The organism is Sandaracinobacteroides sayramensis (genome assembly GCF_022014495.1).
In the GTDB taxonomy this organism is placed as follows: domain Bacteria; phylum Pseudomonadota; class Alphaproteobacteria; order Sphingomonadales; family Sphingomonadaceae; genus Sandaracinobacteroides; species Sandaracinobacteroides sayramense.
This window is the reverse complement of sequence record NZ_JAKLSQ010000003.1, coordinates 1-112153: the sequence shown is the minus strand read 5'-3', so window position 1 is coordinate 112153 and position 112153 is coordinate 1. Positions and strand designations below refer to the sequence as shown.

At 63.6% G+C, this 112153-nt stretch carries 107 protein-coding genes and 1 tRNA gene (1 of these 108 cut by a window edge); 56 read left to right on the top strand and 52 right to left on the bottom strand.

Features of this window, described 5'->3' with window-relative positions; genetic code table 11:
* The 5 genes from L6Q21_RS03400 to hisI form a co-directional block, all read right to left on the bottom strand.
* Positions 1-458, bottom strand: partial view of a 3-hydroxyacyl-CoA dehydrogenase NAD-binding domain-containing protein gene (locus L6Q21_RS03400; RefSeq protein WP_237829114.1) — the 5' portion only. It extends 1720 nt beyond the left edge of the window; 458 of the gene's 2178 nt are visible here — the first part of the coding sequence; its start codon is at positions 456-458; the stop codon falls past the left edge of the window.
* Positions 459-474: 16 nt separating this feature from the next.
* Positions 475-1686, bottom strand: coding sequence for an acetyl-CoA C-acetyltransferase (locus L6Q21_RS03395; protein WP_237829113.1), 1212 nt, complete (start codon positions 1684-1686; stop codon positions 475-477).
* A gap of 70 nt (positions 1687-1756) precedes the next feature.
* Positions 1757-3559 carry an acyl-CoA dehydrogenase C-terminal domain-containing protein gene (locus L6Q21_RS03390; protein WP_237829112.1) on the bottom strand — a complete coding sequence of 601 codons (1803 nt, stop codon included), beginning with the start codon at positions 3557-3559 and terminating at the stop codon, positions 1757-1759.
* 15 nt (positions 3560-3574) lie between these two features.
* Positions 3575-3988 carry a MerR family transcriptional regulator gene (locus L6Q21_RS03385; RefSeq protein ID WP_237829110.1) on the bottom strand — a complete coding sequence of 138 codons (414 nt, stop codon included), beginning with the start codon at positions 3986-3988 and terminating at the stop codon, positions 3575-3577.
* Positions 3989-4473: 485 nt separating this feature from the next.
* Positions 4474-4812: a phosphoribosyl-AMP cyclohydrolase gene (gene hisI / locus L6Q21_RS03380; RefSeq protein WP_237829109.1), complete on the bottom strand. Its 339-nt coding sequence runs from the start codon at positions 4810-4812 to the stop codon at positions 4474-4476.
* A 156-nt stretch (positions 4813-4968) separates the two neighbouring features.
* On the opposite strand from hisI, the gene purF reads away from it, so the two are divergent.
* The 4 genes from purF (at position 4969) to L6Q21_RS03360 (ending at position 9058) form a co-directional block, all read left to right on the top strand.
* Positions 4969-6468, top strand: coding sequence for an amidophosphoribosyltransferase (purF, locus tag L6Q21_RS03375; RefSeq protein WP_237829108.1), 1500 nt, complete (start codon positions 4969-4971; stop codon positions 6466-6468).
* Positions 6468-7187 carry an SDR family NAD(P)-dependent oxidoreductase gene (locus L6Q21_RS03370; protein WP_237829107.1) on the top strand — a complete coding sequence of 240 codons (720 nt, stop codon included), beginning with the start codon at positions 6468-6470 and terminating at the stop codon, positions 7185-7187. Before purF ends, L6Q21_RS03370 begins: the two co-directional genes overlap by 1 nt.
* A 240-nt stretch (positions 7188-7427) precedes the next feature.
* On the top strand, positions 7428-8135 hold the full coding sequence (locus L6Q21_RS03365) for a PEPxxWA-CTERM sorting domain-containing protein (RefSeq protein WP_237829106.1): 708 nt from the start codon (positions 7428-7430) through the stop codon (positions 8133-8135).
* Positions 8136-8197: 62 nt separating this feature from the next.
* A complete protein-coding gene (locus tag L6Q21_RS03360) occupies positions 8198-9058 on the top strand; it encodes a sterol desaturase family protein (protein WP_237829105.1) in 861 nt (286 codons plus the stop codon).
* An 8-nt stretch (positions 9059-9066) separates the two neighbouring features.
* Here the strand turns inward: L6Q21_RS03360 and L6Q21_RS03355 are convergent, their stop codons facing one another.
* The 3 genes from L6Q21_RS03355 to L6Q21_RS03345 all read right to left on the bottom strand — a co-directional run bounded on the left by L6Q21_RS03355 (position 9067) and on the right by L6Q21_RS03345 (position 12423).
* Complete coding sequence (locus tag L6Q21_RS03355) at positions 9067-10725, bottom strand: amidohydrolase (RefSeq protein WP_237829103.1); 1659 nt, start codon at positions 10723-10725, stop codon at positions 9067-9069.
* Complete coding sequence (locus L6Q21_RS03350) at positions 10722-11579, bottom strand: NAD(P)-dependent oxidoreductase (RefSeq protein WP_237829101.1); 858 nt, start codon at positions 11577-11579, stop codon at positions 10722-10724. The genes L6Q21_RS03355 and L6Q21_RS03350 overlap by 4 nt, the downstream gene beginning before the upstream one ends.
* A 16-nt stretch (positions 11580-11595) precedes the next feature.
* Positions 11596-12423: a lectin-like domain-containing protein gene (locus L6Q21_RS03345; RefSeq protein ID WP_237829099.1), complete on the bottom strand. Its 828-nt coding sequence runs from the start codon at positions 12421-12423 to the stop codon at positions 11596-11598.
* 160 nt (positions 12424-12583) lie between these two features.
* Here L6Q21_RS03345 and L6Q21_RS03340 point away from each other — a divergent pair, with 160 nt between their 5' ends.
* From L6Q21_RS03340 to ubiG, 3 genes are all read left to right on the top strand, one after another.
* Positions 12584-13822, top strand: a complete 1239-nt coding sequence (locus tag L6Q21_RS03340) for a threonine ammonia-lyase (protein WP_237829097.1) — start codon at positions 12584-12586, stop codon at positions 13820-13822.
* Positions 13823-14303: 481 nt separating this feature from the next.
* Complete coding sequence (locus L6Q21_RS03335; RefSeq protein ID WP_237829096.1) at positions 14304-15086, top strand: arginyltransferase; 783 nt, start codon at positions 14304-14306, stop codon at positions 15084-15086.
* Positions 15087-15114: 28 nt separating this feature from the next.
* Positions 15115-15897 (top strand): bifunctional 2-polyprenyl-6-hydroxyphenol methylase/3-demethylubiquinol 3-O-methyltransferase UbiG, encoded by a 783-nt coding sequence (gene ubiG, locus L6Q21_RS03330; protein WP_237829095.1) that lies wholly within the window; start codon positions 15115-15117, stop codon positions 15895-15897.
* A 150-nt stretch (positions 15898-16047) separates the two neighbouring features.
* On the opposite strand, the gene L6Q21_RS03325 is transcribed toward ubiG, so the two are convergent.
* The 3 genes from L6Q21_RS03325 to L6Q21_RS03315 are packed head-to-tail and all read right to left on the bottom strand — an operon-like array spanning position 16048 to position 17823.
* Complete coding sequence (locus L6Q21_RS03325) at positions 16048-16581, bottom strand: LptA/OstA family protein (protein ID WP_237829094.1); 534 nt, start codon at positions 16579-16581, stop codon at positions 16048-16050.
* Positions 16578-17219 carry an LPS export ABC transporter periplasmic protein LptC gene (gene lptC / locus L6Q21_RS03320; RefSeq protein ID WP_237829093.1) on the bottom strand — a complete coding sequence of 214 codons (642 nt, stop codon included), beginning with the start codon at positions 17217-17219 and terminating at the stop codon, positions 16578-16580. Before lptC ends, L6Q21_RS03325 begins: the two co-directional genes overlap by 4 nt.
* Positions 17212-17823 (bottom strand): ribonuclease D, encoded by a 612-nt coding sequence (locus L6Q21_RS03315; protein ID WP_237829092.1) that lies wholly within the window; start codon positions 17821-17823, stop codon positions 17212-17214. Before L6Q21_RS03315 ends, lptC begins: the two co-directional genes overlap by 8 nt.
* A gap of 404 nt (positions 17824-18227) precedes the next feature.
* Here L6Q21_RS03315 and L6Q21_RS03310 point away from each other — a divergent pair, with 404 nt between their 5' ends.
* Positions 18228-18854, top strand: coding sequence for an NUDIX hydrolase (locus L6Q21_RS03310; protein WP_237829091.1), 627 nt, complete (start codon positions 18228-18230; stop codon positions 18852-18854).
* 476 nt (positions 18855-19330) lie between these two features.
* Here the strand turns inward: L6Q21_RS03310 and metH are convergent, their stop codons facing one another.
* The 4 genes from metH to L6Q21_RS03290 are packed head-to-tail and all read right to left on the bottom strand — an operon-like array spanning position 19331 to position 24814.
* Positions 19331-21934, bottom strand: a complete 2604-nt coding sequence (metH, locus tag L6Q21_RS03305; protein WP_237829090.1) for a methionine synthase — start codon at positions 21932-21934, stop codon at positions 19331-19333.
* Positions 21931-22986, bottom strand: a complete 1056-nt coding sequence (locus L6Q21_RS03300) for a homocysteine S-methyltransferase family protein (RefSeq protein WP_237829089.1) — start codon at positions 22984-22986, stop codon at positions 21931-21933. The genes metH and L6Q21_RS03300 overlap by 4 nt, the downstream gene beginning before the upstream one ends.
* The gene (gene metF / locus L6Q21_RS03295) at positions 22983-23891 is read right to left on the bottom strand and encodes a methylenetetrahydrofolate reductase (RefSeq protein WP_237829088.1); all 909 of its coding nucleotides are present in this window, start codon (positions 23889-23891) and stop codon (positions 22983-22985) included. The genes L6Q21_RS03300 and metF overlap by 4 nt, the downstream gene beginning before the upstream one ends.
* The gene (locus tag L6Q21_RS03290) at positions 23891-24814 is read right to left on the bottom strand and encodes an ArsR/SmtB family transcription factor (protein ID WP_237829087.1); all 924 of its coding nucleotides are present in this window, start codon (positions 24812-24814) and stop codon (positions 23891-23893) included. Before L6Q21_RS03290 ends, metF begins: the two co-directional genes overlap by 1 nt.
* A gap of 134 nt (positions 24815-24948) precedes the next feature.
* Between L6Q21_RS03290 and L6Q21_RS03285 the strand changes: the two genes are divergently transcribed.
* The 6 genes from L6Q21_RS03285 to L6Q21_RS03260 all read left to right on the top strand — a co-directional run bounded on the left by L6Q21_RS03285 (position 24949) and on the right by L6Q21_RS03260 (position 29754).
* Positions 24949-25752, top strand: coding sequence for an MlaA family lipoprotein (locus L6Q21_RS03285; protein ID WP_237829086.1), 804 nt, complete (start codon positions 24949-24951; stop codon positions 25750-25752).
* A 44-nt stretch (positions 25753-25796) separates the two neighbouring features.
* The gene (locus L6Q21_RS03280) at positions 25797-26018 is read left to right on the top strand and encodes a hypothetical protein (RefSeq protein ID WP_237829084.1); all 222 of its coding nucleotides are present in this window, start codon (positions 25797-25799) and stop codon (positions 26016-26018) included.
* 109 nt (positions 26019-26127) lie between these two features.
* Complete coding sequence (locus L6Q21_RS03275) at positions 26128-26700, top strand: hypothetical protein (protein WP_237829083.1); 573 nt, start codon at positions 26128-26130, stop codon at positions 26698-26700.
* A 61-nt stretch (positions 26701-26761) separates the two neighbouring features.
* Positions 26762-27943 carry a vWA domain-containing protein gene (locus L6Q21_RS03270; RefSeq protein WP_237829082.1) on the top strand — a complete coding sequence of 394 codons (1182 nt, stop codon included), beginning with the start codon at positions 26762-26764 and terminating at the stop codon, positions 27941-27943.
* A 115-nt stretch (positions 27944-28058) separates the two neighbouring features.
* Positions 28059-28424: a DUF3597 domain-containing protein gene (locus tag L6Q21_RS03265; RefSeq protein WP_237829081.1), complete on the top strand. Its 366-nt coding sequence runs from the start codon at positions 28059-28061 to the stop codon at positions 28422-28424.
* 121 nt (positions 28425-28545) lie between these two features.
* Complete coding sequence (locus L6Q21_RS03260) at positions 28546-29754, top strand: Nramp family divalent metal transporter (protein ID WP_255696714.1); 1209 nt, start codon at positions 28546-28548, stop codon at positions 29752-29754.
* Here the strand turns inward: L6Q21_RS03260 and metW are convergent.
* Together metW and metX are read right to left on the bottom strand one after the other, a co-directional pair.
* Positions 29707-30333, bottom strand: coding sequence for a methionine biosynthesis protein MetW (gene metW / locus L6Q21_RS03255; protein WP_237829079.1), 627 nt, complete (start codon positions 30331-30333; stop codon positions 29707-29709). The genes L6Q21_RS03260 and metW overlap by 48 nt on opposite strands.
* Complete coding sequence (metX, locus tag L6Q21_RS03250; RefSeq protein ID WP_418895794.1) at positions 30330-31445, bottom strand: homoserine O-acetyltransferase MetX; 1116 nt, start codon at positions 31443-31445, stop codon at positions 30330-30332. Before metX ends, metW begins: the two co-directional genes overlap by 4 nt.
* Positions 31446-31530: 85 nt before the next feature.
* On the opposite strand from metX, the gene hisC reads away from it, so the two are divergent.
* Positions 31531-32634, top strand: coding sequence for a histidinol-phosphate transaminase (hisC, locus tag L6Q21_RS03245; protein ID WP_237829078.1), 1104 nt, complete (start codon positions 31531-31533; stop codon positions 32632-32634).
* Positions 32634-33545 (top strand): prephenate/arogenate dehydrogenase family protein, encoded by a 912-nt coding sequence (locus L6Q21_RS03240; RefSeq protein ID WP_237829077.1) that lies wholly within the window; start codon positions 32634-32636, stop codon positions 33543-33545. Before hisC ends, L6Q21_RS03240 begins: the two co-directional genes overlap by 1 nt.
* A gap of 9 nt (positions 33546-33554) precedes the next feature.
* On the opposite strand, the gene L6Q21_RS03235 is transcribed toward L6Q21_RS03240, so the two are convergent.
* On the bottom strand, positions 33555-34100 hold the full coding sequence (locus L6Q21_RS03235) for a regulatory protein RecX (RefSeq protein ID WP_237829076.1): 546 nt from the start codon (positions 34098-34100) through the stop codon (positions 33555-33557).
* A gap of 142 nt (positions 34101-34242) precedes the next feature.
* Between L6Q21_RS03235 and L6Q21_RS03230 the strand changes: the two genes are divergently transcribed.
* Genes L6Q21_RS03230 through L6Q21_RS03220 form a run of 3 tightly spaced genes read left to right on the top strand, consistent with a single transcriptional unit; the run spans position 34243 to position 38326 of the window.
* Positions 34243-36018 carry a fatty acyl-AMP ligase gene (locus L6Q21_RS03230; protein ID WP_237829075.1) on the top strand — a complete coding sequence of 592 codons (1776 nt, stop codon included), beginning with the start codon at positions 34243-34245 and terminating at the stop codon, positions 36016-36018.
* A 43-nt stretch (positions 36019-36061) separates the two neighbouring features.
* A complete protein-coding gene (ubiA, locus tag L6Q21_RS03225; RefSeq protein WP_237829074.1) occupies positions 36062-36967 on the top strand; it encodes a 4-hydroxybenzoate octaprenyltransferase in 906 nt (301 codons plus the stop codon).
* A 9-nt stretch (positions 36968-36976) separates the two neighbouring features.
* Positions 36977-38326 carry a TldD/PmbA family protein gene (locus L6Q21_RS03220; RefSeq protein WP_237829073.1) on the top strand — a complete coding sequence of 450 codons (1350 nt, stop codon included), beginning with the start codon at positions 36977-36979 and terminating at the stop codon, positions 38324-38326.
* Positions 38327-38365: 39 nt separating this feature from the next.
* Here L6Q21_RS03220 and L6Q21_RS03215 read toward each other — a convergent pair whose 3' ends face one another.
* On the bottom strand, positions 38366-39370 hold the full coding sequence (locus L6Q21_RS03215; RefSeq protein WP_237829072.1) for a P-loop NTPase: 1005 nt from the start codon (positions 39368-39370) through the stop codon (positions 38366-38368).
* Between the two features lie 89 nt (positions 39371-39459).
* On the opposite strand from L6Q21_RS03215, the gene hflK reads away from it, so the two are divergent.
* The 4 genes from hflK (at position 39460) to L6Q21_RS03195 (ending at position 44784) form a co-directional block, all read left to right on the top strand.
* Positions 39460-40620, top strand: a complete 1161-nt coding sequence (hflK, locus tag L6Q21_RS03210; RefSeq protein WP_237829071.1) for an FtsH protease activity modulator HflK — start codon at positions 39460-39462, stop codon at positions 40618-40620.
* Positions 40617-41456 carry a protease modulator HflC gene (hflC, locus tag L6Q21_RS03205; protein ID WP_237829070.1) on the top strand — a complete coding sequence of 280 codons (840 nt, stop codon included), beginning with the start codon at positions 40617-40619 and terminating at the stop codon, positions 41454-41456. The genes hflK and hflC overlap by 4 nt, the downstream gene beginning before the upstream one ends.
* 93 nt (positions 41457-41549) lie before the next feature.
* Positions 41550-43184 carry a Do family serine endopeptidase gene (locus L6Q21_RS03200; RefSeq protein WP_237829069.1) on the top strand — a complete coding sequence of 545 codons (1635 nt, stop codon included), beginning with the start codon at positions 41550-41552 and terminating at the stop codon, positions 43182-43184.
* A 76-nt stretch (positions 43185-43260) separates the two neighbouring features.
* Positions 43261-44784: a helicase HerA-like domain-containing protein gene (locus L6Q21_RS03195; protein WP_418895801.1), complete on the top strand. Its 1524-nt coding sequence runs from the start codon at positions 43261-43263 to the stop codon at positions 44782-44784.
* A gap of 244 nt (positions 44785-45028) precedes the next feature.
* On the opposite strand, the gene L6Q21_RS03190 is transcribed toward L6Q21_RS03195, so the two are convergent.
* The 3 genes from L6Q21_RS03190 to ileS are packed head-to-tail and all read right to left on the bottom strand — an operon-like array spanning position 45029 to position 48748.
* Positions 45029-45469, bottom strand: coding sequence for a DUF3035 domain-containing protein (locus tag L6Q21_RS03190; RefSeq protein ID WP_237829067.1), 441 nt, complete (start codon positions 45467-45469; stop codon positions 45029-45031).
* Positions 45462-45953 (bottom strand): signal peptidase II, encoded by a 492-nt coding sequence (gene lspA / locus L6Q21_RS03185; protein WP_237829066.1) that lies wholly within the window; start codon positions 45951-45953, stop codon positions 45462-45464. The genes L6Q21_RS03190 and lspA overlap by 8 nt, the downstream gene beginning before the upstream one ends.
* Positions 45950-48748, bottom strand: a complete 2799-nt coding sequence (ileS, locus tag L6Q21_RS03180; protein WP_237829065.1) for an isoleucine--tRNA ligase — start codon at positions 48746-48748, stop codon at positions 45950-45952. Before ileS ends, lspA begins: the two co-directional genes overlap by 4 nt.
* A 154-nt stretch (positions 48749-48902) precedes the next feature.
* Here ileS and bfr point away from each other — a divergent pair, with 154 nt between their 5' ends.
* Together bfr and L6Q21_RS03170 are read left to right on the top strand one after the other, a co-directional pair.
* Positions 48903-49382 (top strand): bacterioferritin, encoded by a 480-nt coding sequence (gene bfr, locus L6Q21_RS03175; RefSeq protein WP_237829064.1) that lies wholly within the window; start codon positions 48903-48905, stop codon positions 49380-49382.
* Positions 49383-49685: 303 nt separating this feature from the next.
* On the top strand, positions 49686-49943 hold the full coding sequence (locus L6Q21_RS03170) for a YjhX family toxin (protein WP_237829063.1): 258 nt from the start codon (positions 49686-49688) through the stop codon (positions 49941-49943).
* A gap of 45 nt (positions 49944-49988) precedes the next feature.
* Here the strand turns inward: L6Q21_RS03170 and L6Q21_RS03165 are convergent, their stop codons facing one another.
* The 6 genes from L6Q21_RS03165 to L6Q21_RS03140 all read right to left on the bottom strand — a co-directional run bounded on the left by L6Q21_RS03165 (position 49989) and on the right by L6Q21_RS03140 (position 54462).
* Complete coding sequence (locus tag L6Q21_RS03165) at positions 49989-50258, bottom strand: HPr family phosphocarrier protein (protein ID WP_237829062.1); 270 nt, start codon at positions 50256-50258, stop codon at positions 49989-49991.
* Positions 50259-50266: 8 nt separating this feature from the next.
* Positions 50267-50671, bottom strand: coding sequence for a PTS sugar transporter subunit IIA (locus L6Q21_RS03160; protein WP_237829061.1), 405 nt, complete (start codon positions 50669-50671; stop codon positions 50267-50269).
* A 24-nt stretch (positions 50672-50695) separates the two neighbouring features.
* Complete coding sequence (gene rapZ / locus L6Q21_RS03155; RefSeq protein ID WP_237829060.1) at positions 50696-51619, bottom strand: RNase adapter RapZ; 924 nt, start codon at positions 51617-51619, stop codon at positions 50696-50698.
* 9 nt (positions 51620-51628) lie between these two features.
* Positions 51629-52078, bottom strand: coding sequence for an HPr kinase/phosphorylase (locus tag L6Q21_RS03150; RefSeq protein ID WP_237829059.1), 450 nt, complete (start codon positions 52076-52078; stop codon positions 51629-51631).
* A 1-nt stretch (position 52079) separates the two neighbouring features.
* Positions 52080-53654 (bottom strand): sensor histidine kinase, encoded by a 1575-nt coding sequence (locus tag L6Q21_RS03145; RefSeq protein WP_237829058.1) that lies wholly within the window; start codon positions 53652-53654, stop codon positions 52080-52082.
* An 88-nt stretch (positions 53655-53742) separates the two neighbouring features.
* A complete protein-coding gene (locus L6Q21_RS03140) occupies positions 53743-54462 on the bottom strand; it encodes a response regulator transcription factor (RefSeq protein WP_237829057.1) in 720 nt (239 codons plus the stop codon).
* Between the two features lie 117 nt (positions 54463-54579).
* On the opposite strand from L6Q21_RS03140, the gene L6Q21_RS03135 reads away from it, so the two are divergent.
* From L6Q21_RS03135 to L6Q21_RS03125, 3 genes are all read left to right on the top strand, one after another.
* Positions 54580-56280 carry a phosphoenolpyruvate carboxykinase gene (locus L6Q21_RS03135; protein WP_237829056.1) on the top strand — a complete coding sequence of 567 codons (1701 nt, stop codon included), beginning with the start codon at positions 54580-54582 and terminating at the stop codon, positions 56278-56280.
* 194 nt (positions 56281-56474) lie between these two features.
* Positions 56475-57014 (top strand): J domain-containing protein, encoded by a 540-nt coding sequence (locus L6Q21_RS03130; protein ID WP_237829055.1) that lies wholly within the window; start codon positions 56475-56477, stop codon positions 57012-57014.
* 246 nt (positions 57015-57260) lie between these two features.
* Positions 57261-57905, top strand: coding sequence for a carbonic anhydrase (locus tag L6Q21_RS03125; RefSeq protein WP_237829054.1), 645 nt, complete (start codon positions 57261-57263; stop codon positions 57903-57905).
* 4 nt (positions 57906-57909) lie between these two features.
* On the opposite strand, the gene L6Q21_RS03120 is transcribed toward L6Q21_RS03125, so the two are convergent.
* From L6Q21_RS03120 to L6Q21_RS03090, 7 genes are all read right to left on the bottom strand, one after another.
* On the bottom strand, positions 57910-58092 hold the full coding sequence (locus L6Q21_RS03120; RefSeq protein WP_237829053.1) for a YdcH family protein: 183 nt from the start codon (positions 58090-58092) through the stop codon (positions 57910-57912).
* A gap of 106 nt (positions 58093-58198) precedes the next feature.
* Entirely contained in the window at positions 58199-59569 is a 1371-nt protein-coding gene (gene lpdA, locus L6Q21_RS03115; protein ID WP_237829052.1) for a dihydrolipoyl dehydrogenase, read from the bottom strand.
* Positions 59566-60153, bottom strand: coding sequence for a hypothetical protein (locus tag L6Q21_RS03110; protein ID WP_237829051.1), 588 nt, complete (start codon positions 60151-60153; stop codon positions 59566-59568). Before L6Q21_RS03110 ends, lpdA begins: the two co-directional genes overlap by 4 nt.
* Before the next feature lie 59 nt (positions 60154-60212).
* The gene (locus tag L6Q21_RS03105) at positions 60213-61511 is read right to left on the bottom strand and encodes a pyruvate dehydrogenase complex dihydrolipoamide acetyltransferase (RefSeq protein ID WP_237829050.1); all 1299 of its coding nucleotides are present in this window, start codon (positions 61509-61511) and stop codon (positions 60213-60215) included.
* Between the two features lie 9 nt (positions 61512-61520).
* Entirely contained in the window at positions 61521-62906 is a 1386-nt protein-coding gene (locus tag L6Q21_RS03100; RefSeq protein ID WP_237829048.1) for a pyruvate dehydrogenase complex E1 component subunit beta, read from the bottom strand.
* Entirely contained in the window at positions 62906-63961 is a 1056-nt protein-coding gene (gene pdhA, locus L6Q21_RS03095) for a pyruvate dehydrogenase (acetyl-transferring) E1 component subunit alpha (RefSeq protein WP_418895793.1), read from the bottom strand. Before pdhA ends, L6Q21_RS03100 begins: the two co-directional genes overlap by 1 nt.
* A 207-nt stretch (positions 63962-64168) precedes the next feature.
* Positions 64169-64468: an FtsB family cell division protein gene (locus L6Q21_RS03090; protein ID WP_237829045.1), complete on the bottom strand. Its 300-nt coding sequence runs from the start codon at positions 64466-64468 to the stop codon at positions 64169-64171.
* A gap of 456 nt (positions 64469-64924) precedes the next feature.
* Here L6Q21_RS03090 and L6Q21_RS03085 point away from each other — a divergent pair, with 456 nt between their 5' ends.
* On the top strand, positions 64925-65209 hold the full coding sequence (locus L6Q21_RS03085; protein ID WP_237829044.1) for a hypothetical protein: 285 nt from the start codon (positions 64925-64927) through the stop codon (positions 65207-65209).
* 227 nt (positions 65210-65436) lie between these two features.
* Here the strand turns inward: L6Q21_RS03085 and eno are convergent, their stop codons facing one another.
* Together eno and dgcA are read right to left on the bottom strand one after the other, a co-directional pair.
* Complete coding sequence (gene eno / locus L6Q21_RS03080) at positions 65437-66714, bottom strand: phosphopyruvate hydratase (RefSeq protein ID WP_237829043.1); 1278 nt, start codon at positions 66712-66714, stop codon at positions 65437-65439.
* Between the two features lie 60 nt (positions 66715-66774).
* On the bottom strand, positions 66775-67755 hold the full coding sequence (gene dgcA, locus L6Q21_RS03075; RefSeq protein WP_237829042.1) for an N-acetyl-D-Glu racemase DgcA: 981 nt from the start codon (positions 67753-67755) through the stop codon (positions 66775-66777).
* A 104-nt stretch (positions 67756-67859) separates the two neighbouring features.
* Between dgcA and L6Q21_RS03070 the strand changes: the two genes are divergently transcribed.
* The 17 genes from L6Q21_RS03070 to L6Q21_RS02990 all read left to right on the top strand — a co-directional run bounded on the left by L6Q21_RS03070 (position 67860) and on the right by L6Q21_RS02990 (position 85297).
* Positions 67860-68189, top strand: a complete 330-nt coding sequence (locus L6Q21_RS03070; protein WP_237829041.1) for a YkvA family protein — start codon at positions 67860-67862, stop codon at positions 68187-68189.
* Positions 68190-68198: 9 nt separating this feature from the next.
* Entirely contained in the window at positions 68199-68510 is a 312-nt protein-coding gene (locus L6Q21_RS03065) for a hypothetical protein (RefSeq protein ID WP_237829040.1), read from the top strand.
* Between the two features lie 116 nt (positions 68511-68626).
* A tRNA-Cys gene (locus L6Q21_RS03060) sits at positions 68627-68700 on the top strand.
* Between the two features lie 167 nt (positions 68701-68867).
* A complete protein-coding gene (locus L6Q21_RS03055) occupies positions 68868-70094 on the top strand; it encodes a tyrosine-type recombinase/integrase (protein WP_237829038.1) in 1227 nt (408 codons plus the stop codon).
* Positions 70087-70941: a hypothetical protein gene (locus tag L6Q21_RS03050; RefSeq protein WP_237829036.1), complete on the top strand. Its 855-nt coding sequence runs from the start codon at positions 70087-70089 to the stop codon at positions 70939-70941. Before L6Q21_RS03055 ends, L6Q21_RS03050 begins: the two co-directional genes overlap by 8 nt.
* A gap of 168 nt (positions 70942-71109) precedes the next feature.
* On the top strand, positions 71110-71283 hold the full coding sequence (locus L6Q21_RS03045; RefSeq protein ID WP_237829035.1) for a helix-turn-helix domain-containing protein: 174 nt from the start codon (positions 71110-71112) through the stop codon (positions 71281-71283).
* A 113-nt stretch (positions 71284-71396) separates the two neighbouring features.
* On the top strand, positions 71397-71945 hold the full coding sequence (locus L6Q21_RS03040; protein ID WP_237829034.1) for a hypothetical protein: 549 nt from the start codon (positions 71397-71399) through the stop codon (positions 71943-71945).
* 207 nt (positions 71946-72152) lie between these two features.
* Positions 72153-72524 (top strand): hypothetical protein, encoded by a 372-nt coding sequence (locus L6Q21_RS03035; RefSeq protein WP_237829033.1) that lies wholly within the window; start codon positions 72153-72155, stop codon positions 72522-72524.
* Positions 72521-74383: a type IV secretion system DNA-binding domain-containing protein gene (locus L6Q21_RS03030; RefSeq protein ID WP_237829032.1), complete on the top strand. Its 1863-nt coding sequence runs from the start codon at positions 72521-72523 to the stop codon at positions 74381-74383. The genes L6Q21_RS03035 and L6Q21_RS03030 overlap by 4 nt, the downstream gene beginning before the upstream one ends.
* Positions 74383-77148 (top strand): MobF family relaxase, encoded by a 2766-nt coding sequence (mobF, locus tag L6Q21_RS03025; protein ID WP_237829031.1) that lies wholly within the window; start codon positions 74383-74385, stop codon positions 77146-77148. The genes L6Q21_RS03030 and mobF overlap by 1 nt, the downstream gene beginning before the upstream one ends.
* Before the next feature lie 72 nt (positions 77149-77220).
* On the top strand, positions 77221-77550 hold the full coding sequence (locus L6Q21_RS03020; protein WP_237829030.1) for a HigA family addiction module antitoxin: 330 nt from the start codon (positions 77221-77223) through the stop codon (positions 77548-77550).
* Between the two features lie 86 nt (positions 77551-77636).
* Positions 77637-79256, top strand: coding sequence for a DNA cytosine methyltransferase (locus tag L6Q21_RS03015; RefSeq protein WP_237829028.1), 1620 nt, complete (start codon positions 77637-77639; stop codon positions 79254-79256).
* Positions 79256-79675: a very short patch repair endonuclease gene (locus L6Q21_RS03010; protein ID WP_237829026.1), complete on the top strand. Its 420-nt coding sequence runs from the start codon at positions 79256-79258 to the stop codon at positions 79673-79675. The genes L6Q21_RS03015 and L6Q21_RS03010 overlap by 1 nt, the downstream gene beginning before the upstream one ends.
* On the top strand, positions 79675-81153 hold the full coding sequence (locus L6Q21_RS03005) for an ATP-binding protein (RefSeq protein ID WP_237829025.1): 1479 nt from the start codon (positions 79675-79677) through the stop codon (positions 81151-81153). The genes L6Q21_RS03010 and L6Q21_RS03005 overlap by 1 nt, the downstream gene beginning before the upstream one ends.
* Positions 81150-83798: a Z1 domain-containing protein gene (locus L6Q21_RS03000; protein ID WP_237829024.1), complete on the top strand. Its 2649-nt coding sequence runs from the start codon at positions 81150-81152 to the stop codon at positions 83796-83798. The genes L6Q21_RS03005 and L6Q21_RS03000 overlap by 4 nt, the downstream gene beginning before the upstream one ends.
* The gene (locus L6Q21_RS02995; protein ID WP_237829023.1) at positions 83791-84765 is read left to right on the top strand and encodes a PD-(D/E)XK motif protein; all 975 of its coding nucleotides are present in this window, start codon (positions 83791-83793) and stop codon (positions 84763-84765) included. Before L6Q21_RS03000 ends, L6Q21_RS02995 begins: the two co-directional genes overlap by 8 nt.
* Positions 84749-85297 (top strand): hypothetical protein, encoded by a 549-nt coding sequence (locus tag L6Q21_RS02990; protein WP_237829022.1) that lies wholly within the window; start codon positions 84749-84751, stop codon positions 85295-85297. Before L6Q21_RS02995 ends, L6Q21_RS02990 begins: the two co-directional genes overlap by 17 nt.
* A gap of 107 nt (positions 85298-85404) precedes the next feature.
* On the opposite strand, the gene istB is transcribed toward L6Q21_RS02990, so the two are convergent.
* The 3 genes from istB to L6Q21_RS02975 form a co-directional block, all read right to left on the bottom strand.
* Positions 85405-86124, bottom strand: coding sequence for an IS21-like element helper ATPase IstB (gene istB, locus L6Q21_RS02985; protein ID WP_237829021.1), 720 nt, complete (start codon positions 86122-86124; stop codon positions 85405-85407).
* 4 nt (positions 86125-86128) lie between these two features.
* Positions 86129-87661: an IS21 family transposase gene (gene istA / locus L6Q21_RS02980; protein ID WP_199553283.1), complete on the bottom strand. Its 1533-nt coding sequence runs from the start codon at positions 87659-87661 to the stop codon at positions 86129-86131.
* 207 nt (positions 87662-87868) lie between these two features.
* Positions 87869-88153 (bottom strand): hypothetical protein, encoded by a 285-nt coding sequence (locus tag L6Q21_RS02975; protein WP_199553282.1) that lies wholly within the window; start codon positions 88151-88153, stop codon positions 87869-87871.
* Between the two features lie 208 nt (positions 88154-88361).
* Here L6Q21_RS02975 and L6Q21_RS02970 point away from each other — a divergent pair, with 208 nt between their 5' ends.
* Positions 88362-89003, top strand: a complete 642-nt coding sequence (locus L6Q21_RS02970) for a hypothetical protein (protein ID WP_237829020.1) — start codon at positions 88362-88364, stop codon at positions 89001-89003.
* 355 nt (positions 89004-89358) lie between these two features.
* On the opposite strand, the gene L6Q21_RS02965 is transcribed toward L6Q21_RS02970, so the two are convergent.
* Positions 89359-89655 carry a hypothetical protein gene (locus L6Q21_RS02965; RefSeq protein ID WP_237829019.1) on the bottom strand — a complete coding sequence of 99 codons (297 nt, stop codon included), beginning with the start codon at positions 89653-89655 and terminating at the stop codon, positions 89359-89361.
* 375 nt (positions 89656-90030) lie between these two features.
* Here L6Q21_RS02965 and L6Q21_RS02960 point away from each other — a divergent pair, with 375 nt between their 5' ends.
* Genes L6Q21_RS02960 through arsH form a run of 5 tightly spaced genes read left to right on the top strand, consistent with a single transcriptional unit; the run spans position 90031 to position 93152 of the window.
* Positions 90031-90360: an ArsR/SmtB family transcription factor gene (locus tag L6Q21_RS02960; protein WP_199553279.1), complete on the top strand. Its 330-nt coding sequence runs from the start codon at positions 90031-90033 to the stop codon at positions 90358-90360.
* 11 nt (positions 90361-90371) lie between these two features.
* A complete protein-coding gene (locus L6Q21_RS02955; protein WP_237829018.1) occupies positions 90372-90899 on the top strand; it encodes an arsenate reductase ArsC in 528 nt (175 codons plus the stop codon).
* Entirely contained in the window at positions 90899-91339 is a 441-nt protein-coding gene (gene arsC, locus L6Q21_RS02950) for an arsenate reductase (glutaredoxin) (RefSeq protein WP_199553278.1), read from the top strand. The genes L6Q21_RS02955 and arsC overlap by 1 nt, the downstream gene beginning before the upstream one ends.
* Positions 91336-92415, top strand: a complete 1080-nt coding sequence (gene arsB / locus L6Q21_RS02945; RefSeq protein WP_199553277.1) for an ACR3 family arsenite efflux transporter — start codon at positions 91336-91338, stop codon at positions 92413-92415. The genes arsC and arsB overlap by 4 nt, the downstream gene beginning before the upstream one ends.
* Complete coding sequence (arsH, locus tag L6Q21_RS02940; protein WP_237829017.1) at positions 92412-93152, top strand: arsenical resistance protein ArsH; 741 nt, start codon at positions 92412-92414, stop codon at positions 93150-93152. Before arsB ends, arsH begins: the two co-directional genes overlap by 4 nt.
* Before the next feature lie 453 nt (positions 93153-93605).
* Here arsH and L6Q21_RS02935 read toward each other — a convergent pair whose 3' ends face one another.
* The 8 genes from L6Q21_RS02935 to L6Q21_RS02900 all read right to left on the bottom strand — a co-directional run bounded on the left by L6Q21_RS02935 (position 93606) and on the right by L6Q21_RS02900 (position 102604).
* Positions 93606-94850: a TolC family protein gene (locus tag L6Q21_RS02935; protein ID WP_237829016.1), complete on the bottom strand. Its 1245-nt coding sequence runs from the start codon at positions 94848-94850 to the stop codon at positions 93606-93608.
* A complete protein-coding gene (locus L6Q21_RS02930; RefSeq protein WP_237829015.1) occupies positions 94847-95146 on the bottom strand; it encodes a DUF3240 family protein in 300 nt (99 codons plus the stop codon). The genes L6Q21_RS02935 and L6Q21_RS02930 overlap by 4 nt, the downstream gene beginning before the upstream one ends.
* The gene (locus tag L6Q21_RS02925; RefSeq protein ID WP_237829013.1) at positions 95139-98210 is read right to left on the bottom strand and encodes an efflux RND transporter permease subunit; all 3072 of its coding nucleotides are present in this window, start codon (positions 98208-98210) and stop codon (positions 95139-95141) included. The genes L6Q21_RS02930 and L6Q21_RS02925 overlap by 8 nt, the downstream gene beginning before the upstream one ends.
* Before the next feature lie 7 nt (positions 98211-98217).
* A complete protein-coding gene (locus L6Q21_RS02920; protein WP_237829012.1) occupies positions 98218-99345 on the bottom strand; it encodes an efflux RND transporter periplasmic adaptor subunit in 1128 nt (375 codons plus the stop codon).
* A 49-nt stretch (positions 99346-99394) separates the two neighbouring features.
* Positions 99395-100414 carry a sensor histidine kinase gene (locus L6Q21_RS02915; protein WP_237829011.1) on the bottom strand — a complete coding sequence of 340 codons (1020 nt, stop codon included), beginning with the start codon at positions 100412-100414 and terminating at the stop codon, positions 99395-99397.
* Positions 100411-101085, bottom strand: a complete 675-nt coding sequence (locus L6Q21_RS02910) for a response regulator (RefSeq protein ID WP_237829010.1) — start codon at positions 101083-101085, stop codon at positions 100411-100413. The genes L6Q21_RS02915 and L6Q21_RS02910 overlap by 4 nt, the downstream gene beginning before the upstream one ends.
* A gap of 234 nt (positions 101086-101319) precedes the next feature.
* On the bottom strand, positions 101320-102021 hold the full coding sequence (locus L6Q21_RS02905; protein ID WP_237829009.1) for a VIT1/CCC1 transporter family protein: 702 nt from the start codon (positions 102019-102021) through the stop codon (positions 101320-101322).
* A gap of 31 nt (positions 102022-102052) precedes the next feature.
* Complete coding sequence (locus L6Q21_RS02900; protein ID WP_237829008.1) at positions 102053-102604, bottom strand: cytochrome b; 552 nt, start codon at positions 102602-102604, stop codon at positions 102053-102055.
* A gap of 368 nt (positions 102605-102972) precedes the next feature.
* On the opposite strand from L6Q21_RS02900, the gene L6Q21_RS02895 reads away from it, so the two are divergent.
* Entirely contained in the window at positions 102973-103152 is a 180-nt protein-coding gene (locus L6Q21_RS02895; protein ID WP_237829007.1) for a hypothetical protein, read from the top strand.
* Between the two features lie 9 nt (positions 103153-103161).
* Here the strand turns inward: L6Q21_RS02895 and chrA are convergent, their stop codons facing one another.
* Together chrA and L6Q21_RS02885 are read right to left on the bottom strand one after the other, a co-directional pair.
* Positions 103162-104376: a chromate efflux transporter gene (gene chrA, locus L6Q21_RS02890; protein ID WP_237829006.1), complete on the bottom strand. Its 1215-nt coding sequence runs from the start codon at positions 104374-104376 to the stop codon at positions 103162-103164.
* Positions 104373-104981, bottom strand: coding sequence for a chromate resistance protein ChrB domain-containing protein (locus tag L6Q21_RS02885; RefSeq protein ID WP_336246223.1), 609 nt, complete (start codon positions 104979-104981; stop codon positions 104373-104375). The genes chrA and L6Q21_RS02885 overlap by 4 nt, the downstream gene beginning before the upstream one ends.
* Before the next feature lie 711 nt (positions 104982-105692).
* Between L6Q21_RS02885 and L6Q21_RS02880 the strand changes: the two genes are divergently transcribed.
* The gene (locus tag L6Q21_RS02880) at positions 105693-106208 is read left to right on the top strand and encodes a PEPxxWA-CTERM sorting domain-containing protein (protein ID WP_237829004.1); all 516 of its coding nucleotides are present in this window, start codon (positions 105693-105695) and stop codon (positions 106206-106208) included.
* Between the two features lie 307 nt (positions 106209-106515).
* On the opposite strand, the gene L6Q21_RS02875 is transcribed toward L6Q21_RS02880, so the two are convergent.
* Positions 106516-108477 (bottom strand): AAA family ATPase, encoded by a 1962-nt coding sequence (locus L6Q21_RS02875; RefSeq protein ID WP_237829003.1) that lies wholly within the window; start codon positions 108475-108477, stop codon positions 106516-106518.
* A gap of 275 nt (positions 108478-108752) precedes the next feature.
* On the opposite strand from L6Q21_RS02875, the gene L6Q21_RS02870 reads away from it, so the two are divergent.
* Positions 108753-110453, top strand: a complete 1701-nt coding sequence (locus L6Q21_RS02870; RefSeq protein WP_237829002.1) for an AIPR family protein — start codon at positions 108753-108755, stop codon at positions 110451-110453.
* 686 nt (positions 110454-111139) lie between these two features.
* On the top strand, positions 111140-111970 hold the full coding sequence (locus L6Q21_RS02865) for a class I SAM-dependent methyltransferase (RefSeq protein ID WP_237829001.1): 831 nt from the start codon (positions 111140-111142) through the stop codon (positions 111968-111970).
* The last annotated feature ends 183 nt before the right edge of the window (positions 111971-112153 follow it).

Sequence of the window (112153 nt, the reverse complement as noted above, 5' to 3'; positions counted from 1 at the left end):
AACAGACCCACCAGCACTTCGGGCAGCCCCAGCACGATCTTCGGATTGTCGGCGATCACCCGGTGGTGGCAGGCGAGGACGATTTCCAGCCCGCCGCCCAGCGCCAGCCCGTTAACGGCAGCCGCCACCGGCTTTCCGCTCGTTTCCAGGTCGCGCAGCAGCTTGTTCAGCACGAAGACGCCGTCGAACAATTGCGCCACGCGCGATTTCCCGGAAGAGGCCGAAGCCTCGGCGAAGTTCATGCCCTTCAGATCGGCCCCGGCCACGAAGCCGGAAGCCTTGCCCGAGGTGATGACGGCGCCTTTCACGGCGTCGTCGGTGCGGATGCGCTCGACGGCGGCGGTCAGGTCGCGGGTCAGCGCTTCGTTGATGACGTTCATCGACAGCCCGGGGCAGTCGATGGTGAGGAGCAGGATGCCGTCTGCGTCGAGCTCCTGGCGGATGGCTTGTTCGGTCATGATATCCTCCGGTCGCTCAGATGCGTTCGATGACGGTGGCGGTGCCCATGCCGGCACCGACGCACAGGGTGACGAGCGCCGTCTGCTTGCCGGTGCGCTCCAGCTCGTCGAGCACGGTGCCGAGGATCATGCCCCCGGTCGCGCCCAGCGGGTGGCCCATGGCGATGGCGCCGCCGTTCACGTTCATCTTCTCGTGCGGGATTTCCAGATGCTTCATCATCCGCATCACCACCGAGGCGAAGGCCTCGTTCAGCTCGAACAGGTCGATGTCGTTCACCGTCATCCCCAGCCGGTTCAGAAGCTTCTGGGTGACATAGGCGGGGCCGGTCAGCATGATCAGCGGCTCGGAGCCGATGGAGGCCATGCCCTTGATCCGGGCGCGCGGCTTCAGGCCATATTTCGCGCCGATCTCCTTGTTGCCGACCAGCACGGCCGACGCCCCGTCGACGATGCCCGAGGAATTGCCGGCATGGTGCACATGGTTCACCCGCTCGATTTCCGGGTATCTCAGCTTGGCGATCTCGTCGAAGCCCGGCATCTGCTCGCCCAGCGCCTGGAACGACGGCGAGAGGCTGGCCAGCGACTGCATGTCGGTCTGCGGGCGCATATGCTCGTCATGGTCGAGGACGATTTCCCCGATCACGTCCCGCACCGGAATGATGGATTTCGCGAAACGCTTCTCCGCCCAGGCTAGCGCGGCGCGGCGCTGCGATTCGACGGCATAGGCGTCCACATCGTCGCGGCTGAAGCCCTCGATGGTGGCGATCAGGTCGGCGCCGATCCCCTGCGGGGCGAAATAGCTGTGGAAGGCGACCGCCGGGTCGGTCGCCCAGGCGCCCCCATCCGAGCCCATCGGCACGCGGCTCATGCTTTCGACGCCGCCGCCGATGGCGAATTCCGCCTCGCCCGAGATCACCTTGGCCGCCGCCATGTTCACCGCCTCCAGGCCGGAGGCGCAGAAGCGGTTCACCTGCACGCCGGCGGTGGTTTCGGCATAGTCGGCGTTCAGCACCGCGACACGGGCGATATCCGCCCCCTGCTCGCCCACCGGCGAGACGCAGCCCAGCACCACATCGTCGACATCGGCGGTGTCGATTCCGGTGCGGTCCCGCAGGCCCTGCAGCACCTGCGTCGCCAACTGGATGGGGGTGATTTCGTGCAGCTTGCCGTCCTTGCGGCCCTTGCCGCGCGGGGTGCGCACGGCATCGTAGATATAGGCTTCGGCCATGGCGTTTCTCCGAGTGAAATGTTGCAGCTGAGATAGGCCTGCCCCGCCATGGGGCAAGCTCACGCAAAAGTCAGAAAGCGGAATCCGGGAAGGCCATCAGAGTCTCCGCGCCGGCCTTCACCCGGGCGGCCTCGGCGGCGGCCAGCGGTATCTGCCATTCGAAGAAATGTTTCGCGGTCAGGCGCTTGGCCTCCAGGAATTGCGCATCGAAGTCGCCACCGCCTTCGGCAAGCGCCTGATCGGCGGCCTTCGCCATCTGCAGCCAGAAATGCCCGAAGGCCACGATCGCCATCAGCCGCAGATAGGCGACCGAGCCTGCGCCGGCGTTGTCGGGATTGGCCATGGCGTTCTGCATCAGCCAGAAAGTGGCGCCTTCCAGTTCGGCCTTGGCGATGGCCAGCGAATCCGCGAACGGCTTCAGCTTCTCGTCGGCGCGCGCCGCCTCGATGCCGCCGTCCACCAGCGCCAGAAAAGCGCGCAGGCCCCGGCCGCCATTCTGCGCCAGCTTGCGGCCGACCAGATCCAGCGCCTGGATGCCATTGGCGCCTTCGTAGATCATGGTGATGCGCGCATCGCGCACGATCTGCTCCATGCCCCATTCGGCGATATAGCCATGACCGCCGAACACCTGCTGGGCGTTGGTGGCATGGGCATAGCCCTCGTCCGTCAGATAGGCCTTGATCACCGGCGTCAGCAGCGACAGCAGATCGTCGGCGACCTCGCGCTCTTCGGCGGTTTCGGCCTTGTGCGTGAGATCGGCCTGCAAGGCCGCCCAAAGGCACAGCGCCCGTGCCCCTTCGTTGAAGGCGCGGGCATCCAGAAGCATGCGCCGCACATCGGGGTGGACAAGAATCGGGTCGGCCTTGCCTTCCGCATTCTTGGGGCCGGTCAACGCCCTGCCCTGCAGGCGGTCGCGGGCGTAGATGGCGGCGTTCTGATAGGCCAGTTCGGACTGGCTGAAGCCTTGCATCCCCACGCCCAGCCTAGCCACGTTCATCATGATGAACATGGCCTTCATGCCCTTCATTTCCTCGCCGACCAGCCAGCCGGTGGCGCCATCATAGTTCATGACGCAGGTTGCGTTGCCATGGATGCCCATCTTGTGCTCGATCGACCCGCAGGAAAGGCTGTTGCGCTCACCCGGCGAGCCGTCGGCGTTCACAAGGAACTTCGGCACGATGAAGAGGGAGATGCCCTTCACGCTGTCCGGCGCGCCCGGCGTCTTCGCCAGCACCAGATGGATGATGTTGTCCGAAAGGTCATGCTCGCCGGCGGAGATGAAGATCTTCGTGCCGGTGACCTTGTAGCTGCCGTCGGGCTGCGGATCGGCACGGGTCTTGATAAGGCCGAGGTCCGTTCCGCAATGCGGTTCGGTCAGGTTCATCGTGCCGGTCCAGTGGCCGGCGATCATGTTGGGCAGATAGGTCTGCTTCTGCTCGTCGGAACCGGCGACCCGGATCGCCGAGACCGCGCCTTCGGTCAGCCCCGGATACATGGCGAAGGCCATGTTCGCGGATCCCAGATATTCGGCGAAGGCCGAGCCGAGCACATGCGGCAGCCCCTGGCCCCCCAGTTCCTTCGGCGCCATCAGCGTGCCCCAGCCACCTTCGACGAAAGCCCGATAGGCTTCCTTGAAGCCATCGGGCGTCGTCACGCTGCCGTCGGCGTGGCGGGTGCAGCCCTGCTGGTCCCCCACCTGGTTGAGCGGCGACAATACCCCTTCGACGAACTTCGCGCCCTCTTCCAAAATGGCCTGCACCATGTCCGGCGAAGCTTCTTCGAAGCCGGGCAGGCTGCGGAACCGCTCCAGGTCCACCACATGCTTCAGCACGAAGCGGGTGTCGGTTACGGGCGCGCGATAGCTGGCGGGCATGGTCTTTTCCTTCGTTCAGAGCCGCGCTTCGACAGTGCGGCAGAAATCTTGCAATTCGGCGATGGTGGCGTCGATTGCGGCGCGCTGGCCTTCCAGCGCGGCGATGCGTTCGCGGCTCTTGGCGATGGCGGCTTCCAACTGGGCCCGCCGGGCCTCGCCGGGAGCATACATGTCCAGAAGCTCGCGGATGTCGGCCAGCGTGAAGCCCACGGACCGGCCGCGGAGAATCCAGCCGAGACGGGCATGGTCGGCGCGGGAGTAGATGCGGGTCATCCCCCGCCTTGTCGGGTGGATCAGCCCCTCGTCCTCATAGAAGCGCAGCGTGCGGGAGGTGACGCCATATTCCCGCGCCAGATCGGTGATCGAAAAGCTTTCGGGCGCCGGGCCGGCACCGGCGGCTCGCACCTTCTGGTCACTCCCATCTCCCATGAGAGCGAACATATATTACCTTTACGTTCACGTCAACTGATATGATGTATAGACTTCGAGCCAGTTTGAGTTTCTGGCCGCGGCCTCCACCGCCCCTCGTCACCCCGGGCTTGACCCGGGGTCCAGCTTTTCCACAGCCAAAAAGCTCAAGGAAGAAAGCCGCCCCCGGGTGACGGAGTGCCTAAATTGATTCAAGCACTTCCACTACCTGCGCATGGTGACAACGGGTAAAGATGGCCCCCTCCCATAAAGGGGCGCGATTATGTTGAAAGCTGTTCGGGCAATCAGGCCTGCCGTCCGCCACCCGGGCCACAAGACCCGGGCGGCGGAACGGTGAAGTCCGACCCTGAAAGCGAGTGCGTGCGGACTTGAACACCGCCTCGCCACTGAGCCCAGCATACGGCCCGAAAGCGATTCTGTTTAGTCATTTATTGTGACCGACCTGCCCCGTTTCATGGCAGGTTTCGCTCAATAGTTAATGAACATTAACCCTTGATCGGCTGCAACGCCCCGCCATCCAGCTTGCGATAAAAGCAGCTCGGCGCGCCGGTGTGGCATGCCGGCCCGGCGGGGATCGCCTTCACCCACAGACAGTCCTGATCGCAGTCCACCCATATCTCGCGCACATCCAGGAAATGGCCGGAGGTCTCGCCCTTGAGCCACAGCGACTGGCGGCTGCGGGACCAGAAATGCGCCCTCCCCGTCTCCTGCGTGCGGGCGATCGCTTCGCGGTTCATATGCGCCACCATCAGCAATTCGCCCGATTCGGCGTGCGTCACCACCGCCGTCAGCAATCCGGCCGCATCCAGCTTGGGTTCGAACATGTCTGCCATAACTTGAAAAATCACCTTCTGATGGCACATGGCGTTTTGATGACAGATGGCGGTTTAATGACACCAGCGCATACAACTGCTAGCGACAAATGCGGCCCAAGGCCCTATGGCGGCCCGGCGAGCGGCTCACAAGACAGGCAGGTTAAGATGGCAGCGGTTTCCGGCGGCGGAATCTTCCCACAGGCGATTCCTATGGGCACCGACCCGTTCGACGACGACAAGCTGCGCGAGGAGTGCGGGGTGTTCGGCGTGTGGGGCGGCCAGCAGGCCTCGGCGATGACCGCGCTCGGCCTGCACGCCCTGCAGCATCGGGGGCAGGAAGCCGCCGGCATCCTCAGCTTCGACGATGGGGAATTCCACGTCCATCGCGCCATGGGGCATGTGGCCGGCAATTTCGACCGCAACGATGTGATCGAGCGCCTGCCGGGCGCCGCCGCCATCGGCCATAACCGCTATGCGACGACGGGGGACAATGGCTTCCGCAACGTGCAGCCGCTGTTCGCCGATCTCGCCTGCGGCGGCTTCGCCGTCGCGCACAATGGCAATCTCTCCAACGCGATGACGCTGAAGTCCGAGCTGATCCGGCGCGGCTCCATCTTCCAGTCCACCTCGGACACCGAGGTGATCATCCATCTGGTCGCCACCTCCAGCTTCCGCACCCTGCTCGACCGCTTCATCGACGCGCTGAAGCAGGTGGAAGGCGCCTACTCCCTTCTCTGCCTCACCGCCGAGGGGCTGATCGCCTGCCGCGACCCGCTGGGCATCCGCCCGCTGGTGCTGGGCAAGCTGGGGGACGCCTGGATCCTCGCCTCGGAAACGGTGGCGCTCGACATCGTCGGCGCCAGCTTCATCCGCTCGATCGAGCCCGGCGAGCTGGTGGTCATCAACGACCAAGGCCTGCGATCGCTGAAGCCCTTCGAGGCGAGCAAGCCCCGCCCCTGCATCTTCGAGCAGGTCTATTTCTCCCGGCCGGACAGCTTCTCGGACGGGCTTTCCGTCTATCAGGTGCGCAAGTCGATCGGCGCCGAACTGGCGGCCGAGGCGCCGGTCGAAGCCGATATGGTCGTGCCGGTGCCGGACTCCGGCACGCCGGCGGCGATCGGCTATGCCCAGGCGGCTGGCATCCCATTCGAGCTGGGGATCATCCGTTCCCACTATGTCGGCCGCACCTTCATCCAGCCCGGCGACCAGATCCGCCACCTGGGCGTGAAGCTGAAGCACAACGCCAATCGCGCGATGATCGCCGGCAAGCGGCTGGTGCTGATCGACGATTCCGTGGTGCGCGGCACCACTTCGGTGAAGATCGTCACCATGCTGCGCGAGGCAGGCGCCGCCGAGGTGCATCTGAGGATCGCCAGCCCGCCTACCACCAACAGCTGCTTCTACGGCGTCGACACGCCGGAACGCTCCAAGCTGCTGGCGGCGCAGATGAGCGTCGACGAGATGCGGGACTATATCGGCTGCGACAGCCTGGCCTTCATTTCCATCGACGGCCTCTATCGCGCGCTCGGCGAGAAGTCCCGGGTCGCCAATTGCCCGCAATATTGCGACGCCTGCTTCACCGGCGACTATCCGACCCGGCTGACCGACCATGAAGCGCAGGAAGCCGCGCCGCAACTCGGCCTGCTGACGCGGGGGATCGCCTGATGGCGGAGCAGAAGATCGCGCTGGTAACCGGCGCCAGCCGCGGCATCGGCGCCGCCCTTGCGGAGCGCCTCGCGGCGGACGATTACCATGTCGTGCTGACCGCCCGCACGGAAGCGGGCCTGATCGAGACCGAGGATCGGATTCACGCCGCCGGCGGCTCGGCCACCATCGCCCCCCTCGACATCACCAAAAGCGAGGAAGTGGATCGGCTTGCGGCCGCTATCGCCGGCCGCTGGGAAAAGCTCGACCTCCTGGTGCTGAACGCCGCGACGCTCGGCGAGCTGGCGCCGCTGGCGCATGTTTCCCCGAAGGAATTCGACAAGGTGATGGTGCTGAACGTCACCGCGCAATGGCGGCTGATCCGCGATTTCGACGCCATGCTCCGCCGGGCGCGGGGAACGGTCGTCGCCATTTCCTCCTCCGTCGCCGGCCGGCACGAAGCCTATTGGGGGCCTTATGCCGCCAGCAAGGCGGCGCTCGAAAGCCTCGTCGGAGTCTATGCGGCCGAAATGCAGGCGCTTGGCGTGAATGCGCTGATCGTCGACCCCGGAGGAACCCGCACCAGCATGCGCGCCAAAGCCTATCCCGGCGAAGACCCGCAAACGCTGAAGACCCCCGATACCGTTGCCAGGGCCATTGTCGACGCCCTGCCGGCAATTGGCCCGGGCGCATCCCGGCTGAAAATAAGCCGCGACGGACAATCCAGCCTCACAGGATGACGCAGCCGGCCAATAATCATGGCATTAGCGAACGATCTTAAGCCTAATATTTGTTAACTATTTGGAAGATATATTTTAGGCATTCGATCACTGTTTCACATTCCTGCGGCGTTAACCGTCTTTTATACAAGCTTATGGCAACTCTGCGCGAATTTGCCGTTGAGCTATTTCATCCTCCGCTTCTATTGGCGTCACAGGCCACCGAATGGGTCGGCGGCTCTGCCTGAACATGGGGGCATTATGCGGAAAATTGTGATCGCTGCCGTCGCAGCGGCTATCGCCATGCCGGCGAGCGCTGCCGTCGAACTGGTGAAGAACGGTTCGTTTGAACTGAACAACGTCAACGACGGGGACAAGAAATATTTCACCCAGTCCGGTGTCGAGCATTGGTCGGGTGGAGCCAATCTCACCTTCATCGCTTCGCCCGGCACAGCCGATGATCCGAGCAAGTATCTGGCCGTTTACGGGCCGTTCCCGGAAACCAGCCCGGACGGTGGCGACTTCGTGCTCGCCGATGGTGATCCGCCGTTTGCCGGCGCCTTCTGGCAGACGATCGAAGGCCTGACCATTGGCCAGACCTATGAGCTGAACTTCTGGCAAGCCGCCGGGCAGCAGCTCGACTTCAAAGGGCCGACCACCGAGCGTTGGGAAGTGAGCTTCGGCGACGAAGTGAAGCTGTCCAGCCTGTTCGAACTGCCGGAAGGCGGTGTCGGGCCGTGGGAAAAGCAGACGATGCTCTTCACCGCCACGGCGACTTCGCAGGTCCTGAAGTTCCTCGCCGTCGGAACGCCGGGCGGCGCTCCGCCGATCTCCTTCCTGGACGGCGTTTCGCTGCAGGCGACGGGCGGCGTGCCCGAGCCGGCCACCTGGGCGATGATGCTGCTGGGCTTCGGCGCCGTGGGCTTTGCGGCTCGCCGCCGCGCGGCCGCCACGGCCGTCAGCGCCTGACAGGCTGAAGGATAAAGGGCCGGGCGGCGCAGATCGCGCCGCCCGGTCTTTCCCGCCCCGGCATGTCCAGCCTTTTTCCCTTCCTGCAGCAGTTTCTGCTGGATTTCGCCCGGCTGACGCTGTGGCTGGGAATATTGGCCGCCGTGTTCGTGCCGATGGAGCGGTTTTTCGGCAATCCCGAACGCGGCCCGAAATCGCCGCTGGCCGGAGAAGTCGGCTATTACTTCCTGAACAATCTCCTTCCGGCCATGCTTCTCGCCGCGCCGCTCGCCTTTGTCGCTGCCACCGCGCGGCAATTGTTGCCGGCCGCCTGGCTGGAGCTTCTCGCTTCCATGCCCTTCGCGCTGAAGCTGGTGGTCAGCCTCTTCCTGTCGGAGCTTTGCAGCTATTGGGGGCATCGGCTGTCGCATGAATGGCCGCTGCTGTGGCAGTTCCACGCCCGCCACCACCAGCCGGAACAGGTGAACTGGCTGACCAACAGCCACAACCACCCCGTCGACATCCTTTGGGCGCGGATGACGGCGCTTTTCCCGCTGTATGCGCTGGGCTTCGCGGAGCCGGTCGCCGGACGGGACAATCTGATCCCGATCCTGCTGCTGCTGTTCGCGGCCTTCTGGTCCTTCTTCATCCACGCCAATGTGCGCTGGCGGCTGGGGCCGCTGGAAAAGCTGCTGGTGACCCCGGCCTTCCACCATTGGCACCATACCAACGACGAATGGCGGGATCATAATTACGCCACGCTGCTGCCGATCATGGACAGGCTGTTCGGCACCCACCATCTGCCGGACCATTTCCCACCCAATTATGGGATCGACGATCCGTCCGAGATGGCGCCGCTGCTTCCCTTCGGACCCCGCCCCTCAAGCTCCGGCCCTTCAAGCCCCGGCCCCGCGCCGCAATCCAAGCGACAGCCCGAAAGCTGAACGCCTCATCAGGGCTTCTTCTGGAATACCCTTCGGCCCGAGAGCCAGGTTTCCTCCACCTTCACCTGGAACAGCTCGGCCGGCGCGATGGCGAACGGGTCGCGGTCCAGCAGGATGAAGTCGGCCCAGCGGCCCGGCTCCAGCGTGCCGACCCTGTTCTCCGCCCCGCCCGCCCAGGCGGCATCGGTCGTGAAGCCCGCGAAGGCTTGCTGCAAGGTCATGGCCTCCCCTGCCCGCCAGCCTTCGGGCGGCTGGCCCTGCCGGTCCTGCCGGGTCACGGCCGCGTGCAGGCCATAGAAGGGATTGGCCGGCTCCACCGGAAAATCCGAGCCCAGGGCCAGATGCACGCCAGCCTTCCGCAGCGCCGACCAGGCATAGGCGCCTTCCAGTCGCGCCGGCCCCAACCTCTCCTCCACCATGCCCTTATCGGACGTGGCGTGCGTCGGCTGCACCGAGGCGATGATGCGCAGTTCGGCGAAACGCGGGATGTCCGCCGTATCGATCACCTGCGCATGCTCGATACGATTTCTGAACTTATCACCGTAAGTCGGTCGTATTTCAGAAAAACTGTCCAAAGCCTGTCGGTTAGCCGCGTCGCCTATGGCGTGCGCCGCCACCTGATAGCCCAGGAAGTTCGCGCGGCTGAAAAGATTCTTCTGCCTCGTGTCGTTCAGGAATTGCAGCCCGCGCGCGCCGGCTTCGTCGGTATAGGGCGCCAGCAGCCAGGCGCCACGGCTGCCCAGCGCGCCATCGGCGTAAAGCTTGATCCCCTGCAGCTTCAGCCGGTCCTCATAAAGCCAGGGCGTCGGGCGCAATGGGGAAATGGCTTCCATCGCCTCCATGCCGGCCGCATAGCCGGTGATGCGGATGGTGAGGCGCCCCTCGTCCCCGAAGCTGCGGTAGAGCGCCCAGGCATCGGGCGAGACGCCCATGTCATGCACGCCGGTCAGCCCCAGAGAGGCGAGATGCCCCAGCGCCGCTTCCAGCGCCTTCTCCTTCTCACCCGCCGATGGCGGCGGAATATGCTTCTCCACCAGCGCCATCGCCGCGTCGATGAAAACGCCGGTGGGGTTGCCGGCCGCGTCGCGCACGATCTTGCCGCCTGCCGGATCCTTAGTGGCCTTGTTGATTCCCGCCAGCTTCATGGCGGCGGAATTGGCCCAGCCCGCATGGCCATCCACCCGCTCCAGCCAGACCGGCCGAGCCGCATGCGCGCTGTCCAACTCGGCCGCGGTCGGGAAGCGGCCAAGGCCCCAGAGAACCTGATTCCATCCCCGCCCACGAACCCATTCCTGCGCCGCATTGGCCTGGCCATAAGCCGCGATCTTCGTCTGCGCGTCCGTAAGCGAGGTTGTGGCGCTCAGATCGAGTTGCCTCAGGCCGATTCCCAGCCCCAGCACATGCCCATGGGCGTCGATCAGCCCGGGGATCAGCGTGCGCCCCTTGGCGTCCAGCTTGAAGTCGCCCGCCGCCAGCTTCGGCTCGGCCGCGCCGCGCGGAAGGATCGCCAGCACCTTGCCGTCGTCGCCCACCAGCAGCCCGGCGAAGCGCCGAAGCCCGCCCTCCTGCTCCAAGGTATAGCCATTGGCGTTGACGATCAGCGTCTTGGCGGCATCCGCCGGAGCCGTGACGAAAACGGCTGCCAGAAGCAGCAGGCCGCGGATCATGCCAGCCTCCGGATCAGCGACGAGGTGTCGTCACGCGCACCGCCCAGCTTCTGAACATCGGCGTAGAATTGATCGACCAGCGCCGCCACCGGCAGGCTGGCGCCGACCGCTCTCGCTTCCTCCAGCACCAGCCCCAGATCCTTGCGCATCAGGTCCACCGCGAAGCCGAAATCGAACCGGCCTTCCACCATGGTCTTCGCGCGATTGTCCATCTGCCAGCTTTGCGCCGCGCCCTTGCCGATGGCGTCCAGCAGCGCCTCGGTGTCCAGCCCGGCCTTCATCGCGAAATGCAGCGATTCCGACAGGCCCTGCACCACGCCGGCGATGGCGATCTGGTTCGCCATCTTCGCCAGCTGGCCATGGCCGGCCGGGCCGATGCGGACGATGCGGCGTCCATAGGCCGCGATCAACGGCCGGGCGGCATCCACCGCTTCCCCGCTTCCCCCGCACATCACCGCCAGTTGCCCGGATTCCGCGCCGGCCTGGCCGCCCGACACCGGGGCATCCACGCACAAAAGCCTCGGATTCTCCGCCGCAAGCACCCGTGCGAGGCTGGCGGAGACCGTGCTGTGGTCGATGAAGAGCGCGCCATCGGCCAGGCTCTGGAATCCGCCTTCGGCGCCGACCGTCACTTGCCGCACATCAGCGTCATCGCCGACGCAGGTGATCAGGGCATCCGCGCCATCGGCGGCCTGGGCGGCGCTGGTGCATGGCTTCCCGCCATAGGCCGCGGCGAAGCGCTCGGCCTTTTCCCGCGTGCGGTTGAACAAGCGAAGCTCATGCCCGGCGGCCGACAGGTGGCGCGCCATCGGCCACCCCATCACCCCAAGCCCTGCGAATGCGATCCGTGCCATNAGACGGTCCGGAAGATCAGGCCGAAAGCGCGCGGCGGCGGCGGGCGGCGGCGCCCACCAGGCCGAAGCCGGCGATCAGCATCGCCCAGGTGGCGGGCTCGGGCACGCCGCCGACGATGGGCTTGTAGTCGTCGTTGAAGATCCAGCTGATCACGTCATGGTTGGCGGCCGCCGAACCGGTGCCCGAGGTGAAGCCGACGAAGGCGTCCGGGGTGCCAAGCACCGAGACGAGGTCGACGCTGTAGCTCAGCAGCGCTTCGGCCGGGCGGGTGAGGCTGTTGGCCAGCCGCACTTCGAGGAGCTTGGTGGCGCCATTATAGTCGACCCAGGCGGTCAGGTCGCCGCCCTCGTCCAGCGTGAACGGCGAGGTGATGACCTTCACGGAGGAGATGTTGCCGTTCAGGTCGATGCCGACGTGGTTGGCATCCGGGTCGCCCCAGCCCTGGCCGTTGTCCCAGGTGTCAAACTCGATGCCGACGCTGTTGGGCACGCCCTGGTAGCCGATTCCGCCGCCGTAACCGCCCACGTCGTTGCTGTTCGTCTGCACGACGAACACCAGCCCGTCGGCGCCGCCGCCCAGGGGCGTGTTGAAGTTGAAGGTGAAGCGGGTGCTGAACGAAACGTCGGCGCCCAGCGTCACCGGCGTGGTCGAGAAGACCGAACCGCTCTGGTTGTAGGCGGAGCGCGTGACACGCAGCACGTCGCGGCCGGCGGCGTCGACGGCGGTCGAGGACTGGCCGTTCAGCGACAGGCCGCTGGTGTTGGAAAAATCATTGTAGACAAGCGAAAGCGCCGACGCCGGCGTGGCCGAAATGGCTGCCAGCGCGATGATAGCAACACGCATGTTGAGTTCCCCTGTGTATATGCCCCGTCGGCCGCTGCCGACAGCTTGCTCATACACGCTTTTCCCGATCCCCTACAAGCAGCCCCGCGGCATGGCGCCCGCTGTATTGCGGTTCCCCGACGCCGGAGATAAGCGCTTCCACACTGAAAGGAATTTGCCGATGAACGCTCCTGCCCCGTCGCAACCGCTGGCTATCGCCGCCGAGGATGTGCGGGCCGCGTCGATGCGCATCAAGGGGCAGGTGATTCGCACCCCCACGCTCGAATCCCGGACGCTCGGGCAGTTGACCGGCGCCCGCGTGTTCCTGAAGTTCGAAAATCTGCAGTTCACCGCCGCCTATAAAGAGCGTGGCGCGCTCAACCGCCTGCTGGCGTTGACGGAGGAAGAGCGCAAACGCGGTGTGATCGCCATGTCGGCCGGCAATCACGCCCAGGGGCTGGCCTTCCATGCGCGCCGGCTGGGAATTCCAGCCACCATCGTGATGCCGCGCTTCACCCCCGTGGTGAAGGTGCAGCAGACGGAAAGCCATGACGCGGAAGTGGTGCTCTACGGCGAGAAGCTGGAGGAAGCCTCCGACCATGCGCACGAGATCGCGCGGAAGCGCGGGCTGGTGTTCATCCACCCGTTCGACGACCCGCTGGTGATGGCCGGCCAGGGCACGGCCGCGCTGGAGATGCTGGAGGATGCGCCGGAGATCGACACGCTGGTGGTGCCGATCGGCGGCGGCGGATTGATTTCCGGCTGCGCCACCATCGGCAAGGCGATGAAGCCCGATCTCGACATCGTCGGCGTTCAGGCGGAGCTCTACCCGTCGATGAAGGCGACGGTCGCCGGCGAGCCCATCGTGGCCGACGGCGACACGCTGGCCGAGGGGATCGCCGTCAAATTCCCCGGCTCCAACACCGTGCCGGTGGTGCGGGCGCTGGTGTCCGAAATCCTGCTGGTCGCGGAGCGCGATCTGGAACGCGCCGTTTCCATGTTGCTGGCGATCGAGAAGACCGTTGTGGAAGGGGCCGGCGCCGCCGGCCTCGCGGCGCTGCTGGCCCATGGGCGCCGGTTCCGGGGCCGCAATGTCGGGCTGGTGCTGGCCGGCGGCAATATCGACACGCGGCTGCTGGCCAATGTGCTGTTGCGCGATCTGGTGCGCGCGGGCCGGCTTGCGCGCCTGCGCATTCGCCTGAAGGACCGGCCGGGGCAGCTTTACGGTGTGGCGCGGGTGTTCGACCAGCAGCAGGTGAACATCCTGGAAGTGTCGCACCAGCGCATCTTCACCAACCTGCCCGCCAAGGGGCTGGTGACCGAGATCGAGTGCGAAACCCGCGGCGACGACCATCTGGCCCGGCTGATCGAAGCCCTGCGCGGCGCCGGCTATGATGTGAACCGGGTGGAACTGGACTGAACAGTTGCCGCCACTTCGGTTGCATTCGCCCTGTGGGGGCATTGGCTAGCGGGCCTTCGCCGGCGTAGAACCGCCCGGTCGCACGGCGGAGGCGGTCGTGTTGCAAATCGGATTTGCCAGCTGGCCTTTGCTCCAACGGGCCTTGCCACTGGCGTCGATATGGTTCAGGCGCCCGTCGGAAGGTGGCCTGCGCAGGCACCGGAGCTGCTCTTGCAAGGGCAGCCCGGAGGTTCGCGATGTTGGCGGCTATGGCGCATTAACATCGATGGGCCGGCAACATACTCGAGTCCGGCGTTGCGCACCCCTCATGACTTGTGCAGAATTGCCGCGCGCTCCCTGGCGGAGCCGGGGCGCAAGGTCGTGAGGTGGACGTGAGGGCTCAACCGCTGCGGAATATCGCTTTGCCGCATTGCCGTTTCCCGCATGGGCAAGCCCATGGGCAAAACCTGCCTGTGACCCTTCGGCTGAGGGCGTTGCCGGCATGACCGAGCAGCCGACTCGATTTCCCCGCTTCTTCGTCACGGCCGAGAGCCCGTGCCCCTATCTGCCCGGCCGCATCGAGCGGAAGGTGTTCGCCGAATTGCGTGGGCCGGACGCGCAGCGGATGAGCGAGGGGCTCGGCCGCATCGGCTTCCGGCGAAGCCAGAATGTGGTCTATCGCCCGAGTTGCGATGGCTGCACGGCCTGCGTTTCGGTGCGGATCATCGCCAGCCATTACCAGCCGAGCCAGTCCCACAAGCGGCTGATCCGGCGCAACGCCGATCTCGACGTGGCCGCTTGCGATCCCTGGGCGACCGAGGAGCAGTTCGACTTGCTCCGCCGCTATCTGAAAGCGCGCCATCCGCATGGCGGCATGGCCAGCATGGACGGCTACGATTTCGCGGAAATGATCGAGACGTCGCCGGTGAACACCGTCGTCGTCGAATATCGCGAGCCCGGCGTGGACGGGCGCCCCGGCAAGCTGGTGGGCGCCTGCCTGACCGACAAGCAGTCCGACGGCCTGTCCATGGTCTACAGCTTCTATGAAACCGGGACGGACGCGCGCCCTGGCCTTGGCACCTACATGATCCTGGATCATGTGCAGCGCGCCGCCGAGGTGGGGCTGCGGTATGTCTATCTCGGCTATTGGGTGAAGGGCTCGCCTCGGATGGATTACAAGCGCCGCTTCAGCCCGTTGGAGATGCTCACTTCCCAGGGCTGGCGGCTGATGCCTGCACCCGCGCCGCAATCGGGGGGGCAGCGGCAGTTCGCCACCATCGACTGAGACGCCGGCAAGCGCTATTCCGCTTCCCATGACCAGCCCCCCTTCCCTTCAGGATTCCGCCAGGGCCACGCAGGACAGCGGCAATGTCGCGCTGTTCGGAACGCTCGCCGAGGACTGGTGGGATCCCGAAGGCGCCTCGAAACTGCTGCACCGGATCAACCCGGCGCGGCTGGGCTATATCCGTGAAGCTGCGATCGCGCATTTCGCCCGCGATCCCCGAAAGCGTCGGGCGCTCGAAGGTCTGACCGCGCTGGACATCGGTTGCGGCGCCGGGCTGGTGGCGGAGCCGCTGGCCCGCATGGGGGCAAATGTCGAAGGGCTGGACGCGGGCGAAGAGGTGATCGCCGTGGCGCGCGCCCATGCGGCGGCGCAACGGTTGGCCATCCCCTACCATTGCACGGAGCTTCTGGAATTCGCCGCCTATAACGCTGGCCGGCTCGACTTCATAACCTGTCTTGAAGTTATTGAACATGTCACTGATACAAAGTCATTTATTTCCGCAATATCGGCGCTGCTGAAGCCGGGAGGGCTGCTGCTTTTCTCCACTCCGAACCGCACGCCCCAGAGCTGGGCCGTGCTGATCGCCGGAGCCGAGCGGTTGCTGAGGCTGATCCCCGATGGCGGCCATGAGTGGAAACAGTTCGTGACTCCCGACGAACTGACGCAAAAGCTGGCGGAAGCCGGATTGCGGGTGGAGGATGTGCGGGGCTTGAGCTGGTCGCCCGCGCGCGGGTTCCATATCTCCGCCGACACGAGCATCAACTACATCGGCAAGGCGACCCGTATCCAGGCTGAGAACCCACAGAAATAATTGGCATATTGCCCGTCACCCCGGGCTTGACCCGGGGTCCGGCTTTCCGGCGGCGTGGGAAAGAAGCGGGATCCCGGGTCAAGCCCGGGATGACGAAGGGGGAATGCGCATCCCCAACCCAGGCGCCCCGCGCGGCGGGAAACCCCTCTCTTACTTATTGCGATCCGGCACCGCGAAGCGGCCTGTCACCCGGCTGCCCGGCTGCCCGGTCGAACTGCGGCCATCGATGGTGGAGCGGCCCGTCGCCAGATCGATCGTCAGCCGATTGCCCTGCACCTTGGTGGTGCCCTGTGTCAGCACCACATTGCCGATCAGCGTCAGGATTCGCTTCTCCACATCGTAGATGCCGAACCGCGCCGTCGCGCGTTCGCTGGGCGTGGCAAGCCGCACATTGCCGTCGGCGTCCAGCCGCTGGATGACCGGATCGCCCTTCGCAGGGCGGCTGTAGGCGACCTTGATCCGGTCCGCCTCCAGCGTCAGATTGCTTTGCCGCACCCGGACGTTGCCGGCGAAGATCGCCTGATTCTGCTGGTCCAGCACGTCGATCCGGTCGGCATCGACATCGATCGGCGCGCGGCTGTCCAGCCCCTTCAACGCGGAACTGGTCAGGCCTTGCGCGGAAACGGGCGCGGCGCCCAGCGCCAGCAGGACGAGAAGAGCGGCCTTGGGGGAGAATCTGGTCATCGAGCGGTCCGGTTCGGGGTGATTCTGAGTTTGACGCCGCCCGTCATGCTGACGGTGCGCCCTTCCATGTCCGCGGCGAAGGCGTTGGCCTGGAACTTGCCCATGGGAAGGGTGCCGGAAACCGGCTCTTGCGTCGAGACGCGGTTGCTGTTCATGTCCACCTGGATGGCATGGCCGTCCAGGCTGTAGCCGCTTGCGGAGCGCGCCTCGACCGGGCCGTTCACCAGCAGGCGGTTCTGGTCGATGAAGAACTCGCCGGATGGCGCGGTCACGATGGCCGGCCCCTGCTGCTGGTCCAGCCTGGCGGAAAGGCCGGTCATCACCACGACGGGCACGGCGCTGGTTTTCTGCACGCCCGATTGCGCGACGATCTCGAAGGATTCGCCCTTGGCCGTCTCGCCGCGATAGGTGGCCTCCTGCATTCGCATCCTCTCCCCGGCGTGGGCGGCGCTGTCCTTGGAAAGGAGGAAGCTGAACTCCTGCGTTGCCGAAAGCGGCAGCACCACCAGGATCGCGAACAGGATGGTGGACGCAACGGGAAAACCCCATTTCGCCACAGCAACGAACGCATCGCGCGGGCCGCCGGGCAGCATCGACCGCCGGCGTGCCTCGCGCTCGCGATCGGCGCGCTCAGACATGGGCGAAGATGTCGATCTCGGGCCAGCCCTGAAGATCGAGCTCGGCGCGCCAGGGCAGGAAGTCGAAGCAGGCTTTCGCCAGCTCCGTCCGCCCTTCCCGCTCCAGCCGCTCGTTCAGGATCGGCATCATCCGGTGAAGATAGCGCACATCCGATGCGGCATAATCCTTCTGCGCGTCGGTCAAGGTCGCCGCGCCCCAGTCGCTCGACTGCTGCTGCTTGGAGATTTCGGCGCCCAGAAGCTCCCGCACGAGATCCTTCAGCCCGTGGCGATCGGTGTAGGTGCGGATCATCCGGCTGGCGGTCTTGGTGCAATAGACGGGCGCGGCCACCACCTGCAGATAGTGGCGGATCACCGCCAGATCGAAGCGGGCGAAGTGATAGAGCTTCAGCCGGGCCGGATCGGCCAGGATGCGGCGAAGATTGGGGGCGCTGTAGTCGCCTGAGAAACGCACCAGATGCTCATCGCCCTCGCCATCCGAAAGCTGGATCAGGCAAAGCCGGTCGCGCAGGGGGTTCAACCCCATGGTTTCGGTATCGACAGCGATGGGACCGGGCACGAACACATCGCCCGGCAGATCATTCTCGTGGAAGTGGATTGTCATGACCGTGTGGCCTTAAGCGTTTCAGAAACGCCCGGCAATGACTTGTGCTGCCGGCCAGCGTGAGCCGATCGCGAATTCTAGCCGAACAGCAGGAATGCGCCAAACCACAATGCGTAGCCGGTGGCGATTCCCGATAGAAGCGCCACCCAGATCTGCCAGGTTCGAGGCGAAGAACGCCTGACTGCCATGTTGGAGACCCCTGATTTGCGAAGGTGCAGAGTTATCCACAGCGCCATTCTTGTCAATGATTCTTAGAAAGGCTGGCAGGCAGCTCGTAAGGAAACTCAGATTATGTCGTTAACGATTTCAAGCTACGCAGTTTTCTCCTGAACTGGAAAAGGCCGCATACTTTCGACGAATGCCGCAGCTTGGCCTTGCCGCCGGTTCGGCCTAGTTCACCTGCCATGACGATCGTTCGACCTCGCGATGCCGCTACCCTGGTGCTGGTGCGCCGCGACGCTGCCGCGCCGCGCATTCTGATGGGGCGCCGCTCCGGCGGGCATGACTTCATGCCCGGCAAGTGGGTCTTTCCAGGCGGGCGCATCGACAGGGCCGATTATCGCGGACCGCTCCTCACCGACCTGCAGCCGGAGGTCGCCGCCGATCTGGCGGCCAGTGCCCGGCTGCAACGGCAGGACGGCGGCAGGCTTGCCCGGGCGCTGGCGCGGACGGCGGTAAGAGAGACTTTCGAGGAAACGGGCCTCGTCATCGGCCGCGGAGACGTCGGCCGGCTGGAAGCGGATCTGGGGGCGCTTTCCTATATCGCCCGCGCCATCACCCCGCCCGCCCGCCACAAGCGGTTCGACGCCCGCTTCCTGATGGCGGACGCCGAACGACTGCAATCGCTGGAACCGCAGGACAGCCGCGAACTGGGCGAAGTGGCCTGGTTCACGCTCGGCGAATGCCGCGACCTCGATCTGCCCAATGTCACGCGCGCAGTCCTGGATGTGGTCGAGACCCGCCTTGAAGGTGGACATGCCGCCCGTCCCTTCTGGCGCTGGACAAGGAACAATCCCGAATCAGCCCTGTAGTCTATTCGGCAACGGCTGGTCGGCCAAGTCCATTCGGTTCGTCGACAGCCGGCTTCATTCGCCTCCAACTTTGCCCGGATCATCGACAAAGGGGCGACAGAGCGGAAATTAATCCCAATATAGGCTTCAGCGGTATATGAGGGACCGCTTGTAAAAGATTGGATGTAGACATGAAAATCACCTGGACTGGCCTTGCGGCCGGAGCCGGCCTGCTGCTCGCTGCGCCCGCATTCAGCCAACAGACCCCCCCGGAACCCACGCCGCAGCCCCAGCCGGGCGAGGCTCCGACTCCGGGCAGCCCGCCTCCCACCTCGGGAGAACAGCCGTCGCCCGATGAGAGTTCGAAAACGGACGAATCCGGCAACCCCAAGCCCGAAACCCCCCGCCTGCCGGGTTGAGGCATGCGCCCCGGCCGGCTGAATCAGCCGGCCGGGAAAGCATGAAAAATTGAGCGACCGAGCTGAAACTCGAGGGCGTCAGTCGAGATTGGGGCGCAGCCACTGGCGCGCCTGGTCGAGGGTGACGCCCCTTCTCTGCGCATAATCCGCCAACTGGTCTTCCCCGATCCGCGCCACGCCGAAATAATGGCTTTGCGGGTGGGCGAAGTAAAAGCCCGAGACCGCAGCCGTCGGATACATGGCGAAGCTTTCGGTCAGGGAAATGCCTGTCCTTTGGGTCGCACCCAGCAAATCGAACAACAACGGTTTCAGGCTGTGATCCGGGCAGGCCGGATAGCCGGGTGCCGGGCGAATGCCCTGATATCGCTCGCGAATAAGGGCCGGAAAGTCCGGCTCGGCCTGGGCTTCATAGCCCCAATATTCGGTCCTGAGCCGGAAGTGCAGCGCTTCGGCCGCCGCTTCGGCGAAGCGATCCGCCAGGGCCTTCAGCAGGATGTCGGAGAAATCGTCGTGTGCCGCCTTGAACTCGGCTAGCTTCGCTTCGATTCCATGGCCGGCGGTCACGGCGAAGCCGCCGATCCAGTCCTTGTGCGGCGACACGAAGTCGGCGAGGCAGTCGTTGGCCCTGCCCTCGCGCTTGGCCACCTGCTGGCGCAGCATGGGCAAGCGCGCGATCGGCGTCGTGCGGCTTTCGTCGGCGAACACCAATATGTCGTCGCCTTCCCGGCGGACCGGCCAGATCGCGGCGACCGCTTTCGCCGTCAGCCATTTCTCCGCCACCAGTTTTTCCAGCATCGCCTGCGCGTCGTGCCAAAGCGTGCGCGCGGCATCGCCGACCACCTTGTCTTCCAGGATCTGCGGGAAATTCCCGTGCAGTTCCCAGGCGCGGAAGAAAGGCGTCCAATCGATGAAGGGGATCAGGTCGCCAAGAGGCCAGTCGTCGATCACCCATTCCCCAACCCCTGCCGGAACCACGGGCGGCTCCGCCGCGAAGTCGATCGCCACGCCGTTCGCCCGCGCGTCCGCCAGCGGCGCGAGCGCGGATTGCCCGCCCTGCCGCTTGCTGCGGATTCCGGCATAATCCTCCGCCACATCGGCCACGAAAGCCTCGGCCAGCGTGTCGGACATCAGGTTGGAGACCACGCCCACGGCGCGGCTTGCATCCAGCACATGGATGGTGGGGCCGGAATAGGCTGGGGCGATCCGGATCGCCGTATGCACTTTCGACGTGGTGGCCCCGCCGATCAGCAGCGGCATGCGGAACTCCGCCCGCTCCATCTCGGCGGCGACCGTCACCATCTCGTCGAGCGAAGGGGTGATGAGGCCGGAGAGCCCGATCATGTCGGCCTTTTCCGCCTTCGCCGTCTCCAATATCTTCGGCCAAGGCACCATCACGCCCAGGTCGATCACTTCGAAATTGTTGCACTGCAACACGACGCCGACGATATTCTTGCCGATATCGTGCACATCGCCCTTCACGGTCGCCATCACGATCCGCGCCTTTGGGGCGGCGCCTTCCTCCTTCTCATCCTCGATGAAAGGAACCAGATGCGCGACCGCCTTCTTCATCACCCGCGCCGATTTCACCACCTGCGGCAGGAACATCTTGCCGCTGGCGAACAGGTCGCCGACGACGTTCATCCCGTCCATCAGCGGCCCTTCGATCACCTCGATCGGCCGCGCGGCGCGCAGGCGCGCCTCCTCGGTATCGGCCACGACATGGGCGTCGAGGCCGTTCACAAGCGCATGGGCAAGGCGTTTCTCGACCGGAAAAGATCGCCATTCTTCCGTTTGTTTTTCAGTTGATTGAACCTGATTGCTGAAACGCGATGCCAGCGATATCAGCCGATCCGTCGCATCCGGCCGGCGGGCGAGGATCACATCCTCCGCCGCCTCGCGCAGTTCCGGGTCGAGCTGGTCATACACATCCAGTTGCCCGGCGTTGACGATCGCCATGTCGAACCCGGCCGGGATCGCATGATAGAGGAACACCGAGTGCATCGCGCGGCGCACGGTCTCGTTGCCGCGGAAAGCGAAGCTCAAGTTGGAGAGGCCACCGGAAATGCGCGCGCCGGGGCAGCGCGCCTTGATGGCGCGGCAGGCCTCGATGAAGTCCAGCGCGTAGCGGTCATGCTCCTCGATTCCCGTCGCCACCGCGAAGACGTTGGGGTCGAAGATGATGTCGGACGGGTCGAAGCCGTCGGCGACCAGAAGGTCGTAGGCGCGGGCGCAGATTTCCAGCTTGCGCGCGGCCGTGTCGGCCTGCCCCGTCTCGTCGAAGGCCATCACCACCGCCGCCGCGCCATAGCGGCGGATGCTCCGCGCCTGTTCGAGGAACTGCTCTTCCCCTTCCTTCAGGCTGATGGAGTTGACGATCGCCTTTCCGGCCACGCATTTCAGCCCGGCCTCGATCACCGTCCATTTGGAACTGTCGATCATCAGCGGCACACGGGCGATGTCCGGCTCCGCCGCCAGCAGCTTCAGGAAGGTTTCCATGGCGAGCTTGCTGTCCAGCAGCCCCTCGTCCATGTTCACGTCGATGATCTGCGCGCCGCTCGCCACCTGCTCGCGCGCGACTTCCAGCGCCGTCGCATAGTCGCCGGCGACGATCAGCTTGCGAAAGCGCGCCGAGCCGGTGACGTTGGTGCGCTCGCCGATGTTGATGAAACGGGTGGAACTCATGCGAAGATGGCCGCCTCCAGGCCGGACAGGCGCAGCGCGGATTCGGGATGCGGCAGCGGGCGCGGCGGCAATCCCTCCACCGCCTTCGCGATCTCGGCGATATGCGCGGGCGTGGTGCCGCAGCAGCCGCCGACGGCGTTGATCAGCCCGGCCTCCGCCCATTGGCGGATGAGCCCGCCCGTCGTCTGCGGCAGTTCGTCATAGCCGCCGAAGGCATTGGGGAGGCCGGCGTTGGGATAGACCATCAGCAGCGCATCCGCCTGCGCCGCAAGCTGCTGCACATGCGGGCGAAGCTCGGTCGCACCGAAGCTGCAATTGAGGCCGATGGTCAGCGGCCGCGTATGTTTCACCGAAATCCAGAAGGCCTCCACTGTCTGTCCGGACAGGTTTCGCCCGGCAAGATCGGTCAGCGTCATCGACAGCATTATGGGCACGCGCTTCTGCCGGTCTTCCTCCGCTTCCATGGCGGCAAAGGCGGCGGCCTTGGCGTTCAGCGTGTCGAACACGGTTTCGATCAGGATGAAGTCCACGCCGCCGTCCAGCAGCGCGTCGATCTGCTCGCGGTAGACGGCCTTCACACCGTCGAAATCCACCTCGCGAAAGCCCGGGTCTTCCACGCGCGGGCTCAGGGACAGCGTCTTGTTGGTGGGGCCAAGCGCGCCGGCCAGGAAACGCGGCACGCCGTCCTGCGCCACGGCGGCGTCGATCTCCGTCCGCAGGATGCGCGCGGCGGCCAGGTTGATTTCCCGCACCAGCCCCTCGGCGCCGTAATCGGCCTGGCTGATGGCATTGGCGTTGAAGCTGTTGGTGGCCAGCAGGTCGGCCCCGGCCTCGATATAGCTGCGCCCGATGCCGGCGATGGCGCCCGGCAGGGTCAGGTTCAATATGTCGTTGTTGCCCTTCTGGTCGTGGCCCAGATCGAAGCTGCCGCGATAATCGGCCTCCGTCAGCGCCAGCTTCTGGATGGCGGTGCCATAAGGCCCGTCCTTCACGAGAATGCGCGAGGCGGCCGCCTCGCGGAAGGCGGCTTCGGCCGCCGAAGGAGCGATCATTGCGGGCGGACCCCCAGCATATGGCAGATGGCGTAGGTCAATTCTGCCCGGTTCAAGGTGTAGAAGTGGAAATGCCGGACGCCGCCGGCGTAAAGCCTGCGCACCATTTCCGCCGCGACGGTGGCGGCGACGAGCTGGCGCGCGTCCGGCTTGTCGTCCAGCCCTTCGAACAGCCGTCCCATCCACCCGGGGATGGCCACATTGCAGGGCGCGCACATGCGCTGCGCGGCGGCGAAATTCGCGACCGGCAATATCCCCGGCACGATCTCCGCCGATATGCCGGCCGCTGCGGCCTCGTCGCGAAAGCGCAGGAAGGTGTCCGGCTGGAAGAAGAATTGCGTAATCGCCCGGCTGGCGCCCGCGTCGATCTTGCGCTTCAGATGCTCGAGGTCGGAAGCCGGAGAAACCGCCTCCGGATGCACTTCCGGATAGGCGCCGACCGAGACCTCGAACGGATGCCGCGCGCACACCCCCGCCACCAGTTCGGCGGCATCGGCATAGCCGTCGGCCCTTGCGGTGAAGCGGCTTTCACCGCCGGGCGGGTCGCCGCGCAGCGCCACGATATGGCGAACGCCGGCATTCCAATATTGGTCCAGCACCTCGTCGATCTCGGGCCGGCCGGCGTTCACGCAGGTCAGGTGCGCGGCGGCCGGGATGGCGGTTTCCGAAACGATGCGCGAAACGGTCGCATGCGTGCGTTCTCGGGTCGAACCGCCCGCGCCATAGGTGACGGACACGAAACGCGGCTTCAGCGGCGCCAGCGTCTCGACCGAATTCCACAGCGTCTGCGCCATCTTCTCCGTCTTCGGCGGGAAGAATTCGAAGCTGATCTCGATGTCGCCGGGCAGGTCCGCGAACAGCGAGGCATCGGCGGCGCGCGCCAGCATTTCGGAATTGGAAGCCATCAGTCCTTTCGCCCTTCCCAGAGCAGCACGGAGAGTTCGGGCCCGGCATGCCGGGCGACCAGCCGGGGCCGCAGCCCGGCGCCCGCCAGCAGCGAGAGCAGCCCTTCCTCCTCGAAGCCCAGGCGGGCATGGTGATAGCGGGCGCGCAATTCCTCATGGCCATGCGCGGCATAGTCGGCGACGAGAATCTTGCCACCCGGCGCCAGCACCCGCGCCGCCTCGGCCAGAACCGGCGCCGGATCGTCGGCGAAATGCAGCACCTGCTGCATCGTCACCGTGTCGAAGCTTGCATCCTCGAACGGCAGGCTGCGCATGTCGGCCTGCTTCAGGTCGGCCGACTGGTTGCCGGCCGCGGCCAGCTTGCCACGCGCCAGACGCAGCATTTCAGGCGAGCGGTCGACTCCAGTCGCCCCGTCGGCAAGCGGCGCCAGCAGCTCCAGCAGGCGGCCGGTGCCGGTGCCGATATCCAGCAGCCGGCCTATCGCCGGGCTGGAAGCGGACTCCAGAAGCGTGGCCTCCACCGCCTCGTCCTGCCCGCCCATGCGGCGAAGCAGATCCCATTCGCCGGCATTCGCCTCGAACCATTCATCGACGACCCGCTGCCGCTCGCTCCGAACCTGGCCCAGCCTTGCCCGTTCGGCGGCGATCGGGTCGGCGCCCGGCTGCGCCCGCACCGCCAGATCCGCGAGATCCGCCGCCAGCGCCGCCTCGCCAAGCCCGACGAAGACCCAGGCGCCTTCCTTCTGCCGGCGGACGAGGCCGGCTTCCGCCAATATGCGCACATGGCGCGACACGCGGGGCTGGCTTTGGTCCAGCAAATCCGCCAGTTCGCCGATCGACAGTTGCAGATCCCGCACCAGAAGCAGGATCTTCACCCGTGTCGGGTCGGCCAGAGCGGCAAAAATGTCATGCGCGGCAGTCACGGTGAAAGACTTAAATATGTCTTTATATCCGGTCAAGCGCAGAAGAGGCCCGCCTTGCCGTTTCGGCAACGGACGCCCCTGCTTCCGGCGCAGGCCGGGCTTGTGCGGGGCGCGGCTTCCTCCTAGCGAAAGCCATGCCCGATGCCCGTTTCCTGCTTCCGCTTGCCTTGCTTGCGCTTGGCGCCTGCGCCCATGGCGGCGAAAAACTGGATCGGGTGGCGATCACCCAACGGGCGGTCGACGATCCGTGGGAAACGACGAACCGCCGAATCTACAGTTTCAGCATGAAGGTGGATCGGAATGTTCTGGTTCCGATCACCGAAGGCTATCGCACGGTGGTGCCCGAAGCGCCGCGACGGGGCATCAGCAATTTCTACAACAACGCGCAGGAACCCACCCACCTCGCCAATGCCGTGCTGCAGGGCAAGGGCAAAAGCGCCTTTCGGGCGCTGGACCGGATATTGGTGAACGGCGTGCTGGGCCTCGGAGTCGCCGACCATGCGACCGACATGGGGCTTCCGGCCGAAGAGCATGATTTCGGCCAGACCATGGCCGTCTGGGGGGTGCCTTCCGGCCCTTATGTCTTCACGCCGTTGCTGGGCCCGAACACGGTGCGGGACGGCATAGGATTCCTGGTCGATTTCATCTTCGACCCGGCCGACCTCGTGAAAACCAGGCTGCTTTCGCGCGAGGAACGCTACATCGCCCTTGGTTTCCGGGTGCTGGACACGCGATCCAGCCTGCGCGACCAGGGCGAGCAGCTGCTGGTGGGCGCGGCGGACCCTTATGCCACCGCGCGTTCCGCCTGGTTGCAGTTGCGGCGTTACCAGATTTTCGACGGCGTTCTGCCGGACGAGCCCGAAGACGAGTTTCTGGACGACCTGCCGCCCCCGCCGGCGGAACCCGCCGCCGAACAGTCGCCAGGCCCGGACGAGTGATCACCCATTCCCAATGCCACCCATGCCCGTCAAAGGATGTGACGATGAAGCTTTTACCCTTCGCCACCCTGGCATTGCTGGCTCTGGCCGGCTGCGACAAGCAGCAGGCGCCTACGGCCGGCGGGGATGTCCAGCATGGCCTGGAGCGCTCTGTCGCCGATGTGCAGGCAGCGGAAGCGGCCACGGCGGCGCCGGTCGCCCGCTCGCAAAGCGTGGGTGAGTTGAACAAGGAGCAGGAAGAAGCGGAAACCAAAGCCCGGCGCTGACGCCAAGGCCATGGCAAGGGACATGCTCTTGCCCGCAGCGGCATTCTCGGCCATGAACCTGCCCGAGGGGACCATATTGGCAACAGCCGGATATTGTGAGGAGCACTCCATGCTTTCCCGTTCCCTCGCCCTCTTTTCGACGGCCTTGATTCTTTCGCTTGGCGCCCTCGTTGCGGCCTGCGGTTCCGAGAAATCCGACGTTGCCGTCGAGCGCGGCGGCAAGACGGTGCATACGGGTGGCGGCAGGACGTCCGTCACGGTCGCCGACGAAGGCGAATCCCTCGATCTCGCGGATGAAATGCCCGCTTTCGCCCCGGCCTACCCCGGCGCTGTCATCAAGACCAAGGTCGCGAACAACGATGGGGCCGGCGCGGCGGGCGGCGTGTGGGTTCTGGAAACGGCCGATCCGGTGGAAAAGGTCGTGGCTTTCTATGACGATCGGGCCCGGCGCGCCGGCGTCAGGCCCGGGATGTTCGTGAACGAGAAAGACAGCGCCGTGCGCACTTTCGGCCGTTCCGGCGGCGAAAGCGGCGATTCCAGCGAAGGGGTGCTGATCGCCATTTCCCGTTCCGAGGATGACGATGTGACGAAGATCGTCGTCACGGCGGGCAGCGCGACATCCCGCGACGATTCGCCTGCCGACTCCGCCCCCGCCCGTCCGCTGCCGCAGCGCCTGCAATAAGGGCTCGGGCCGGCCGAATTTGACGGGTGACGGAACGATCCCGTCACCCTAATCTTCACATATGTTCCTGCACTTCCTCGACGAACTCCGCTCCGCCAGAATTCCCGCCTCGCTGAAGGAGCATCTGATGCTTCTGGAGGCGCTTCAGGAAGGCGTGATCGAAAGGCGGATGGAGGATTTCTATTATCTCTCCCGCGCGATCTATGTGAAGGACGAGGGGCTTCTGGACCGTTTCGATCAGGTTTTCTCGAAAGTTTTCAAAGGTATTGAAAGCGATATTGAAACCGGACAATCGGAAATACCCGAAGAGTGGCTGAAAAAGCTGGCGGAACTCTATCTGACGCCGGAGGAAATGGCGGAAATCCAGTCGCTCGGCAGTTGGGAAGAGATCATGGAGACGCTGAAGAAGCGTCTCGAAGAGCAGCAGGGCCGGCACGAGGGCGGCAACAAGTGGATCGGCACCGCGGGCCGATCGCCGTTCGGGGCGCAGGGCTACAACCCGGAAGGCGTGCGGATCGGCCAGGAAAAGGGCCGGCACGGCAAGGCGCTGAAGGTCTGGGACAAGCGCGATTTCAGGAATCTCGATTCCACCGTCGAGCTCGGCACGCGCAACATCAAGGTGGCGCTGCGCCGGCTGCGGAAGTTCGCGCGCGAAGGCGCCGCCGACGAGCTAGACCTCGACGCCACCATCAAGGGCACCGCGCGCAAGGCCTATCTGGATATCGTGATGCGGCCCGAGCGACACAACGCCGTGAAGCTGCTGCTGATGCTGGACGTCGGCGGCTCCATGGACCCGCACATCAAGGTGATGGAGGAGCTCTTCTCCGCCGCCCGATCCGAATTCAAGCATCTGGAATATTTCTACTTCCACAACTGCCCCTATGAGGCGCTCTGGAAGGACAACAAGCGGCGCTGGTCGGAACGCACGCCGACCTTCGACATCCTGCACAAATATCCGCACGACTATAAGCTGATCTTCGTGGGCGATGCCTCCATGAGCCCCTATGAGATCAACTATGCCGGCGGTTCCGTGGAACATTGGAACGAGGAGGCCGGCGAAGTCTGGATGAAGCGGCTGACGGGGGTTTACCATTCCTCCGTGTGGATCAACCCCATCCCCGAGCAGCATTGGGGGCACAGCCAGTCGATCCAGATGATGAAGACGCTGATGGAAGGCCGCATGTTCCCGCTGACGCTGGACGGGCTGGACAGGGCGATGCGGCAGTTGACCCGAAGCCACTGAAGAAAGCCCGCCGACCGGGCGGATTCCCGCCACTTCCGGCCGCGCCAAACTTGCCGCTGCGGGCGATTTCGCCCATGCTCCGGCGGCTATCAATCCCAAAGTGAAGGAGTTGAACATGGGGCTGTTCTCGACACTCAAGAATGCGATTTTCGGCAGCGCCGAAGCCAAGGAACTGCAAGCCCAGGCGCCTGCCCCTGCCCCTGCGCCGGTGCCGGCGGCAACGCCCGCCGCCCCGCCGCCGCCCCAGCCAGTCGATCTGGAAAAGACGCTGGCCTATATGGCGGAAAAGCGCGGCCAGCCGTCCAACTACAAGACCTCGATCGTCGACCTGATGAAGCTCGTCGGCATGGACAGCTCGCTCGCCGCCCGCAAGGAGCTGGCGCAGGAACTGGGCTACACCGGCGCGCTCGACGGCAGCGCCGAAATGAACATCTGGCTGCACAAGCAGGTCTGGGAAAAGCTGGCCACCGCCACGGTCTGAGCCTTCCGCTGTCGCGGGCGGGAAACCGCCCGCGACCCTTTATGGCGCAAAGGAACCGAAGTCGCGGCAGCCATCTGAAGACACCGGCGTTCCGCCGCCGACCGGGCTCGCCCGCTGGAAGCTGATCGGCCCCGGAATCGTCGTTGCGGTGACGGGGGTAGGCGCCGGCGACCTCGTCGCCACCCTCATCGCCGGCGCGCGCTTCGGCTACGCCCTGCTGTGGGCCGCCGTCATCGGCTGCATCCTGAAGATCGCCCTGGCCGAGGCGACCGGACGCTACCATCTCGCCACTGGCTCCACGATGCTGGAAGGCTGGCGCTCCCTGGGCCGCTGGACCAGCTGGTATTTCGGTCTCTACATCCTGCTCTGGGGCTTCGTTTACGGTGGCACCGCCATGAGCGCGACTGCCCTCCCTCTGGCCGCCCTGTTTCCCGATCGGCTGCCCTTCTGGGCCTGGGGCGCGCTTTCCGGCATGGCAGGCGCGGCCTTCGTCTTCTTCAACCGCTATGCGATCTTCGAAATGGTGATGAAGCTTTTCATCGCCCTCATGTTCCTGACCGTCGTCGGGCTGGCGATCCTCGTCGCCCCCGATTTCGGCGCGGCGCTGAATGGACTCGCCCCCACCCTGCCCTCCGGCTCCGCCATCTACACGCTGGGCCTCATCGGCGGCGTGGGCGGCACCATCACCCTGGCGGCCTATGGCTATTGGGTGAACGCCAAAGGCTGGCGCAGCCCGGCCTGGATCCCGATGATGCGGCTGGACAATCGCGTGGCCTACACCGCGACCGGCATATTCGTCGTCGCCATGCTGATCGTCGGCGCCGAACTGCTGCACAGCGCCGGAATCGCGCTTTCCAGCGGCGACCGCGGCCTTCTCGATCTGGCCGATGTGCTCCGGCAGCGTTTCGGCAAGCCGGTCGCGACATTTTTCCTGATCGGCTTCTTCGCCACCACCTTCTCGTCGATCCTGGGGGTGTGGCACGGCGTATCCATGCTGTTCGCCGATTTCGTCCGCAACCTGCGCCCCGGAAAGGATGAAGGCCTTGGCGCGGAGCTGGAAACCAGCCCCGCTTTCCGCTTCTATCTGCTGTGGCTCACCTTCCCGCCGATGCTGCTTCTGCTGCTCGGCCAGCCTTTCGCGCTCATCATCGCCTATGGCGCCTTCGGGGCTTTCTTCATGCCGTTTCTGGCGATCACGCTGATGTGGCTGCTCAATTCGGCGCGCACGCCGGCCGAATGGCGCTCCGGCTGGTTTTCCAACAGCCTGCTGGCTGCCGCCACGCTATTGTTCGTGGTGCTTTGCGCCGATCAGATCCGGTCGCTGATCTGAAAGCAGGAACATCGCATGGTCGGCCCTGAGATTCGGCCAGACCCTGACTCGCCTTTCCTCGTCCAGATAGGCTTCGCGTTCGATCCTCAGCCCCATCTGCGCCGCCAGCATGCGGAAATCGTCGATCGTGCAGAAGTGGATATTCTCCGTTTCGTGCCAGCTTACCGGCAATGTGCGCGTCATCGGCATGCGCCCCTTCAGCAGCAGGCTGGCGCGCACCCGCCAGTAGCCGAAGTTCGGAAAGGCGACGATCGCCTGCCGCCCGATCCGCACCAGTTCGGAAAGCACATGCGCCGGCCGGTCCATCGCCTGCAGCGTTTCCGAGAGGATCGCATAATCGACCGACTGGTCGGGGAAGGCCGCCAGATCGCGCGTGGCGTCCCCCTGCACCACCGACAGGCCCTGCGCCACCGCGGCCGCCACGCGCCGGGAGTCGATTTCGATTCCCCGGCCGTCCACCTGCTTCGCATCGCGCAGATAGGCGAGCAGCCGCCCATCCGAGCAGCCGACGTCCAGCACGCTGGCCCCCGGCTCGACCTGCGAGGCGACCTGCTGCAGGCGGATGGAAAGCCTGTTCACCGCCCGGCCTCCCCCGCCCGCAGGAAGCCGTCGACGACCGTGTTGAGGCCCGGCGTGTCCAGCAGGAAGGCGTCATGGCCGAAGGGGCTTTTCAATTCCACGAAGCTGACATGCCGGCCGGCGGCCACCAGCGCCTGCACGATGCGCTTCGATTCCGAGGTGGGGTAAAGCCAGTCGCTGTCGAACGAGATCACGCAGAAGCGCGCCCGGGTTTCCGCGAAAGCCGCCGCCAGTTGCCCGCCATGGCTTTCCGCCAGATCGAAATAGTCGAGCGCGCGGGTGATGTAGAGGTAGGAATTGGCGTCGAAGCGGTCGACGAAGCTCATCCCCTGGTGGCGCAGATAGGATTCGATCTGGAAATCCGCGTCGAAGCCGAAGCTCTTCGCGTCCTTCCGCTGCAATCTGCGGCCGAACTTCTCGGTCAGCCCCGCTTCGGACAGATAGGTGATGTGCGCCGCCATGCGGGCCACCGCCAGCCCCTTGGCCGGGCCGGCGCCGGCTTCATAGGCCCCGCCCTTCCATTTCGGGTCGGCCATGATCGCCTGCCGCCCGACTTCGTGGAAGGCGATGTTCTGCGCGCTGTGGCGGGCGGCGGTGGCGATCGCCACCACCGACTCCACCCTGCCGGGAAAGCTCGCCGCCCATTGCAGCACCTGCATTCCGCCCATCGATCCGCCGACGGCCGCGCGCAGCTTCGAAATGCCCAGCCGATCCAGCAGGGCCGCCTGCGCGCGCACCATGTCGGCGATGGTGATCACCGGGAACCTCAGCCCCCAGGGCTCGCCGTCGCCGGGGTGCGGGCTTGCCGGCCCCTCGCTGCCCATGCAGCCGCCGATGACGTTGGTGCAGATGATGAAATGCCGTTCCGGGTCTATCGGCTTGCCCGGCCCCACCATGCGGTTCCACCAGCCGGGCTTGCCGGTTTGCGGATGTTCGGTCGCCACATATTGGTCGCCGGTCAGCGCATGGCAGATGAGGATGGCGTTGGAGCGGTCGGCATTCAGTTCGCCGATCGCCTCGAAGGCGATCGCCGGCGCCGGCAGCTTCAGGCCGCTGTCGAGCGGCACATCCTGATGCAGGTGCACGACATGATGGGGAATGGCAGGGGGCACGATGCGCGCGTTAGCAGCGCCGGGCGGCTCTGGCAAAGCCCCCGCGCACTTGCCGGGCCGGGCCGCCGCCCCTAGGGAACCGCGCATGACTGCTCCGATCGCCAACCCGTGGATCCGCGAAATCCAGGCCTATGTTCCCGGCTCGTCCAAGGGCGTGGGCGGCAAGCCGCCCGTCAAGCTCTCCTCCAACGAGAACCCCTGGGGGCCGAGTCCGCATGCGGTCGAGGCGCTGCGGGCCGGGGCCGGCGAAAGCCACCGCTACCCGGACGGCACCGCCGCCGGCCTGCGCGCGAAGATCGCCGCGCTGCACGGGCTGGACGCGGAGCGGATCGTCTGCGGCACCGGCTCCGACGAGATCCTGCAGCTTCTGCCCATGATCTACTGCAAGCCGGGCGACAGCGTCGCCTATGTGCGCCACGGCTTCATGGTCTATCCGATCGCCGCCCGCCGCGCCGGGGCGGAGCCACTGGCCGCGCCCGACCGGGATTATACCGCCGACATCGACGCGCTGCTGGCGACCGTCCGCGCGGATACGCGGCTGGTCTATCTCGCCAATCCTAACAACCCCACCGGCACGATGGTTTCGGCGGCGGAAGTCGCCCGGCTGCACGCCGCGCTCCGCCCCGACGTGCTGCTGGTGATCGACCAGGCCTATGCCGAATATCTCGACTCGCCCGACCCGGACGGCGGGCTGGCGCTGGCCGCCGCGCATCCGAATGTGCTGGTCACCCGCACCTTTTCGAAAATCTATGGGCTGGGCGGGCTGCGGGTCGGCTGGGCGACCGGCCACCCGGACATTGTCGCCGAACTGAACCGGGTGCGCGCGCCCTTCCCCATCTCGGTGCCGGCGCTGGCCGCCGCGGAAGCCGCGACGCTCGACCAGCAGCATGTGGCGAATTGCCGGGCCTGGAATCGCGAACAGCGCACACGCCTTGCGGAGGCGATCGGCAAGCTTGGCAACAAGGGGCTGAACGCCGTCCCGTCCGAGGCGAATTTCGTGCTGATGACCTGCCCGGAAAGCGGGCCGCTGACGGCCGAGACGATCCACAAAGGGCTGGCGGAAGCGGGCTACATCACCCGCTGGCTCCCGGGCCAGGGCCTGCCGCATGCGCTCAGGATTTCCGTCGGCACAGAGGATGAAACCAGCGGCGTGATCGCGGCGCTGCGGGCCATCGCCGAAGCTGCCTGATGCTGCCCTTTTCCCGCGTCGCCATCATCGGCCTCGGCCTCATCGGCTCTTCGCTGGCGCGCGCCGTGCGCCAGCACATGCCGACCGTGCACCTGACCGGAACCGACATCGACGAGGCCGTGCGCGTTCGCGTGCACGAGCTTGGGTTGGTGGACGATGTAGCCGACTCGCCGGGCGCTGCGGTGGTCGACGCGGATCTTGTGATCCTGGCCGTGCCGCTCGGCGCCTTCGCCAGCGTCGGGGCGGAGATAGCGCCCGAGCTTTCGCCCGGAACGCTTGTGTCGGACGTCGGCTCGGCCAAGCAGACGGTCATCGACACGCTTGGCCCGCTGCTGCCGCATGGCGTGCAGCTGGTGCCCGCCCACCCGGTCGCCGGCACGGAGCGTTCCGGGCCGGACGCCGGCTTCGCGCAATTGTTCGAAGGCCGTTGGTGTATCCTGACACCGCAACCCGGCACCCCGGAATCGACCGTCACCCGGCTGGCGGAATTCTGGACGAGGCTTGGTTCGAAGGTGGATGTCATGGACGCCCGCCACCATGATCTGGTGCTGGCCGTCACCAGCCATATCCCGCACCTGATCGCCTATTCGATCGTCGGCACGGCGGCCGATCTGGAAGGCGTGACCCGGGGCGAAGTGATCAAATATTCGGCCGGCGGCTTCCGCGATTTCACCCGCATCGCCGCATCCGACCCGACCATGTGGCGCGACGTGTTCCTGACCAACAAGGATGCGGTGCTGGAAGTGCTGGGCCGGGTGAGCGAGGACATCGCCGCTCTGCAACGCGCCATCCGCTGGGGCGAGGGCGATACGCTGTTCCAGCGCTTCAGCCAGTCCCGCGATATCCGCCGGGCCATCGTCGAGGCGGGGCAGGACACGGCCGCCCCCGACTTCGGTCGAAATCCGGGCTGACCCACAGCTTCAGTCGAAGGCGTTGGGCAACTCGTCCTCGCTGCGCGCCCGCACGATCGCGCGCGCCAGAACCGACGGATGGCCGGCCCGCGCCATAGCCGCAAGTTGCTTCTCCTCGGCGCTGCGATCTTCGGGCGGAGGGCCGAACGGGCCGAGCCGCTTGCGCCGCGCGAACAGCAGCGCCGCCTCCAGCGCATCCACCTGCTCCAGTGCCGAGGCCTGAACATCCCCGTCGATCCCATTGGCGGCGAGCGTCTGCCGCACCCGTGCCTGCCCCAATCCGCGCCGCGAAAGCCCTCGCGCCCGGCTTTCCGCGAACAGCGCGTCGTTCACATAGCCCAGTTCCACCATCCGGTCGGCGATGGCGTCGAGATCGGGCGGTGCCCCCCCCTCCTCCCAGCCGCGCTGCCGCAGCTTCTGCTCCAGCAGCCGGATGAGCCGTGCCCGGCTGGTCTGGAATCGCTCCACATAGCGAACCGCAACGGCTTGCAGGGCGCCCGCGTCCAGCGGCGCAGCCGGCTTTCTTTCCCGTCGTTCCCGCGTTTTCGAGGCCATTGCCACCTTGCTGCCACAGTTCGGGCCTCTTTTGAACCAGCATGGCATCCACATGCAGCGTGCAACCTGTGCTATTCTGCGCCATGGGTTGTGCGCGAAGGGTGCCGGCAACCGGGCACCAGCAGTTAAGGGTACGCCAGGAATGACAGCTGTGGACGAAGCCGCGACCGACGCCCCGAACGGGCCGGAGCCGACGCCTCTTCTTTCCGGCATCCCGTTTGTGACGGGCCGATACGAAACGCTGACCGACGCCCTGGATTACGCGGCGACCGGCGCGACCGGCTATAATTTCTACGACGCCCGCGCCAACCTGCTGCGCGCCTATCCTTTTGCGGAACTGGCGCGCGACGCCCGCGAAAATGCGCTGCGCCTGATCGCGCATGGCGTGAAGCCCGGCGAACGCCTGGCGCTGATCGCCGAAACCGGCGCCGAATTCGCCGCTGCCTTCTATGCCGCCCTCTATGCCGGCGTGCTGCCCGTGCCGCTGCCGCTGCCCACCTCGTTCGGCGGCCGGCAGGCCTATGTCGAACAGATCCGCGTGCAGCTTTCCAGTTGCGATCCTGTCCTCGTCCTCGGGCCGGACAGCCTGAAGGCGATGTTCGCCGAGGCCGCCGAAGGTCTGGCGCCCGCCATGGGTTGGGAGGAGTTCGCCGCCCTGCCCGCGCCGGCCGCCGCGCTTCCGAAAGCCGATCCGGACGCCATCGCCTATCTGCAATACAGCAGCGGCTCCACCCGCTTCCCGCACGGCGTCGCGGTGACGCACCGGGCGGTGATGGCCAACCTCAACGGCCACGCGCTTTCCATGCAATTGGCCGTCGGCGACCGTGGCATCAGCTGGCTGCCCTGGTATCACGACATGGGTCTCGTCGGCACCTTCCTGTCGCCGATGGCGGTGCAGCTTTCGGTGGACTTCATCGCCACCGACGATTTCGCCCGCCGCCCGCTCAGCTGGCTGACGCTGATCAGCCGCAATCCGGGCAACAGCCTCTCCTACTCGCCGACCTTCGGCTACGACATCTGCGCCCGCCGCGTCTCCACCCAGACGGACGTGGCCGGCCGCTTCGACCTGTCGCGCTGGAAGATCGCCGGCAACGGCGCCGACATGATCCGGCCCGACATCTGCCAGGCCTTCGTCGACGCCTTCGCGCCGGCCGGTTTCCGCGCGGAAGCCTTCACCCCCAGCTACGGCCTTGCCGAAGCCACGCTGGCGGTGACCGTGGCCCCTGCCGGCCAGGGGATCGTCTGCGATCTCATCGATGAGAAAAAGCTTGCAGGCGAAGGTTTTGCCGACAATCCTTCAGATCTTGCCAAACCCGTCCGCTACCGCGCCATCGTCGATTGCGGCGTGGCGTTGAAGGGCCTTTCCATCGAGATTCGCGGCAACGATTCCCAGATTCTGGGCGACCGGCAGATCGGCCGGGTGCTGGTGAAGGGCCTGGGGATCATGCAGGGCTATTTCCGCGACCCGGAAGCGACCGCCGCCTGCCTTTCGGCGGACGGCTGGCTGGACACGGGGGACATGGGCTATCTCGTCAACGGCCATCTCTTCATCGTCGGCCGCGCCAAGGACATGATCATCCTCAACGGCAAGAATCACTGGCCGCAGGATATCGAATGGGCGATCGAGCAGCTCGAAGGCTTCAAGGCCGGCGACATCGCTGCCTTCTCCATCACCACGCCGCAGGGCGAGGAAGCGCCGGCCGTGCTGGTGCAATGCCGCACGACGGACCTCGACGAGCGCGCCCGGCTGAAGGAAGCGATCCGCAACAAGGTCCGCTCCATCACCGGCATGAGCTGCGTGGTGGAACTGGTGCCGCCGCGCACCCTGCCGCGCACCTCGTCGGGCAAGCTCAGCCGGGTGAAGGCGCGCCAGCTTTACCTGTCGGGCGAAATCGTGCCCTTCGACGTCGCGGCCTGAACGCCCCTTCCATGGTGGCGCCAGCCTGGCCTAAAGCTGGCGCATGACCCCCGACGCCATCGCCAACTGGGTCGACCGCCTGCCGCCCCGCGCCGCTCTTTACGCGCGGCTGGGCCGGTTCGACAGGCCGGCCGGCATCTGGCTGCTGTTCTGGCCCTGCCTTTTCGGCGCCTTTCTGGCGCCCGTTGCCGGCTGGTGGCCGCTGTGGCCTTTGTTCTTTCTCGGCTCCGTCGCCATGCGCACCGCCGGCTGCGTCTACAACGACATAGTGGACCGCGATCTGGACGCGCAGGTGGCGCGCACCGCCAGCCGGCCGGTCGCCAGCGGCGCCATTTCGGTGAAGCGCGCCCGGCTTTTCCTGCTGCTGCTTTCGCTGGTGGGGCTCGGCGTGCTCCTCGCCCTGCCGCGCCAGGCGCAATGGGTGGCTCTGGCCTCGCTCATGCTGGTGGCGGGCTACCCCTTCATGAAGCGCATCACCTGGTGGCCGCAGGCCTGGCTGGGGCTGACCTTCAACTGGGGCATTCCCGTCGGCTGGGCCGCCGCCGACCCGACGCTGCGCGCCGACCTGCCGGTGATGCTGCTGGTCTATGGCGCCGCCATCGCCTGGACGCTCGGCTACGACAGCATCTACGCCACGCAGGATGTGGAGGATGACGCGCTCGCCGGGGTAAAATCCTCCGCCCGGGCGATGGGCGCCTGGCTGAAGCCGGGCGTCGGCCTTTTCTATGCCCTGACGGTTGCGCTTATGGCATTGGCGCTGTGGCGCTGGGGCGCATCCTGGCCGGTCATCGCCAGCCTGATTCCGGCGGCGGCGCATCTGGGCTGGCAGGCCGTCACCCTTCAACCCACCGACACGCAATCGGCGCTGAAGCGCTTTCGCGCCAACCAGTTCACCGGCCCGTTGCTGCTGCTGCCCATCCTGCTTGCCGCCATCGAAGCCGGGGCCTAAGCCCCTCCCATGCTGACACAAGACCAGGCTCTCGACCGTCTCGACCATTTGCTCGGCACCGCCCGCAAGTCCGGCGCCGACAAGGCCGACGCCGTCTATTTCGGGGAAGCCTCCACCGGAATCGGCGTGCGCCATGGCGCCTTGGAGGATATCGGCCGCTCGGAAGGCGAGGAAATCGGCCTGCGCCTGTTCCTGGGTGACCGCTCGGCGCAGGTTTCGGTATCGGACCTCTCGCCGCAGGCGCTGGACGAAGCGGTCCAGCGCGCCCTCTCCATGGCGCGCGAAGCCACGTCCGACCCCTATGCCGGTCTCGCCCCGCAGGAACGGCTGGCGAAAGGCCCCTTCGCCGATTTCGACCTGTTCGACCCGGCCGTCGAGGCATTGCCCGCCGAACGGCTGAAGGCGATGGCGCTGGAGGCGGAAGACGCCGCCCGCGCCGTTCCCGGGATCAGCACCAGCGAGGGTGGCTCGGCAAGCGCGGGGCTCAGCGTTTCGGCACTCGCGACTTCCCACGGGTTCAGGGGAGCGGCCAGCGGCACATCGGTTTCCGTCTCGGCGGTGGTGATCGCGGGCGATGGTGCCGGCCGCCAGCGCGATTATGAATGGCATTCCGCCCGACATCTCTCCGATCTCGAATCGCCGGCGGATATCGGGCGCGAGGCTGGCGAGCGCACGGTCAAACGGCTGAATCCCGGGCAGACGCCCACCGGCGCCCTGCCCGTGGTCTTCGATCCGCGCGTTTCCGCCAGCCTCATCGGCCATCTGCTGGGGGCCATCAGCGGTTCCTCCATCGCCCGGAAAACCAGCTTCCTGATCGGCCGTGAGGACGAGTCGCTGTTCGCGCCCGGGATCGCCATTCACGACAACCCGCACCTGCCGCGCGCCCTGCGCTCCCGCGCCTTCGATGGCGAGGGCCTGCCCACCGCGCCACGCAGCCTCGTTTCCGGCGGCCGCCTCACCGGCTGGCTGATCGACAGCGCCTCCGGCCGGCAATTGAGCCTTGCCCCCACCGGCCATGCCAGCCGGGGAAGCAGCGGCCCGCCCGGTGTCTCAGCGTCGAACCTCTGGCTGGAGGCCGGCAGCGAAAGCCCGGAGGAGCTTATATCGGATGTAAAGGACGGACTTTATGTCAATGAATTGATTGGAATGGGGGTTAGTCTTTTGACGGGCGATTACAGCCGTGGCGCCGGCGGGTTCCGCATACGCGACGGCCGGCTGGCCGAGCCCGTCGCCGAAGCGACGATCGCCGGCCACCTGCTGGAAATGTTCCGCGCCCTGCGCCCGGCGAATGACCTGCAGTTCCGCCAGGCGTCGAATGCCCCCACCATTCGGGTGGATGGGATGACGATCGCGGGGTAATAAAGCTTGGGGTGACGGAGGGGAATAGGAGACCCCAACCTAGAGCCGCAGTTTCCGCGCCACCGCCTCCGCCACCCGGTCCAGCCCTTGCGCGACCGGGCCGTCAGCCAGCGGCCGGCCCGAGTCCGACGCTTCCACCACCGCCGGGTCCAGCGGCAGTTCCGCCAGCGTTTCCGCGCCGGGCGCCAATTCGCCTTCCGGCCGGCCGAAGGGATATAAAGTGCTGCCGTCCGGCCCCGCCATGCCGGCCATGTTCATCACCACGCCCAGCACCGGCACCATCAATTGTTCGAAGAAGGCGACCGCGCGGCGGGCATCGGCGCGCGCCAGTTCCTGCGGCGTCGAAACCACGAGTGCGCCGCTAGGCTTCAGCTTCTGCGCCAGGGACAGATGCACATCCCCGGTTCCGGGCGGCAGGTCGATCACCAATATGTCGAGTTCGCCCCAGTCGGCGACCGTCGCCATCTGCAGCATGGCCCCTGCCACCATCGGCCCGCGCCAGGCGACGGCCTTGTCCGGATCGGCCATCACGCCCATTCCAAGCATCTTCAGCTCATGCGCCTCCATGGGAATGAGGCGCTTTTCCGCCGTCGCCCGCGCCCGCTCTTTCACGCCCAGCAGGATATGCAGCGACGGCCCCTGGATATCGCCATCCAGCAGCCCCACCTTCAACCCCCGGCGACAAAGCGCCAGTGCCAGCCCCGCCGCGATCGTGGACTTCCCCACTCCGCCCTTTCCGGCGCCCACCCCGATGATATGCCGGACGCCCGGGATGACGGCGGCATCCCCGACGGGCATCGCCCCGCGTTCCGCCGTCTGGATCACCCGGACGGACTGGAAGCCGCCGGCGCGCAGCCGCTCGCCTATGGCGATTTCCAGCGCCTGCGCTTCGGCGCGCGTCAGGTCCGCGACGTCCAGCACCAGCCCCACGTTGCCGTCGCCTCGGGCCACCAGGCCGGAAACCCGCCCGGCGGCCATCAGCGATCCCGTGCGTTTCGGGTCCGGCATCTGCTCCAGCAGAGTGGCTGCGCTGTTCCTGTCCACGATTGACGCCTCGCTTTCTCTGAGCGAGGCTCCTATATCGCCCTGAAGGGACCTGCAATCCGGTCAGCGGAAGGGACAGAAAGGCGTACATGCCCTGGCAGAACAATGAGGACGGCGAGGAATCCGGCCGGAACGGGGAGAACGGCAAGCGCCGCAACCCCTGGGGTATGCCCGGCGGCTCGCAAGGCGGCGGTCAGGGCAGTGGGCAGGGCAAGGAACCGTCTTCCGGCCCGCGCAACCCATGGGGCGAACCCACAGGCCCGCGCGGCGGCAACGAGGGGCGCCCGCGCGGAAATGGCGCGCCCGACTTCGACGATTTCATCCGCCGCAGCCAGGAGCGGCTTCGCGGCCTCGGCGGCAACCAGGGCGGCGGCGGTGGACGCGGCGGCGGGCGCTCCGCGCCCAATATTCCCTGGGGGCTGATCGGCGGCGGCCTGGCGGTGATCCTTCTCGCTTCCACCTCCGCCTATCAGGTGGGCGCGGGCGAGCGCGGCGTCGTCACCCGCTTCGGGCAATATTCCTCCACCAGCAATCCGGGTTTCCACCTGAAGCTGCCGGCCCCCATCGACCAGGTGACGAAGGTGCGCTTCGAGGATATCCGCACCACCCTCATCGGCACGGTCGATGGCGAGAATGAGAATCTGATGATCACCGGAGACGGCAATGTCATCAGCATCGCCTATGCCGTCCGCTGGCGGATCAAGAACGCGGAAGACTTCCTCTTCCAGGTCGCCGACCCGGAAGCGACGGTGCGCGACGCCACCGAATCGGCGATGCGCGAGATCATCGGCCGCTCGACCCTCAACAACGCCATCGGCCCGGAGCGCGCCGCGATCGCCGAGCAGGTGCGCGAGCGGGTGCAGGAAATCCTCGACAGCTATCGCGCCGGTGTGCTGATCCAGGGCGTGGACATCAACAAGGCCGACCCGCCGAACGCCGTCGACGAAGCCTTCAAGGATGTGTCGGCCGCCCAGCAGGACGCGCAGCAGTTCCTGAACCAGGCCCGCGCCTACGCCCAGCAGATCCAGGCGCAGGCCGCCGGCGCCACCGCCGCCTTCGACAAGGTGTATGAGGAATATCGCCTTGCCCCTGAAGTGACGCGCAAACGTATGTATCTTGAAACCATGGAAAATGTGCTCGGCAAGGTGGACACGACGGTGATCGAGACGCCCGGTGTGCAGGCCTATCTGCCGCTGCCGGAAATTCAGCGGCGCAACCGTGCCGCCCAGGCCGAGGAGGCGCAGCGATGAACCAGCGCAATATCGCGATCGGCGCTGCCGTCCTTGCCGCCGCCGGCGTGGGGCTCGCGCTTTCGGTGCTGCGCGTGCCGGAGGACAAGCAGGCGATCATCCTGCAACTCGGCCGCCCGGTGTCGACGGTGAACACCTATAAGCCGAACCAGAGTTTCGGGGAAACCGGCGCCGGCCTCGTGCTGCGCACGCCCTTCCTTCAGAATGCGGTCTTCGTCGACAAGCGGATCATGTCGCTCGACATTCCGCCGCAGACGGTGCTCTCCACCGATCAGTTGCGGCTGGTGGTGGACGCCTATGCCCGTTTCCGCGTCGTTGATCCGGTGCGCATGTACCAGACCGTGCGCACGGAAGACCGGCTGACCGAGGAACTGTCGCGAATCCTCTCGTCGCGAATCCGCAACGAGCTTGGCGCGCAACGCTTCGACGCGCTTCTGTCCCCCGAGCGCGGCCGCTCGATGGACAATATCCAGGATGCGGTGAACCGCTCGGCCAAGGCCTATGGCGCGGAGATCATCGACGTCAGGATCAAGCGGGCCGACCTGCCGCCGGGCACGCCGCTGGAAGCCGCCTTCGAGCGGATGCGCACCGCGCGCGAACAGGAAGCGCTGACCATCCGCGCGCAAGGCGCGAAGAACGCGCAGATCATCCGCGCCGAAGCCGATGCGCAGGCGGCGCGGGTCTATGCCGAGAGCTTCGGCAAGGATCCGCAATTCTATTCCTTCTATCGCTCGATGGAGGCGTATCGGAAGAGCTTCGCGCAAGGGAACAGTTCCGTCGTTCTCAGCCCGTCCAACGAGTTCCTGCGGGAGTTCAACGGACGGCGCAGCAACTAGCCACCCATCGAACCAGGGGCCATTGCAACAATTGATCGTGGCAATGGCACCATTCATCCAAGATTAAATCAAAAGTCCCGAAGAGGCTGACCGATGACCAAAGATGCGGAGTCCCAAGTGACGGACAGCCTTCCCCAGACGAATACTGATCAACCCGCCCCTCAAAAAACCGGCTCCCGGCGCGCCGGCTTCCTGACGGCAGGTCTTTCGGCCGGCATCGCCGCCGTGGTGGCGACCGCCATTCCGGTGTTCGCGCAAACCGCCGTGCAGACGCCTGCCCAGAACCCGGCGGCGCCCGCCGCGCAGCCAGCCCAGCAGCCGCTCGCCCTGCCCCCGCGCGGCGCGCCGATGAGCTTCGCGGACCTGACGGCGAAGCTGCAACCGGCCGTCGTCAACATCTCCACCACGCAGAGGGTGGAAGTGGGCCGTTTCCCGCGCTTCGCGCCCGGCACCAACATCGAGGACCTGTTCCGCCGCTTCCAGGAGCAGCAGGGGGACGATGGCCAGCCGGTCACCCGCGAAGCCCAGTCGCTCGGCTCGGGCTTCCTGATCTCGGCGGACGGCTATATCGTCACCAACAACCATGTGATTTCCGGCCGCGACGGCCAGAAGCTGGTGGACACCATCACCGTCACCTTGTCCGACCGCCGCGAATACACCGCGCGGGTGATCGGCCGCGACCCGCTTTCCGATCTCGCGCTGCTGAAGATCGACGGCCAGAACCTGCCCTATGTGCAGTTCGGCAACAGCGAAGGCACCCGCGTCGGCGACTGGGCGATCGCCATCGGCAACCCCTTCGGCCTTGGCGGCACGGTCACCGCCGGCATCGTCTCGGCGCTGCACCGCGGCATCCAGGGCGGCGGCGCCTACGACCGCTATATCCAGACCGACGCCTCCATCAACCAGGGCAATTCCGGCGGCCCGCTGTTCGATCTGAACGGCAATGTGATCGGCGTGAACACGGCGATCTTCTCCCCGACCGGCGGCAATGTCGGCGTCGGCTTCGCCATTCCGGCGGAACTGGCGCAACCGGTTATCGAGCAGCTCCGCACCTCGGGCAAGGTTCGCCGCGGCTATCTGGGCGTGCAGATCCAGAACATGAGCCCCGCGATCGCCGCCTCGCTCGGCCTGCCCAAGGACCGGGGCGAGATCATCGCTTCCGTCGAGCCCGGCGGCCCGGCGCGCGCCGCCGGCCTGCAACAGGGCGATGTGGTGGTGAAGGTGGCCGGGCAGGACGTCACGCCCGACAACAACCTTTCCTACATCGTCGCCAACACGCCCATCGGCTCGCGAATCCCGGTGGAAGTGATCCGCGGCGGCAAGCGCCAGACGCTGACCGCCACCATCGGCGAGCGTCCGTCCGAAGCGTCGCTTCTGGGCCAGCCCGAGCAGCCCGCGCCCGATGAGAAGAGCGCCGGATCGGATGCCACGCGCAAATCGCTGGGAATCACCCTGCAGGCCATCTCGCCGGAAATCCGCCGCCAGCTCCGCCTGCCGGACACGGTGACGGGCGTCGTCATCGCCGACGTCAACCCGTCCTCCAATGCCGCCGAGGAAGGCCTGCAGCGCGGCGACATCATCGTCTCGGTCAACCAGCAGCCGGTTTCCAGCCCACAGCAGGCGGCCGACGCCGTGGCCGCCGCCCGCAAGGCCGGCCGCGACACGGTTCTGCTGTTCGTCCAGCGCGGCAACGCGCCCGGCCGTTTCGTGGGCGTGAAAGTCCAGTAACCGCCAATAAAGGCGTGAAATCGCCGTTCGAGGAAGCTACCACTGCCCGGGAACCAAACCGGGCAGTGGGGATATGATGACCGATACCGACGGCACCCTTTTCATCGGCGCGCAAGCGGGCGGCGAAGCGCCGCAGGCCCTGGTGCTGAAACGCGCCAACCGCCACGGGCTGATCGCCGGAGCCACCGGCACCGGCAAGACCGTCACCCTGCAGATCCTCGCCGAGGGCTTCAGCAAGGCCGGCGTTCCGGTGTTCCTTTCGGATGTGAAGGGCGATCTCTCCGGAATCGCCATGCCCGGCTCTCCCACCGCCAAGACGCATGACGCCTTCCAGAAGCGCGCCGCCGACATCGGCCTTGGCAGCTACCCCTATGCCGATACCCCCGCCGTCTTCTGGGACCTGTTCGGAGAGCAGGGCCACCCTGTCCGCACCACCATTTCCGAAATGGGGCCGCTGCTGCTGGCCCGCCTTCTCGGCCTCAACGAAACCCAGGAAGGCGTGCTGAACATCGCCTTCAAGGCCGCCGACGATCAGGGCCTGCTGCTGCTGGACATGAAGGACCTGAAGCAGATGCTGACCTGGTGCGCCGACAATGCCAAGGATCTGGCCACCAGCTACGGCAATGTCACCTCCGCCTCCATCGGCGCCATCCAGCGCCAGTTGCTGGCGCTGGAATCGCAGGGCGGCGACCGCTTCTTCGGCGAACCGGCGCTGGTGATGACCGACATGATCCGGCTGGCCGACGACGGCCGGGGGCAGGTCAACATCCTGGCCGCCGACAAGCTGATGTCCAGCCCGAAGCTCTACGCCACCTTCCTGCTGTGGATGCTGTCCGAGCTGTTCGAAGAGCTTCCCGAAGTGGGCGACCCGGACAAGCCGAAATTCGTCTTCTTCTTCGACGAGGCGCATCTGCTGTTCGACGAGGCGCCGAAAGCGCTGCTGGATAAGGTGGAGCAGGTCGTCCGCCTGATCCGCTCGAAAGGCGTCGGCGTCTATTTCATCACCCAGAATCCGATCGACGTGCCGGAGGATATCGCCGGCCAGCTCGGCAACCGCGTGCAGCATGCGCTCCGCGCCTTCACCCCGCGCGACCAGAAGGCGGTGAAGGCCGCCGCACAGACCTTCCGCCCGAACCCGAAAGTGAATGTGGAACGGGAAATCACCGAGCTGAAGACCGGCGAGGCGCTGGTTTCGCTGCTGATGACCGATGGCGCCCCCTCCCCTGTGGAGCGCGTGCTGATCCGCCCGCCGGCCTCGCGCGTGGGGCCGCTGGAGTCGGCCGAACGCAAGGTGCTTCTCACCTCCTCACCGCTGGCCGGCAAATATGACGAGACGGTCGACCGGGAGTCGGCGTTCGAAGTGCTGTCCGCGAAGGTGGAAGCCGTGCAGAGGGAAAAGGCCGAGGCCAGGGCCGAGGCGGATGCGAAGAAAGCCGCCGCGCAGAAGGCGAAGGAAGATGCCGCTGCGCAGCGGGCCTATCGCAACTCGCCGATGGGGAAAGCGGAAAAAGTGGCCGTCGCCACCGCGACGGCAGTCGCCGTGCAGGCCGGCCGCAGCATCGTGCGCGGCGTGCTGGGAGGCCTGTTCCGCAAAAGATAGGATGCAACCCACGCAGCGAACGGCGGTTCCAGTGGGAAGCGATGGCTATACAACTCCCTCGTCACCCCGGGCTTGACCCGGGGTCCCGCTTTTCTGCCGGCGCCGCGCTTGAGGAAGACAGCAAGACCCCGGGTCAAGCCCGGGGTGACGGCTGTTGGAAATGTCCGGTGCCAGCTCGGCGACCGTATAATTGCCGTTGGTGGGTAAACTGCAATCAGGGAGGCAGGCTCCCTTCGTCCGCGCCTCAGGCGCCCGGAACGGTCACCCGGGCGATATCGGCGTTGCGGGTGGCGGCCGGCGCGTCCAGCAGTTCGCGCAGGAACTGGCCCTTGTCCACCACGGCCACATTGTGCTGGCCGGTGAGGTCGGTCGCGGTGTTGCGCACGCTCTGGTCGGTGCGAAGCGCGTTCGCGTCTGAGAGCAGCCTGTTCTCGATCTCGGAGCGCGGCGGCAGTTGCACGCCGGGGCCGAACAGCGCTTCCAGCGCCTGTTGCTGGCTGTCGGCGGCAATGGGGCGCGGCGAACCGGGGCGCGGCGGCACCAGGGCATAATCCGGCGGAATCACCAGCGGCGCCTGCTTGCCCACGGCGAATTCGTCCGGCCGCTTGCGGTCGGCGATGTCGTTGCTCTTGCAGCCGATAAGAAGCACGGCGGGCGCGGCGAGGAGGATCAGGGCATTACGCATCTTTGCTTCTTTCCGACTGGCCGTCTGAACGGCCGATGAGCGCACGAACGAGAAGGATCACCACGCCGATGGTGATGGCCGCATCCGCGATGTTGAATACATAGAAGGACCAGGGGCCCGCGTGCAAATGCACGAAGTCCACCACATAGCCGAAGCGCACGCGATCGACGATGTTGCCGATCGCGCCGCCCAGCACCAGCCCCAGCGCCAGCGCTTCCGGCCAGGCGCGTTCGCGGCGGATCCAGAAGGCGACGACGATGGCGATGACCGCCGTCAGCCCCACCAGCATCCAGCGGCCCACTTCCGTGTCCGCCGTCAGCATCCCCATGGAAACGCCGCGATTTTCCACCCAGGTCAGCGACAGGAAAGGCAGGAGCGGGATGGTCACCGCCTGCTCCAGCTTCACCACATGGATGATCCAGTATTTCACCAACTGGTCGAGCAGGAAGACGATCGCCGCCAGCGCATAGGCGAAGCGGATCATGCGTCATGCTCCAGAACCACCTCGTCGCAGCGGGCGCAAAGATCGGATTCGGGCGACACATCCGGCAGATGGCGCCAGCAACGGGCGCAGCGCGCATCGGCGGAGGCCCAGGTTTCCACATGCGGCTCGTCCGCGCCTTCCAGCACCTCGACCGCCGAGACGATGCAGAATTCCGCGAAATCGACCGACCGCACCAGGGCGGCATCTTCGGCCGGCAGATGCAGGCGAACCGCCACCTCGTTGGAAGAGCCGACCTGCTTTTCCCTGCGCATCGGCTCGATCGCCTGCGTCACCAGCGCCCGCAGTTCGCGCAGCCGGTCGAAACGGGCTTCCAGCGCCTCGTCGCGCCATTCGGCGGGAATTGTGGCGTAGGTGCCGAAATGCACCGAGCCGCCGGCCCCGTGCCGATGCTCATGCGCTTCCTCGGTGGTGAAGACCAGCACCGGCGCCAGCCAGGCGTTCAGCGCGTCGAACAGCTTCGCCAGCACCGTGCGATAGGCGCGCCGGCGGCTGGAATAAGGCCCGTCGCAATAAAGGCTGTCCTTGCGGACATCGAAGAAGAAGGCGGAAAGATCGCTGTTCACGAAGCCGATCAGCGCCGAGATGTAGCGATTATAGCCATGCACCTCCAGCGCGGCGCGAAGCTCCATGTCCAGCGCCGCGAGGCGGGAGAGAATATAGCGTTCGAGCTCCGGCATTTCGGCGGCGGGAACGCTATCCTCCTGCGCATGGCCATTCAGCGCGCCGAGCAGATAGCGCAGCGTGTTCCGCAGCTTGCGATAGCTGTCGATGGCGGTCTGCAGCATCGCCTTGCCGAGCCGCACATCCTCGACGAAATCGACGCTGGCGCACCAGAGGCGCAGCACGTCCGCGCCGCTGTCGTCGATCAGCTTCAGCGGGTCGATCACATTGCCGAGCGATTTCGACATCTTGCGGCCGCGCTCGTCCAGCGCGAAGCCATGGGTGAGCACCGCCTTGTAAGGCGCCCTCCCCCGCGTGCCGCAGCTTTCCAGCAGAGAGGACTGGAACCAGCCGCGATGCTGGTCGGAGCCTTCGAGGTAAAGATCGGCCTGTTCCGCGTGCAGGCGGGCTTCGGTGACGAAGGCATGGGTGGAACCGCTGTCGAACCAGACATCGAGGATGTCCGTTACCTGCTCATAATCCCCGGCGTCGTAGGCGTTGCCTAGCAGGCTTTGCGGGTCACGGGTCCACCAGGCGTCGGCCCCTTCCCGTGCGATGGCTTCGGCGATGCGCTCGTTCACCTGGCGGTCGCGCAGATAGTCGCCCGTGCCCTTCTTCACGAACAGGGTGATGGGCACGCCCCAGGCGCGCTGGCGGCTGAGCACCCAGTCTGGCCGGCCTTCCACCATGGCGCGGATGCGGTTCTCGCCCTGACTGGGGAACCATTTCGTCTCGCCGATGGCCTTCAGCGCCCGGCCGCGCAGCGTGCTGCCGTCGCTTAAGTTCCGGTCCATCGCCACAAACCATTGCGGCGTGCAGCGGTAGATCAGCTTCTTCTTCGAGCGCCAGCTATGCGGATAGCTGTGGCGATAGTCGGTGGTCGCCGCCAGCAGGGCGCCGGCTTCGCGCAGCGCCGAGCAGATCGGCCCGTCCGGATCGTTCACCTTATAGACGTGCTGCCCGCCGACGACCGGCCAGTCGGCCTGATAAGTGCCGTCCGGCCCGACCACGAACTTCGGGTCGATGCCATGCGCCTTGCAGAGATGGAAATCGTCCTCGCCATGATCCGGCGCCATATGCACGAGGCCGGTGCCGGCATCTGTGGTGACGAATTCGCCGGGCAGCAGCGGGCGCGGTTCGGCGAAGAAGCCGCCGAGAGGGTGCCATGGGTGGCGGGCGATGGCGCCGGCGAGAGCAGAGCCTTTGCCCTGCCAGATCAAAGCGCCATCGCGACCAATACGCTTCAAGAAAGCATCGACCAGCGATGTCGCAACCAGATATTCGCCAAGTCCTCCCATCTGCTCATCGAATAGTTTCAGCAAACTGTAATCTACATCTTCCCCATATGCCAAAGCCCGGTTAACCGGCAGCGTCCAAGGTGTTGTCGTCCAGATCACAACGTAAGCGCCGACCAGTTCCGGCGCGTTCGGCGCTTCCATAATCTCGAACGCCACATCCACCTGCGTGGACGTGATCTCTTCATATTCGACTTCGGCTTCCGCCAGCGCCGTCTGCTCGACGGGGGACCACATCACCGGCTTGGCGCCACGGTAGAGCTGGCCGCTTTCCGCGAACTTCATCAGCTCCGACGCAATCGTAGCTTCGGATGAGAAATCCATGGTAAGATAGGGATTATCCCAATCCCCCCACACCCCCAGCCGCTTCAGTTGCGCGCGCTGCACATTCACCCAGTGCGCGGCATAGTCCCGGCACTGCTGGCGAAAGGCCATCGGCTCGATGTCGCCCTTCCTGATGCCCTTCTCGCGGTTCAGTTCCTCCACCCGCCATTCGATCGGCAGGCCGTGGCAGTCCCAGCCGGGGATATAGGGGCTGTCGAAGCCCAGCATGCTGCGGGTGCGGACCACGAAATCCTTCAGGATGTGGTTCATCGCATGGCCGAGGTGCATGTCCCCGTTCGCGTAGGGCGGGCCGTCGTGCAGGATCCAGCGCGGAGCGCCAGTGCGAAGCGCGCGCAGCTTCTCGTGCGCGCCCTCCGCCGCCCAACGTTCCAGCAGGCGCGGCTCGGTCTGGGCAAGGCCTGCCTTCATGGGGAAGCCCGTCTCGGGCAGGAATACGGTGTGGCGGTAATCTGCCGCCTTTTTGCTCTCGGTCATGGGCGCCACGCTTTAGAGCATCCCGCGCCCCTTGCAAGCCGCTGCCTTGCGAATGCTAGTCAAAGCCGTTCGCAACTAACATATTGTTTTTACTTGATTTTGATCATTAAAATGCCTATTCTGGCGCCAATCGGATATTGGAAGGAATGCGGCCATGAAGGGCGACAAGAAGGTAATCGACTATCTCAACGCGGTGCTGAAGGGCGAACTGACGGCCATCAACCAATATTTCCTGCACTATCGCATGCTGGACAATTGGGGCGTCGCGAAGCTCGCGAAATATGAATATCATGAGTCGATCGACGAGATGAAGCATGCCGACAAGCTGATGGAGCGCATCTTCTATCTGGACGGCCTGCCCAATCTGCAGACTCTCAATCGCCTGCGCATCGGCGAGAATGTGCCGGAAATCCTCCAAGCCGACCTCGACCTCGAGTATGAAGCGCTGAACCTGCTGAAGGAAGCCATTCCCTATTGCGAGTCCATCCGCGATTTCGGCACCCGCGAACTGCTGAGCGAAATCCTGGAGGCCGAGGAAGAGCATATCGACTTCATCGAGACGCAGCAGCAGATGATCAGGGATCAGGGGCTGCAGAACTACATCCAGCTCCAGTCGGAAGCCGCCGGTTCCTGAACGACTGGAAGATGCGGAGTGGGGCAGTTCGAATAGAACCAAGCACTCCGTCACCCCGGGCTTGACCCGGGGTGACGGGGCGAAAGCCGCTCTCCACCAATTCGAACCGACCCATTACCGAAACATGCGCAGGCTTGGCCCGCGCATGTGAACGCCCTATATGCGTGGCGTGTCCATGAAATCGTCCGAGCTTCGCTAAAGCCTCACTCGTTGTCGAGTGAGGCGTCCATTTGAGCCCCCTGCCGTCCCGGCGAGCAGGGCAAATGGCAATGGGGCACTCTGCCCACGGCACGGACAATCCCGATGGACATTTCCCGATCCGAACAACGGATCCTGCACCTGATGGCGCAAGGCGGCGCGATCAGGCCGGTCAAGGACGCGCGCGGCCATATCATCGGCGCGGACTGCTTCACGCGCGAGGGCTGGAAGCTTTCTGGCTTCGATCTCGCCATGTTCCGAAAGCTGAAGCGCCGGCGGGCGATCGCCTCCACCGGTGGGCAGCCCTATCGCATCACCCGGCGCGGGCTGGAACTGGTGCGAAGCGAACTGGACAACCGCTGAAGAAAGCCGGCTGCCGGGGCTCGATGCTTCCGGCGGCCGGTAGCCTCACTCCTCGCCGAACTTGCCTTCCACAAGCTCGACAAGCGCCGAGAGCGCGGTTTCCGCATCGGCCCCTTCCGCCCGCACTTCGATGAAATCCCCCGTGGCGGCGGCCAGCATCATCAGGCCCATGATGGAGGTTCCCAGCACATCGGCCCCGTCCTTGGAGACGGTGACGGTGGCGTCGAACTGGGTGGCAAGTGTCACGAACTTGGCGCTGGCGCGGGCGTGCAGCCCCCGGCGGTTGCGGATTTCCAGCAGGACCGGCCCGGCCATCCCCGCCCTCAGGCAGCTTCGCCGAGCAGACGGCTGGCGACGCTGATATATTTGCGCCCCGCTTCCTGCGCCAGATCCACCGCCTCGCCCACGCCCTTCGCCTTTCGGACGCTGGCGAGCTTGATCAGCATCGGCAGATTCACCCCGGCGATCACTTCCAGATTGGGCTTGCCCAGCAGCGAGATGGCGAGATTGGACGGCGTGCCGCCGAACATGTCCGTCAGCAGCACCACGCCCGAGCCCGAATCCACTTCGGCCGCGGCGCGGTCGATCTCGGCGCGCTTTTCCTCCATGTCGTCGTTCGCCTCGATGCAGACCGCCAGGCACTGCTGCTGCGGGCCGACCACATGCTCCATGGCGGCGATGAACTCGGCCGCCAGCCGGCCGTGAGTCACAAGCACCAAACCGATCATTGCAACCCCTTCCCTGCCCGCATCTCAGCGCTGCTCTTCCAGCGCCTCGATCTCGAGCGCATCCTGTTCCGGGCCATGCGCCCGATCCCTGTGCACCACGGCATTGCTCCAGCCGGCTTCCGCCAGCCGGGCGCCGGCCGCCTCCGCCGTCGCCACGGACCTGTGCCGGCCGCCGGTGCAACCGAAGGCAACGGTCAGATAGGCCCGACCCTCCCGCGCATAGCCCGGCAGCAACAGGGTTAGAAGCCCCATCATCGCGTCGAAAGCCGGCGTGAAGGCGGGGTCGGCCTTCACATAGCCCTGCACCGGGGCTTCCACGCCGGTCATCGGGCGCAATTCCGGCACCCAGTGCGGGTTGCGCAGGAAACGCATGTCGAACACCAGATCCGCGTCGCGTGGGACGCCGCGGGCATAGCCGAAACTCATCAACGTCAGCGTGAAAGCCTTGCCATCGGGCCGGCCGAAGCGGGTGGAAACCGCGCGCCTCAGGTCGTTGCTGCTGAAATCGGTGGTGTCGATCACCACGTCCGCCACCCGCCGCAGTTCGGAAAGCAACTCCCGCTCCAGCGCGATTCCGTCGCCGGCCGGCCGGTCGAGCGCCAGCGGGTGGCGCCGGCGCGTTTCCGAGAAACGGCGGATCAGCTCCGGTCCGGAACAGTCGACGAACAGCATGCGAATGGTCCGCCCCTCGGACGCATGGGCGGCGATGGCTTCCAGCACCATGGCCGGGGAAAAGGCGCGGGTGCGGGTGTCGATCCCGATCGCCAGCTTCTGATGCACGCCGGGCGCCAGCAACGGCTCCAGCAGCGACAGCGGCAGATTGTCCACCGCTTCATAGCCCAGATCCTCCAGCGCCTTCAGCGTCGTCGACTTGCCGGCGCCGGACATGCCGGTCACCAGCAACACGGGCGGGGGCGGCTCGTCGCGCATGCTGTCCGGGCTGGTCATGCGGGCCTTCTAGCCGCCCCCGAGCTGAAGTGCCAACGCCCACTCGAGCTTGATGGGCGCGGACGCCTCGAAAGCGCTGAGGCGGATGAGCGGCAGCGCCACGCCCAGATGTTCGAAATATTCCGGTTCCGGCAAGCGCTCGGGCGCGGCCGACAGATCGACCGCCAGCCGGGCGAGCGTGGCCTCGCTCACCAGCGATTCCGGCAGCTCCAGCACGCCGAGGCCCCGCACTTCCATCTTGCCGGCGATGTTCGGCGGCGCCGACAGCTTCAGCCCTCCCAAGGCAGCGCTGACGATCACCCGATCGTCCGCCACCAGCTTCGCGCCGCGATCGATGAGGCGAAGCGACAGATCGGACTTGCCGCTGCCCGACGGGCCGAGCAGCAGCACCCCCTGCCCTTCGATGTCGATGGCGGTGGCGTGCAGGGTTTCGGGCAGGGTTTCAGGCAGCTCGGCCATGTCAGATCGCCGGCAGGGTCACGAGGAAGGCCCCGCCGGTCCGGCCGTCCTTGCGGTCCCCCACGCGAATCTGTCCGTCCAGCGCCTCGACGATGGAGCGGGCGATCGACAGCCCCAGCCCGCTGTGCTTGCCATAATCCTCATGCCGGGGCCGCTCCGAATAGAAGCGTTCGAAAATCGCGTCGCGCGCCTCCTGCGGCACCCCCGGTCCTTCATCCTCCACGCGAATCTCCACAATCGGCCCCCTGCGCTGCACTCTCACGTCGATGCGCCCACCCTCAGGCGAGAAGCTCTGCGCATTGTCCAGCAGATTGTTCACCACCTGCGCCAGCCGGTCGGCATCCGCGGTGGCGACTGCCTCGCCTTTCCGCACCGGTTCCACGAACAGGCCGACACCATTGCACAGCGGTCCGGCGGCCGTCCTTGCCGCCACCAGCCCTTCGACCAGTTGCCCCACGTCCACAGGCTGCAGCCGCGCGCGGGAGAGTTCGGCGTCCAGCCGGGAAGCGGCGGAAATATCGGTGATCAGCCGGTCGATCCGCCGCACATCCTCCTCGATCAGGCCGAACAACTGCGCCCGTGCCTTCTCGTCCCGCACGCTTCCCAGCGCCTCGATCGCGGAGCGTATGCTGGCGAGCGGGTTCTTCAGCTCATGCGCCACATCGGCGGCGAAAGCCTCCGTGGCGTCGATTCGCTGCCGCAGCGCCGCCGTCATGTCGGCGAGCGCCCGCGCCAGCCCGCCGATTTCGTCGCGGCGATGCGGCAGGCGCGGCACGACCACATCGCGCTGCCGCCCCAGTCGCACCCGATGCGCCGCCAGCGCGAGTTGCCTGAGCGGCACGACGATGATCCGGGCGAGATAAAGGCTGAGGGCCAGGCTGAAGCCGAGAATGCTCAGAAACACCAGGAAGGAGGTCATCCGCTCCCGGCGAACGAGATCGATAACGTCCGGCGTATCTACCGTCAGCAGCACGACGGGAAAGGGGCGCGATTCGCCGGGGATTTCCACCGGCACGGCCGCCTGCAGCACCACCAGCCGATCCCGCGTCTGCCGGGCGCGGGTGACGGCAGCGCCGGTTATCGCGGCCTCCTCCGCCTCCGGCCAGATGCCGCGCCGGTCGTCCTCCGGCTCGTCGAGCGGCGGCAATTCGCGCTGGCCGGTGATGAAGTCGATGACCCGGTCGATGACGATCGCGCTTTCGCGGCGGAAACCTTCCGTCGTCGGGTCCACCAGTTCGAAGCGCGTGGTCTCGGGGTTGTCCCAATTGTCCGCGGCCAGCCGGCCCGACGCATCGTAGAGCCGGATGCGCGTGCCGCGCGGGCTGGACAGGTCGAGGATCGCCGGGCGGCCTTTTTCCACCCCCTGATTCTCCAGGAAATGCGCCATGATCTCGCCCTGGCGCAGCAACTCCTGTTCCCGCGTCTCCAGAAGCCGGGTGCGGAAGCTTTCGATGTAGAGAAGCGCGCCAGCCAGCGCGAGAATGGCAAGCAGGTTCACGACCAGGATTCGGGTGACGAGCGACGACCAGCCGGAAAAGCGCGGAGCGCCGCCGCTCCGCCGGCGGGCGCGCAGCATGTCCGTCTGTGGAGGAACCCCGTTCACAACCTCGCTCACAACCTCGTTTACTGGCCTCGTTTACTGGACCTTTCCCGAAATCACGCCGTCATTCGTCCAGATCGAATCGATAGCCCACGCCGTAAAGCGTCTCGATGGCCTTGAAGGCGGGATCGGCGACGCGGAACTTCTTGCGCAGGCGCTTGATATGGCTGTCGATCGTCCGGTCGTCCACATAGCTGTCGTGCTGATAGGCGACATCCATAAGCTGGTCGCGGGATTTCACGAATCCGGGGCGCTGCGCGAGCGCGTCCAGTATCAGGAACTCGGTCACCGTCAGCGCCACGTCCTTGCCGTGCCAGCGGACGCGATGGCGGGCCGGGTCCATCTCCAGCGGGCCGCGCACGATCGGCTCCGCCGCAGGCTCTTCTCCCGCCCCATTGCCCCTGCGGCTCGCCGTCCGCCGGAGGACCGCCCGGATTCGCTCGATCAGCAGCCGCTGGGAAAAGGGCTTGCCGATATAATCGTCCGCCCCCATCGCCAGCCCCAGTGCCTCGTCGATCTCGGTGTCCTTGGACGTGAGGAAGATCAGCGGCAGGTCCGACTTCTCGCGCAGCCGCCTCAGCATTTCCATCCCGTCCATGCGCGGCATCTTGATATCGACGACGGCGAGGTCGGGCGGATTTTCGAGGCAGCCCTTCAGCCCGGCCGCTCCATCGGCATAGACACGGGTGGCGAAGCCCTCCGCCTGCAGGGCGAGGCTGACCGAAGTGAGGATGTTGCGGTCGTCGTCGACGAGCGCGATCGTGGGGGTCTGTTCGCTGGACAAGCTGTCACCCTTCATGCGGCACGACTGGTCATGCCGCTGGCGTATAGCTGCTAACGGCGACGGTTCCAAAGGTTCAACTTCAGAAAGCTTCACAGAAACCTGTCGCTTCGATATGGGGTGGCGCGCATATATATGCGGCTGCTGCATGGCTACCGCAGTCTCACTGCAACCGACCTGCCCTTCACCAACGAGGCCGGCGGTTCCAACTGGAGGGAATATACCGTGGCAAAGACAACCGGCGTCAGCCTCGAATCCCAGGGCATCAAGACCGGGGCTCGTCTCAACTGGAACCTCGGCACCGCCCAGCTCATCGAGCAGGCCGTGAACCGCGAAGAAGGGCTGCTTTCCAGGGATGGCGCCTTCGTGGTGGAAACCGGCCAGCACACCGGCCGCTCGGCGAACGACAAATTCACCGTGAAGGACGGTGAAACCGCCGACAGCGTCTGGTGGGGCAAGTCCAACAAGCCGATGGAACCCGCGCACTTTGCCGCGCTGAAGGAGGATTTCCTCGCCGCCGTCGCCCGGAAGGAGACGCTTTTCGTCCAGGATCTGTTCGGCGGCTCGCAGCCCGAGCATCGCGTGAACGTGCGCGTGATCACCGAACTCGCCTGGCACTCGCTGTTCATCCGCACGCTGCTGGTTCGCCCCACGGCGGCCGAGCTGGAAAGCTATGCGCCGGAATACACCATCATCGACCTGCCCAGCTTCCGCGCCGATCCCGAGCGCCACGGCTGCCGCTCGGAAACGGTGATCGCCGTCAACTTCACCGAAAAGCTGATCCTGATCGGCGGGACCAAATACGCCGGCGAGATGAAGAAGTCGGTATTCGGCATCCTCAACTATCTGCTGCCGGTGAAGGGCGTGATGCCCATGCACTGCTCGGCGAACATCGGCCCCGATGGCGACACCGCCGTCTTCTTCGGCCTGTCCGGCACCGGCAAGACGACGCTTTCGGCCGACGCCTCGCGCACCCTTATCGGCGACGACGAGCATGGCTGGTCCGACACGGCGGTCTTCAACTTCGAAGGCGGCTGCTACGCCAAGATGATCCGCCTCTCGCCCACGGCGGAACCGGAGATCTTCGCCACCACCAGGCGCTTCGGCACGGTGCTGGAAAATGTCGTGATCGACGCGGACAGCCGCGAAATCGACCTGGACGACAACCGCCTGGCCGAGAACAGCCGCGGCTCCTACCCGATCGACTTCATTCCGAACGCGTCGAAGGACAATCTCGGCCCGGTTCCGAAGAACATCATCATGCTGACGGCCGACGCCTTCGGCATCCTGCCGCCGATCGCGAAGCTCTCGCCGGATCAGGCGATGTACCACTTCCTCTCCGGCTACACGGCGCGCGTCGCCGGCACCGAGATCGGCGTGACCGAGCCGGACGCCACCTTCTCCACCTGCTTCGGCGCGCCCTTCATGCCGCGCCACCCCTCGGTCTATGGCAATCTGCTGAAGGAGCGGATCGCCAGGGGCGGAGTCGACTGCTGGCTGGTGAACACCGGCTGGACGGGCGGGCAATATGGCACCGGCCAGCGGATGCCGATCAAGGTGACCCGCGCGCTGCTGAACGCCGCGCTGGACGGCAGCCTGAAAAATGCCGAATTCCGCAAGGATCCCTTCTTCGGCTTCGACGTGCCCGTCAGCGTGCCCGGCGTGGACAGCGCCATCCTCGACCCGCGCTCCACCTGGCCGACGCCGGAAGCCTATGACGAAAAGGCCCGCGCGCTGGTGAAGATGTTCATCGAGAATTTCGCCCAGTTCGAGGCGCATGTGGAACAGGGCGTGCGCGAAGCGGCCCCCACGGCCGCCTGAATTGCAGCAGGGCGAGCGCGGGCTCGCCCTGTCGGTATGGAATCGGCAATCCGGCGGTCTTCCGCCGGATTTTCCGTTTGGGCCTTCTTTCCCCTATCTGGGCCGCTCTTTGGGGTTGAAGGCCGGCGCTCGCTCGTGGGAACCTCGCATGATGCCTTGTTCTGCCTTCCAGTTCGATTCTCCGGGAAAGTGCGATGGCGCGCGCGCGGCGTAGCAACGACTGGGGCTTTCCCCGCTGGCGGGATTATGACGGGGCCGGAAAGGCGCCCGAAGCGCAGCGCCTGTGCGACCGGGTCGGCTGCTCGAAACCGGGCAATTGCCCTGCCCCCAAGGCCCCGAACCGCCCCGAGCGCTGGTGGTTCTGCGAGGAGCATGCCGCCGAATACAACAGGGGGTGGGACTATTTCGCCGCGCTGACGGAAGAGGAAGCCGCCGCGCAGGAGGCCGAGGAACAAAGCGGCCAGCGCAATTACGAACGCGCGCGCCACTGGGCCTGGGGCGAAGGCGACGGCAGCCGCACCCGCGCGGAACTGGATGCGCTGAAATATCTGGACCTGCCGCCCGACGCCGACGAAGCGGCGATCAAGGCCGCGCACCGGAGGCTGGCGAAGGAGAACCACCCCGATCTCAACCCCGGCGACGAAGAGGCGGCAAAGCGTTTCCAGGCTGCGCAGGCGGCCTATGAAATCCTGCGTTCCGCCGCCGAACGCAGGGCGGAGAAGCAGAAAGCCTGAGGGCAGGGTTCAGCCTTTCCCAATAGTGGGCCGATTCAAATCGCACCAGACGTCACCCCGGGCTTGACCCGGGGTCCAGCTTTTCTGCCGCCACAGCGCCTGAGGAAGAAAGCTGGTCCCCGGGTCAAGCCCGGGGTGACGGGATTTGGCAAAAGGTGAAGGGGGCCGGCAAAAACGGCCGCCCGCGGATTCGAGCCGCCCCATTGCCCCTTCCCCTCAAGCGATGTCTCCGGCATGAGGCGGCGCATGTCCGAATTTGATGTGCTGATCGACGGCTATCGCCGCTTCCGCCTTGGCCCCTATCGCGAGCAGCGGGAACGCTATGACCAGCTTGCCCAGGGCCAGTCGCCCAAGGTGATGGTAATCGCCTGCTCCGACAGCCGCGTCGACCCGACCCGCGTGTTCGACGCCGCGCCCGGGCAGATATTCGTGCTCAGGAACATCGCCAATCTCGTGCCGCCCTTCTCCGCCATTTCCGGCCAGTCCAGCGTCGCGGCGGCGGTCGAATATGCCGTTGCCGGCATCAAGGTGGAGCATATCGTGGTCTTCGGGCATGGGCGCTGTGGCGGGATCGCCGCGGCGCTGGCCGGAGATTTCGACAATCCGGTCGCCGGCAAGCATGTCCATGCCTGGATGGAATTCATCGCCCCCGCCCGGGATGCGGTGAAGGCCGCCTGCGCGCTCTCGCCCGATGTCGATGCCCAAAGGGCGCTGGAACAGGCCAATGTGCGGCTGGGTATCGAGAATCTGGGCAGCTATCCGTTCGTCGCCAACGCCGAAAAGGCCGGACAGCTGCAACTGCACGGAGTCATCTTCGATATCGGCGAAGGCGCACTGAAAATCCTGGACCGCGCGACGGGCCAGTTCAAGCCCGTCGCCATCGATCTCTGACGCCTCAGGCCGGCAGCGGATGCCGGCCCGGGTTCGGCAGCAGCGCCTGCATCCGGTCCTTCACGGCCAGCTTCAGTTTCTTCAACCGGGCTACTCGCTCCTCGTCGGGCAGGCGCCGCGCCTGTTCGACGGCCAGTTCATGCTCCAGACGCGCGTGGCGGAGCTTCAACCTCTCGATCAGTTTCATGCCTTCATCTCCCTAAAGGAAACCCCCTGCCTTCCCGATCTGGGGAAGGCAGGGGGAATTTGAAGGACGGCCTGTCGTGGCGGAGGGGCGCCCTGCCCCTCCAGTGCTACATGTGGATCACCCGGCCATAAGCGTCGAGCACGCTTTCGTGCATCATTTCGGACAGGGTCGGGTGCGGGAAGATGGTGGCCATCAGTTCGGCCTCCGTCGCCTCGCACTGGCGGGCGATCACATAGCCCTGGATCAGCTCCGTCACCTCGGCCCCCACCAGATGCGCGCCCAGCAGCGCGCCGGTCTTCGCGTCGAACACCGTTTTGATGAATCCCTCGGTCTCGCCCAGCGCGATCGCCTTGCCGTTGCCGATATAGGGGAAGCGGCCCACCTTCACTTCATGCCCGGCGGCCTTGGCCTTCGCCTCCGTCAGGCCGACGGAGGCCACCTGCGGCCGGCTGTAGGTGCAGCCCGGAATGTTGGACTTGTCCATGGGATGGGCGTGCGGCGCTTCCGCGATCTTCTCCACCGCCACAATGCCTTCATGGCTCGCCTTGTGCGCCAGCCAGGGGGCGCCCGTCACATCGCCGATCGCCCAGAGGCCCGGCACATTGGTGCGGCCCCATTCGTCGGTGACGATATGGCCACGGTCCAGCTTCACGCCCAGCGCTTCCAGCCCCAGATTCTCACTGTTGGGGGCGATGCCGATGGCGACGATCACATGGCTGAAGCGATGCGCCTCGCCGTTGATGGTCGCCGTCACCCCGTCCGCCTTCACTTCCAGCTTTTCGACCGAAGCCTTGGTGCGGATATCCATCCCCTGTTTCTTCAAAGACTTCTCAACGAAGGCTGACACCTCCTCATCCTCGACCGGCAGGATCCGCTCCAGCATCTCGACGATGGTAACTTTCGCTCCCATATCGTTGTAGAAGCTGGCGAACTCTACCCCAATCGCCCCCGATCCGATCACCAGAAGCTCGGTCGGCATGGCGGGCGGTACCAGCGCATGGCGATAGGTCCACACCCGTTCGCCATCCGCCTTCAGATGTGGCAGTTCGCGGGCACGGGCGCCGGTCGCGACGATCACATTCTTCGCCACCAGAGTCCGCTCGCCGACCTTCACAGAGGTTGCCGACGCCAATGTCGCGACGCCCTCCACCACCGTCACCTTGTTCTTCTTCATCAGCCCCTTCACGCCGGCGTTCAGCTGGTTGGCAACCTTGCGGCTGCGCTCGGTCACCTGCACCAGATCGAAGCCCACCGCGCCGGCGCTCAACCCGTAAGCGGAAGCATGGTCCAGATAATGTTTGATCTCGGACGAGCGCAGCAGCGCCTTCGTCGGAATGCAGCCCCAGTTGAGGCAGATGCCCCCCAGCCGCTCGCGCTCGACGATGGCCACCTTCTGCCCCAATTGGCTGGCCCGGATCGCGGCGACATAACCGCCGGGGCCGGAGCCGATGATCACCAGGTCGAACTGCTCGCTCATTTCTGTCTGCTCCTGCGCAGGCGCTGCCGCAACACGGCCACGATCGTAAAGGGAAGGACGACCGGCTTCAGCACGGCCATCCATGTCGGCATCACATTGCGCGCGGTTTCCGAGAACATCACGCCGGTATGGCGCACGACGACTTCCTTGTCGCACAGCGTGTCGAACTCGATCTCACCGTCCACATTGGTGAACACGCGCATCTCGGCCCGGGATTGCGGCGAGATATATTTGAACTGCATGATCCGCTCGCCCTCGGCCGTGTCGGGCAGCAGCACCGCTTCGGCCTCCGGCGAGGGCAGGATCACCGCGCCCAGCAACAGCTTCTCGCCCAGGGCGGCGGCGTTGTAGGGCTTGAAGCGCAGCCGCAGCCGCACATTGTCGAACACCACCTGCGTGTTGTTCTCCAGGATCACTTCCTGCTGCACCACGCGCTGCAGATGTGCCCCGCGCCACAGCAGGTCGATGCCGTCTGGAATATAGAGCACCAGCTTGCGGTCGTCGCGCACCTCGATCCGCAAGCGCCGGCTCAACCTGTCGAGCAGATCCTCCAGAAGCGGGCGCAGCCCCGCGCCCAGGATCAAAGCCAGCCCGGCAACGATCCCAACGATCAGTATGAGATTTGAAAGGGATACCGATCCCGTCAAGCCAGCATACCAAGGGGGTTCTCCACCAGCGCCTTGAAGGCGCTCATGAACTCCGCGCCCACCGCGCCGTCGATGGCGCGATGGTCGAAGCTGCCCGTCGCGCTCATCACGGTGGCGATCGCCAGCGCATCGTCCACGACATAGGGCCGCTTCTCGCCCGTCCCCACGGCCAGGATCAGCCCTTCCGGCGGATTGATGACCGCGTCGAACTGCTTGATTCCGAACATGCCGAGGTTGGAGATGCTCGCGGTGCCGCCGGTATACTCGGGCGGTTGCAGCTTCCCTTCCTTAGCCCGCGCGGCAAGATCCTTCATCTCGGTGGCGATCTGGCTCAGCCGCTTGTTGGCGGCGTCGCGGATCACGGGGGTGATGAGGCCGCCCGGGATGGCAACGGCAACGGAGACATCGGCCCGGCTGAACTTGCGCAGATGGTCGCCCGCGAAGCTGACGTTCGCGTCCGGCACCTGCGCCAGCGCCAGCCCTTCGGCCTTCACCAGCATGTCGTTGACGGACAGCTTGATGCCTTGCAGTTCCAGCGCCTTGTTCAGTTCCGTCCGCAGTTTCAGCAGCGCATCCAGCCTCACATCCACCGTCAGATAGAAATGCGGCACCGTCTGCTTCGATTCGGTCAGGCGGCGGGCGATCGTCTTGCGCATGTTCGAAAGCTTGACCGGCTCGAACGGCACATCGGTCGGCGCAAGCGGCGCGCTGGCCGCTGCCGGCGGAGTGCTGGCGGGGGCGATGCTGACGGCGGGTTGTGGCGCCGGCGCCTTGCCGGCCGCGGCTTCCACATCGGCCTTCACGATCCGGCCATGCGGCCCTGTGCCCTTCACGTTCGCCAGATCGACACCCGCCAGTTGCGCCACCCGGCGCGCAAGCGGGCTGGCGATCTGCCGCTCGCCCGAACGGGGGGCGGCCTGAACCGCGGCGGGAACTGGCGCGGGGGCGACCGGGGCGGTTTCGGCCGCCGGCCTGGCGGCCGGTTCGGGCGCAGCCTGAGCAGCGGGCGCGTCGGTCGCCGCTTTCGGGGCCGCCGCCGGCTTCACATCCTCATCTTCGCCGGCCAGCCGCGCGATCACCGCATTCACCTTCACATCCTCCGTTCCTTCCGGAACCAGAATCTCGGTGACCACGCCTTCGTCCACGGCTTCCACTTCCATGGTGGCCTTGTCGGTCTCGATCTCGGCGATCACGTCGCCGGCTTTCACCTTGTCTCCGGGCTTGATGTGCCACTTGGCAAGCGTGCCCGTCTCCATCGTGGGCGAAAGCGCCGGCATGGTAATATCAATGGCCATTTCGCCTCCTCAGACGATCGAGCGGACGGCGGCAACCACATCGGCCGCCTTCACCAGAGCGAGCTTTTCCAGATTATTGGCATAGGGCAAGGGCACGTCCTTGTTGGTGACGCGCAGCACCGGCGCATCCAGGTCGTCGAAGCCCTTTTCCATGGCGATGGCGATGATCTCGCTGGAGATGCTGCACACCGGCCAGCCCTCCTCCACCACCACCATGCGATTTGTCTTCTTCAGCGACGCCAGCACCGCCGCCTCGTCCAGCGGACGAAGGGTGCGCAGGTCCAGCACCTCGCATTCGATGCCGTCGGCGGCCAGTTGCGCCGCCGCTTCCAGCGCCACCCCCACGCCGATGGAGTAGGACACCAGCGTGACATGGCTGCCTTCGCGATAGAGGCGCGCCTTGCCGATCGGCACCACATGCTCGCCCTCGGGCACCTCGAAGCTGTGGCCGTAGAGAAGCTCATTCTCCAGGAACACAACCGGATCCGGCGAGCGGATGGCGCTTTTCAGCAGGCCCTTGGCATCCGCCGCGTCATAAGGCGCGATCACCAGCAGGCCCGGCACATTGGCATACCAGGGCGCGTAATTCTGGCTGTGCTGCGCCGCCACCCGGCTGGCGGCGCCGTTCGGCCCGCGAAAGACGATGGGGCAGCGCATCTGCCCGCCCGACATATAGTTGGTCTTGGCGGCGGAATTGATGATGTGGTCGATCGCCTGCATGGCGAAGTTGAAGGTCATGAACTCCACGATGGGCTTCAGGCCGCCCATCGCCGCGCCCACGCCCAGCCCCGCAAAGCCATATTCGGTGATCGGCGTGTCCACCACCCGCTTGTCGCCGAACTCGTCCAGCAGGCCCTGCGTTACCTTGTAGGCGCCCTGATACTGGGCGACTTCCTCGCCCATCACGAACACCGTTTCGTCGGCGCGCATTTCCTCGGCCATGGCGTCGCGAAGCGCTTCGCGCACCGTCTGCTTGCGAGTCGCGCCCGAGAAGGCCGCCACGGTCGCCGGGGTCAGCTCCACCGGCTTCGGCGCCTCTGGCCGAGCTTCTGCCCCGGCCTCCGGCTTGGAAGATGGTTCCGGTTCAGGAGTCGGCGCCGGCTCAGGCTCGGCCTTCGCGGCCGGCGGCGCTGCGGCCGGCCTCGCCGCCACCTCTTCGCCTTCGCCGGCGATCACCGCGATCAGCGTTCCCACCTTCACCCCATCGGTGCCGGCGGCCACTTCCAGGCTGACGACCGTTCCGCCCTCATCGGCTTCCAGTTCCATAGTCGCCTTGTCGGTCTCGATCTCGGCGATCACCTGTCCGGGCTTCACCTCGTCGCCGGGCTTCACCAGCCAGTTCGCAAGCGTCCCCTCCTCCATCGTCGGGGACATGGCGGGCAGTTTGATCTCCATCAGTAATTCCCCACCAGAACGTCGGTGTAGAGTTCGCCGGCTTCCGGCTCGGGCGCCTGCTCCGCGAAGTCGGCCGCCTCGGCCACCTGCGCCTTCACCTGCTTTTCGACTTCCTTGAACCAGGCCTCGTCCGCGAAGCCCAGTTCCAGCATTTCCCGCTTCGCATGCTCGATGGGATCGCGATTCTCCCGGACCGACTGCACTTCCTCGCGCGAGCGATACTTCGCCGGGTCCGACATGGAGTGGCCACGATAGCGATAGGTCTTCATTTCCAGAAGGATCGGCCCGCGCCCGCTCTTCACCCAGTCCAGGGCGACGGTCGCCGCGTCGCGAACGGCGAGCACGTCCATCCCGTCCACCTGCAACCCTTCGATGCGGAAGCTTTCGCCCCGGCGATAAAGCTGGTCCTCGGCGGAAGCCCGGTTCACCGAGGTGCCCATGGCATATTGGTTGTTCTCGATCACGAAGATCACCGGCAGCTTCCACAACTCGGCCATGTTGAAGGCCTCATAGACCTGCCCCTGGTTGGCGGCGCCATCGCCGAAATAGGCAAGGGAAACGCCGCCATCGCCCTTATATTTGTGCGCGAAGGCAAGGCCGGCGCCGATCGGCACCTGCGCGCCGACGATCCCATGGCCGCCGAAGAAGCCCTGCTCCACCGAGAACATGTGCATCGAGCCGCCCTTCCCGCGGCTGATTCCGGCGGCGCGCCCCGTCAGTTCGGCCATGATCACCTTCGGGTCGATATGGCAGGCGAGCATATGGCCATGGTCGCGATAGCCGGTCACCACACTGTCCTTGCCGGGGGTGATGGCGGCCTGCAGGCCGGTCACCACGGCCTCCTGGCCGATATACAGGTGACAGAAACCGCCGATCAGCCCCATGCCGTAAAGCTGTCCGGCCTTCTCCTCGAAGCGGCGGATCAGTAGCATCATCTGATAGAAGTCGCGATACTCCTCTTGCGAGGCCGAGTGCCGCCCGATGTTCGGAAGCTTTTCCAGGCCCCCTTTGCCAGCGCTCCCGCGCCGCGTGCTCGCCACGCTCGCCTTTGCCAAGACGCTTTCCCTTCATACTGTGCGATGAAGCCCCACCGGCCGGCCGGCGTCTTCAACCTCGTCCGAGCCCGTTCTAGCCGGAGCGCATCAACTTTCAACCGCCACCTCGCGGAAACGTCGGTCGACAGAATTGATTGTCAGGCAATCGCGGAACCCGCCACTGCGGCCTCCCCCGGCGACCTCGCGGTAAGGCGATGAAGCGGCGTTCTACTTGCCGCCTGTTTGCGGCTGGATCGGCACGATCACTTCGTCCGGGCGGATCACGCCCAGATGGCGCCTGACCAGTTCATCGGCATAATCGGGGTCAGCCCCCTTCGGATCGAGAAGGGCGATATCCCGCTCCAGCGCCGCGCGGCGTTTCTCGAGCACGAGCTTGCGCGCTTCGAGCTCGGCGCGATCCTGGCGGATATCGTCGAGCGCCAGATAACCGGAGGTGCCCACCAGAGCATGTGTCCCGAAATAGAGAATGATGAGCAGGCACAGCGCCGGAAGCGCTGCGCGTTTCATCAAATCCAGAAGGGCCACGGGTTGCATGGCCCACAGAATCACGGGCGCCCTTCCTCGTCAAGGGCATGGCTGCCAAGCTGCCCCACAACTCGGGCCGGCGGATTCGTCCGGAATGGAGCAAAAGAGGCTTCAAAAAGAGAAGCGACTCGATTCGCACAAACGGCATTTCATGAGACATAATTTTCCAACCGGAGCCCATGGCAACAAAAAGTTAACCAACCCGGCCAAAGGAAAGCTCATCCAAAATGAGAAGATTAACATTCACAATTGATCATATTACATTGTTTTTAATATATTAATTTTAATATGTTGCATATTTGCACCACAAAAAACCGCCAAACGTCAACCAGTGTAAATATGCAATTTCATATCTTTAACGTCCGTTCATCATCCGCTAGAAGAGGTGGCGAGGGCGAAAGATAATAAGGGTCGCCCCGCGAGAACGGAGATAACGCCATGTTCATTCAAGCTGTTAAGGCAGGCGCCGCCGTCGCTCTCTTCTTGGCCAATGTTCCTTTGGCTGCCGCTCAGATCCAGGCGTCAGACCTGGCGGCCGGCAACCAGGCCCAATACCAGACCGTCACCTATCAGGCGGCTCAACAATCGGTCGAAACAACGGCCGTTAACAGCAAGAGCGGCAAGCAAATGTCGCCAGTGCCGGAACTCGGCACAATGGCAATGCTGATCACGGGAATCTGCCTGGTCGGTGTTGCTGCGCGCAGGCAATCGGTCGCAGCCTGAGCGCACCTTCCAACCCTGAGTAACCAACAATAAAATTCGGGCCCGGCGATCCCTGTCCGCCGGGCCCATTTCCTTTTCCGAAAACCCATGAGCACGGATTGCTGCGCGCTCGTCATCAAATTCGGATATTTGGATCAAATAAACTAAATCAATAAATTGATTTTATTGAATAACTTTTAGTTAAACTAAAATATGAAGATTTTCTGCTCTCGTGCCTTGGGGTCAACTCACCCGCGAACGACATCCCGGCCGGCATAGATGGCGGCTTCGCCCAGCCCCGCCTCGATCCGCAGGAGCTGGTTGTATTTGGCCAGCCGGTCCGATCTGGAAAGCGAGCCCGTCTTGATCTGACCGCAATTGGTGGCCACCGCGAGATCCGCGATGGTGGCATCTTCGGTCTCCCCGGAGCGATGGCTCATCACCGCCGTGTAACGGGAGCGCTGTGCCGTATTCACGGCCTCCAGCGTTTCGGAAAGCGTGCCGATCTGGTTCACCTTGACCAGAATGGAATTCGCGACGCCTTTGGAGATACCTTCGCGCAGCCGCACGGCGTTGGTCACGAACAGATCGTCGCCGACCAGTTGGGTGTTGGCCCCGACTTTATCGGTCAGAGCTTTCCAGCCAGCCCAATCATCCTCGGCCATGCCGTCCTCGATCGAGATGATCGGATAACGGCCCACCAGATCGGCAAGGAACGCCGCCATCTCGTCGGAGGAGAGTGTCTTGCCCTCCCCTTCCATATGATAGGCCCCGTCCCGGAAGAATTCGGTGGAAGCGCAGTCCAGTGCCAGCATCACATCCGTTCCGGCCTTGAAGCCCGCCTGCTCGATGGCTTGCAGGATCACATCCAGCGCTTCGGTGGCGCTCGAAAGATTGGGGGCGAAGCCGCCTTCGTCGCCAACCGCGGTCGACAGGCCGCGATCGTGCAGCCCCTTCTTCAGCGTATGGAAGATTTCCGCCCCCCAGCGCAGCCCTTCCGAGAAACTCTCGGCACCCACCGGCATCACCATGAATTCCTGGAAGTCGATGGGGTTGTCGGCATGCGCCCCGCCGTTCACGATGTTCATCATCGGCACCGGCAGGACCCGCGCCGCCGTCCCGCCGACATAGCGGTAAAGCGGCAGGCCGCGCGCGTCGGCGGCCGCCTTCGCAACCGCCAGGCTCACGCCCAGAATCGCGTTCGCCCCCAGGCGCGCCTTGTTCGGCGTTCCATCCAGCGCGATCATCTGCGCGTCGATTTCCTCCTGCTCCTCGGCGTCCATGCCGATCAGCGCGTCGGACAGGTCGCCATGCACGGCGGCCACCGCCTCGCGCACGCCCTTGCCCAGGTAACGGCCCTTTTCCCCGTCGCGCTTTTCCACGGCTTCATGCGCGCCGGTGGAGGCACCGGACGGAACCGCCGCGCGGCCGAAGCTGCCGTCTTCCAGAACGCAGTCCACTTCCACGGTGGGGTTGCCCCGGCTGTCGAGGATTTCACGGGCTATCAGATCGACGATGGCGGTCATGCTGGCTCCTGTACTGAAAGGCAGGCCCGTTCGGGCTTCACGCCGCCCCGCTCTAAAGGCTCAGCCCCAGAGTGCAACCTCCGGCGGATCGACATCGCTGCCATGGAAGCAAAGGCCGTGCGGCCGATCCCTCGCCAGCAGCAACGGCCCGTCGAGATCGGCATAATGCCCTTGCGAGGCTGCCACAAAGGCCGGCGCCACCCCCAGCGAGGTTGAAAGCATGCACCCCGTCAACTGCCCCAGTCCGCGCAGCCGCGCCGCATGCGAAAGGGCCAGCGCCTCCGTCAGGCCGCCGCACTTGTCCAGCTTCACATTGATGAAGCGATAGCGGCCGACCACCTCCCCCAGTTCGGCCCGGCTTTGCAGGCTTTCGTCGGCCGCCAAGGGAATCGCTGGGCTCAAATGTCGGAGATCGCCATCCCGCCCGGCGGGCAAGGGCTGTTCCACCAACTCCACGCGATAAGGCAGAATTTCAGAACATATCTTTTCAATATCAATATTATTCCATGATTCATTCGCATCAGCTATAAGCCTCACATCCGGCGCGGCAGAGCGGACGGCGGCTATCCGCTCCACATCGCCTTCGCCTCCCAGCTTCAGCTTCAGCAACTCCCGCCCAGAGGCCTCACGGGCGGCATCGGCCATTTCGCCCGGCTCGCCCAGGCTGATGGTGTAGGCCGTCAACAACGGCTTCGGCGCCGGAAGCCCGGCCAGCTCCCAGAGACGTTTTCCCGCCTGTTTCGCTTCCAGATCCCAAAGCGCCGAATCGAGAGCGTTGCGCGCAGCGCCCGGAGGCATCAAATCCAGCAGCTGCACGCGGCCCGTGCCGTCGGCGATCGCACCGGCCATCGCCTGCAAGGCGGCAAGCGCCAGCTCCGGCGTGTCGCCCTTATAATAGATGGGCGTCCCCTCGCCTCTCCCCAGCAGCGCGCCGTCGCGGATTTCCGCCACGACCACGTCCACATGGTGTTTCGCGCCCCGCGCAATCACGAAGGGTCTGGCCGTTTCCCAGCGCTCGATGCGCGCAATCAACTCCCGCATGGCCTCCATGCCTAGCGCCCGGACGCCGGCGCCGCTAGGGAGAAGCCATGGGTCTTGTCAGTTGGGCCAAACGAACCTCCCACCGCCTCCGGCGGGATGCGCATATGCTGTGGATCGCCGCGCGCGATCCGCGCACGCCACTTGCCGCGAAGCTGGTGGGCGGGCTGATCGCCGCCTACGCCCTTTCCCCGATCGACTTCATCCCGGACTTCGTGCCGATACTGGGCCTTCTGGACGAATTGATCCTGGTGCCGATCGGGCTGGCGATCGCCGTGATGCTGGTGCCCAAGCCGCTGATGGCGGAATTCCGCGATGCGGCGGACGTGGCGGTCCAGCGTCCGGTCAGCCGGCTTGGGGCGGCGATCATCATCGCCCTTTGGGCCATTATCGGCACATTCATCGCGCTCCAGATATGGGCGCTGCGTTACTGGTAGGAGCAGCCCATGTCCGACGATCGCCCAGAAGAGCAGATCGAACTCGACCCGGTTGTGATCGTCGCGCGAATCACTACGCTGGAAATGCTCGTTCGCCAGATGATGGTGGTGCAGCTTCGCCTGCTGGCCGAGCGCGGCCACATCGAGTTGAACGCGGCCTATGTGCAGAGCCTGGCCGACGCCTACGCCGAGAAGGTGGACGAATCGACCATCATCGAAAGCAATTCCGCCGATGTGAACTACGCTTTCAAGCTGAATGTCCTGCACCAGCTTGAGCGCTTCTTCGACGAGATCGGCGCGCATCTGAAGGCCAACCCCTGAATCCCCGGCCGCGCCTGAACTGGGGCGGCCGGACAGGATCGTGTCAACGCCTCCGCGCGCATCTGGGCTTTGCATGGCGCAAACCGCCTGCTAAAGGCCCCCTCCACTTCTCGTGAGGCCCGATGGCGGAGTGGTGACGCAGCGGACTGCAAATCCGTGCACGCCGGTTCGATTCCGGCTCGGGCCTCCAAAATCCTGTCAGCCAGTGTATGCTGATGGTTGAAAAAAATCCCTGATTTCCGCTAGTTTAAGGTCATTCGCTGGTTGTCAGTGATGGCCTCTGTTTGCCTATAGCCGCAGATGATGGGGGCCTTTTTTGGGGGCCTCGCGAGGCCCCCGCAGAAGCGAGGCCCCCAAATGGCGCTGACCGACACCGCAATCCGAAACGCCAAGCCCAAAGAAAAGCCCTATAAAGTCACGGACGCGCAGGGGCTTTATCTGCTGGTCAATCCGAGGGGCAGCAAACTTTGGCGTGTGAAATATCGGATCAACGGCGTGGAGCGAAAGCTGGCGCTGGGGTCGTATCCTGAAATTACACTGGCCGAGGCGCGTTCGGCGCGTGATGCGGCGCGCAGGCAACTCGCCCATGCGGTCGATCCCAACGTCGCCAAGCGGCAGGCCCGGATTGAGGCGAGTATCCGCGCCAGCAACAGTTTCGCCACTGTGGCCGAGGAACTGATTGAGAAGAAGACACGCGAGGGACTGGCGGAGCCGACGCTGGAAAAGATGCGCTGGTTCGTGAAGCTGCTTGGCGGTGATTTCGGCAAGCGCCCCGTCACGGACATCACGCCGCAGGAATTGTTGCATGAACTGCGCAAGCATGAGCGGCGGGGCCGGTTGGAGACGGCGAATCTTCTCCGGGCGTTCGCCAGCCGCGTGTTTCGCTATGCCGTGGCGACAGCGCGGGCCGAGCGCGACCCGGCCCAACTGCTAATTGGCGCGCTGACGACAGCGAAGGTCAAGCATTTCCCCGCGATCACCGATCCGGTCGCTTTTGGCGCATTGCTCCGGGCCATCGAGGATTATCAGGGCGATCCTGCCGTAATGTATGCCCTGAAATTGACACCCCATGTTTTCCAGCGTCCGGGCGAAATCCGGCAGATGGAATGGACGGAGGTGGATTTTGATAAGGCGGTCTGGATCATCCCGGACGCAAAGATGAAGATGCGCCAGCCCCATTCGGTGCCGCTGTCCCGGCAGTCGCTGGCGATCCTCACCGATATGCGCTCCCTGTCCGGTTCCGGGCGATATGTGTTCCCGTCGATCAGGACACGGGCAAGGCCGATTAGCGATAACACGATCAACGCTGCCTTGCGGCGCATGGGCTATTCCAAGGACCAGATGACCGCGCACGGCTTCCGCACGTCAGCCTCCTCGTTGCTGAACGAATCCGGCAAATGGAACCCCGACGCCATTGAGCGGGCGCTGGCGCATATGGTCGCGGGTAGCGTGCGGCGCATCTACAACCAATCGGCCTATTGGCGAGAGCGCGTTGAAATGGCGCAATGGTGGAGCGACTATCTGGATGAACTGCGGGATGGAGGTAACGTCAATTTCCATCACGGAGGAGATCATCATGGATAATCAGAAGGAAACTCTCCCTCTTAGAGTTATTGCGGCTCGCTTTATCAGCACCAACGAGCAGGAAGGCTTAGATGAGATAGACCGTATCACAGCGGATATATATCGCCGCGTTTACTGGCAATATATGCGCTTTTGGTCCGCACTCACGGTAGCCGCGTTTGCTACTCTTATAACCTTGCTTCCGGGGATTGCCTTTACCTTTCTCGGCGTCAAGGGCGGCGACGTTGTGGCGCTAATAGGGTTGATCCCCTTTGGCCTTTTATTTGGGATTCTTTGCCGCTGGCGTATCCTCCAATATGGCGGCATGACCGCGCGCAAGCCACAAACAGCAATATACGCGGACCCTGATGACCCCACCGTGCGTAATCTGGAACGCTTCTTCGCGCTGCTGCAATTGGAAACCACGCCTCGCACGTTCTACCGGCTAAAGAACGGAGGGGTTTGCCATATCGACGAACGCTATTTCTTTGGCACCCTGCGCGCGGCGTTAGTGTCCAAGGAGAAGCCGTTTCGGGATATGTTCTTTTCTCCCGGCGGCGCGTGGTTTTCCCGCGAGCTTTTCATGGAAGCCGATGTTGCCGCTTTGATCGCGCAAGCCAAAGCCAAGCCGAATCGTGCGGGGCCGAAAAAGACATATGATTACACCGATGCGGTTATGTCCTTGATCGAGCATCCGGTGATTCGAAATATCGACCCGCGCAAACATGGCAGTAAGACCAAAATCGTCGGCCTTCTACGAGATTGGTATGTCGGAAAGCGACAGACATCTCCGAGTGACGAACGACTGGGCCATTATGCGTCGATGATTCAGGACGTCATTGTGAAAAATCGCGCGGCGGATTCCTGACTCCAATGTCGATAAATGGCGGAAATCAGCCATCGCGATTACGGAGTAATTACCGAGGAAGCCGCGTTACCGGCTGTTTCCGAGACTTTGGCACACCGTTGGAAATGTTCGCGAACGTCTGCAAATGGACGTGTCTCCCGAAGCGAATCGGCAAGCAAGGAGACGCACATGGAACCCGTTGCCATATCCATCAATGACACCGCCAAGGCGCTGGGCGTTGGAAGATCGTCAGTTTACGCGCTGATAAAGTCCGGTGGACTGGACGCCATCAAGATCGGCAGGCGAACCCTGCTGACCACCGAATCCATCCGGCGCTTGGCTCAATCCCGAACCGTCATCTGACCCGCAGGCGCTCCACGGCCCCAGCCTTTTGAGTTGGCGGGCCGCTCCGCGCCTGCGGCTCACCCCCCATCCCATGAACCCGAACAATCGTGAGATTCACGAGAGGAGTTTCTATGTCCATCATTCACCGTGTTCTGGACCGGATCGCCGATTGGCGCTGGACGGGTCGCAAGATCAATCTGCGCTTCGTCGCCGAATATCGCACCGCCTGTTTCGCCTTGCCGATCATCAACGCCATGCTGGCCGAGGATGAGGACGGCGTGACCTACCGCGCCGCGCTGACCGACTGGCGCAGGGCCGAACGCCCGCCGCTCGCCCTCTATCATGGCGAGACCAGCTTTTGCCGGATCGACGGCCCGCGCCAGTGGGTGAAGGATCGTTCCTTTCCACTGGGCGGGTTGATCCTCTCCCCCGGCGTTACCGCTCACCTTGACCCGTTCGAGGCGCGGGAACTGCAAGAGCATATGGAATGGGCCGTCGAGCAGGCCATCCGGCAATGGATCGCCGATCATGATCTTCACGACCTTGCCCCGGTCCCGGTGGAGTTCGACCGGCGCAAGGCAAACAGCAAAGCCAAGGCGAAAATCGCGGACTGGGCGGCGCGGCAGGAGCGGATTCGCCCGGTTGCCGATGACGACGCGGAAGGGCCGGATCATGGTTGAGCCGGAGCGCCGTAAGGCAAGGTTGTGGGGCTGCGATGCTACGCATCGAGCCAGCAATTCAGATACACACCTCACGCACGGGTGCATCCAGCTTTTCTGCGGGTTTGACGAGATGCTGATAGCATCTCCCCAAATGCAGCGGCGGAGAAATGGCGCAATTCCGCCATTTCATGCGATGGCTAATAGCATCTCGCCGGGAGCGGTGCGATGAGCGCCCGCGCCCAGACCGTGCGGCTCACCCCGCCGCAGCAGCGCGCCCTTGTCGCCTTCGCCAAGCAGCGCGGATTGAGCGAATACGCGATGCTCGCCCGTGTCGTGGACGCGGGCCTTGCGAGCCTCATTCACGGGACCGGCAACCAGATCGACACCCGCGAGATCGTTGCCGAACTGGCATCGGTCAGCACCCGCATTGTCGATGTTGAGCGGATGCTGGACCGGGCCTTGTTCACCGCCTGCGCCGCCTATTGCTACGCCCGCAGCGCGGCGCTGGGCGCGCGCACGAATGACGACACCATCACCGCCGAGATCAACGCGGCCTATGACCGCCAGCGGCGGCTTTCACAGGAGAAGCGCCGATGACCGCGCGCAGCCAACCCCATGACCGGCGCATCCATGCCGATGCCTTGCGCCAGCAATATCGCAAGAGCCAGTGGGACCGCTTCAAGCGGCATTGCGTCATCATGGCATCATCGGTCGCCCTGGGCGCGGTCGCCGTGCCCTATGTAATGCTGGACGAGGACCGCACGGACGCCATAGCCGCCTATGCCACGGCAAAGGCCAAGCTGGCCGTTACGTTCGGCAGGAACGCCGATGCTCCCATCAGCATTCGCTTCCAAGGCCAGACCCTTGACGGCAAGTCCGTCCGCGCGACCATCGCGCATCCCTATTATCGCCAGTCGGTCAACCTCACCCTGTCCTATATGATGCGCGGCGGCTGGCTGGGCTTTGCCGTGTGGCTGTCCGGCCTGTTCCTGTTTCATGGAGCCATGCGGCGGCGGCGCGAGCGCGCCTTGCAGGATCGCGTCATCACCGGAACACGGGTGATACCGGAGAAGAAGCTGGCGAAGCTGACCATCGGGAAAGCAGGTCCCCATGCACTCGCCATCGGCAAGGTGCCAATCCCCGCGAAGCTGGAAACCCGCCACATGGCGATGATCGGCACGACCGGCAGCGGCAAGACCACGGCCTTGCGGCAATTGCTCGACGGGATCGAGGCGCGCGGCGAGGCGGCGCTGGTCTATGACACCAGCGGTGAGTTCATCGCGCACTATTATAATCCGGCGCGCGGCGACGTGATCCTCAATCCCTTCGATGATCGCTGCGCCTTCTGGACGCCCTTTGCCGAGATCGCCCATCCCGCCGACGCGGCCCGCATCGCGCACCATTTCATCACCGACGCGCACGGCCAGCACGATAACGATGTATGGGTGGAGATCAGCCGCATCCTTGTCGCCAATATCCTTCGCGACCTCTGGAAGCAGGACAAGCCCACACAGGACAGGCCCTCATTGGCCGACCTGCTGACCATGTTGCAGAATATGACCAAGGAGGAATTGAAGGAACGGCTGAAAGGCACGTCGTCGGCCCGCACCTTCGCCGACGACGCCGACCGGGCAACGGGCAGCGTGTTGTTCATGCTCGCCAAGGCCGCTGACCTGATCCAGTTTCTCCGCGTCGAGGACAGCGGCGGCAAGCCCTTCGCCTTCCGCAATTTCATTCACGGGCTGGACAAACGCGAAGGCCCGCGCCCGTGGATATTCGTCCCCCGCAAGGAGGATTATTTCGAGGCGTCGAAACCCTTGCTCGCCTGCTGGCTGGAATGTGCGGCCAGCGCCGTGCTTGGGCTTCCCCCATCGCCCGACCGGCGCATCTGGTTCGTGCTGGACGAGCTGGCCGACTTGCCTCGCGTCGATAACCTTGCGCGGCTGCTGCCCGAAGGCCGCAAGTTCGGTGCGGGGGTCGTGCTGACCTTTCAGGCTTTGGGCCAGATGCAGAACCGCTATGGCCCGCAGATCGCGGAGTCGATGCTGGGCTGCTGCAACACCAAGCTGTTCCTGCAAACCATCGACGCGGAAACCCGGCAGTGGGCGAGCGATGCCATTGGCAGTCAGGAAGTCGAGATCCAGACCATGACCGACGCGCTGGCCGATGGGGACAACGACGCCCGCACCACCTTGGGCCGGATACGCAGGGACCGGCCCGCTGTGCTGGAAAGCGAATTGCGGCTTCCAGCCTATCAGGGGTATTTGCTGTTCCCCGATGGCCTGCCCGTAGCAAAGATCAGCTTGACCGCCGATCATGTCAAACGGCGCGGGCCTGCCCGCCAGCCCGGATTCGTCGCGGGCAAACCGGGCATGACGCTTTGGGAGCAAATGGGGCTGGCCCCACCGCAACCATCGCCGCCGCCTCCACCGCCCACCAGTCAGGGGCCGGTGTAATGGTCGCGTCCGTTTCCGCGCTCACCAGTTCGGCGCAGGCCGCCAGCTATTACGAGGCCGACGATTATTATTCGGAAGGCGGCTTGTCGCCTTCCGAATGGCAGGGCGCGGGCGCGGAGGCGCTGGGCCTGTCCGGCGAGGTGGACCGCGAGCAGTTCCGGGACTTGCTGGACGGCAGGATCGGCGATCAGCAGCTTGGCACCTATCGCGACGGCCAGCTTGAGCATCGCCCCGGCTGGGATGTGACCTTGAGCGCCCCCAAGTCGGTGTCGATCATGGCCGAGGTCGCGGGCGACCGGCGCTTGGTCGCGGCGCATGGCGAAGCGGTCAGAACCGCGATGGCCCATATAGAAAAGCACATGGCCGCCACCCGCATTCGTGACGGCGGCACCGTCGCCCGCGAGGCCACCGGCAATCTGATAATCGCCAGCTTCCAGCACGGCACCAGCCGCGCGCAAGACCCGCAGCTTCATACCCACAACGTCATCATGAACGCCACGCGGGACGGGGACGGCACATGGCGTAGTCTCGAACCCCGCGCCCTCTATCAGCTTCAAAAGCAGATCGGGGCGATCTACCGGCAGGAACTGGCCGTGAAGGTGCGCGAACTGGGCTATGAGATCGAGACGCAGAAAGAGTCCATGTTCGAGATCAAGGGCGTTTCCGGCGAGGTGATAGAGGCGTTCAGCACCCGCAGCGCCGAGATCGAGGCGGCGCTTGCCGAACGCGGCACGTCCCGCGAGGCCGCCAGCGCGTTGGAAAAGCAGGTTGCCGCGCTCGACACCCGCGAAGCCAAGGTCGCCGCCGATCATGCTTCCCTTGTCGCGGACTGGCGGGAGACGGCGAGCGGAGCCGGGTTCGGGCCGGAGGCGCGGCTGGCGATAGTTAGGGAGGCCGAAGCGAAAGCCGCCGATCCCGCCCACCGTGCCGCCATAGACATGCAGGGCGAGAGTGCCGCCGCCCGCGCCGTCGCCCATGCCGCCGACAAGCTGGGCGAACGGCAATCGGTGTTTTCCGCCGCCGCCTTGCAGGAGGAAGCGGGGCGTATCGGGCTGGGCAAGATCGGTTATGCCCAGATCGGGGCCGCCATCGAGGCCGCGGCCAAACAGGGCGACTTGATCGACCGGACCTTTCAGGACCGGCGCGGCGCGGAGTTCGCCGGATTCACCACCCGGCAGAATGTCGAAACCGAAGCGAAGATGTTGCGGATCGAGGCGGAGGGACGCGGCGCAATTTCCCCCATCGCGTCGGACCTTGCCGCCGCCAAGGCCATCGCCAGCGCCGCCGCGCAATCGGAGCGTGCGGGCCATAGCTGGAACGCCGACCAGCGCAGCGCGACCGAGCAGCTATTGACCAGCCGCAACCGCGTCACCGCCTTGCAGGGCTATGCTGGCACCGCCAAGACCACAACCGTTCTTGCAACCTTCTCCCGCGAGGCCGAAGCACGGGGCGTGTCCATCGTCGCGCTTGCGCCGACCGCATCGGCGGCGATGGTGCTGGGCGGAGCGCTGGACACGCGCGGCGATACCGTCGCCCGTCATCTGCTATCGCCGGAGCGGCCCGACCCCACACGCCCCGCCGTGTGGATCGTGGACGAGGCCTCCTTATTATCCGCCCGCGATACCGCGCGGCTGTTCGACCTGGCCGACAAGCATGATGCCCGCATCATCCTTGTCGGCGACGTGAAGCAGTTGGGTTCGGTCGAGGCAGGCGCGGCCTTCGCCCAGTTGCAGGGCGCGGGAATGGAAACCGCGAAGCTGGCCGAAATCGTGCGGCAGACCAACGCGGCGACGAAAGACGCGGTTCTGGCGTCCATCGAGGGGGACGCCAGAAAGGCGCTGGCCGCGCTGGATCGGGGCGGCGGCCGGATCATCGAAAGTGCCGACCGCTCGACACGCTTTGCCGCCATTGCCGAGCGATATGCGGCGCTGGACAAGGCCGGTCGCGCCCGCACTCTTGTTATAGAGCCGTCGCGCGAAGGGCGCGACGCCCTGACCGCCGATATTCGTGATGCCCTCACCAGATCGGGCGCGCTGACCGGCCCCGCCGTCGCCGTGGAGAGTCTTGCCAGCAAGGGGCTGACCCGCGCCGAGGCCCGCGATCCCCTAAATTACGACAAGGGCGATGTCGTCCTCTTCACCCGCGACTATGCCGATAAGGGTGTGACGCGGGGCGAAGCCTACAGGGTGGAGCGCATCGACCCGGCGAAAGCCGCGATAACCCTGAAATCGGAGGATGGGCGCGAGGTGGATTGGCGCTTGCGGCAATGGGGCGCGGGCAAGGTGCAGACCTTCACGCCGCAGCCGATGGACCTGAAAACCGGCGATGCCATCCGGTTCACCCGCAACGACCGCGAGGCGGGCCGGATCAACGGCGGGCGCGGCGAGGTGATCGCGGTGGACGAGCAGACCCGCACCGCCACCATCCAGACCCCGGACGGCAGGACCGAGGCGCTTAATCTCGATGCGGCCCGCGACCGGCATATTGTCCATGCCTATGTGGACACCATCTTCGCCACCCAAGGCCGCACCGCCGATCATGTAATGATCCATGCCGACAGCAAGGCGACCAACCTTGTCGATCAAAAGAGCTTCTATGTCGGGATTTCCCGCGCCAAGGAATCCGCCACCATCTTCACCAACGATCGCGGCAAGCTGGTATCCGCGATCAACGAGCGCGCCGGACAGGTGCAGACCGCCATCGCACCACAGGCCGTCATGCCGACGCCTGCCGCCGACAAGGCGGCGGGGGCCGGGCTGGGATGAAGATAGGGTTTGTCCGTCCTCCGACTTCTGTATAGCGTCGCCGAACGGCGCACGATGCAGGGGGAGGTGGCTATGGCCACGATTGCAGACATTCGCTTGAAGGAAACGGCGCATCCCGGCGGTTTCATCAAGCATGAGATCATCGAGCCGCTGGGTTTGTCCGTCACGGCGGCGGCGGACGTGCTGGGCGTGACGCGCGCGACGCTTTCATGCCTGCTCAATGAGCGCGCGAACCTGTCGCCGGAAATGGCGCTGCGTATCGAAAAGGCGTTCGGCGTGTCGATGGACACCCTCGTGCGGATGCAAAGCAGCTACGACATCGCGCAGACCCGCAAGCGTGAAGGCGAGATCAAGGTGATGCCGTTCAAAGGCAAGCCGGTAGAGCCGCACGTTGCGGCCTGATCGAACAAGAATTTTAAGTCTTCATAAGATAATGAAACAGGCGCGACGCGGCGCAGCAGGATATACTTTGAAGGTCGATGTTTAGAATGAAGGACTGGAGGCATCAGCACAGGGTCAAATGGGTGAACCATAAAACGCGACGGAATAATCGCCGTCCGCAATCGACGACTTCATTCCCGGTGATCGACCTTTTCGCAGGCCCCGGTGGGCTGGGCGAGGGTTTTGCGTCCGCACTCGCTCCCGATGGAAAGCCCCGTTTTCGCAGCGTGGTTTCCATCGAGAAGGATGACTTTTCCCATCAGACTCTCTTGCTTCGACATTTCTTCCGGCATTTCTCCAGCGGTGAAGCGCCGGACGAGTATTATGATTTTCTCGCCCGCCGCATTTCGCTGAACGAACTCTTTGCATCTTATCCTGACGCACATGCCGACGCTCAGCAAAGCGCATTGAAAATCACGCTGGGGCCAGATTCTGACTCCACAGTGCGGCGCGTAATCCGCGATCGGCTGGCGGGGGCCGAAAAATGGGCGCTTGTCGGCGGCCCGCCCTGCCAAGCGTATTCCCTTGTCGGACGCTCCCGCATGATGGGCAAGCCCGATTTCGAGCGGGACGAGCGCCACACCCTCTATCTCGAATATCTCCGCATTATCGTGGATCACCGCCCACCCGTCTTCGTCATGGAAAACGTGAAGGGGCTGCTTTCCGCCACCATCGAAGGCAAGTCCGCGATTAATCGGATCGTGGCGGACCTTTCGCAACCGGGACGTGCCATTCATGGCGCTCCGGGCGACCTCACCTACAAGCTCTATTCTCTGTCCGAGCAGGATATGGCGGAGGGCGAGGTTGATCCTCGCCTTTTCATCGTCCGCGCAGAGGAACACGGAATCCCTCAAGCGAGGCACCGGATGTTCATCGTCGGTATCCGTGGCGACCTTCCGGTCAGGCCGGGCATCCTGAAAAAGCTGGACAGCCCCACCGTAAAGGACACCATCAGTTCCCTTCCATCCATCCGCAGCGGCCTGTCCAGAGGGAAGGACACCTATGCCGCCTGGATGGAAGAAATCCGAAGCATTTCCGACATGAACATCCGCCGTCAGCTAAATGGCGCGCGCTATGCGGGCGACGTTGCCAGTAACCTCAGCTTAGAGAGTCTGGCCGATATGCGTTCACCGCAAATGAGCGCATCCGATCACTATCCATTACGCAAACCCAACCATCCCGTTCTCAGCAGTCTCTATGATGATCGGCTGCCCGTTCTCACTTCGCACGAAGCACGCGGACACATGGCATCTGACTTGCGGCGATACTTGTTTGCCGCGACATTTGCTCAGGAAACCGGGCAAAGCCCCAAACTGGCCGATTTTCCGGCGACGCTGCTACCCAACCATAAAAATGTAGAACTCGGTCGAACCGGCAAGATGTTCTCGGATCGCTTCCGGGTCCAGCTTGCCGATCAGGTTTCGACCACCATAACTTCGCATATCTCAAAGGATGGACACTACTTCATTCACTATGACCCGGCTCAGTGCCGGAGTCTGACCGTGCGAGAAGCTGCGCGGTTGCAGACATTCCCCGATAACTATTTTTTTGCTGGGCCGCGCACGGCTCAATATCATCAGGTCGGGAACGCCGTGCCGCCGCAACTCGCACGACAGATCGCGGAGATCGTCGCGGAAGTCCTTGCCGCTATCAAGGTTCGGCAGTGATGGCTGATACCATCTCCGCCGAGCGGCGTAGCCAGAATATGTCTCGCATCAGAAGCCGGGACACCAAGCCCGAGCTTCTGCTCCGTTCCGCGCTGCACAAGGCGGGATTCCGCTTTCGCCTCCACGCAGCGAAACTACCGGGGCGACCGGACATCGTTCTTCCGAAATACCATGCCGCCGTGTTCGTGCATGGCTGTTTCTGGCACCGTCATCCCGGTTGCAGAAACGCCACCACGCCATCGACGCGACGCGAGTTCTGGCAGGATAAATTTGACGCCAATGTGGAGCGCGACGCGAGAAACAGTGCTGCCCTGGAAGCCGCAGGCTGGAATGTTCTCACCGTATGGGAATGTGAACTGAAAGCCGATCCTGAGCAGGTCGTGCAGCGCCTTTCGGTTGCGCTGAGAGGGGATGACTGATGGCGAAGCCTTTTCATCTTCCGCCGAGCGCGGCCTCGCTTTCTGCCTCCCTGCGTGACCTCGGCTATTCGCTGGAAACGGCTGTTGCCGACCTGATCGACAACAGTATCTCCGCCGACGCGACCGACATCAGGATATTCTGCGTTGCCAGCGGGGACACGCCCGCCTTGGCGATCACGGACAACGGGCGCGGCATGAACGAGGCCGAGGTGATCGCCGCCATGCGTCACGGCTCAACCGATCCTCGGAAGGAGCGCAGCCCCAAAGACCTGGGCAGGTTCGGGCTTGGACTCAAGACGGCTTCGTTCTCCCAATGCCGCAGGCTGACCGTCATCAGCAGCCGGAATGGGGAACGCAGCGGCGCGGAATGGAATCTGACTAAGCTGGAGGACGTGGATGACTGGTTTGTTTCCGTTCTGGAACCGGACGAAATCGCAGACGAGCCTTTCATCGAAACCCTCGGGGACACCGGCACAATCGTCATCTGGCGCGATCTTGACCGTCTCTTCGAGGACGAGACAGGCCAGAAGCGCGATGAAATCGTCAATGAGAAGCTGAACCTCGTCGAGCGTCACCTCTCGCTGGTGTTTCATCGCTTCCTTTCCGGGGATGTCAGGGGCCGGAAGAAAATCTCAATCAGCATCAACGGGCATCCGGTTGCTGCCTTCGATCCCTTCTGCCGGAAGAATCCAGCAACGCAGATGCTGCCGGAAGAAACCGTCTGGATCGGCGACGCCGCCGTGGTGATGCAGCCCTACATTCTTCCGCATCACAGCCGTCTGTCTGCGTCGGAATATGACTTCTATCAGAACCGCAGCGATTTCATCTCCAACCAGGGAGCCTATGTCTATCGCAACGGGCGGCTCATGGCTTGGGGCGACTGGTTCCGGTTGGTCCCAAAGGGCGAACCCACCAAGCTTGCCAGAGTTCAGATCGACTTCTCTAACAGCTTGGACGAAGCTTGGACCATCGACATCAAGAAATCCCGCGCGCGTCCGCCCGTCGCCGTGCGCGAACGTCTGCGTCAGATCATTCAGAAGATCACCGCCCGCAGCGTCACCGTTCACCGGGGACGCGGAGTGAAGCTCTTTCAGGAGACGCAAGCTCCCGTCTGGGAGCGATACGCCGACCACGGTGGTATCCGATACGCCGTCAACATGCAGCATCCCCTGATTCAGTCGCTTACGGCAAAAATGTCATCGGACGACGCGCGCGGTTTTCAGGTGCTGATGGACTCGATAGCCGCATCGCTTCCGGTCGAGATGATCTATTCCGACTATTCCACCCACCCGCGAGAAGTCAGTCAAAGCCCGACCGATGAGATCGAGGTGATCGACCGGCTCAAGGGCCTGCATCATGCGATCTTCGGCGACGGCCCCGGCGATCCGCAGGCGTTCATGCAGGTCGTGCGCTCCACTCGACTCTTCGACGGGCAACTCGATACTGCCGAGAGATATTCAAGAGAGGCTTTTGCATGACTGCCGAATCTGCGCAGGAGAAGAATCTTACCAACGCCCTGATTTCGGCTCTTGCGCTTCTGCCCGACATCCCGACGCAGGAGCAGGTCGAGGAAAAGGCGCAGAGCCTCGCGGCTCTGTTCGGCTATGATGGGGATTTGCGGAACGTCGTCGGGCAGGCAATGATTTCCGTTGTGACCAGCATGGGCGCGGGCGTGTCTCTCGTGGACGTTGCCGCGCAACATGACGATCAGTGGGTCCACAAGCGCGACGACATAAGCTGGACCTATTCGAGCGCCTATGAGGAATTTCTCCGGCAGGACGGTTGGCCTCCCCAGATGGTCCAGTCCCTCAGTGACGTCACGGGCCGGATTCTGGGACATCTGCAAGATCCGACCAGCGAAGGGACCACTTGGGACCGGAGGGGCTTGGTCATCGGCCATGTCCAGTCCGGTAAGACTGCGAATTACACGGGGCTGATCGCCCGCGCCGCCGACGCGGGCTACAAGTTCATCATCGTCATTGCCGGCATCCACAACAATCTGCGCAAGCAGACGCAGGAGCGCATCGACGAGGCGTTCATCGGCCGGTCAAGTGACCCTAATGACCGCCGGAATATCGGCGTCGGGACAGCGCCGGGTTATCCGCACCCTGCGACGCTCACCAATATCAACGAGGATTTCAACAAGAAATCGGACGAAAAGAGCGGCTGGAAGATCAACGATTTCAGCAAGCCGATCATCCTTGTCATCAAGAAAAACGTCACCACGCTCAGCGCGCTTCACAAATGGTTGAAGGAACTCAATGCCTCGGGTGACGGGCGAATTTCCGATGTGCCGATGCTGATGATCGACGACGAAGCCGATAATGCGTCGATCAATACCAACAAAGAGGACTTGGACCCGACCCGCACGAACGCGATGATCCGTCGGATTCTCAGCCTGTTCGCCAAGTCTTGTTATATTGGCTATACGGCGACGCCGTTTGCCAACATCTTCATCAATCCAGAAGCCTATGACGAGGATGTAAGAAACGAGCTTTTTCCAAGTGATTTCATCTACTGCTTGGACGCGCCGACAACATATTTCGGTGCGGAGAAGGTTTTTCTCAACGACGATACAAGTTCCACAATCGTCAAACCCATCGACGATTGCGAAGACCTGCTGCCCTATTCGCACAAGCGGGAATATGAGGTTCCCGAGCTACCGCCCAGCCTTTACCGGGCCTTGAACGAGTTCATTGTCGCTCGGGCTATTCGCAACCTTCGTGGGCAAGCGAAGAAACATTGCTCAATGATGGTCAATGTCTCCCGCTTCGTGGCGGTTCAGAAAACAGTCCGGGATTTTATCAGCCTCCGGGAGAAGAAGATCAGCGAGGCCGTAAAGGCGAACTACATGATGCCGGAATCGGTTTCCTCCCAGAACACATACATGCGGGAACTTCGGGAAACCTATGATTCCGAGTTCAGCGATGCTGGATTTTCGTGGGAACAGGTCAAGGCCGCATTGAACGGCGTTTTCGATCATCTTCACGTCTACGTCATCAACAGCAAGAGTGACGAGGTTCTCGACTACACGAAATATGAGAAGGAAGGTGTCGGGCTGACTGCCATCGCCATCGGCGGCCTGAGCCTATCACGCGGTCTGACCATCGAAGGTCTGACCAACAGCTACATGTATCGGAATACCCGGATGTATGACACGCTCATGCAGATGGGCCGCTGGTTCGGGTATCGTCCGAATTTCGAGGACCTATGCCGCGTCCATCTCTCCAGGGATTCCATCAACTGGTATGCTCATATCGCCAACGCGGCGGAGGAATTGACGCAGCAGGTCAAGCGAATGCGCCGGGACGGCCTCAGTCCGAGGCAATTCGGCCTATACGTCATGGCCCACCCCGACCGGCTTCTGATTACCGCGACGAACAAGATGAGGGCGGGTGAGAAGGTTACGTTCCGGCAGAATTTCAGCGGGCGAATGCTCGAAAGCTACATCGTGTCCACGGACGCTGACGTGAACGCTGGGAATTTCACACTGATAGAGCGCGCATGGCAGGGCGGATTCGGCGGTAGGGAAGTTGAGCCAACCACCAAAGGTTTCATTCTCCGCGATGTTTCCGTGGAGCAGATCGAAGATTTTCTCCTGAAATTCGAGGCCCACAGCAATTTCGCGGATCGCAAGGCGGACATCATCGCCTATCTGCGGACGCTGGCGGAGCGGCACCCGGTCGGAGATGTGCTGCTCATCTCGCCTCGCGGCGGAAACGAAGAACCTTTCACCCTGAACAATCAGGTTCGAGCGGTCGAAAGGCTGTCGGGAACAGCCTGGCAGTTGAACAAGGATCGTGTCGCCTCGCGGGGCGACGAGAAACTGGGCCTCACCGACGACGAGCAGGCAAAGGCCGCAACATTGGCGGCTTCCGGCCCGAAGCCGGTCGAACCTTCGGACACGCATTACAGGGAAATCCGAAACAAGCCTCTCCTGATGATCCACAGCTTGCAACCGGGCGACGGAACCCGAGTGATGGGGCCAATTGCCGCCTTCGGCGTCAGCTTCCCGCCCGGACACTACGACACGGAAATCGAAGTCGTGGCGAACCAGGTATGGTTGGAGCAGATGCAGGGGAATCCCGACGACCCCGACGACGAAGAGGATTACGATGCCTGAGCCATCGCCTTGGGATGACATCGGCATTCCAGAAGCGGGCTACCATGTGAAGCTTGTTCCCGGAACGATGGCTGTCCCCTGTTATTGGGGGCGGGATGCTTCCGGTGCTTGCCTGTTCATCATGGAACTTGAAGGCGACCATGCCGCCGAGTTTCGGAAGAACGCCGTCCGGGTCAACGGTATCGGAACGGATCTACGAACCGAAGGCGGCCAGCAACGACTTGTGCTGACACTGGAAAAACAGGTCGACCGCGATCTTTTCGAGGGGTTGTGCCGGACACTCACCGGATCACTTGAAAATGCCGGAACCTCAGCCGTTTCGCTGGCGATAGCTCTTGCGCACCTGAAACGGTGGAAAACCTTCATGTCCGGTCGCGGCCAGCACCTGTCCGCCGAGGAGGTCCGGGGTCTGTTCGCCGAACTTGTCTTTCTGCTGGAATTGCTTGGCCATCGCCCGGCAGCGTCCGCCGTCGATTCATGGATGGGACCGGAAAAATCGCATCAGGATTTCATCTTTGGGAATACCTCCATCGAGGTGAAATCGCTATCGGGAGCCGAAAGAAACACGGTCCGCATCTCTTCTGAGGATCAACTCGAATCCCTGAATGACATGCTCTACCTCCGTATCTATCGGTTGAGTGATCTTCCAGACTCTCCCGCCGCCCGCTCCCTGAATCAGATCATTCTGGAGGTGCAGCGGGCGCTCGACGACGCGCAGGCGGTCGAAGCGTTCGACCGCAAGCTGGTGGCCCATTCCTATGCACCACTTCCCGAATATGACGAGCCGCGTTTCGTTGTCAGTGAGGTCCGCACATATTGCGTCGAAGGCGATTTTCCCCGTTTGGTCCGGTCGCAGATACCGGCAGGCGTCGGGCGCATCGGTTATGATATAAGATTGGAAAGTATCGAGCCGTATAGTTGCAGCGGAGATGTTGTTTTCGGAGCGGTTGATGGAACAGACGGTTGAAGAATTCTTTCATGGCTTCCGGCAGGAAATGCTGGCCGATGCAGAGGCCGGAAGCACCTATCAGCTTGAAGCGTTCATGGACTCCGTTTCCAATGAACTTGTCGAAACCGGCTTCGTCGAAGGCTTCGAACATTGCCATTACCGCGCTCCAAAGGGGATGCGTGTGGATGGATACTGGTTCAATGACGAAGGTGCCGTTGACATATTCATTGCCGATTTCGACTGCCGCAGGGAACTTGAAACGCTCACCCGGACGGATGTTGACGCCATCTTCAAGCGGGTGATGAACTTCTTCGAGGCGAGCCTTGACGGATCGCTGGAACCGGACGTGACCACCCCGGAATATGGCCTCGTTCGGCAGATCGCCGACCGTCGCGCCGCGATCCGACAGGTCAATTTCTTCCTCGTTTCAGAGCGCGTCCTCAGCGACCGCTTTCAGGCTTTCCCGGACAACACCATTGGCGGCATTCGAGCCACCCATCATATCTGGGACATTGCCCGGTTTCAGCGCCAGTTAGCGGCGGCGGGCTGAATGACTCCATGTTGCGCGGTATCGAGACTCGACGTGGCGTTGCTGACTTAGCGTTGCGAGCAGACCTGCCGTGGCGGCAGTGCCGCCGCAGCAGGTCTGCCCCGCAATCACAGCCGCATTCGCATTGATGTGCCTTTCAGTGCAAAACGGTGTGACCGTTGAAAGAGCCGATCAATGATGGCGTCGGCAAGGTGCGGCGCGTCGAGATAGTCGTGCCACTCCTCAGGGGCCAGCTGACCCATAACAATGGTCGATCCTGCGTCTATCCTGCCTTCTAACAGTTCGAGTAAATCCTCCTTGGCGCGGAGGGTGATCGGCGCGATCCCAAAATCGTCCAAGATCAACAACGATGCTGAGATCAGGGAATGGCGCAGCTTGCTGATCGAGCCATCGATGTGCGCCAGCGCCATCTGTTCGAGAATCGGATTGGTGCGAACGTAGCGAACCGACAGGCCGCAATCTATCGCTGCCGCCCCGAATGCGGAACCGAGAAATGACTTCCCGGAGCCGGCCGGGCCGGTGATCAGTACGTTGTCGCAGCGTCGGATCCACCCGCAGGTCAGCAATTCCGCTACATAGGCGCGATCAAGGCCGCGTTGGGCCTCGAAGTTGATCTCACGCGGGTCAGCCACAATCTTGAACTTGGCTTGCCGCAGAAGCCGTCGACGTGTCCGATGGTCGCGTTCGTGCTCCTCCATAGCGGCAAGATGGTCGAGCCGTTCCTCGAACGGCATCGCCGAAAACGCGGATGAGCCCAACTGCTGATCAAAGGCTTTCACCATGCCTGCGAGGTGTAGCGACACAAGTCGCTCTCTTGTGCTGTACATCGCCTTACCCCTTCTTGCCAAAGTAGCGAGCGCCCCGAACGTTCCGCTGAGGCTTTGGCGGCGCCGCCTGGGCCAAAGGCTCCGGCATCGAGGACTCAATGCCTTTGTCGAGCGCGTTGCGGACGTGATCGAACCTAAGGTCCTGGAAGCTGTTAGCCCGCCGGCAGGCTTGCTCGAATCTTTGCCGTCCGTGGATTCTCGGCAGGTTCTGTATCCATGCAATGCGCTGGCGCCGCTGGATCTCAGGAAGTTCGGTCCGCATGACTTCAACTTCGGCCAGCTTTTCGACGTCGGCCGTGTAGCGTTTTGCCCATTCCATGAGGTCTGTCTGGGAGGCAAAGGAGTGGCTTGGTGGCCGATGTTGGTCGTTCGTGATCCTGCAGTTAAGCGAATAGGCTCTCGTGTGGACGGCAACCGAGAGCCCATCAACAAACAGCTCGACGAGGCTCCCGGTAGCCCGCACGTCTGCGTTTTGGCCGACAAGCCGATGCGGGACGGAATAGTAGTTGGATTTGTACTCGACGTGATAGTCCTTCGCGATCTTGCGGGAGACCGTCGGCTCACGCAGTTCGAACCGCTGTGCGGGGAGCGGTTTCAGGTGCATCCGTTCTTCAGCCTCAAACAATGACCGACGCGAATGTCCGTTCGCGCGCCTCATCGGCCGATTGTTCAACTGCTCCACGATGTCGTCGAGCACGCGCTGCATCTCGTCGATTTCGAGCAGCGGCCGCTGGGATAGGCGAATACCGAGCAGCCGCTGCACCAACTTAACGGAATTCTCGACTGCCGATTTGTCCTGCGGTCGGCCGGGACGTGCCGGTACCACTGCAGCACCATAGTGGTCAGCAAAGGCCTGGTATTGTTCCTGCAGCCTCGGCGGCCCGTACTTGGGCCTTGAGATCACCGCCGCTTTCAGATTGTCGGGAACCAGGATGGCCGGCACGCCACCATAATAGTGCAACGCTCGCTGATTGCCTTCGATATGGTCGCCGACGGTTTCGCTGCGAACGATCGCGGCGGCAATCAGCCGCGAAAACGGTAGGGCTGCAACGAAGAGCTTAAATTTTCGGCGCTCGTGCCCGCCGTTTTCTCGACCCTCCGGCATATAGCCTGCATAGTCAGTTTGATTGGCGTAGCCTGGGACATGATCAAGACGCAATATCGGATCAAGTGCTTGCAGGTGAAGGCGAAGGTGCTCACAATACGTGCGGTAAGCCATCGCACAATCTTCACCTACCCGACCCACGTAGATCGCGTGGGTTTCCAGCCTGTTGAGGCCAGAACGAATGGCCCGAACCTCGTCGTCCCAATCTGGCAACGCTGTACCCCTCAATGCGGGCCTACGGCGGCGGATGAAACTATCCAGTTGCTGGTCAGTCATTAGATCAAGCTGCGTGGAGGTGATCTCCTTCTCCTCCAGGATCCTGCGCCAATTACGCACGGTATTGTGTGACATGCCTCTCTGTTCGGCGATGAAGTTGGGCGAATGGTTTGTGGTAAGAATCTGCCGTAGAACGGCCCTCAGGTTCGATTGCACGATATTACTCCTCCGGGCGGCCAGGGCGCGCCCTTCCAATTCCGGGACAGCGTCCCAGCTTGACATCTGCCGGTGATGCGAGGAGAAGGTCGGTGTAAGGTTTGGACCTTCGTTGCCGGGCTTCGATGTTGTCGCATCGAAGCCCGTCGCATTTTCCAGCTCGAAATGTTCGGCTTCTGGCGGATGAACTCCGCGAATGGTCGAGCTTTATGGCATGTCCTTCTCCTTCCCAGTTTGGCGGGCGGCGATGAGCCAGTCGGCTACATCCGTGCTCAGCGCGAATGAACCGCGGCGGGCCGGCAGCGTAAATATGTTGAGGCTGATGCGGCCCTGACGACGTGCCTGGCGAAAAGCCGCCGCGTTGCTGTAGCCGAGCGCCCGCACCAAATCCGCTCCGCCTACGACCGGACCATAAAGTTCGAGGAACTCCGCTCGCAGTCGGCCATGCGTATCGGCGAGGTGGGCATGATTGTTTGCCTTGCTTTCGGTCATGTGCGCTCTCCGCTGCTCGGTTGCGCCTGGTTGCGCCCGGATTTCGATTCGCTAAAACCCGAACCGAAATGTTGATTTTCTGTACCCCATGAATCCCGGGGAGAAGCCGGCGCGCGGACGACGGAAGACCGCCGAGGTGCGGCGACTGCGGACTCGCATTTGGTACCGCTCCGTCGAGTTGGGGCTGGGAGTTTCGTCCTCCTATGCCGTGGAGCGCCGCCTGGAACCAGACAAGGTCAAGGCCGGACCCGATGGGGTGTTTCGGCCCCGCAAGTGGGACAAATACAAAGCGGGCAAGAGTGTCCCGATTGATCGAGACGATGATGACAATTCCGTCAATCTGGCCGAAGCCGCGGCAGCTGGCACAGCCCGCTGGTTCAGAAGCCCGATCTGGAATGCCCTGGAAGGAAAATTGACTCGCGGTGATGTCGAGGCCGCCCTCTGGGCTCACGAGCTTCTGCGCCCCATTCTATTCGAGCAGCATTGGGCGCCCGCTTGGGAACTCGCCGAGCTCGACGACATAGCAGTAGCGGCCATCGGGCGAATTGACGGGCTGGATCTGCTGGAGTTGACGCTCCTCTATCTCGAGCTTTCGCAAACGATCAATTCACATGACCTGCGCATAAAGGCGATTGATCTCTACTTTGGCAATTTGCGACGCATTTCGGAGATACCGGCGCTCGATACAAATTTTGGTCATCTCTTTGACGCGATCGGCAATCGCTACAGGCAATGGCTGTTTGTCCGCTCGACGCGTAAGCTCGATGTATTCTTCCCCTGGCGATCGGAACTGCCGGACAAGGCGCACTTGTTTCCCTCTGCACCCGGGATCCTCGATTGGACCGAGTGACCCGGCGCAGGAAATCGAGATTGAGGTGCCGGCCAATTAGGCGCTGATCAGATGCATGCCGAGTGTCTGATAAAATACGACATAATCTGCTTTTCAGCTTCGCCAGAGGGGCACATGGACAACCGCAATTCGACGACCTAGGTTTTCGACCATGCGAGGGATATGCATTCGTCCAGTGTCGCCATCAGATCAGGCGAAGTTCGTTAAGTTTCTTAACAAGGTCGGAGGATATGACGAGGTCTCGCGTCTCAACAGGGAGTTTCTCGCTATCCGCGCCGCAGGGCACAAGGCGAAGATCGTTCGCAACCCAGAGACCAAAAAATACTCGGTCCAGATCGACGACTCATAATATTTGCTACTTGGCACCGCGGCGATCCGAGAAGCGGCGCTCAACGGGCCCCTCCTCCACAACGTTCAGATGCTCTGATCTACTCTGATACGTGCGCGCATGTGCCCCATCATAATCGAGATGCTCAATGCGCCGGCCACTTTCGTTCAGCAGGAAGAACTGACGCCGATCCGAATAGGTTTGGAGGTAGAGGCTGGCACCTTGGACCTCTTCCACCCCATTGTCCTGAAGCGCGAAGAGCGTTTCGGCCAGCACATCAGCAAATTCCGCTATCGTGTATCGACCGCCGAGTGTGATCTTCATACGTCGCCATATCCCAGACCCAGAAAGCCGGGCCTTGGTAACATCCGCGACTGAGTCCGAATGCGCCGCCGTCTTTGGGCGAAGCCTTGGACATGCACGACGGCGACCCGGCCAGAACCTGGCCAAGCCTCAGTCGCGCGTCGGGGTTACCAAGCCCCACTGCAGCCATGTGCGCCGCAGCAACGGTCTTATTGCAGCCTGATGCTATGATGTCATCAGTCCAGCTGCCTTGGCAGTTGTTGCGAATTGCAGCGAATTTGCGTCGGAGCGGCAGAGCGGACTGACTCTGGGCAGGATGTCGACAATTTGCAGGCAGTGGAGCGGCAAAGCATGGCGCCTATTGCGCCTCCCTGATATTTCGATATATCCGGAATTATGGATTCAAAGAACGCACTCGACGCCCTTGCGGCCCTCTCTCAGGAGACGAGGCTCGACGCATTTCGACTGCTTGTGCGCCACGAGCCTGACGGTTTGCCGGCGGGCGAGATTGCCCGCGATCTTCAGGTGCCGGCCAACACTCTTTCTACCCACCTGGCCATTCTTTCGCGAGCCGGTCTCGTCACATCCGAACGGCATAGTCGCGTCATCCAATACCGCGCTGATGTCGATGGCTTGCGGGCGCTGATGTTGTTTCTTGCCAAAGACTGCTGCCAGGGGCGCCCCGAGCTTTGCGAGCCGCTGTTGGCAGAACTCACCTGCTGCTGATGGAGTGAAGCATGTCCGATAAGCCGTTTAATGTTCTCTTTCTGTGCACCGGCAATTCTGCTCGTTCCATACTGGCTGAAAGCGCCTTGCGGAAAAACGGGGGCGATCGGTTCCGCGCCTTCTCGGCCGGCAGTTTTCCCAAAGGAGTGGTTCATCCCGAAACGATCCGGCTGCTCAAGGGTCTAGACTATCCGACCGAGGGGTTGCGCTCGAAGAGCTGGGACGAGTTTTCCGGCCCCGACGCACCCAAAATGGATTTCATCTTCACCGTTTGCGACGACGCTGCAGGGGAAAGTTGCCCCGTCTGGGCGGGCCATCCGATGACCGCCCATTGGGGTATAGAGGACCCATCACGAGTTGAAGGCAGTGAGATAGAGCGTGTGCAGGCGTTCGCGACGGCGCTTCGATATCTCGAGAACCGCATCAGCCTGCTGTTGGCCCTGCCGATCGACAAGCTGCAGGCATCAACGCTGCACGCCAAGATAAATGAAATCGGAAAGGCTGAGGGCGCGTCTTCGCCGCGCGTGAGTGCTGCGTGATGGCGACCGATATCATCGTCTATCACAACCCCGAGTGCGGAACGTCGCGCAACACGCTCGGTCTCATCCGTAACGCCGGGATTGAGCCGCATGTCATCGAGTATCTGAAGACCCCGCCGTCACGGACGCTGCTGGAAAGCCTGATCGAGCGGGCCGGCATTACGCCCCGCGACCTGCTGCGGGAGAAGGGGACACCCTATGCGGACCTCAACCTTGGCAACCCCGAACTTACTGACAAACAGCTGATCGACGCCATGATGGCGCACCCGATCCTCATCAACCGACCGCTCGTCGTCTCGCCATTGGGTGTGAAGCTGTGCCGTCCGTCAGAGGAAGTGCTCGACCTACTGCCAGCGCCACAGCAGGGCGCGTTCACCAAGGAAGACGGCGAACAAGTCATCGACGCCGATGGTAATCGTTTGGAGCCTGGGCAACCATGAGCAGTTCTGCCCGCGCACGTCTCTCCTTCCTCGATCGCTATCTGACGCTGTGGATTTTCCTCGCAATGGCGGCGGGCGTCGCCCTTGGCGCGCTGTTTCCGGCGCTGCCGGCAACGATCGACAGCTTCAGCATCGGCACCACCAACCTGCCTATCGCCGTCGGGCTCATCCTGATGATGTATCCGCCTCTCGCCCGGGTTCGCTATGAGGAACTGCCCCTGGTGTTCCGCGACAAGCGCATTCTGGCCATCTCGCTCGTCCAAAACTGGATCATCGGCCCGGTGCTGATGTTCGCGCTCGCCGTCATCTTCCTGCGCGATCACCCCGAATACATGACCGGGCTGATCCTTATCGGCCTCGCCCGCTGCATCGCGATGGTGATTGTCTGGAACCAGCTGGCGAAGGGTGATAACCAGTATGTAGCGGCATTGGTCGCGTTCAACTCGCTGTTCCAGATCCTCTTCTTCAGTATTTACGCCTGGTTCTTCCTCGCGTTCCTGCCGCCGCTGCTGGGGCTGGAAGGCAGTGTCATCGACATCAGCTTCTGGACCATTGCACAGGCGGTCCTCATTTATCTCGGCATCCCATTCGCTGCCGGCTTCCTAACCCGACGCGTGTTGGTCGCACGCAAGGGCAACGACTGGTATGAACAGCGCTTCCTTACAAAGATCGGCCCCGTCACGCTGCTGGCGCTGCTGTTCACGATCGTCGCCATGTTCAGCCTGAAGGGTCAGGATATCCTGACCCTGCCGGGTGACGCGATCCGCATCGCCATCCCGCTCGTCATCTATTTCGTTGTCCAGTTCCTCATCAGCTTCTGGATGGGGAAACTGATCGAGGCGGATTATCCCCGCACGTCCGCCGTTGCGTTCACAGCAGCCGGCAACAATTTCGAGCTGGCAATTGCCGTTGCCATCGCGGCCTTTGGCCTTGCATCGCCGGTCGCCTTTGCAGCCGTCATCGGCCCGCTTGTCGAGGTGCCGGTGCTGATCCTGTTGGTGAACGTCGCCTTCTGGCTGGGCCGCCGATGGTTCCCCGCTACCACGCCCAGCCTTTCCGCCAAGGATATTGCATGAGCCGTTTGCGTACACTTCCGGACCCCGATCATTTTCCGGCTCTGAGGCCCGAGTATGTGCACCGCCTGCCTGCGCTGGGTCTTGGCGAACTCGACCCACCACCGCGCATCCTGCTACTCTACGGCTCGCTGCGGGATCGTTCGTTCTCGCGGCTCGCCGTGGAGGAGGCTGCGCGACTGCTGCAACTGTTTAGTTGCGAGACGCGCATCTTCGATCCATCCGACCTCCCGCCCCCCGATCTCATCGCCTACGATGATCATCCAGCGGTCCACGAACTGCGCGAGCATTCGATCTGGTCGGAAGGCCAGGTTTGGTGCAGCCCGGAACGCCATGGGCAGATCACCGGCATCATGAAGGCGCAAATCGATCATCTGCCGCTTGCTATGAAGGGGGTTCGACCAACGCAGGGCCGAACGCTTGCGGTCATGCAGGTCAATGCCGGTTCGCAGTCGTTCAACAGCGTCAATAATCTGCGCATCCTCGGCCGCTGGATGCGGATGGTCACCATTCCCAACCAGTCCAGCGTCGCCAAGGCCTACGATGAGTTCGACGGCAACGGGCGCATGAAGCCGTCCAGCTATTATGACCGGATCGTCGATGTGATGGAGGAGCTTGTGCGGTTCACAGTGTTGCTGCGGCCGCATGCTGTCCAGATGGTTGATCGTTACTCCGAAAGGAAAGACAGGAATGAACCGGTGGATACACCGGTTGAGTTCGCGAAATTGGCTCGTTCGTAGCCGCTACTGACGGTTGGCATCTGGCCCATTTGTCCACTGAGCCTTGCTTAAAACTGTGTCGGCTATACAGAAGATAGGGTTCGGGAGGATGGTGTCGCAATAGCGACGACGGCCGCCTTGGCCGATGAGTGAGTTGAACACCTGTTTTCCACCCATAGTCTATGTATACCGTTCGCAAAATGGGAGAGCGCGCCATGGAGGCCGATGTTGGCGGTCAGAATTACCGGACAAGGCGCACTTGTTTCCTGCCGAACCGTGGCTGCTCGATTGGACCGAGTGACCCTGCGCAGGAAACCGAGATGGAGGTGAAAGCTACATGGCGCTGATCAGTTGTAGCCCAACTTCCTGACAAACTGCGGTATAAGCAGTATCGAAGGTCGTCAGGCGACCGTATGGACAATCGCAATTGGACGCCAGGCGCAAGGTGAAGACGAAGCTGGGGGGCAGATCAGCTCAATTTTGGTCGTCATCGGGAACCCAAATACTGTGGGAATCGATCTGCAATTTCAGTAGCGCCCGCGACGCTTCCGATCGCGCGTCAATCTCGGATCGGCGGGCGTCGTTCGCCTGGCGACGGGCATAGAGCAGGTCGACGAGATCGATCTGGCCTAGCTGATAGCCGCGTTCCATCCTCCCGGCGGCGGCGGCGGCGCTTTGCGCCGATGCCTGCCCGCTTCGCCATGCCTCCAGTCGGGTGCGTGCATTGGACAGGTCCGCGTCGGCGATAGCCGCGACCGATCGCTGGATATTCGCAAGTTCGAGACGGGCGGCATTCGCCTCGGCCGAAGCCTCATCGGTGGCCGCCCGGCGATAGCCGCCCCCTAACGGGATGGATGCTACCACACCTGCTCCTCGCTCCATGCCGCTACGCTCGCTGAACAAGCGGACTCCAAAGGAGGGATCGGCTATCCGATCTGCCCGAACCCGCCGCGCAACGACGGCCAATCGCTGCGCCTCGCGATCAGCGGCGCGAATCTCGTGACTGCGCTCGACAACCAGCGCCCGCATGGTTTCGAGATTCTGTGTCGGCAGTTCGGGCAAGGCGAGTTCGTCCGGCTCAGGAGGAAGCGGTATCTCCGGAAACGTCGCGACCAGAATCACGCGCGCCTGCTCGCGCGTAGAGAGCGATGCAGCAGCCTGAGCTTGAACCTGCGCCAGCGCAGCAGACGCCTGGTCGAGATCGAGCGCCGAGGCGTCACGTAGCTGGACGCGACGACGCAAGGCGGTAAGAGCTGCTTCCAGCGAGTGCACCGTGTCGAGGTCGTTGCGATAGTGGCTGCCAGCGGTCAACCAATCATGCCAGAGTGCCGACAGGATCAACGCCGCCTGATGGCGGGCATCCTCCATCTGGTTTTCCGCGACCTCGATACCCACCGAACCCGATTCGCGGTCAAGCGCAGCCTTGCCGGGAAGACGGAACGGACGGGACAGGGTCGCGTCAAACTCATCATAGCCGCCGTCGCGGTCGACGCTGCGGCGAACATAGCCGCCCGCGACCGTCGTCTCATGGGCGCCTTTACGCAGCATGTCCCCCCGTGCGCGCGCCGCCTCGACCCGTGCGGCGGCGGCCATGACGGTCGGATGGTTGTCGAGTGCTTCATTCACTTTCTCGACCGGCGGTAGGTCGGCCCGTCGGGCATGCAGCATGCCCGGCGCAAGCATCAGCAGCATGGCCAGAGCCAGTGCGGTCAGTCTCATGCGATCCTCCCGCAACTGACGACCGATACGGCGCGCCAACGCACCGGGCGCTCGTGGCGTGAGTTCGTCACCGCGCGGATCACATCGTCCTGGATAGTGTCCGCGACGATCAACTCGACCGCATTTCGCCGGAGATTGCCCGTCACCTGCTCGGCGGTTCGCGCGTCGCTGAAATCCCGGCCGCGCACCGCATCTTCCCGGACGTGGATCGGCGCGCGCGCGACGGTGCGGATTGCTTCCACGATCGTCTCCGTATCCCGGATCGCGCAATGGAAGGTCAGAAGCAGGTCAGGCATTTTCGGTTTCCCCGGCGCTCTCGCCAAAACGCTCGAACAGGATGGGCAACAGCACGAGCGTCAGTAGCGTGGAGGTGATGAGGCCGCCGATGACGACGATGGCAAGCGGACGCTGGATTTCCGATCCCGGCCCACTGGCGAACAGGAGCGGCACCAGGCCGAAGGCAGTGATGCTCGCTGTCATCAGCACCGGGCGCAGCCTGCGCTCCGCACCTTGCCGAACGGCCTCGGCCATGCCGTAGCCCTCGGCCAGCAGTTGGCGGAAATAGGCCACCAGCACGAGGCCGTTGAGGACGGCGATGCCGAGCAAAGCGATGAACCCGACCGACGCGGGCACCGAGAGATATTCGCCCGACGCCCAGAGCGAAACGACACCCCCCACCATCGCGAACGGGATGTTGAGCAGGATGAGGATCGCGGCGCGCAGCGACCGGAGCGTCGCCAGGAGCACGAAGAAAATCAGCAGCAGTGCCACCGGGATGACCAGCATTAACCGGGCTGAGGCGCGTTGCTGGTTCTCGAACTGGCCGCCCCAGACAATGCGGTATCCGGCCGGCAGCTTCACCTTTACGGCGACCGCCGCCTTGGCCTCATCGACATAACCCACCAGATCGCGGCCAGACACGAACGCCTGCACCAGCGCGAAGCGGGAGCCGTTCTCATGATCGAGCTTGACCGGACCCTGTGTCGTCTCAACCCGAGCCATGTCGCTGATGCGCGCCAACCCTCCATCCGGCGTGCGCAATTGCAGGTCGGCAAAACGGGCGGGATCGGAGCGCAGGCTCTCGTCTCCACGGATGACGATCGGCACGCGCTTCTGTCCCTCGGCGACGATGCCGGCCCGAACCCCCTCGACCTGAGCGCGAAGCGCATCCTGCATCTGGTCGACCGGCATCCCGAAGCGTCCGGCGGCCGCGCGATCGATGTCGAGTTGAAGATAATCAACACTGTCATTGGCGACGGTCAGGACTTCCGAGGCGCCGCTTATGCCCGAGAGCGCGTGTTGGACCTGCCCGGCAAGATCACCGAGCGTCGCCAGGTCCGGGCCGAATATCTTGACGGCAAGATCGCCGCGCGCGCCGGTCAACATCTCGGACACGCGCATCTCGATCGGCTGGGTGAAGCTCGGCTGGATGCCGGGCAGTCCCTCGATCGCCTTGCGCATTTCGCCGACCACGAAGTCCTTATCGCCGCGCCACTCGGACTGCGGTTTCAAGCGCACGAAGCTGTCGGTCTCGTTCGGCCCCATCGGATCGAGACCGATCTCGTCGGAGCCGACGCGGGCGATCACATCCTGCACCTCGGGCACGGCGCGCAGCGCGCGCTGCACCGCCATGTCGCCCGTCACCGACTGATCGAGGCTGATCGACGGCAACTTGGTGAGCTGGACGATCACCGAGCCCTCGTCCATCGTCGGCATGAAGGTCTTGCCGACCGCGCCATAGGCCATGCCGGCGATCACCAGGCCCGCCGCCGCCAGGCCATAGACCACCCGCTTGTGGGCGAACGCAGTTTCCAGCAGCGCATGATAGCGCGGCGAGAGCTGGCGCATGATCCACGGCTCGCCATGATGACCGCTCTTGAGTCCGAACGACGACAGGACGGGAACCAGCGTCAGCGCCAGCAGCAGCGATCCAGCGAGCGCGAAGACGATGGTGAGTGCGACCGGCGCGAACAGCTTGCCTTCGAGACCCTGGAGAGCGAGCAGCGGCAGGAAGACGAGTGCGATGATGACGATGCCAGCCGAGACCGGCACGATGACCTCGCTTGACGCCTGGAAAATCTGATTGAGGCGCGGATGGCCTTCCTCATGCGCGCGCCCAAGCCGCTCGACGATATTCTCGACCACCACCACCGCGCCATCGACCAGCATCCCGATCGCGATGGCCAGGCCGCCCAGACTCATCAGATTGGCGGACAGGCCCATGCCGCGCATGAACAGGAAGGTGATGAGCGCCGCCATCGGCAGGGTCGCGGCGACGATCGCGGCGGCTCGCCAGTCGCCCAGGAACAGGATGAGCAGGACGACGACGAGGATCGTGGCTTCGAGCAGTGCTTCCTCGACCGTGCCGACGGCGCGGCCGATGAGGTCGGATCGGTCGTAGAAGACATCGATATGGGTGCCGGCCGGCAGGGTCTTTTCGACTTCCTCCAGCCGGGCACGCACCCCGTCGACGACCTGGCGGGCATCGGCGCCGCGCAGAGCAATGACCAGTCCTTCGACCGCCTCGGCCTTGCCGTTCTTGGTGACGGCGCCGTAGCGAGTGAGACTGCCGGTTCCGACTGCCGCGACATCGCCCAGACGGATGATGCGGCCGTCTCGACTGGCGATGACCAGCGACTGGAGATCATCGACCGTGCGGATCGCGCCGACAGCGCGCACGATCAGCGATTCCTCGCCGGCCGTGAGCCGGCCCGCGCCGTCATTGCGGTTGCCGCTCTCGATCGCGCCGCGCACGTCGGCGATCGAGAGCTTCGCGCTGGCGAGCGCCACCGGATCGGGCCTGACCTCGAATGTCCGCACATAACCGCCCAGCGCATTGACGTCGGCGACGCCGGGCACGGTCCTGAGCGCGGGCCGGATCGTCCAGTCGAGCAACTCGCGCTTCTGCTGGAGATTGAGTGGCCCTTCGATCGTGAACATATAGACGTCGGACAACGGCGTCGAAATCGGCGCGAGGCCGCCGCTGACCGAAGCCGGCAGGTCGGCCAGCACGCCGGAGAGGCGCTCGGCGACCTGCTGGCGTGCCCAGTAGATGTCGGTCCCATCGGTGAAGTCGATAGTGATGTCGGCAATGGCATATTTGGCGGTCGAGCGTAGGATCGCCTGGTTGGGGATGCCGAGCATCTCCATCTCGATCGGCGTGATGACGCGGCTCTCCACCTCCTCGGGCGTCATGCCGGGTGCCTTCAGGATCATTTTGACCTGCGTCTGGGCGATGTTCGGATAGGCATCGACCGGCAGGTTCACGAATGCCCAGGCACCGAGACCCGCAACTGTCAGGGCCAGAGCAAGAACGAGCAGACGATAGGACAGGGCAGTCGCGACCAGCGAGCGAAGCATTGGCCGATTACCGCGACAGGGCGAGCGCTTTGAGCGCGCTCGTGCCGGCGATGACGACCTGCTCGCCGGGCCTCACGCCGGACAGCAATACGGCCTGGCCGCCGCCCGTCCCGCCGATCTCTACGTCGCGCATTGCGAAGCCACCCGTGGTGGCGACGAAGACGACGGTCCTGTTGTCCACCGTGGCGATTGCGGTAGCCGGCACGCCAACCGCGCCGGCAGGCGCCGGGCCAGCAATCGACAGACTGATCGCCCGCCCGGCCATGATGCCTGAACCAGCGGCGATTTCGGCCTTCACACTGGCTGATCGGGTTGCCGGATCGATCGTCGATCCTACCGCCGTCACGCGCCCCCTTATGTCTGGGTCGATCCGCACGGTCATTCCGGGGCGGATCAGCCCCACCAGTCGTTCGGGCAACTGGCCGAGCACTTCGTAGCGGTTCACCGCGTCGATCACATAAGGCGCGGTCGTTCCGTCCACCGAACCTCCTGTTTGGATGCTGGCGGTCGTGATACGGCCTGCGATGGGAGCCGTCAGCGTATAGGTGCCGCTCGCGCTATGACCGTTGACCATGCGCAGGATCCGCACTTTCTCGGAAACGTCGGCGTTGACTTCCACGGCCATTGCGCTGGCCTCGTCGGCGCGAGCGCCGGCAACGATACCCTCGCGGCTGAGTTGTGACAGGCGGGCGGCGTTCGACCTGGCGATTCCGAGACGTGCATTCGCGCGCGTCAGATCAGCCCCCATCATCAACACCTCGCGGCTGGAAATAACCGCTAGCGGCTGTCCCTGCCGCACAGTGTCGCCCTCGACGACCAGCGTGCGCATCACCACGCCGGGGAAGGTCGCCGCCACCGCGACACGCGCATTCGCGGGAGGCTGGATCACCGCCGGCACGATCGCCAGCGGCGCGTCTTCAACAGCGACCGCAGGAGCCAGCCGGATGTCCAGTTGTGCCGCCTGTTTGACATTCACTCTAAGATCGCCGGGGACGGCTCCTGCATTTTCTTGGACCGTCCCCGGCCGCGCCGCAGGGGCCGTCGGCGAGTTCAAGTCTCCAGCGATCCACCACACGCCGGATACGATGCCGACCGCTGCTATGGCGCCAAAGGAAAGATAGGCTCGGCTGTTCATGCCCTTCGCCTAGAGGCGCAAACTGACGGCTCCCTGACGGCAAGGAGATTCAGCTACTCTCCGGAAACCGCAATGTCAGTTCGCGTGCGCCCGGATCGGTGGTGAGCGAGCCGCCATGCGCGGCCATGATCCGCTCGACGATCGCGAGCCCGAGGCCCGCGCCGTCCTTGCTGGCATGGTCAGCGCGGCTGTGGCGCCGGATCAGATCATGCAGCCGATCAGAAGACAGGCCCGGCCCCTGATCCTTGACCCGGATGGCACACCCAGGGCCGACGAACACCTGCACGGCGCCACCAGCAGGCGTTGCGCGCACCGCATTCTCCACCAGATTGCGGAGCGCCGCCGCTATCGCTTCGCGCCGGCCACGCACGATAGGCGATTCCGCCCCGGCTTCCAGGGCGATCGTCTTGCCGGCCGCGATCACGCCCGGCGCCAATAAGCTAACGACATCGGTCGCTACATCGGTCAACGGCACGGCCTCGGGTGCCAGTTGCGCCGCCGTCGCCGCGTCGATCTGGGCGAGCAGCATCAATTGATCGATCAGCCGTCGCATTGCCGCCACATCGGTTTTCAGGCGACTTGCCTCGGTATGGTCGAGCCGGTCGAGTTCGAGCGATAGCACCGCGAGCGGGGCGCGCAATTCGTGCGCCACATCGGCGGCGAACGCTTCCTGTCGTGCCGCCGCGTCGTCCAGCCGCGCAAGCAGATCGTTGACGGCATCCGTGAACGGCAAGGCTTCGGCAGGCATCCGCGACGTGTCGATCCGGTATCCGCGCTCATGCCCGCGCGCCGCCTCGATCTCCACGGCGGCCTCTTCCAGCGGCATGAAGGCCTGCCGGATGACCCTGAGACCGACAAACGCCATTGGCACCATCAGGACAAGGACCGGCAGACCGACATGTTCAAGCATTTCATTGATCGCGCGTGCCGTGGCCTGCTTTGCGTTGAGATCGACAAATGAAAGGCGGTAGAAGAAGACAACGGCAGCAAGCAAAAGGATCGAGCCGATCAATCCGACCAGACCGAGCCCTCTCGCGAGACGCCGGGAAACGGATCGCCGATGCGTCATGCCGTTTCTCGCAGCATGTAGCCTATGCCCCGTATCGTATTCAGCTTGCCGCCCGCCCCAGCTTCGTCGAGTTTCCGTCGCAATCGCGACATTGCGGCTTCCACCGCATTAGGCGTGACTGGCTCGTTGAAGCTGTAGAGCGCGTCCTCGATGGCGCCGCGTCGGACAACCGTGCCCGCGCGCCGCATCAGCAGTTCCAGAAGATCGGCTTCACGGCGGGACAAGTCGATCGCATTGTTTTCGTAACGCGCCGCTCTGGCCGCCGTGTCGAAACTTAGCGCCCCTATTTCTATCACAGTCTGCGCTCGTGGACCGGGACGGCGCAGCAGTGCTCGGACCCGTGCCGCGAGTTCCTCGATCTCGATCGGCTTCACGACATAATCGTCCGCGCCGCCATCGAGTCCCGCGACCCTGTCCTCCAGCGCGCCGCGCGCCGTCACGATGAGCGCCGGTGCGACATGTTGTGCGCGGCGTCTTGCACCAAGCCAGTCGATGCCATCACCGTCCGGCAGGCCAAGATCGAGGATGATCGCGTCGTAGGCGGCTCCATCCATAGCGCTGTCCGCATCGGTGAGATTGCCGGCGACGTCGCAAGAGAAGCCACGGCGCTGAAGCCCCTCGGCCATCAGCTTTGCCAGTCGGTCATTGTCCTCGACGATAAGCACCCTCATGAGGGAGAACTCTCCAATCTACAGTTCAGACTCTGTAGTGTTTCGACCTGCGTTGTTCGATCACCATGACGGAAATCGCATGGATACCGGCTGACCCTCGGGAGAAGATGATCAGCATTCAACGCTGCCAGCAAGTTTGGACGAAGGACTCTCGTCGCCATGTCATTTCAAAGTTGACGTCAATCTGACGTTGGAGATCCGAACCGAAAGAGACCTCTCAATGCGATGCCAAATTCAAAGAGATGTCCCGAACAGATGTCCGATACCCGCCGTCAGAGCCATCGCCAGCGCCCCCCAGAAAGTGACCCGGATAACAGAGCGGACAGGCGCAGCTCCGCCCGCTTGGGCACCGAGCACGCCAAGCACAGCCAGACAAACCAGCGATGTGACAATCACCAGCGGGATCAGTGACTGTTGCGGGGCTAACGCGATGACGGCCAAGGGCGCCGCAGCTCCGGCGCTGAAGGTCACCGCCGAGGTGAGCGCCGCTTGTAGAGGGCGCGCGGTCGAGACTTCCGAAATACCAAGTTCGTCGCGAGCATGCGCTCCCAATGCGTCCTTGGCCATGAGTTGATCCGCAACCTTCATGGCAAGATCAACATCGAGTCCTCGTGCGACATAGATATTCGCCAATTCCTGACGTTCGGAAACAGGCTGATCCGAGAGTTCGCGCTTCTCTTTTGCAAGGTCGGCTTCCTCAGTGTCCGCTTGCGAGCTGACAGAAACATACTCACCCGCTGCCATGGACATTGCGCCGGCAACCAGCGCCGCGACGCCTGCAATCAGAATGTCGGCCTTGCCTGCGCCGGAGGCAGCGACACCGGCAATCAGGCTCCCCGTCGACACGATCCCGTCATTGGCGCCCAGCACGGCAGCCCGCAACCAGCCTATGCGGCCCACAGCGTGGCGCTCGGGATGAGTTCGTAGTCTGCTCATGGCTTCGTCCCGATGTGACTTGGCTTAGTGTCTAGGTGCGCCACGGCAGCATCCTGCGCAACGTATCGTCCTTCATGACATAGTGATGGACGAGTGCAGCGAAGGCATGAATGCCGATGAGATAATAGCCAAAGCTCCCCACCGCTTCGTGCAATTCCTTGATCTGGCCAGCGACATCTCTGTTTTCTCCTATAAGCGGAGGAAGGGCGAGACCGAAGAATAGGATTGGCTTTCCCGATGCGCTCAAAACCAGCCAGCCGGCTACCGGCATGCAAATCATGAAAAGATACAATGCCAGATGCACGGAGCGCGCCAGGAAGTTCTGCCATGCTTTTGGTTCGGGCGTGATCCGAGGTGTCGTGCCAGCGACACGCGCGATCACACGGATGATGACCAAGGCCAGGACTGCCAGGCCCAACATGAAATGCCACGCCTTCATTCCTTCTCGGATGTCGCTCCCCTTGGGATAGAATCCGCGTAGCTCGATGCAGGCGTAAACGGCCGCAATCAGCAGCAACATTAGCCAATGCAGCGCGATGCTCAGACCGCCATAACGTTCGAGTTTTAGGCTTCCGCTCATCATACTGCTCCGCCTCCGACATCGCCTCGGTCTCGTTTAAGGTTTGAGGGAACATACGCCCAAGCTGGCCGGCGCATGGCTCTGAACCAATATTCCGGTGCTTCTTCCGATCCGACTATCATTCACTTGCAAGCCTCAGCCTGGGGCCAAAGCATGCTTATCATTGGTCTTGTCGACAGTATCGCTTCCGTCACCCCATGCTGGCTACATGGCGAACCTGACCGCATCCTGACGATAGGGTATCCCGGACATGACATCTGCGGACTCTCGAAGAGGAGAATGCGCGGTTGACTTGAAGGGCGGCCTATCCGCTGGCGGGGCAATCGGGCGCGAAGTTCGGAATAGGTGTCGCGCTCGGCGGCGCTGCCGCGTTGGCGCTTCTGGGAACAATCGTCGCGCTGATGCTCTGGCCGGCCACCGATCCGGACATCGTCGAGCATCATCAGGATGACCTTCCAGCAGATCATCCACACCTGCGGGAAGGCCATGGCGACGGGCGCGCCTCGCACGCCTATGTGATTGACGAAATTCATCCCTGCTGGCCCGGTTAGGCGCCCCCCCTAGCGGAGCAGAAGCAATCCTGCCGACGCCCCCAGCCCGACCACCGCGAGCGGCACGAGCCTGTGCTTCCAGTGGTAGAGCAGAAGCAGCGATGCCGCGGCGATGCCCAGGCTGATCCAGATGTTGTTGCTCGCCTCGGCCGCCGAACGTGCAAGGCTGATGAGAGTGACCACGATCAGCCCGACCACGCCGGCCGCGACGCCTGCCAGGACATGCTGCAACCGGCTGTCGTCCACAACGGCCTCCAGCCGTTCATAGAACAACAGTGAGAAGGCGAACGCCGGCAGGAACATGCCCGCCGTGACGGCAAGCGCGCCCCACAATCCGCCGCTGATGAAGCCGACGAACGTGGCGAAGATGACGAGCGGGGCAGGCAGGATACCGGAGAGGCCAAGGCCATCGAGAAACTGGGCGTCGGTCATCCAGCCACGTCCCACCGTGTCGTTGCGGATGAACGGGATGGCGGTGTAGGCCCCGCCAAAGGTGAGAAGACCCCCTTTCAGGCCGGACCAGAACAGCGCCAGCGGCGTCGGGGATGCGGCGGCGACTTTTGCCTGAATGGCGCCTGCCGGCCCCAGATGGAGGGCGGTCGCCACCACAGCCGCAAGTGCCAGCACCAGCGCCGCCCACCACAGCCTGCCAGAGGCGGCGAAGGCATAGGCAATCCCGGCAGCCGACAGCACGATCCAGAAGCTGGCTCCCGCCAGCGATGCGGCAGCCGCCAGCACCACCGTCAGCCACAGCCAGCGGTCTGCCAGCACATGCTCGCCGATCCGGTGCACGGCGCGAACGATAAGCGCAATGACCGCTGCCTGCACCCCAAGGAACAAGGCGCCCAGCACCGTCCCATCGATGGGAAAGCGCGTGTAGGCCCAGGCGAGCGCGAGCATCAGCAACAGGCCGGGCAGCATGAAGCCCAGCCCCGCCAGCAGGCCGCCGAGACGACCTTTTGCCCGAATGCCCAGATGCACGCACAGCTCATGCGCCTCCGGACCGGGCAGCACCTGCATCACCGCAATCAGCCTGTTGAAATGGCCGCTGGAGATCCACTTCTCCTCGTCCACCAACTCGCGCCGGATCATGGCGATTTGCGCCACCGGGCCGCCGAACGCCATCGCGCCGAACTTCAGGAAGCGCCAGAACAGCGCGGGATAGCTCAGCTTGGGCGGACGGAAGTCAATCGCAGAGCCGGACACTTCGGCGGAGCGGTTCATGGTCGTGCCTTTCCACGCCCGCGTGCGCTTGCCGGCTGGTGCGAGTCCCAATTGTGGGTCTCGCCGGTCGCGTCGCGGCTCCAGCGATAGAGGGCGTCATACAGCAGCATGCCCGCTTCGAGCTGCGCATTGTCGTCGTCGAACATGCGCGAAAGGCCGAGCGAGGCGGCGAGAAGTCCCGCAGCTTCGGACACCAGTTCGGGGTGCCCGGTGTCGGCCCCGCGCACCACCACCGCCAGCCGGCCAAGCGCTTCGAAGGCGCCTAGGCCAAGGCCGTCCACCAGCGCGTCGAAGCTGCACCTGTCACCCGAATGACTCCAGCGCACACCTTCGATATCGAACGGTTCCGCTGACAGCCGCACGGCGACAGCCGGAACATCGGAGGGAGGCACAAACAGGAAGGCCGCCAGCGGATCGACGAAGCGGCGGATCAGCCAGGGGCACGCGATACGGTCCACCTTGGGCCGGGCGCGTGTGACCCAGAGCGTACGGCCCAAGGCATCGCGTGGCGGCAAGAGGCTGGACGGGATCAGCGGTAGCCCTTCAGCCGCCCAGGCCGAGACACCACCCTCCAGCACTTCGGCCGCCACACTCCGCTGTCGCAACAGGGCAGCGATACTCTGGCTCAGCGCCCGCCCATCCCCGCAGGCGACCACGACGCCACGCCCCTCCGGAAGGTGCGGACTTGGACCATGTCCTTCGGGCCATGCGACCGAGGCTGGCAGAAGCTGTCCGTCGTGTTGCGCGCGCACATCAAGTATCAGCGGCCCTGATGGCAGGCCGATCAGGCGCTTCAGCTTGTCCGCAGATATGGCATTCGGTGCAGGCATGCGCGTCCCCAAGTCAGGTCAGGAGACGATACTTCAGCACGAAGCCTCATGGGGAGATCGCAAGCCCCATACGTGGAGATTTGCCAGACGGACAACTGTTGTCAATGCCTGCGTGGCGCCATGGCATGGAAGGCAGTTTTTGCCAGCAGACTTGATTCTGCAGCCATGCTTTGGTGCAGCATTGCTAGTCACCCACAAAGCTAGAGAGTTCGCACCATTAAGTGCAGATGAGAATCAATATTAAGATTGGGCAATCGGATCTATTGGACGCCACCTTTTGCAATACTCACCACCTGAAAACAATGAAAGATCATTAATAATATTCCGCCTTTTTCATTTTATGAATTTCCCTTATACGGATTTTGGCGGTTCGCGATCCATATGGGGTGGATCCGTGCCGGCTTCGTTTTGAGGGTTGGAACCATGAAACATATTCTGACGGCAGGTGCGCTTGCATGCGCGGCCCTGTTCCCTGCGTCCGGCGCCATGGCGGCTGTCGTGACGAACTACGGCAATTGCGGCACGGCCGGGGTGTTCGATGCGCCCTTCAGCTACCTCGAGTGCTCGGGCGGCTATGACAAGAATGTCCTGAACAACAGCGCCAACGGCGTGGATTCGCAGAAGGATGCGCTGGCGGCGCTGGGCTTCGATGTCACCGGCTTCGATTTCAACAGCTATTTCAAGATCGACAGCCTGAACGGCGCCGATGTCACGTCTCCGCCTGCACCGCTGATGACGGGGATCACCATCTTCGGCATCCACTTCGGCGGTGGCAGCGTGCTGGGCAATGTGACGGCCTTCTACAAATTCGATGCCGGCGCCGGCACGACGACCATTCCGTTCGCCACCAACGGCAGTTCGGGCTGGGTGCTGTACCAGACGGGTGGCGGCACCGAGGATGTGGTGCCCGAGCCCGCCACCTGGGCGATGATGATCGCGGGCTTCGGCCTGGTGGGCGCCGCGATGCGTCGGCGCAGCGGCAAACTGGCCGTTTCTGCCTGACAGATCGTAGCATGACGAAAGGGGCGGCGCCGCAAGGCGCCGCCCCTTCTCGTTGCGGGCAGTGCAACAGTGCCGGTTAGGCTCGACGCATTTCGTCTACTTGTGCGCCACGAACCGGACGGTTTGCCGGCGGGTGAGCCCCCTAGTGAAGCAGCAACAGCGACAATTGAGTTGCAGTCAATTGAAGATCTTGACGCTCTTCAGGACTACCCGAACACTTATTACTTCGATCAGCCCAACGTTTGCGAAGAGCTTGTCGCTTCGCGCTTAGCGTAGCGTAGCCTCCGTAGCCGCTTGTGATGGCGATCTAGAGCAGCTCGTTGTACGTATCGAATATTGTCTGGGCCCTATCGAGTGTCTTTGGTACCGGGCCCGTCTTCAGATCGAGCACTTTGGGGTTTCGGATGAGCCAAGCGGCAGGCGTAAAGTGGTCGAATAGGGGGGCATCGGTGGACATTACCGCGAAGGCTGCCTCAGCCTGCTTTACGAGACGATCCGTGCCGTTTCCCGCCTTTTTCAGCGATGCCGCAGTCAGCTTGCGCGTATCGTCAAACCCGTAGGTCCCGTTGAGGATTGCCGCGAACAATTCCGGCTCGAATATGTCCTCGATGTCCGCTTCTGGGCGGCCCATGAAATCAGCCATGGTGTAGAAATGGCCAGCCTTCAGGATTTCAGCACGTTTCAGGTCGTCGACCTTGCGATTGTCGCCCTTAGCCTGGTCGGAAAGCACCGCGATATGTAGAGCATTGCCCGAAAACATCGCGACGAACGGTCGGATCTTGTCGATGCCGCCCGCTGGGCAAAGGGTCCATCTGGTGTCGAGACCTGTCCGACCGCGTCGCTTGAGCGCATCCGACAGTGCTTGGATATAGAGGATATCGCCGGGGCCCTCGAGAAGCATGGTATGCTTGCCGACGAACAGCGATTGGGTGATCTCGTACCCCAGCGCGCCCTGCAAGGGGAACAAAGTATCAGGGTCGCGGGTAAGTACATCGCTGCGCACTTTCGTGCCGAGCGGCATACGCCGCACGCCCTTCATTTCCACCTGATCCTCGACAATGCGGACAGAAGCCAACTCATCTGCGGGAACCATGAAGGGTGAGTGGGTCGAGTAGATGATCTGGTGGTGCGGTGCGAGCTTGTCCTTGAAAAAGCGCAACAGGTCAGCTTGAGCCTTGCCGTGCAGAGTGAGGCCGGGCTCATCGAGCAACAATACGACTGGTGTCTCTTCGTCTTTCACCTGCGCAAATTTCACGAGGAACGAGAAAAACCAGACGAAGCCTGCGCTGCGCTCCGAGAACGGCGTATCGACACGGTGAAGGTGATTGTTAATGCGTGCCCAAGCGATTGTGCCGGAGTTGAGCGGTGCTGGGTCTCCCGAGCGCGCCTGCTCCACGCGAACCGCGACGCTGAGGTCCGGGTTCTGGGTCCAATACTCCAGCACTTGGTCGGTGATGTTGTTCGACGCTGCCTGAAGCCGGGCGTTGAACGTCTCATAGGTGGTGACGTTCGTTATCTCGTCGATCGATACTCCGGCATAGTCGAGAAACTCGGAAAAGAGCCTTGCCCCGCGGTTCATCTCGGTATTGATCTGACCGTTCGCTATTAGCTGACGTGTCTGCTCCAACTGAATTGCGCCATCCATGCGATCATAGGACGAGAAGTACATAAACTTTGGCAGCATTGACTTGATCAGACTGCCAACCTGGGACGTGATGGTGCCGTTGGCAGCCATGTGCGCCTTGAGTTCCTGATGTCGCGCCGTCGGTGATGAGAGTTTTGCGAGAGTGCTGATCAACTCGGATGTATTGGTTACCTGGGCGAGAACAGCACGTTCCGATTCGTCCAACGCGAACCGGTCGTACAGGTTGGCCAACCCAGCCGCGAAGTTAAGCTGCGCATTGACCTCAATCTCTATACCGTAGCGGCGCTCGATGGACACCAAATCATTCTTGATCACGCCTTTTCCGATGGTAGCCTCAATCTTAGCCATGTCTCGAGCCTGGAGGCGCCATTTAGTCGAGATGGCGAGTGCTTCTTTGTTCCCGTGACGCTCCTCGTATTGGGTGAGCAGCCTTCGCGGATAGTCGCGCTCTTTATCGAATACGGCCGGTGTCGTTGGGTGCGGATTTAGTGCAGCTAGGGCTAGGAGTATCGCGCTCTTACCGGCCTCGTTCTTCCCTACGAGACACGTCACCGGATCTATCGTGAATTCCTGGCTGTCATCGACCGATCTGAAGTTGGTGACGTGGACTTTTTCGAGCTGCATGAGCTCCCCCCTAGCCTATTGTTGTCGCGTGAGTTTAGATCGTGATTGATCAATTTCAACGAATGGATTGAACCGGCCAGCGGGCAACTTCGCTCTTTTCGATTTTCGTGGGACTATGAGATCTGGCCTGACACCAGTTGCGGCTCGGACATCGCACTTGGGTTGCCTTGGGTTGCATTGTGCAGCGAAGTTCGCGGAAGGAAGAAAAAGTTCGCGGAGGGAAGAAAAAGGAGCTGCCCTTCACTCGGTGGGCAGAGCCGGGGTGGAGCTGCGCTGTGTGGAAAACTCCGCGCCACCCCGGCTCACCGCTGACCTCCCGCGAAGCTTCACGCTTGTCGCGCATGAAAGGTGCAAAACCCGAAAGGCGAGTCAACCAAGCCGGATCGAGTCACTCAGTCTCGCTGCAACGAGTCAGTTTGCTAGCGCCCAGCAGCCAGCGGAGTTCGCGTGGGCATAAAGAAGCCCTGAATATCGACTTCGTGGAAATGTTCGGCGACGGGATCAACTGCCTGCCCGCCAATCTGGGGTCGGACTCCTACCAGTCGTTTCTGATCGTGATGCCCGCCCCGATCCTCGCGAAACTGTATGACCGCTACAGCGCAAGGCTTCTGGAGCAGAACGTCCGCACGTTCCTTCAAGCTCGCGCCCAGGTGAACAAGGGAATCCGCGCAACGATTCTCACCGAGCCGCAGATGTTCTTTGCATACAACAACGGCATCACGGCGACGGCTCAGGAGGTGGAGACGAGACTCAAGGACGGCCATCTCCAGATCGTCCGCATGACGGACCTCCAGATCGTCAACGGCGGTCAGACAACTGCATCGCTATTTCATACCCAGCGGAAGGATAAAGCCGATCTTTCCGGGATTTTCGTTCAGATGAAGCTGTCCGTGATCGACAGCGAACAGAGCGAAATGATCGTGCCGCGCATTTCGGAGTATGCAAACACGCAGAACCGGGTCAACGCGGCGGACTTCTTCTCCAACCATCCTTTTCATGTGCGGATGGCGGATTTCTCGCGGCGCATCTGGGCACCGGCCCAACAGGGTGCCCAGCGAGAAACGAAATGGTTCTACGAACGGGCGCGAGGTCAGTATATCGACGCCCAATCAAAGCTCACACCTGCCGAGCAGAAGCGTTTCAAGGCGGAATACCCGAAGCCGCAAATGTTCACGAAGACTGATCTCGCCAAGTTCGAGAACGTCTTTGACGACCATCCCAAGTGGGTCAACCTTGGCGGCCAGAAGAACTTTGCCCGTTATGCTTTGCGTATCGGCAGAGAATGGGAGAAGTCATCAAACGGCTTCAATGAACTGTATTTCAAGCGTGCCATCGCCAGGGGAATCCTGTTCCGTGCGACCGAGAAGCTTGTCTCCGCCCAGCCTTGGTATAACGGCGGCTATCGGGCCAACATTGTCGCCTACACGCTTGCCGTTCTTGGAGATATTGCGAAAAAGCGCGAGGCATCCGTCGATTTTCAACAGATTTGGGCTGCGCAGGCCATCGACCAGACCCTCACGGACGCGCTTGCTATCATCGCTGCTGCCGTGAACGAGGACATCATCCAGCCACCTCAGGGCATTTCCAACATTTCGGAATGGGCCAAGAAGGAGGGGTGCTGGACACGGCTCACCGCGAAGTGCGACGAGATCGCCGACAGTCTCTCCGAAGAGTTCCTGACAAGCCTTGTCTCAGGCGACGAAACGAAGTCGGATGCCAAGGACGCAAAGCGGACGCAGAAGATCGACAACGGTATCGAGGCACAACGTCAGATCATCGAAATTCCGGGGAATGTCTGGCAGGACCTGCGCGGTCGCATGACGGCCCGCCGCCTTCTCACTCCGAAGGAAATCGGAATCATGAACGTGGCGGCCCAGCTTCCTGGCAAGGTGCCATCCGAGAAGCAGTGCGTCATCCTGATGGAGATACTGGACAAGGCGCGGGAGGAAGGACTCCACCCGCGCAGGGCAGCCTGATACGGCGCGGGTTTGCAAACTAGCCCGCACGATCAATGCGGTGATTAACCGCTTTATTGACCGCATGGTATGCGGTGAATATCTTCGCCCTTGTGGTGATTACGCGAGCTGCTCCCTTCGTTCGCGGCTTGTGATATAGGTATGGCGCGTTGGGTGTGATTCCCGATTGCAGCGGGGCCGAACTGGGGCCTTTTTTGGGGCCTATCGCTCACCTCATATTTAATAAGCATTTGAAAATTCAGATAGAACTGTTTGGAATTGGATTCCGGCTCGGCCAGGATGTTACCGCCAAAAGTTGAAAAATCCCTGATTTTCCTTAGGTTAAGGTCAATCTCCGGTTATCGGTGACTGTCCCCATTTGCCTGCGGCCGCAGATGATCGGGGCTTTTTGAGGCCTCGCGAAGCTCCCGCAGAAGCAAGGCCCCCACCTTGTCGATCAGAAATCCTTTTACGCGCGCATATCCCGCACGAAGGAATCGGCTACCATCTTCGCCAACAATCGCGACAAGCTGGTATCCGCGATCAACGAACGCACCGGAAAGGTGAAAACCGTTATCCCACAGGCCGTTATGCCCGCGCCCGCCGCCGATAAGGCTGCGTGGGCCGCGATGGGATGAATGTCCTGGCAGCCTATCCCTCTCTCAGGCTTGGCTAGCGCGCCGAGCAAAGGCATTTAGCGTCCGGAGATGTTCCATTTGCGGCAGATTGCTGCGCTGGAGGTTAGGTTATGTCTCTTGGGCAGGGCGGTCATATCCGATCATGAGGACGGCAGTGCCGGTGATGCCGACTACGGCAAGATAGGCGGGAGCTATTCGCGATTCCGCCAGCCTGAGCCTGCCATCGAGAAGCGAATATGGGCTGCGCTCGGTGACGCCCGCACGGTCCTGAATATCGGCGCTGGCGCCGGCTCTTATGAGCCAATAGATCGGGACGTTGTCGCGGTAGAACCTTCAGCTTCGATGCGAGAGCAAAGGGCACCATCCCGGACGCCGGCAATTGACGCATCGGCGGAGGACCTCCCTTTTGCGGACAAGCAGTTTGACGCCAGCATGGCTACGTTCACCGTTCATCAGTGGCGCGATATGCTGCGCGGGCTAGATGAAATGCGTCGGGTCACGCGCGGACCAGTGGTTATCCTGACATGTGATCCCGATGCTTTGGATCATTTCTGGCTGCATGAATATGCGCTGGAGGTGACCGAGGCTGAAAGTGCTCGCTATCCGAAAATTGCCACTATTGCAGAGGCTTTGGGCGGCGCGGAGATTCAACATGTGCCTATCCCATTCAACTGTCGGGATGGTTTCAACGAAGCCTATTACGGTCGGCCAGAACAGCTACTCGTTGCGGAGGCGCGGCTGGCATGTTCCGGATGGAGTTTTGTTCCGCCCGCTGCCGTGGCACATTTTGTTTCGGAACTGACGCGCGATCTATCGTCTGGCGAATGGGATCGACGCTATGGACACTTTCGCCGACAAGCGGAGTTTGATGGCCCTTTACGCCTGATTGTTGCCTCTTAGCCTGAGGCAACGAATGGATGACAACCTACTTTAACATGGGGCTTTGTTTGGTGGATTTGTGAGATTATTCTAAACTAACTTTTTGATACTATAAGAAAATATTTGAATGATTGGATTCCGTCTGACCTGCTCCCCATTTTCAGGCCGCTGATAAGTTAGCTTTGGTGTCCTTATGCCCTTGGC

What these genes read in the sequence shown, in the direction of transcription:
- dgcA (WP_237829042.1), bottom strand. Translation starts at nt 67,755, where the DNA reads ATGCGGGAGTTGATTGCGCGCATCGAGCGCTGGGAAACGGCCAGACCC.
- lspA (WP_237829066.1), bottom strand. Translation starts at nt 45,953, where the DNA reads ATGATCCGCTTCGCCTATGCGCTGGCGGCGATCGTCTTCCTGCTCGAC.
- L6Q21_RS03385 (WP_237829110.1), bottom strand. Translation starts at nt 3,988, where the DNA reads ATGGGAGATGGGAGTGACCAGAAGGTGCGAGCCGCCGGTGCCGGCCCG.
- L6Q21_RS03010 (WP_237829026.1), top strand. Translation starts at nt 79,256, where the DNA reads ATGGCTGATACCATCTCCGCCGAGCGGCGTAGCCAGAATATGTCTCGC.
- L6Q21_RS02955 (WP_237829018.1), top strand. Translation starts at nt 90,372, where the DNA reads ATGTCCGATAAGCCGTTTAATGTTCTCTTTCTGTGCACCGGCAATTCT.
- L6Q21_RS02990 (WP_237829022.1), top strand. Translation starts at nt 84,749, where the DNA reads ATGGAACAGACGGTTGAAGAATTCTTTCATGGCTTCCGGCAGGAAATG.
- L6Q21_RS03020 (WP_237829030.1), top strand. Translation starts at nt 77,221, where the DNA reads ATGGCCACGATTGCAGACATTCGCTTGAAGGAAACGGCGCATCCCGGC.
- L6Q21_RS03050 (WP_237829036.1), top strand. Translation starts at nt 70,087, where the DNA reads ATGGATAATCAGAAGGAAACTCTCCCTCTTAGAGTTATTGCGGCTCGC.
- L6Q21_RS03230 (WP_237829075.1), top strand. Translation starts at nt 34,243, where the DNA reads ATGACAGCTGTGGACGAAGCCGCGACCGACGCCCCGAACGGGCCGGAG.
- L6Q21_RS02965 (WP_237829019.1), bottom strand. Translation starts at nt 89,655, where the DNA reads ATGAAGATCACACTCGGCGGTCGATACACGATAGCGGAATTTGCTGAT.
- L6Q21_RS02975 (WP_199553282.1), bottom strand. Translation starts at nt 88,153, where the DNA reads ATGACCGAAAGCAAGGCAAACAATCATGCCCACCTCGCCGATACGCAT.
- L6Q21_RS03370 (WP_237829107.1), top strand. Translation starts at nt 6,468, where the DNA reads ATGGCGGAGCAGAAGATCGCGCTGGTAACCGGCGCCAGCCGCGGCATC.
- L6Q21_RS03000 (WP_237829024.1), top strand. Translation starts at nt 81,150, where the DNA reads ATGACTGCCGAATCTGCGCAGGAGAAGAATCTTACCAACGCCCTGATT.
- arsH (WP_237829017.1), top strand. Translation starts at nt 92,412, where the DNA reads ATGAGCCGTTTGCGTACACTTCCGGACCCCGATCATTTTCCGGCTCTG.
- L6Q21_RS03310 (WP_237829091.1), top strand. Translation starts at nt 18,228, where the DNA reads ATGACGATCGTTCGACCTCGCGATGCCGCTACCCTGGTGCTGGTGCGC.
- L6Q21_RS03200 (WP_237829069.1), top strand. Translation starts at nt 41,550, where the DNA reads ATGACCAAAGATGCGGAGTCCCAAGTGACGGACAGCCTTCCCCAGACG.
- L6Q21_RS03085 (WP_237829044.1), top strand. Translation starts at nt 64,925, where the DNA reads ATGTTCATTCAAGCTGTTAAGGCAGGCGCCGCCGTCGCTCTCTTCTTG.
- L6Q21_RS03360 (WP_237829105.1), top strand. Translation starts at nt 8,198, where the DNA reads ATGTCCAGCCTTTTTCCCTTCCTGCAGCAGTTTCTGCTGGATTTCGCC.
- L6Q21_RS02960 (WP_199553279.1), top strand. Translation starts at nt 90,031, where the DNA reads ATGGATTCAAAGAACGCACTCGACGCCCTTGCGGCCCTCTCTCAGGAG.
- L6Q21_RS03335 (WP_237829096.1), top strand. Translation starts at nt 14,304, where the DNA reads ATGACCGAGCAGCCGACTCGATTTCCCCGCTTCTTCGTCACGGCCGAG.
- arsC (WP_199553278.1), top strand. Translation starts at nt 90,899, where the DNA reads ATGGCGACCGATATCATCGTCTATCACAACCCCGAGTGCGGAACGTCG.
- L6Q21_RS03120 (WP_237829053.1), bottom strand. Translation starts at nt 58,092, where the DNA reads ATGAAACTGATCGAGAGGTTGAAGCTCCGCCACGCGCGTCTGGAGCAT.
- L6Q21_RS03345 (WP_237829099.1), bottom strand. Translation starts at nt 12,423, where the DNA reads ATGCGTGTTGCTATCATCGCGCTGGCAGCCATTTCGGCCACGCCGGCG.
- L6Q21_RS03270 (WP_237829082.1), top strand. Translation starts at nt 26,762, where the DNA reads ATGTTCCTGCACTTCCTCGACGAACTCCGCTCCGCCAGAATTCCCGCC.
- L6Q21_RS03035 (WP_237829033.1), top strand. Translation starts at nt 72,153, where the DNA reads ATGAGCGCCCGCGCCCAGACCGTGCGGCTCACCCCGCCGCAGCAGCGC.
- metH (WP_237829090.1), bottom strand. Translation starts at nt 21,934, where the DNA reads ATGAGTTCCACCCGTTTCATCAACATCGGCGAGCGCACCAACGTCACC.
- L6Q21_RS03030 (WP_237829032.1), top strand. Translation starts at nt 72,521, where the DNA reads ATGACCGCGCGCAGCCAACCCCATGACCGGCGCATCCATGCCGATGCC.
- L6Q21_RS03065 (WP_237829040.1), top strand. Translation starts at nt 68,199, where the DNA reads ATGTCCGACGATCGCCCAGAAGAGCAGATCGAACTCGACCCGGTTGTG.
- istB (WP_237829021.1), bottom strand. Translation starts at nt 86,124, where the DNA reads ATGTACAGCACAAGAGAGCGACTTGTGTCGCTACACCTCGCAGGCATG.
- L6Q21_RS03325 (WP_237829094.1), bottom strand. Translation starts at nt 16,581, where the DNA reads ATGACCAGATTCTCCCCCAAGGCCGCTCTTCTCGTCCTGCTGGCGCTG.
- L6Q21_RS03340 (WP_237829097.1), top strand. Translation starts at nt 12,584, where the DNA reads ATGAACGCTCCTGCCCCGTCGCAACCGCTGGCTATCGCCGCCGAGGAT.
- L6Q21_RS02880 (WP_237829004.1), top strand. Translation starts at nt 105,693, where the DNA reads ATGGCGGCTGTCGTGACGAACTACGGCAATTGCGGCACGGCCGGGGTG.
- L6Q21_RS03105 (WP_237829050.1), bottom strand. Translation starts at nt 61,511, where the DNA reads ATGGCCATTGATATTACCATGCCGGCGCTTTCGCCCACGATGGAGACG.
- L6Q21_RS03275 (WP_237829083.1), top strand. Translation starts at nt 26,128, where the DNA reads ATGCTTTCCCGTTCCCTCGCCCTCTTTTCGACGGCCTTGATTCTTTCG.
- L6Q21_RS03395 (WP_237829113.1), bottom strand. Translation starts at nt 1,686, where the DNA reads ATGGCCGAAGCCTATATCTACGATGCCGTGCGCACCCCGCGCGGCAAG.
- L6Q21_RS02910 (WP_237829010.1), bottom strand. Translation starts at nt 101,085, where the DNA reads ATGAGGGTGCTTATCGTCGAGGACAATGACCGACTGGCAAAGCTGATG.
- L6Q21_RS03220 (WP_237829073.1), top strand. Translation starts at nt 36,977, where the DNA reads ATGCTGACACAAGACCAGGCTCTCGACCGTCTCGACCATTTGCTCGGC.
- L6Q21_RS03090 (WP_237829045.1), bottom strand. Translation starts at nt 64,468, where the DNA reads ATGAAACGCGCAGCGCTTCCGGCGCTGTGCCTGCTCATCATTCTCTAT.
- hflK (WP_237829071.1), top strand. Translation starts at nt 39,460, where the DNA reads ATGCCCTGGCAGAACAATGAGGACGGCGAGGAATCCGGCCGGAACGGG.
- L6Q21_RS03160 (WP_237829061.1), bottom strand. Translation starts at nt 50,671, where the DNA reads ATGATCGGTTTGGTGCTTGTGACTCACGGCCGGCTGGCGGCCGAGTTC.
- L6Q21_RS02995 (WP_237829023.1), top strand. Translation starts at nt 83,791, where the DNA reads ATGCCTGAGCCATCGCCTTGGGATGACATCGGCATTCCAGAAGCGGGC.
- L6Q21_RS03300 (WP_237829089.1), bottom strand. Translation starts at nt 22,986, where the DNA reads ATGATCGCTCCTTCGGCGGCCGAAGCCGCCTTCCGCGAGGCGGCCGCC.
- L6Q21_RS02875 (WP_237829003.1), bottom strand. Translation starts at nt 108,477, where the DNA reads ATGCAGCTCGAAAAAGTCCACGTCACCAACTTCAGATCGGTCGATGAC.
- L6Q21_RS02865 (WP_237829001.1), top strand. Translation starts at nt 111,140, where the DNA reads ATGTTCCATTTGCGGCAGATTGCTGCGCTGGAGGTTAGGTTATGTCTC.
- arsB (WP_199553277.1), top strand. Translation starts at nt 91,336, where the DNA reads ATGAGCAGTTCTGCCCGCGCACGTCTCTCCTTCCTCGATCGCTATCTG.
- L6Q21_RS03125 (WP_237829054.1), top strand. Translation starts at nt 57,261, where the DNA reads ATGTCCGAATTTGATGTGCTGATCGACGGCTATCGCCGCTTCCGCCTT.
- L6Q21_RS02935 (WP_237829016.1), bottom strand. Translation starts at nt 94,850, where the DNA reads ATGAGACTGACCGCACTGGCTCTGGCCATGCTGCTGATGCTTGCGCCG.
- ubiG (WP_237829095.1), top strand. Translation starts at nt 15,115, where the DNA reads ATGACCAGCCCCCCTTCCCTTCAGGATTCCGCCAGGGCCACGCAGGAC.
- L6Q21_RS03235 (WP_237829076.1), bottom strand. Translation starts at nt 34,100, where the DNA reads ATGGCCTCGAAAACGCGGGAACGACGGGAAAGAAAGCCGGCTGCGCCG.
- hisI (WP_237829109.1), bottom strand. Translation starts at nt 4,812, where the DNA reads ATGTTCGAACCCAAGCTGGATGCGGCCGGATTGCTGACGGCGGTGGTG.
- L6Q21_RS03130 (WP_237829055.1), top strand. Translation starts at nt 56,475, where the DNA reads ATGGCGCGCGCGCGGCGTAGCAACGACTGGGGCTTTCCCCGCTGGCGG.
- L6Q21_RS02920 (WP_237829012.1), bottom strand. Translation starts at nt 99,345, where the DNA reads ATGAACAGCCGAGCCTATCTTTCCTTTGGCGCCATAGCAGCGGTCGGC.
- lpdA (WP_237829052.1), bottom strand. Translation starts at nt 59,569, where the DNA reads ATGAGCGAGCAGTTCGACCTGGTGATCATCGGCTCCGGCCCCGGCGGT.
- L6Q21_RS03040 (WP_237829034.1), top strand. Translation starts at nt 71,397, where the DNA reads ATGTCCATCATTCACCGTGTTCTGGACCGGATCGCCGATTGGCGCTGG.
- L6Q21_RS03280 (WP_237829084.1), top strand. Translation starts at nt 25,797, where the DNA reads ATGAAGCTTTTACCCTTCGCCACCCTGGCATTGCTGGCTCTGGCCGGC.
- L6Q21_RS03150 (WP_237829059.1), bottom strand. Translation starts at nt 52,078, where the DNA reads ATGGCCGAGCTGCCTGAAACCCTGCCCGAAACCCTGCACGCCACCGCC.
- L6Q21_RS02930 (WP_237829015.1), bottom strand. Translation starts at nt 95,146, where the DNA reads ATGCCTGACCTGCTTCTGACCTTCCATTGCGCGATCCGGGATACGGAG.
- mobF (WP_237829031.1), top strand. Translation starts at nt 74,383, where the DNA reads ATGGTCGCGTCCGTTTCCGCGCTCACCAGTTCGGCGCAGGCCGCCAGC.
- chrA (WP_237829006.1), bottom strand. Translation starts at nt 104,376, where the DNA reads ATGAACCGCTCCGCCGAAGTGTCCGGCTCTGCGATTGACTTCCGTCCG.
- L6Q21_RS03315 (WP_237829092.1), bottom strand. Translation starts at nt 17,823, where the DNA reads ATGACAATCCACTTCCACGAGAATGATCTGCCGGGCGATGTGTTCGTG.
- metF (WP_237829088.1), bottom strand. Translation starts at nt 23,891, where the DNA reads ATGGCTTCCAATTCCGAAATGCTGGCGCGCGCCGCCGATGCCTCGCTG.
- L6Q21_RS03165 (WP_237829062.1), bottom strand. Translation starts at nt 50,258, where the DNA reads ATGGCCGGGCCGGTCCTGCTGGAAATCCGCAACCGCCGGGGGCTGCAC.
- lptC (WP_237829093.1), bottom strand. Translation starts at nt 17,219, where the DNA reads ATGTCTGAGCGCGCCGATCGCGAGCGCGAGGCACGCCGGCGGTCGATG.
- hisC (WP_237829078.1), top strand. Translation starts at nt 31,531, where the DNA reads ATGACTGCTCCGATCGCCAACCCGTGGATCCGCGAAATCCAGGCCTAT.
- L6Q21_RS03005 (WP_237829025.1), top strand. Translation starts at nt 79,675, where the DNA reads ATGGCGAAGCCTTTTCATCTTCCGCCGAGCGCGGCCTCGCTTTCTGCC.
- L6Q21_RS03365 (WP_237829106.1), top strand. Translation starts at nt 7,428, where the DNA reads ATGCGGAAAATTGTGATCGCTGCCGTCGCAGCGGCTATCGCCATGCCG.
- eno (WP_237829043.1), bottom strand. Translation starts at nt 66,714, where the DNA reads ATGACCGCCATCGTCGATCTGATAGCCCGTGAAATCCTCGACAGCCGG.
- hflC (WP_237829070.1), top strand. Translation starts at nt 40,617, where the DNA reads ATGAACCAGCGCAATATCGCGATCGGCGCTGCCGTCCTTGCCGCCGCC.
- L6Q21_RS03240 (WP_237829077.1), top strand. Translation starts at nt 32,634, where the DNA reads ATGCTGCCCTTTTCCCGCGTCGCCATCATCGGCCTCGGCCTCATCGGC.
- L6Q21_RS02915 (WP_237829011.1), bottom strand. Translation starts at nt 100,414, where the DNA reads ATGACGCATCGGCGATCCGTTTCCCGGCGTCTCGCGAGAGGGCTCGGT.
- ileS (WP_237829065.1), bottom strand. Translation starts at nt 48,748, where the DNA reads ATGACCGAGAGCAAAAAGGCGGCAGATTACCGCCACACCGTATTCCTG.
- L6Q21_RS03390 (WP_237829112.1), bottom strand. Translation starts at nt 3,559, where the DNA reads ATGCCCGCCAGCTATCGCGCGCCCGTAACCGACACCCGCTTCGTGCTG.
- L6Q21_RS03350 (WP_237829101.1), bottom strand. Translation starts at nt 11,579, where the DNA reads ATGGCACGGATCGCATTCGCAGGGCTTGGGGTGATGGGGTGGCCGATG.
- L6Q21_RS03285 (WP_237829086.1), top strand. Translation starts at nt 24,949, where the DNA reads ATGCCCGATGCCCGTTTCCTGCTTCCGCTTGCCTTGCTTGCGCTTGGC.
- L6Q21_RS02900 (WP_237829008.1), bottom strand. Translation starts at nt 102,604, where the DNA reads ATGATGAGCGGAAGCCTAAAACTCGAACGTTATGGCGGTCTGAGCATC.
- L6Q21_RS03145 (WP_237829058.1), bottom strand. Translation starts at nt 53,654, where the DNA reads ATGCTGCGCGCCCGCCGGCGGAGCGGCGGCGCTCCGCGCTTTTCCGGC.
- L6Q21_RS02925 (WP_237829013.1), bottom strand. Translation starts at nt 98,210, where the DNA reads ATGCTTCGCTCGCTGGTCGCGACTGCCCTGTCCTATCGTCTGCTCGTT.
- L6Q21_RS03265 (WP_237829081.1), top strand. Translation starts at nt 28,059, where the DNA reads ATGGGGCTGTTCTCGACACTCAAGAATGCGATTTTCGGCAGCGCCGAA.
- L6Q21_RS03355 (WP_237829103.1), bottom strand. Translation starts at nt 10,725, where the DNA reads ATGATCCGCGGCCTGCTGCTTCTGGCAGCCGTTTTCGTCACGGCTCCG.
- bfr (WP_237829064.1), top strand. Translation starts at nt 48,903, where the DNA reads ATGAAGGGCGACAAGAAGGTAATCGACTATCTCAACGCGGTGCTGAAG.
- L6Q21_RS03100 (WP_237829048.1), bottom strand. Translation starts at nt 62,906, where the DNA reads ATGGAGATCAAACTGCCCGCCATGTCCCCGACGATGGAGGAGGGGACG.
- L6Q21_RS03015 (WP_237829028.1), top strand. Translation starts at nt 77,637, where the DNA reads ATGAAGGACTGGAGGCATCAGCACAGGGTCAAATGGGTGAACCATAAA.
- L6Q21_RS02905 (WP_237829009.1), bottom strand. Translation starts at nt 102,021, where the DNA reads ATGAGCAGACTACGAACTCATCCCGAGCGCCACGCTGTGGGCCGCATA.
- rapZ (WP_237829060.1), bottom strand. Translation starts at nt 51,619, where the DNA reads ATGACCAGCCCGGACAGCATGCGCGACGAGCCGCCCCCGCCCGTGTTG.
- L6Q21_RS03045 (WP_237829035.1), top strand. Translation starts at nt 71,110, where the DNA reads ATGGAACCCGTTGCCATATCCATCAATGACACCGCCAAGGCGCTGGGC.
- L6Q21_RS03055 (WP_237829038.1), top strand. Translation starts at nt 68,868, where the DNA reads ATGGCGCTGACCGACACCGCAATCCGAAACGCCAAGCCCAAAGAAAAG.
- L6Q21_RS03195 (WP_418895801.1), top strand. Translation starts at nt 43,261, where the DNA reads ATGACCGATACCGACGGCACCCTTTTCATCGGCGCGCAAGCGGGCGGC.
- ubiA (WP_237829074.1), top strand. Translation starts at nt 36,062, where the DNA reads ATGACCCCCGACGCCATCGCCAACTGGGTCGACCGCCTGCCGCCCCGC.
- L6Q21_RS03070 (WP_237829041.1), top strand. Translation starts at nt 67,860, where the DNA reads ATGCTGTGGATCGCCGCGCGCGATCCGCGCACGCCACTTGCCGCGAAG.
- L6Q21_RS03190 (WP_237829067.1), bottom strand. Translation starts at nt 45,469, where the DNA reads ATGCGTAATGCCCTGATCCTCCTCGCCGCGCCCGCCGTGCTTCTTATC.
- L6Q21_RS03170 (WP_237829063.1), top strand. Translation starts at nt 49,686, where the DNA reads ATGGACATTTCCCGATCCGAACAACGGATCCTGCACCTGATGGCGCAA.
- purF (WP_237829108.1), top strand. Translation starts at nt 4,969, where the DNA reads ATGGCAGCGGTTTCCGGCGGCGGAATCTTCCCACAGGCGATTCCTATG.